This is a genomic window from Micromonospora sp. LZ37, from assembly GCF_059359015.1.
Genome location: NZ_JCADBL010000005.1, coordinates 57478 through 167554 on the forward strand (window position 1 = coordinate 57478; position 110077 = coordinate 167554).

The 110077-nt window shown below is 73.4% G+C and carries 108 protein-coding genes and 4 tRNA genes (2 of these 112 running past the window's edge); 61 read left to right on the plus strand and 51 right to left on the minus strand.

Going from position 1 to position 110077, the window contains the following annotated elements; translation table 11 throughout:
- The 4 genes from AC5L3Z_RS12750 to AC5L3Z_RS12765 form a co-directional block, all read left to right on the plus strand.
- On the plus strand, positions 1-847 hold the 3' portion of the coding sequence (locus AC5L3Z_RS12750) for a sensor histidine kinase (RefSeq protein WP_494841753.1). It extends 401 nt beyond the left edge of the window; only the last 847 of its 1248 coding nucleotides appear in the window; its start codon lies beyond the left edge, outside the window; it ends in the stop codon at positions 845-847.
- Entirely contained in the window at positions 823-1527 is a 705-nt protein-coding gene (locus AC5L3Z_RS12755) for a response regulator (RefSeq protein ID WP_494842177.1), read from the plus strand. The genes AC5L3Z_RS12750 and AC5L3Z_RS12755 overlap by 25 nt, the downstream gene beginning before the upstream one ends.
- A gap of 122 nt (positions 1528-1649) precedes the next feature.
- A complete protein-coding gene (locus AC5L3Z_RS12760) occupies positions 1650-3074 on the plus strand; it encodes an ATP-binding protein (RefSeq protein WP_494841754.1) in 1425 nt (474 codons plus the stop codon).
- 143 nt (positions 3075-3217) lie between these two features.
- Complete coding sequence (locus AC5L3Z_RS12765; RefSeq protein ID WP_494841755.1) at positions 3218-3616, plus strand: hypothetical protein; 399 nt, start codon at positions 3218-3220, stop codon at positions 3614-3616.
- 97 nt (positions 3617-3713) lie between these two features.
- Here AC5L3Z_RS12765 and AC5L3Z_RS12770 read toward each other — a convergent pair whose 3' ends face one another.
- Positions 3714-4499 (minus strand): D-Ala-D-Ala carboxypeptidase family metallohydrolase, encoded by a 786-nt coding sequence (locus AC5L3Z_RS12770; RefSeq protein ID WP_494841756.1) that lies wholly within the window; start codon positions 4497-4499, stop codon positions 3714-3716.
- Between the two features lie 319 nt (positions 4500-4818).
- On the opposite strand from AC5L3Z_RS12770, the gene AC5L3Z_RS12775 reads away from it, so the two are divergent.
- Positions 4819-5460 (plus strand): DUF6642 family protein, encoded by a 642-nt coding sequence (locus AC5L3Z_RS12775; protein ID WP_494841757.1) that lies wholly within the window; start codon positions 4819-4821, stop codon positions 5458-5460.
- A 34-nt stretch (positions 5461-5494) separates the two neighbouring features.
- Complete coding sequence (locus AC5L3Z_RS12780; RefSeq protein WP_494841758.1) at positions 5495-5959, plus strand: PPOX class F420-dependent oxidoreductase; 465 nt, start codon at positions 5495-5497, stop codon at positions 5957-5959.
- A gap of 15 nt (positions 5960-5974) precedes the next feature.
- Here AC5L3Z_RS12780 and AC5L3Z_RS12785 read toward each other — a convergent pair whose 3' ends face one another.
- Together AC5L3Z_RS12785 and AC5L3Z_RS12790 are read right to left on the minus strand one after the other, a co-directional pair.
- On the minus strand, positions 5975-6616 hold the full coding sequence (locus AC5L3Z_RS12785; RefSeq protein WP_494841759.1) for an NAD(P)-dependent oxidoreductase: 642 nt from the start codon (positions 6614-6616) through the stop codon (positions 5975-5977).
- Positions 6617-6742: 126 nt separating this feature from the next.
- The gene (locus AC5L3Z_RS12790; protein WP_494841760.1) at positions 6743-7975 is read right to left on the minus strand and encodes a serine hydrolase domain-containing protein; all 1233 of its coding nucleotides are present in this window, start codon (positions 7973-7975) and stop codon (positions 6743-6745) included.
- 79 nt (positions 7976-8054) lie between these two features.
- Here AC5L3Z_RS12790 and AC5L3Z_RS12795 point away from each other — a divergent pair, with 79 nt between their 5' ends.
- The 4 genes from AC5L3Z_RS12795 to AC5L3Z_RS12810 all read left to right on the plus strand — a co-directional run bounded on the left by AC5L3Z_RS12795 (position 8055) and on the right by AC5L3Z_RS12810 (position 10780).
- Positions 8055-8648, plus strand: a complete 594-nt coding sequence (locus tag AC5L3Z_RS12795) for a pentapeptide repeat-containing protein (RefSeq protein ID WP_494841761.1) — start codon at positions 8055-8057, stop codon at positions 8646-8648.
- A gap of 256 nt (positions 8649-8904) precedes the next feature.
- Positions 8905-9822 (plus strand): hypothetical protein, encoded by a 918-nt coding sequence (locus tag AC5L3Z_RS12800; protein WP_494841762.1) that lies wholly within the window; start codon positions 8905-8907, stop codon positions 9820-9822.
- 76 nt (positions 9823-9898) lie between these two features.
- Complete coding sequence (locus tag AC5L3Z_RS12805; RefSeq protein WP_494841763.1) at positions 9899-10336, plus strand: nitroreductase family deazaflavin-dependent oxidoreductase; 438 nt, start codon at positions 9899-9901, stop codon at positions 10334-10336.
- 96 nt (positions 10337-10432) lie between these two features.
- A complete protein-coding gene (locus AC5L3Z_RS12810) occupies positions 10433-10780 on the plus strand; it encodes a DUF1330 domain-containing protein (protein WP_494841764.1) in 348 nt (115 codons plus the stop codon).
- Positions 10781-10887: 107 nt separating this feature from the next.
- Here AC5L3Z_RS12810 and dacB read toward each other — a convergent pair whose 3' ends face one another.
- Positions 10888-12471 (minus strand): D-alanyl-D-alanine carboxypeptidase/D-alanyl-D-alanine endopeptidase, encoded by a 1584-nt coding sequence (gene dacB, locus AC5L3Z_RS12815; RefSeq protein ID WP_494841765.1) that lies wholly within the window; start codon positions 12469-12471, stop codon positions 10888-10890.
- Between the two features lie 369 nt (positions 12472-12840).
- Here dacB and AC5L3Z_RS12820 point away from each other — a divergent pair, with 369 nt between their 5' ends.
- Positions 12841-13122 carry an iron-sulfur cluster assembly accessory protein gene (locus tag AC5L3Z_RS12820; RefSeq protein ID WP_334519361.1) on the plus strand — a complete coding sequence of 94 codons (282 nt, stop codon included), beginning with the start codon at positions 12841-12843 and terminating at the stop codon, positions 13120-13122.
- Between the two features lies 1 nt (position 13123).
- Here the strand turns inward: AC5L3Z_RS12820 and AC5L3Z_RS12825 are convergent, their stop codons facing one another.
- Complete coding sequence (locus AC5L3Z_RS12825) at positions 13124-14218, minus strand: beta family protein (RefSeq protein WP_494841766.1); 1095 nt, start codon at positions 14216-14218, stop codon at positions 13124-13126.
- Positions 14219-14495: 277 nt separating this feature from the next.
- On the opposite strand from AC5L3Z_RS12825, the gene AC5L3Z_RS12830 reads away from it, so the two are divergent.
- The 3 genes from AC5L3Z_RS12830 to AC5L3Z_RS12840 all read left to right on the plus strand — a co-directional run bounded on the left by AC5L3Z_RS12830 (position 14496) and on the right by AC5L3Z_RS12840 (position 17390).
- Positions 14496-14903, plus strand: coding sequence for a hypothetical protein (locus AC5L3Z_RS12830; RefSeq protein ID WP_494841767.1), 408 nt, complete (start codon positions 14496-14498; stop codon positions 14901-14903).
- A 248-nt stretch (positions 14904-15151) separates the two neighbouring features.
- Entirely contained in the window at positions 15152-15544 is a 393-nt protein-coding gene (locus tag AC5L3Z_RS12835; RefSeq protein ID WP_334519353.1) for a cupin domain-containing protein, read from the plus strand.
- Between the two features lie 58 nt (positions 15545-15602).
- Positions 15603-17390: a glycoside hydrolase family 15 protein gene (locus tag AC5L3Z_RS12840; RefSeq protein WP_494841768.1), complete on the plus strand. Its 1788-nt coding sequence runs from the start codon at positions 15603-15605 to the stop codon at positions 17388-17390.
- A gap of 19 nt (positions 17391-17409) precedes the next feature.
- Here AC5L3Z_RS12840 and AC5L3Z_RS12845 read toward each other — a convergent pair whose 3' ends face one another.
- Positions 17410-18597 carry a threonine synthase gene (locus AC5L3Z_RS12845; protein WP_494841769.1) on the minus strand — a complete coding sequence of 396 codons (1188 nt, stop codon included), beginning with the start codon at positions 18595-18597 and terminating at the stop codon, positions 17410-17412.
- 14 nt (positions 18598-18611) lie between these two features.
- Positions 18612-19649 carry a DNA polymerase ligase N-terminal domain-containing protein gene (locus tag AC5L3Z_RS12850; RefSeq protein ID WP_494841770.1) on the minus strand — a complete coding sequence of 346 codons (1038 nt, stop codon included), beginning with the start codon at positions 19647-19649 and terminating at the stop codon, positions 18612-18614.
- Positions 19650-19735: 86 nt separating this feature from the next.
- Here AC5L3Z_RS12850 and AC5L3Z_RS12855 point away from each other — a divergent pair, with 86 nt between their 5' ends.
- The 3 genes from AC5L3Z_RS12855 (at position 19736) to AC5L3Z_RS12865 (ending at position 21767) form a co-directional block, all read left to right on the plus strand.
- Positions 19736-20524: an aldo/keto reductase gene (locus AC5L3Z_RS12855; protein ID WP_494841771.1), complete on the plus strand. Its 789-nt coding sequence runs from the start codon at positions 19736-19738 to the stop codon at positions 20522-20524.
- 125 nt (positions 20525-20649) lie between these two features.
- Positions 20650-20805 (plus strand): hypothetical protein, encoded by a 156-nt coding sequence (locus AC5L3Z_RS12860; RefSeq protein WP_494841772.1) that lies wholly within the window; start codon positions 20650-20652, stop codon positions 20803-20805.
- On the plus strand, positions 20805-21767 hold the full coding sequence (locus tag AC5L3Z_RS12865; protein ID WP_494841773.1) for a golvesin C-terminal-like domain-containing protein: 963 nt from the start codon (positions 20805-20807) through the stop codon (positions 21765-21767). Before AC5L3Z_RS12860 ends, AC5L3Z_RS12865 begins: the two co-directional genes overlap by 1 nt.
- 54 nt (positions 21768-21821) lie before the next feature.
- Here the strand turns inward: AC5L3Z_RS12865 and AC5L3Z_RS12870 are convergent, their stop codons facing one another.
- Positions 21822-22949: a glycoside hydrolase family 12 protein gene (locus tag AC5L3Z_RS12870; protein WP_494841774.1), complete on the minus strand. Its 1128-nt coding sequence runs from the start codon at positions 22947-22949 to the stop codon at positions 21822-21824.
- A gap of 407 nt (positions 22950-23356) precedes the next feature.
- On the opposite strand from AC5L3Z_RS12870, the gene AC5L3Z_RS12875 reads away from it, so the two are divergent.
- Both AC5L3Z_RS12875 and ctaD read left to right on the plus strand, forming a co-directional pair.
- The gene (locus AC5L3Z_RS12875; protein ID WP_494842179.1) at positions 23357-24463 is read left to right on the plus strand and encodes an FAD-dependent monooxygenase; all 1107 of its coding nucleotides are present in this window, start codon (positions 23357-23359) and stop codon (positions 24461-24463) included.
- 129 nt (positions 24464-24592) lie between these two features.
- The gene (gene ctaD, locus AC5L3Z_RS12880; RefSeq protein WP_494841775.1) at positions 24593-26350 is read left to right on the plus strand and encodes an aa3-type cytochrome oxidase subunit I; all 1758 of its coding nucleotides are present in this window, start codon (positions 24593-24595) and stop codon (positions 26348-26350) included.
- Positions 26351-26963: 613 nt separating this feature from the next.
- Here ctaD and AC5L3Z_RS12885 read toward each other — a convergent pair.
- The 4 genes from AC5L3Z_RS12885 to AC5L3Z_RS12900 all read right to left on the minus strand — a co-directional run bounded on the left by AC5L3Z_RS12885 (position 26964) and on the right by AC5L3Z_RS12900 (position 32863).
- Positions 26964-28214, minus strand: a complete 1251-nt coding sequence (locus AC5L3Z_RS12885) for an MFS transporter (RefSeq protein ID WP_494841776.1) — start codon at positions 28212-28214, stop codon at positions 26964-26966.
- Positions 28215-28292: 78 nt separating this feature from the next.
- A complete protein-coding gene (locus tag AC5L3Z_RS12890) occupies positions 28293-28859 on the minus strand; it encodes an isochorismatase family protein (RefSeq protein WP_494841777.1) in 567 nt (188 codons plus the stop codon).
- Positions 28860-28881: 22 nt separating this feature from the next.
- Positions 28882-30168 carry a nicotinate phosphoribosyltransferase gene (locus tag AC5L3Z_RS12895; protein WP_494841778.1) on the minus strand — a complete coding sequence of 429 codons (1287 nt, stop codon included), beginning with the start codon at positions 30166-30168 and terminating at the stop codon, positions 28882-28884.
- Positions 30169-30184: 16 nt separating this feature from the next.
- Positions 30185-32863 (minus strand): ATP-binding protein, encoded by a 2679-nt coding sequence (locus AC5L3Z_RS12900; RefSeq protein ID WP_494841779.1) that lies wholly within the window; start codon positions 32861-32863, stop codon positions 30185-30187.
- A 197-nt stretch (positions 32864-33060) separates the two neighbouring features.
- On the opposite strand from AC5L3Z_RS12900, the gene AC5L3Z_RS12905 reads away from it, so the two are divergent.
- The 11 genes from AC5L3Z_RS12905 to AC5L3Z_RS12955 all read left to right on the plus strand — a co-directional run bounded on the left by AC5L3Z_RS12905 (position 33061) and on the right by AC5L3Z_RS12955 (position 41500).
- Positions 33061-34623, plus strand: a complete 1563-nt coding sequence (locus AC5L3Z_RS12905) for a P-loop NTPase family protein (protein WP_494841780.1) — start codon at positions 33061-33063, stop codon at positions 34621-34623.
- Between the two features lie 115 nt (positions 34624-34738).
- Positions 34739-35029: an ATP-dependent Clp protease adapter ClpS gene (gene clpS, locus AC5L3Z_RS12910; RefSeq protein ID WP_089010866.1), complete on the plus strand. Its 291-nt coding sequence runs from the start codon at positions 34739-34741 to the stop codon at positions 35027-35029.
- Positions 35030-35090: 61 nt separating this feature from the next.
- Positions 35091-35585, plus strand: a complete 495-nt coding sequence (locus AC5L3Z_RS12915) for a DUF2017 domain-containing protein (protein WP_494842181.1) — start codon at positions 35091-35093, stop codon at positions 35583-35585.
- Positions 35586-35640: 55 nt separating this feature from the next.
- Entirely contained in the window at positions 35641-36129 is a 489-nt protein-coding gene (locus AC5L3Z_RS12920) for a M67 family metallopeptidase (RefSeq protein WP_494841781.1), read from the plus strand.
- Positions 36130-36193: 64 nt separating this feature from the next.
- On the plus strand, positions 36194-36547 hold the full coding sequence (locus AC5L3Z_RS12925; protein WP_494841782.1) for a MoaD family protein: 354 nt from the start codon (positions 36194-36196) through the stop codon (positions 36545-36547).
- Positions 36548-36559: 12 nt separating this feature from the next.
- A complete protein-coding gene (locus AC5L3Z_RS12930) occupies positions 36560-37525 on the plus strand; it encodes a PLP-dependent cysteine synthase family protein (protein ID WP_334613168.1) in 966 nt (321 codons plus the stop codon).
- A 195-nt stretch (positions 37526-37720) separates the two neighbouring features.
- Positions 37721-38467, plus strand: a complete 747-nt coding sequence (locus AC5L3Z_RS12935; RefSeq protein ID WP_494841783.1) for an MBL fold metallo-hydrolase — start codon at positions 37721-37723, stop codon at positions 38465-38467.
- A 42-nt stretch (positions 38468-38509) separates the two neighbouring features.
- Positions 38510-39361, plus strand: coding sequence for a hypothetical protein (locus AC5L3Z_RS12940; protein WP_494841784.1), 852 nt, complete (start codon positions 38510-38512; stop codon positions 39359-39361).
- Between the two features lie 90 nt (positions 39362-39451).
- Positions 39452-40180, plus strand: a complete 729-nt coding sequence (rph, locus tag AC5L3Z_RS12945; protein WP_334519281.1) for a ribonuclease PH — start codon at positions 39452-39454, stop codon at positions 40178-40180.
- Positions 40177-40797 carry an RdgB/HAM1 family non-canonical purine NTP pyrophosphatase gene (gene rdgB / locus AC5L3Z_RS12950; protein ID WP_494841785.1) on the plus strand — a complete coding sequence of 207 codons (621 nt, stop codon included), beginning with the start codon at positions 40177-40179 and terminating at the stop codon, positions 40795-40797. Before rph ends, rdgB begins: the two co-directional genes overlap by 4 nt.
- A gap of 31 nt (positions 40798-40828) precedes the next feature.
- Positions 40829-41500, plus strand: coding sequence for a pentapeptide repeat-containing protein (locus AC5L3Z_RS12955; RefSeq protein WP_494841786.1), 672 nt, complete (start codon positions 40829-40831; stop codon positions 41498-41500).
- A gap of 8 nt (positions 41501-41508) precedes the next feature.
- On the opposite strand, the gene AC5L3Z_RS12960 is transcribed toward AC5L3Z_RS12955, so the two are convergent.
- The 8 genes from AC5L3Z_RS12960 to AC5L3Z_RS12995 form a co-directional block, all read right to left on the minus strand.
- Positions 41509-42750, minus strand: a complete 1242-nt coding sequence (locus AC5L3Z_RS12960) for a DUF6891 domain-containing protein (protein WP_494841787.1) — start codon at positions 42748-42750, stop codon at positions 41509-41511.
- A 68-nt stretch (positions 42751-42818) separates the two neighbouring features.
- Positions 42819-44357: a histidine ammonia-lyase gene (gene hutH / locus AC5L3Z_RS12965; RefSeq protein WP_494841788.1), complete on the minus strand. Its 1539-nt coding sequence runs from the start codon at positions 44355-44357 to the stop codon at positions 42819-42821.
- The gene (gene hutI / locus AC5L3Z_RS12970) at positions 44345-45532 is read right to left on the minus strand and encodes an imidazolonepropionase (RefSeq protein ID WP_494842183.1); all 1188 of its coding nucleotides are present in this window, start codon (positions 45530-45532) and stop codon (positions 44345-44347) included. The genes hutH and hutI overlap by 13 nt, the downstream gene beginning before the upstream one ends.
- A gap of 14 nt (positions 45533-45546) precedes the next feature.
- Positions 45547-46899 (minus strand): formimidoylglutamate deiminase, encoded by a 1353-nt coding sequence (locus AC5L3Z_RS12975; protein ID WP_494842185.1) that lies wholly within the window; start codon positions 46897-46899, stop codon positions 45547-45549.
- On the minus strand, positions 46896-48095 hold the full coding sequence (locus tag AC5L3Z_RS12980; protein WP_494841789.1) for an allantoate amidohydrolase: 1200 nt from the start codon (positions 48093-48095) through the stop codon (positions 46896-46898). The genes AC5L3Z_RS12975 and AC5L3Z_RS12980 overlap by 4 nt, the downstream gene beginning before the upstream one ends.
- Positions 48092-49747 carry a urocanate hydratase gene (hutU, locus tag AC5L3Z_RS12985; protein WP_494841790.1) on the minus strand — a complete coding sequence of 552 codons (1656 nt, stop codon included), beginning with the start codon at positions 49745-49747 and terminating at the stop codon, positions 48092-48094. The genes AC5L3Z_RS12980 and hutU overlap by 4 nt, the downstream gene beginning before the upstream one ends.
- A 12-nt stretch (positions 49748-49759) precedes the next feature.
- Positions 49760-50608 carry a MurR/RpiR family transcriptional regulator gene (locus AC5L3Z_RS12990; RefSeq protein WP_494841792.1) on the minus strand — a complete coding sequence of 283 codons (849 nt, stop codon included), beginning with the start codon at positions 50606-50608 and terminating at the stop codon, positions 49760-49762.
- Positions 50609-50776: 168 nt separating this feature from the next.
- A complete protein-coding gene (locus AC5L3Z_RS12995) occupies positions 50777-51736 on the minus strand; it encodes an NAD(P)H-binding protein (protein WP_494841794.1) in 960 nt (319 codons plus the stop codon).
- A 135-nt stretch (positions 51737-51871) separates the two neighbouring features.
- Here AC5L3Z_RS12995 and AC5L3Z_RS13000 point away from each other — a divergent pair, with 135 nt between their 5' ends.
- Together AC5L3Z_RS13000 and AC5L3Z_RS13005 are read left to right on the plus strand one after the other, a co-directional pair.
- Positions 51872-52738: a class I SAM-dependent methyltransferase gene (locus AC5L3Z_RS13000; protein WP_494841796.1), complete on the plus strand. Its 867-nt coding sequence runs from the start codon at positions 51872-51874 to the stop codon at positions 52736-52738.
- 54 nt (positions 52739-52792) lie between these two features.
- Positions 52793-53761, plus strand: a complete 969-nt coding sequence (locus AC5L3Z_RS13005) for a DUF6183 family protein (protein WP_494841798.1) — start codon at positions 52793-52795, stop codon at positions 53759-53761.
- 49 nt (positions 53762-53810) lie between these two features.
- Here AC5L3Z_RS13005 and AC5L3Z_RS13010 read toward each other — a convergent pair whose 3' ends face one another.
- On the minus strand, positions 53811-54275 hold the full coding sequence (locus tag AC5L3Z_RS13010) for a MarR family winged helix-turn-helix transcriptional regulator (protein WP_494841800.1): 465 nt from the start codon (positions 54273-54275) through the stop codon (positions 53811-53813).
- A 75-nt stretch (positions 54276-54350) separates the two neighbouring features.
- On the opposite strand from AC5L3Z_RS13010, the gene wrbA reads away from it, so the two are divergent.
- The 3 genes from wrbA (at position 54351) to AC5L3Z_RS13025 (ending at position 58386) form a co-directional block, all read left to right on the plus strand.
- Entirely contained in the window at positions 54351-55031 is a 681-nt protein-coding gene (gene wrbA / locus AC5L3Z_RS13015) for an NAD(P)H:quinone oxidoreductase (RefSeq protein ID WP_494841802.1), read from the plus strand.
- A 23-nt stretch (positions 55032-55054) separates the two neighbouring features.
- The gene (locus tag AC5L3Z_RS13020) at positions 55055-56425 is read left to right on the plus strand and encodes an MFS transporter (RefSeq protein ID WP_494841804.1); all 1371 of its coding nucleotides are present in this window, start codon (positions 55055-55057) and stop codon (positions 56423-56425) included.
- 221 nt (positions 56426-56646) lie between these two features.
- Positions 56647-58386 carry a trypsin-like peptidase domain-containing protein gene (locus tag AC5L3Z_RS13025; RefSeq protein WP_494841806.1) on the plus strand — a complete coding sequence of 580 codons (1740 nt, stop codon included), beginning with the start codon at positions 56647-56649 and terminating at the stop codon, positions 58384-58386.
- A gap of 30 nt (positions 58387-58416) precedes the next feature.
- On the opposite strand, the gene AC5L3Z_RS13030 is transcribed toward AC5L3Z_RS13025, so the two are convergent.
- From AC5L3Z_RS13030 to AC5L3Z_RS13080, 11 genes are all read right to left on the minus strand, one after another.
- Positions 58417-59670 carry a DUF1501 domain-containing protein gene (locus AC5L3Z_RS13030; protein ID WP_494841808.1) on the minus strand — a complete coding sequence of 418 codons (1254 nt, stop codon included), beginning with the start codon at positions 59668-59670 and terminating at the stop codon, positions 58417-58419.
- Complete coding sequence (locus AC5L3Z_RS13035; RefSeq protein WP_494841810.1) at positions 59670-60941, minus strand: DUF1800 domain-containing protein; 1272 nt, start codon at positions 60939-60941, stop codon at positions 59670-59672. Before AC5L3Z_RS13035 ends, AC5L3Z_RS13030 begins: the two co-directional genes overlap by 1 nt.
- 184 nt (positions 60942-61125) lie before the next feature.
- On the minus strand, positions 61126-62559 hold the full coding sequence (locus AC5L3Z_RS13040; protein ID WP_494841812.1) for a tyrosine-protein kinase domain-containing protein: 1434 nt from the start codon (positions 62557-62559) through the stop codon (positions 61126-61128).
- A 109-nt stretch (positions 62560-62668) separates the two neighbouring features.
- A complete protein-coding gene (locus AC5L3Z_RS13045; protein ID WP_494841814.1) occupies positions 62669-64027 on the minus strand; it encodes an O-antigen ligase family protein in 1359 nt (452 codons plus the stop codon).
- Between the two features lie 8 nt (positions 64028-64035).
- Positions 64036-65181, minus strand: coding sequence for a glycosyltransferase family 4 protein (locus tag AC5L3Z_RS13050; RefSeq protein WP_494841816.1), 1146 nt, complete (start codon positions 65179-65181; stop codon positions 64036-64038).
- A 1-nt stretch (position 65182) separates the two neighbouring features.
- Positions 65183-66079: a glycosyltransferase family 2 protein gene (locus AC5L3Z_RS13055; RefSeq protein ID WP_494841817.1), complete on the minus strand. Its 897-nt coding sequence runs from the start codon at positions 66077-66079 to the stop codon at positions 65183-65185.
- Entirely contained in the window at positions 66072-67313 is a 1242-nt protein-coding gene (locus tag AC5L3Z_RS13060; RefSeq protein WP_494841819.1) for a polysaccharide biosynthesis protein, read from the minus strand. The genes AC5L3Z_RS13055 and AC5L3Z_RS13060 overlap by 8 nt, the downstream gene beginning before the upstream one ends.
- A complete protein-coding gene (locus AC5L3Z_RS13065; protein ID WP_494841821.1) occupies positions 67310-68209 on the minus strand; it encodes a glycosyltransferase family 2 protein in 900 nt (299 codons plus the stop codon). Before AC5L3Z_RS13065 ends, AC5L3Z_RS13060 begins: the two co-directional genes overlap by 4 nt.
- On the minus strand, positions 68196-69329 hold the full coding sequence (locus AC5L3Z_RS13070; protein WP_494841823.1) for a glycosyltransferase: 1134 nt from the start codon (positions 69327-69329) through the stop codon (positions 68196-68198). Before AC5L3Z_RS13070 ends, AC5L3Z_RS13065 begins: the two co-directional genes overlap by 14 nt.
- 62 nt (positions 69330-69391) lie before the next feature.
- Complete coding sequence (locus AC5L3Z_RS13075) at positions 69392-70861, minus strand: sugar transferase (protein WP_494841825.1); 1470 nt, start codon at positions 70859-70861, stop codon at positions 69392-69394.
- 109 nt (positions 70862-70970) lie between these two features.
- Positions 70971-72047 carry an LCP family protein gene (locus AC5L3Z_RS13080; protein WP_494841827.1) on the minus strand — a complete coding sequence of 359 codons (1077 nt, stop codon included), beginning with the start codon at positions 72045-72047 and terminating at the stop codon, positions 70971-70973.
- Between the two features lie 419 nt (positions 72048-72466).
- On the opposite strand from AC5L3Z_RS13080, the gene AC5L3Z_RS13085 reads away from it, so the two are divergent.
- The 4 genes from AC5L3Z_RS13085 to AC5L3Z_RS13100 all read left to right on the plus strand — a co-directional run bounded on the left by AC5L3Z_RS13085 (position 72467) and on the right by AC5L3Z_RS13100 (position 75853).
- Positions 72467-73816, plus strand: coding sequence for an RNA-guided endonuclease InsQ/TnpB family protein (locus AC5L3Z_RS13085; protein ID WP_494841829.1), 1350 nt, complete (start codon positions 72467-72469; stop codon positions 73814-73816).
- 9 nt (positions 73817-73825) lie between these two features.
- Positions 73826-74659 (plus strand): O-methyltransferase, encoded by an 834-nt coding sequence (locus AC5L3Z_RS13090; protein ID WP_494841830.1) that lies wholly within the window; start codon positions 73826-73828, stop codon positions 74657-74659.
- A complete protein-coding gene (locus AC5L3Z_RS13095; protein WP_494841831.1) occupies positions 74656-75471 on the plus strand; it encodes an MOSC domain-containing protein in 816 nt (271 codons plus the stop codon). The genes AC5L3Z_RS13090 and AC5L3Z_RS13095 overlap by 4 nt, the downstream gene beginning before the upstream one ends.
- Before the next feature lie 70 nt (positions 75472-75541).
- Positions 75542-75853 carry a hypothetical protein gene (locus AC5L3Z_RS13100; RefSeq protein ID WP_494841832.1) on the plus strand — a complete coding sequence of 104 codons (312 nt, stop codon included), beginning with the start codon at positions 75542-75544 and terminating at the stop codon, positions 75851-75853.
- 55 nt (positions 75854-75908) lie between these two features.
- On the opposite strand, the gene AC5L3Z_RS13105 is transcribed toward AC5L3Z_RS13100, so the two are convergent.
- From AC5L3Z_RS13105 to bcp, 3 genes are all read right to left on the minus strand, one after another.
- Positions 75909-76427, minus strand: a complete 519-nt coding sequence (locus AC5L3Z_RS13105) for a GNAT family N-acetyltransferase (RefSeq protein WP_494841833.1) — start codon at positions 76425-76427, stop codon at positions 75909-75911.
- Between the two features lie 66 nt (positions 76428-76493).
- Positions 76494-76579: transfer RNA gene (locus tag AC5L3Z_RS13110), tRNA-Leu, on the minus strand.
- 87 nt (positions 76580-76666) lie between these two features.
- A complete protein-coding gene (gene bcp / locus AC5L3Z_RS13115; RefSeq protein WP_494841835.1) occupies positions 76667-77143 on the minus strand; it encodes a thioredoxin-dependent thiol peroxidase in 477 nt (158 codons plus the stop codon).
- A gap of 123 nt (positions 77144-77266) precedes the next feature.
- Between bcp and AC5L3Z_RS13120 the strand changes: the two genes are divergently transcribed.
- Genes AC5L3Z_RS13120 through AC5L3Z_RS13135 form a run of 4 tightly spaced genes read left to right on the plus strand, consistent with a single transcriptional unit; the run spans position 77267 to position 79910 of the window.
- Positions 77267-77983 (plus strand): energy-coupling factor ABC transporter permease, encoded by a 717-nt coding sequence (locus AC5L3Z_RS13120; RefSeq protein WP_494841836.1) that lies wholly within the window; start codon positions 77267-77269, stop codon positions 77981-77983.
- The gene (locus AC5L3Z_RS13125; RefSeq protein WP_494841838.1) at positions 77980-78357 is read left to right on the plus strand and encodes a PDGLE domain-containing protein; all 378 of its coding nucleotides are present in this window, start codon (positions 77980-77982) and stop codon (positions 78355-78357) included. Before AC5L3Z_RS13120 ends, AC5L3Z_RS13125 begins: the two co-directional genes overlap by 4 nt.
- Before the next feature lie 15 nt (positions 78358-78372).
- Complete coding sequence (cbiQ, locus tag AC5L3Z_RS13130) at positions 78373-79143, plus strand: cobalt ECF transporter T component CbiQ (protein ID WP_494841840.1); 771 nt, start codon at positions 78373-78375, stop codon at positions 79141-79143.
- On the plus strand, positions 79140-79910 hold the full coding sequence (locus tag AC5L3Z_RS13135; protein WP_494841842.1) for an energy-coupling factor ABC transporter ATP-binding protein: 771 nt from the start codon (positions 79140-79142) through the stop codon (positions 79908-79910). The genes cbiQ and AC5L3Z_RS13135 overlap by 4 nt, the downstream gene beginning before the upstream one ends.
- A 26-nt stretch (positions 79911-79936) precedes the next feature.
- Here the strand turns inward: AC5L3Z_RS13135 and AC5L3Z_RS13140 are convergent, their stop codons facing one another.
- The 4 genes from AC5L3Z_RS13140 to AC5L3Z_RS13155 are packed head-to-tail and all read right to left on the minus strand — an operon-like array spanning position 79937 to position 82885.
- Positions 79937-81034 (minus strand): hypothetical protein, encoded by a 1098-nt coding sequence (locus AC5L3Z_RS13140; protein ID WP_494841844.1) that lies wholly within the window; start codon positions 81032-81034, stop codon positions 79937-79939.
- Positions 81031-81747 (minus strand): DsbA family protein, encoded by a 717-nt coding sequence (locus tag AC5L3Z_RS13145; protein WP_494841846.1) that lies wholly within the window; start codon positions 81745-81747, stop codon positions 81031-81033. Before AC5L3Z_RS13145 ends, AC5L3Z_RS13140 begins: the two co-directional genes overlap by 4 nt.
- A complete protein-coding gene (locus AC5L3Z_RS13150) occupies positions 81740-82261 on the minus strand; it encodes a MauE/DoxX family redox-associated membrane protein (RefSeq protein ID WP_494841848.1) in 522 nt (173 codons plus the stop codon). The genes AC5L3Z_RS13145 and AC5L3Z_RS13150 overlap by 8 nt, the downstream gene beginning before the upstream one ends.
- A gap of 33 nt (positions 82262-82294) precedes the next feature.
- Entirely contained in the window at positions 82295-82885 is a 591-nt protein-coding gene (locus tag AC5L3Z_RS13155) for a sigma-70 family RNA polymerase sigma factor (RefSeq protein ID WP_494841850.1), read from the minus strand.
- Between the two features lie 108 nt (positions 82886-82993).
- Between AC5L3Z_RS13155 and AC5L3Z_RS13160 the strand changes: the two genes are divergently transcribed.
- From AC5L3Z_RS13160 to AC5L3Z_RS13175, 4 genes are all read left to right on the plus strand, one after another.
- Positions 82994-83638 (plus strand): zf-HC2 domain-containing protein, encoded by a 645-nt coding sequence (locus AC5L3Z_RS13160; protein WP_494841852.1) that lies wholly within the window; start codon positions 82994-82996, stop codon positions 83636-83638.
- Between the two features lie 86 nt (positions 83639-83724).
- A complete protein-coding gene (locus AC5L3Z_RS13165; protein ID WP_494841854.1) occupies positions 83725-85389 on the plus strand; it encodes a copper resistance CopC/CopD family protein in 1665 nt (554 codons plus the stop codon).
- Positions 85390-85406: 17 nt separating this feature from the next.
- Positions 85407-86138 (plus strand): YcnI family copper-binding membrane protein, encoded by a 732-nt coding sequence (locus AC5L3Z_RS13170; RefSeq protein ID WP_494841856.1) that lies wholly within the window; start codon positions 85407-85409, stop codon positions 86136-86138.
- 172 nt (positions 86139-86310) lie between these two features.
- On the plus strand, positions 86311-87231 hold the full coding sequence (locus AC5L3Z_RS13175) for a hypothetical protein (protein WP_494841858.1): 921 nt from the start codon (positions 86311-86313) through the stop codon (positions 87229-87231).
- A gap of 147 nt (positions 87232-87378) precedes the next feature.
- Here AC5L3Z_RS13175 and AC5L3Z_RS13180 read toward each other — a convergent pair whose 3' ends face one another.
- On the minus strand, positions 87379-88623 hold the full coding sequence (locus AC5L3Z_RS13180; protein WP_494841860.1) for a glycosyltransferase family 87 protein: 1245 nt from the start codon (positions 88621-88623) through the stop codon (positions 87379-87381).
- A gap of 74 nt (positions 88624-88697) precedes the next feature.
- On the opposite strand from AC5L3Z_RS13180, the gene orn reads away from it, so the two are divergent.
- Both orn and AC5L3Z_RS13190 read left to right on the plus strand, forming a co-directional pair.
- On the plus strand, positions 88698-89288 hold the full coding sequence (orn, locus tag AC5L3Z_RS13185; protein ID WP_494841862.1) for an oligoribonuclease: 591 nt from the start codon (positions 88698-88700) through the stop codon (positions 89286-89288).
- 114 nt (positions 89289-89402) lie between these two features.
- Positions 89403-89478, plus strand: a tRNA-His gene (locus AC5L3Z_RS13190).
- 53 nt (positions 89479-89531) lie between these two features.
- Here the strand turns inward: AC5L3Z_RS13190 and AC5L3Z_RS13195 are convergent.
- Together AC5L3Z_RS13195 and AC5L3Z_RS13200 are read right to left on the minus strand one after the other, a co-directional pair.
- Positions 89532-90815 (minus strand): L,D-transpeptidase, encoded by a 1284-nt coding sequence (locus AC5L3Z_RS13195; protein ID WP_494841864.1) that lies wholly within the window; start codon positions 90813-90815, stop codon positions 89532-89534.
- Between the two features lie 226 nt (positions 90816-91041).
- Entirely contained in the window at positions 91042-92304 is a 1263-nt protein-coding gene (locus AC5L3Z_RS13200) for a L,D-transpeptidase (RefSeq protein WP_494841866.1), read from the minus strand.
- 185 nt (positions 92305-92489) lie between these two features.
- Between AC5L3Z_RS13200 and AC5L3Z_RS13205 the strand changes: the two genes are divergently transcribed.
- The 7 genes from AC5L3Z_RS13205 (at position 92490) to AC5L3Z_RS13235 (ending at position 98512) form a co-directional block, all read left to right on the plus strand.
- Positions 92490-92562: transfer RNA gene (locus AC5L3Z_RS13205), tRNA-Lys, on the plus strand.
- Positions 92563-92923: 361 nt separating this feature from the next.
- Positions 92924-93760, plus strand: coding sequence for an alpha/beta fold hydrolase (locus tag AC5L3Z_RS13210; RefSeq protein ID WP_494841868.1), 837 nt, complete (start codon positions 92924-92926; stop codon positions 93758-93760).
- Between the two features lie 273 nt (positions 93761-94033).
- A tRNA-Lys gene (locus AC5L3Z_RS13215) sits at positions 94034-94109 on the plus strand.
- Between the two features lie 313 nt (positions 94110-94422).
- Positions 94423-94830 carry an MmcQ/YjbR family DNA-binding protein gene (locus tag AC5L3Z_RS13220; RefSeq protein ID WP_494841870.1) on the plus strand — a complete coding sequence of 136 codons (408 nt, stop codon included), beginning with the start codon at positions 94423-94425 and terminating at the stop codon, positions 94828-94830.
- Positions 94831-95016: 186 nt separating this feature from the next.
- Positions 95017-95895, plus strand: a complete 879-nt coding sequence (locus AC5L3Z_RS13225) for a CDP-alcohol phosphatidyltransferase family protein (protein WP_494841872.1) — start codon at positions 95017-95019, stop codon at positions 95893-95895.
- A 43-nt stretch (positions 95896-95938) separates the two neighbouring features.
- Positions 95939-97672 (plus strand): alkaline phosphatase family protein, encoded by a 1734-nt coding sequence (locus AC5L3Z_RS13230; protein ID WP_494841874.1) that lies wholly within the window; start codon positions 95939-95941, stop codon positions 97670-97672.
- Between the two features lie 39 nt (positions 97673-97711).
- Positions 97712-98512 carry an FkbM family methyltransferase gene (locus AC5L3Z_RS13235; protein ID WP_494841876.1) on the plus strand — a complete coding sequence of 267 codons (801 nt, stop codon included), beginning with the start codon at positions 97712-97714 and terminating at the stop codon, positions 98510-98512.
- Here AC5L3Z_RS13235 and AC5L3Z_RS13240 read toward each other — a convergent pair.
- Complete coding sequence (locus AC5L3Z_RS13240) at positions 98483-99334, minus strand: DUF72 domain-containing protein (RefSeq protein ID WP_494841878.1); 852 nt, start codon at positions 99332-99334, stop codon at positions 98483-98485. The genes AC5L3Z_RS13235 and AC5L3Z_RS13240 overlap by 30 nt on opposite strands.
- 133 nt (positions 99335-99467) lie before the next feature.
- Between AC5L3Z_RS13240 and AC5L3Z_RS13245 the strand changes: the two genes are divergently transcribed.
- On the plus strand, positions 99468-100208 hold the full coding sequence (locus AC5L3Z_RS13245; protein WP_494841880.1) for a Clp protease N-terminal domain-containing protein: 741 nt from the start codon (positions 99468-99470) through the stop codon (positions 100206-100208).
- Positions 100209-100257: 49 nt separating this feature from the next.
- Here the strand turns inward: AC5L3Z_RS13245 and AC5L3Z_RS13250 are convergent, their stop codons facing one another.
- Both AC5L3Z_RS13250 and AC5L3Z_RS13255 read right to left on the minus strand, forming a co-directional pair.
- Positions 100258-100776: a hypothetical protein gene (locus AC5L3Z_RS13250; RefSeq protein WP_334519154.1), complete on the minus strand. Its 519-nt coding sequence runs from the start codon at positions 100774-100776 to the stop codon at positions 100258-100260.
- A 156-nt stretch (positions 100777-100932) separates the two neighbouring features.
- Positions 100933-101133 (minus strand): DNA repair protein, encoded by a 201-nt coding sequence (locus AC5L3Z_RS13255; protein ID WP_334613206.1) that lies wholly within the window; start codon positions 101131-101133, stop codon positions 100933-100935.
- A 205-nt stretch (positions 101134-101338) separates the two neighbouring features.
- On the opposite strand from AC5L3Z_RS13255, the gene AC5L3Z_RS13260 reads away from it, so the two are divergent.
- Positions 101339-102001: a GNAT family N-acetyltransferase gene (locus tag AC5L3Z_RS13260; protein ID WP_494841883.1), complete on the plus strand. Its 663-nt coding sequence runs from the start codon at positions 101339-101341 to the stop codon at positions 101999-102001.
- A 221-nt stretch (positions 102002-102222) separates the two neighbouring features.
- On the opposite strand, the gene AC5L3Z_RS13265 is transcribed toward AC5L3Z_RS13260, so the two are convergent.
- From AC5L3Z_RS13265 to AC5L3Z_RS13275, 3 genes are read right to left on the minus strand one after another with little or no spacing between them, the layout of a single operon-like run.
- Positions 102223-102936, minus strand: a complete 714-nt coding sequence (locus AC5L3Z_RS13265; protein WP_494841885.1) for a TetR family transcriptional regulator — start codon at positions 102934-102936, stop codon at positions 102223-102225.
- Positions 102863-103381, minus strand: coding sequence for a thiol-disulfide oxidoreductase DCC family protein (locus AC5L3Z_RS13270; protein ID WP_494841887.1), 519 nt, complete (start codon positions 103379-103381; stop codon positions 102863-102865). Before AC5L3Z_RS13270 ends, AC5L3Z_RS13265 begins: the two co-directional genes overlap by 74 nt.
- Positions 103378-103845, minus strand: a complete 468-nt coding sequence (locus AC5L3Z_RS13275) for a hypothetical protein (RefSeq protein WP_494841889.1) — start codon at positions 103843-103845, stop codon at positions 103378-103380. The genes AC5L3Z_RS13270 and AC5L3Z_RS13275 overlap by 4 nt, the downstream gene beginning before the upstream one ends.
- Before the next feature lie 161 nt (positions 103846-104006).
- Between AC5L3Z_RS13275 and AC5L3Z_RS13280 the strand changes: the two genes are divergently transcribed.
- Positions 104007-104207, plus strand: a complete 201-nt coding sequence (locus AC5L3Z_RS13280; protein WP_494841891.1) for an STAS domain-containing protein — start codon at positions 104007-104009, stop codon at positions 104205-104207.
- A 27-nt stretch (positions 104208-104234) separates the two neighbouring features.
- Here AC5L3Z_RS13280 and AC5L3Z_RS13285 read toward each other — a convergent pair whose 3' ends face one another.
- Positions 104235-105689 (minus strand): glycoside hydrolase family 3 protein, encoded by a 1455-nt coding sequence (locus AC5L3Z_RS13285; RefSeq protein WP_494841893.1) that lies wholly within the window; start codon positions 105687-105689, stop codon positions 104235-104237.
- Positions 105690-105841: 152 nt separating this feature from the next.
- Here AC5L3Z_RS13285 and AC5L3Z_RS13290 point away from each other — a divergent pair, with 152 nt between their 5' ends.
- Positions 105842-107017 carry an ROK family transcriptional regulator gene (locus AC5L3Z_RS13290; RefSeq protein WP_494841895.1) on the plus strand — a complete coding sequence of 392 codons (1176 nt, stop codon included), beginning with the start codon at positions 105842-105844 and terminating at the stop codon, positions 107015-107017.
- A gap of 98 nt (positions 107018-107115) precedes the next feature.
- Here the strand turns inward: AC5L3Z_RS13290 and AC5L3Z_RS13295 are convergent, their stop codons facing one another.
- Both AC5L3Z_RS13295 and AC5L3Z_RS13300 read right to left on the minus strand, forming a co-directional pair.
- Complete coding sequence (locus AC5L3Z_RS13295; RefSeq protein ID WP_494841897.1) at positions 107116-108120, minus strand: DUF2705 family protein; 1005 nt, start codon at positions 108118-108120, stop codon at positions 107116-107118.
- Positions 108117-109136, minus strand: a complete 1020-nt coding sequence (locus AC5L3Z_RS13300) for an ABC transporter ATP-binding protein (RefSeq protein ID WP_494841899.1) — start codon at positions 109134-109136, stop codon at positions 108117-108119. The genes AC5L3Z_RS13295 and AC5L3Z_RS13300 overlap by 4 nt, the downstream gene beginning before the upstream one ends.
- A 132-nt stretch (positions 109137-109268) precedes the next feature.
- Here AC5L3Z_RS13300 and AC5L3Z_RS13305 point away from each other — a divergent pair, with 132 nt between their 5' ends.
- A protein-coding gene (locus AC5L3Z_RS13305) for an ABC transporter ATP-binding protein (RefSeq protein WP_494841901.1) crosses the window boundary here: on the plus strand, positions 109269-110077 show its 5' portion. 25 nt of this gene lie beyond the right edge of the window; 809 of the gene's 834 nt are visible here — the first part of the coding sequence; its start codon is at positions 109269-109271; the stop codon falls past the right edge of the window.

Below are 110077 nucleotides of genomic sequence, written 5' to 3' on the forward strand. Positions count from 1 at the left end.
CCTGCTCGGCGTGCCGATCTACACGATGATCCGTCCCGATCCGGCGCTGCCGTTCCTGGCGTCCACGATCCTGACGGCCGTCATCATCGGCACGGTGCTGGCCTGGGCGTTGTTCGTCCGGGCCCGACGCCAGCTGGTGCTGTCGTTGCGGGACCGCGCCGACCGCGCCGAGGCCGAGCAGCAGCTCCGGGTCGCCCAGGCCCGGCAGCTCGAACGCACCCGCATCGCCCGGGAGATGCACGACGTGCTGGCGCACCGGATCTCCCTGCTCAGCCTGCACGCCGGAGCGCTGGAGTTCCGCCCGGACGCGCCCGCCGACGAGGTCGCCCGGGCGGCCGGGGTGATCCGGGCCAGCGCGCACGCCGCGCTCCAGGACCTGCGCGAGGTGATCGGCGTGCTCCGCGCGGAGACCGGCGACGGGGAGACGGCCACCCCGGAACGCCCGCAGCCGACCCTCGCCGACGTGCCGGCCATGGTGGCGGAGTCCCGGGCGGCCGGCATGCGGGTGGGCGTCGAGGATTTGGTCGTCGACCCTCAGGCGGTGCCCGCGGCGGTCGCGCGCAGCGCCTACCGGATCGTGCAGGAGGGGCTGACCAACGCCCGCAAGCACGCCCCGGGGGCGCTGGTCTCCGTCGGGCTCGCCGGTGGGCCGGGGGAGGGGCTCGCCGTGGAGATCCGCAACCCGTGGCCGGTCGGCGAGGGGCCCGGGTCGCCGATCCCCGGCGCCGGGACCGGTCTGGTGGGGGTCGCCGAGCGGGTCAGCCTCGCCGGTGGCCGGCTGGAGCACGGCCGGGACGCCCGGGGCGACTTCCGGCTGGCCGCCTGGCTGCCCTGGCCGGCGGCGTGAGCGCCGGGGAGCGGGCCCCGGTCCGGGTGCTGATCGTCGACGACGACGCGCTGGTCCGCGCCGGGCTGTCGATGATCCTCGGCGGGGTGCCGGACCTGCTGGTGGTCGGGGAGGCCGCCGACGGCGCCGAGGTGCCCGCCGCCGTCGCGGCGTACGCCCCGGACGTGGTGCTGATGGACATCCGGATGCCCCGGGTGGACGGCCTGGCCGCGACGGAGGCGCTGCGGGCGCTGCCGCACCCGCCCGAGGTGCTGGTGCTGACCACCTTCGACGCCGACGAGCAGGTGCTGCGGGCGTTGCGGGCCGGCGCGGGCGGCTTCCTGCTCAAGGACACCCCGCCGGCCGAGATCGTCCAGGCGGTGCGCCGGGTCGCCGCGGGGGAGGCCACCCTGTCGCCGACGGTGACCCGCACGCTGATCAGCCACGTCACGGCCGGGTCGGCGGCGCCCGCGCCGGACCCCCGGCAGGTCCGGGCGGTGCGGCTGCTGGACGGGTTGACCGTGCGGGAGCGGGAGGTCGCGGTCGCGCTCGGGCGGGGCCGCAGCAACGCCGAGATCTCCGCGGAGCTGTTCATGAGCGTCGCCACGGTGAAGGCGTACGTGTCGCGGCTGCTGGCGAAGCTGGAGCTGAACAACCGGGTCCAGGTGGCGCTGCTGGTCCACGACGCCGGCCTGGTCTGAGCCCGCCAAAAACCGCGGGGCCCGCGCGCCTGCGTGCTTCTCGTCAGTGGTGACACAACACAGCCACCCAGGATACTGTCATTCTTGGTTGTATCAGGGATGATAGTGTCGAGGTGGGGTGTATGGACGGCTTCGTGGGGCGGACTCGGGAGTTGGCCCTGCTCGACGCGATGCTGGGAAAGGTCGCCCGCGGGGGCCGGGCCGGCCGGCCGGGGCGCGCCCTGCTGATGCGTGGACGACGCCGGGTCGGCAAGTCGCGGCTAATGGAGGAGTTCGTCGAGCGGGCCGGGGTGCCACACCTGTTCTTCACCGCGTCCGCGCAGCCCACCGTCGCCGCCGACCTCGCGCTGTTCGTCGAGGCCGCCGCCAGTTCCACCCTGCCCGGGGCGGACCTCTTCGCCGGTCAACGGCCGGCGACCTGGGACGCCGCGCTCACCCTGCTCTCCGCCGCGGTGCCGGCGGACCGGCCGAGCGTGGTCGTCCTCGACGAACTGCCGTACCTGATCGCCACGGATTCCGGTTTCGAGGGCACGCTGCAGAAGGTCTTCGACCGGGAGCTGTCCCGGCTGCCGGTGCTGCTGGTCTGCGTCGGATCGGACCTCGCCATGATGGAGGCGTTGAACGACTACGGGCGGCCGTTCCACCAGCGCGCCACCGAGATGGTGGTTCCGCCGCTCAGCCCGGCGGACGTCCGCGACATGCTGGGCCTTCCGGCGGCCGACGCCTTCGACGCGTACCTGGTCTCCGGCGGTCTGCCGCTGATCCTGGACGAGTGGCCCGCCGGCGCCTCGCTGACCGGCTACCTCGCCGACGCGGTCACCGACCCGACCTCCGCCCTGCTGGTCAGCGCGGAGCGGGCGTTGGCGGCGGAGTTTCCGCCGCAGTCCCAGGCGGCGCTGGTGCTGCGCGCCATCGGCTCGGGGGAGCGGACGTTCTCCCTCATCGCCCGGGCCGCCGGGGACCTGCCGCAGGCGTCCCTCAACCGGGCGCTGCGCCTGCTGACGCAGAAGCGCGTCGTGGAGGTGGCGAGCCCGCTCTCGACCCGGCCGTCCCGAGAGACGCGGTACAGCGTCACCGACCCGTACCTCCGCTTCTGGCTGGCGTTCCTCGGACCGCATCTGCCGGAGATCGAGCGCGGGCGGGGGGACCTCACCCTGGCTCGGATCACCAGGTCATGGACGTCCTGGCGGGGACGGGCGGTGGAACCGGTGGTGCGGGAGTCGCTGCGCCGGCTGCCCGCGGGCCACCTGCCGGAGGACACCGCGGTGGTGGGCGGCTACTGGACCCGTACCAATGATCCGGAGATCGACCTGGTCGGCGCGGACCGGGAACCGGTGGCCCGGCGGATCACCTTCGTCGGCTCGGTGAAGTGGCTGGAGAGCCGTCCCTTCGACGCGCACGACCTGGGACGGCTGGTGGTGCACCGGTCCCGGCTGCCCGGCACCGACGAGCACGTCGAGCTGGTCGCCGTCTCGCGGAGCGGGACGGTGGTGGAGGGGGTGCGGGTGCTGTCCCCGGAGGACCTTCTCACCGCGTGGCGGGATTGAACTTTCGCCCGGTGCGGGCCGTACCACTGGCTGAGGATGCGCTGCGGCGATCAGCCGCGACGCTGCCGAACTGCGGGAGGCCTGCCGTGCGAGTTGGTGAGCAGTCGACGGATCCCATCGATCAGATTCTGGGCGAGGTGCCAATGCCGGCGCCGCTGACGCCCGAGGACGTCCGGCTCGCGGTCCGGGCGGTGGTGGTGCACGCGGCGGAGGAGTGGCCGAACGGGCCGCTGTGTCGCAACGACGGCGCCTCGTACCCCTGCCGGTTGCACCGCTGGGGGCGGCGGGTGCTGGAGACGCACGGGCTCAACGAGCGCCAGATCGAGGCACTGATCCGGCACGGCAACCCGTTCGTGCACGTGCCGTTCCCGTTCCCCTACACCTCGGGCGCCGCGCGCACCGACCGTTCCGCCGCCGTGTCGCCGCGCGGCCAGGCCGGTCGGGTCGTCGCCCCGGGAATGCGGCCCGCCATCCGGCCCGGCGGGCCCGGCCGGCCGGTGGCGCCCCCCGCCACCGCGCCGCGTTGGCCCCGGGCGAGCTGAGCGGAGGTACGACCGCCGGCTCGGCCGGGTGCCACGACGCCGGCCCGGCCCGAGGGATCGGATCCCCCGGGCCGGGCCGGCGTCGACGCGTCCCGGCTCAGTCGCCGGCGCCGACCCCGCAGTCGGGTGCGGACCAGCTGGTCCGGTTCGCCGTCCGGTCGTCGTTGTTCTCCCGCCGCGAGTCCACGTGGACGTGGCTGTCGTGGTCCGGGTAGCCGGGGCCGTAGATGCCGCTGAACCCGTGGTTGCGCGCGGCGCGGGCGACCTGGCACAGCGACCTGTCCCGGGAGGTCAGGTCCGCGGCGTTGCCGTAGAGGTGCTGGCTGTCGGACGCGCCGCCGACCCGGCGATTGCAGTCGCTGCTTCGGAAGCCGCTGGTGACGTAGAGCGGCCGGTCGCCGAGGCTGTGGCGCAGCGCCTCCAGCTTCCACATGGTGCGCAGCGCGTTCTCCCTCGTCCGGTCGGCCGACAGTGGGCCCCCGCTCCACCCGCTCCGGCCGCAGTTGTCGTCCATCTCGCGGTAGCTGAAGTGCGCCGGCGTGCAGTCGTTGTCCTGCAACTGGTAGATCTTGTCGAAGGTCTGCCGCCCGGCGACGCCGTCGCTGCGCAGCCCGTACGCCGACTGGAAGCGCCGGAGGGCGGCGGCGGTCTCCGGACCGAACCGTCCGTCGACGCGGACGACCCCGCCGGCGCCGGCCCAGCCAGCGACGCGGATCTGCAGTTGGCGGACGTCCTCGCCGGAGCGCCCCTGGTAGAGGGTGCGCTGCCACGTGTAGCAGCCGTCGGCCTGGGCCGCTGGCGCGGCGACCACCGTGGCGATCGCGGCCCCCGGCAACGCCAGGGCGAACGCGACGACCACCCGTTTGAAGGCGTTCATGCGCACAGAAGTCCTCCGATAGGAGAGCGATTAGGGTGAGATCAGGACATCGACCAGGGCGTCCTGCGGTCTCCACCCTGACAGTTTCCGGGCGGGTTCGTGGCGACTAATGAGAATTGTCCTCACAATCGCGTGTCCCTGGGCATTGCCTGTGAATTACGGTGTGTTGCGATACGGCCATTCGCGGCGAGAGGGCGCAGCGCGGAACGGGACGGACGACGGACGCGAAGTGACCCGAACCGCCTGATCCGCCCACCGAGGGTGACGTCGGTTCGTGACCCGGGCCCGGTAACGTCTGCCCCGGCGGGTGACGGGGAGGTGGACGTTGGCGCGCGGTGGCGTCTTCTGCGTCGAGGGGCAGTGGCATCGGGACCTCAACGAGCGCAGCTCCGTCCTGCCCACCCTCGAACTGCTGGAACGGGCGGGCCGGATCCGGTTCATCCACAAGGACGCCGCCGCCCGGGACGAGCTGTTCTACTTCGTCGACCGGTGGCTGCTCAAGCAGTACGCCGACTACCGGGTCGGATTCTTCGCCATGCACGGCGAACCGAACCGGCTCTGCCTCACCGACTGGGACTCGGTGGAGCTGGCGGACGTGGCCGAGCGGATGGCCGGCCGGTGCGAGGGGCGGCGGCTCTACTTCGGCAGCTGCTCGGTGCTGCGCGCCCCCGACGCCGCGCTGCGCGAGTTCCTCGACGTGACCGGGGCGGCGCTGATCTGCGGCTTCACCCGCGACGTGGACTGGGTCGAGTCGGCGGCCTTCGAGACGGTGCTGCTCGACGTGCTCGCCAACGGGCACCGGCACAACGCGGCCGAGCTGCGGATGGGCTCCGCGCACTGGGCGCCGCTCGCCGCGTACCTCGGGTTCCGGGTGATCTACGCCAACGGCCGGGCCTGGCGGCCGACGGCCCGCCACCGGGTCCCCGCCCAGGCCGCCCCCGGCCGGGTCGCGGGCCGTTCCCACTGAGGCCCACCGCCTGACGGCCTGGTAGAACCGGGGGATGGCACGGACCATCGCGCGCAACACCCGGGTCGACCGGGACGCCCTGATCGACTTCCTCCGCCCCCGGCACAAGGTCGTGCTGATGACGACCCGCTCCGACGGCCGCCCGCAGTCCTCCCCGGTCGCCTGCGGCGTCGACGCCGAGGGTCGGCTGGTGATCTCCACCTACCCGGAGCGGGCCAAGGTGGCCAACATCCGCCGGGACCCGCGGGTCTCCGCCTGCGTGCTCTCCGACGACTGGGACGGCCCGTGGGTGCAGGTCGACGGGGTGGCCGAGGTGCTCGACCTGCCGGAGGCGGTGGAGCCGCTGGTGGAGTACTTCCGCAGCATCTCCGGCGAGCACCCGGACTGGGACGAGTACCGGCGGGCCATGGTGGCCCAGGGCAAGTCGCTGATCCGGGTCACCATCGACTCCTGGGGCCCGATCGCCACCGGCGGTTTCCCGGCCCGGCTGGCCGACTGACCCGCCCCGCCGGGGTCAGTACGCGGCGGTGAAGCGCATGTTCTCGAAGCGCGGGTTCTCGATCTCGTCGACGATCGCCACCGCCAGGTCCTCGTAGCTGAGCACCGCCCGGCCCTCGTCGTCGGTGACCGGGTGCTCGGTGCCGGTGCGGTAGCGCCCGGTCCGCTCACCCGGGTGGAACTCCACCGGGGGCGGGGAGAGGTACGTCCAGGTCAGCCCGTCGGCCGAGGAGCGGTAGAGGGCCAGCGCGTCGGCCTGGCCGAGCGCGGCGTCCCGGTACCGCTCCGGGAAGTCCGGCTCGTCGAGGAACGGGGTGCCGCCCGGCGTGAGCAGGGTGGCCCCGCCCCCGACGTGGATGATCCGGGGCGGGTTCGGCACGTCCCGCAGCACGGTGATCAGGTTCTCCGCCGCGTTGCGCCAGAGCGCCCGCTCGCCGCCGCCGATCGTCACCACCATCACGTCCGCCTCCGGGGCCAGCTCGGCGACGCTCTGCGGGGAGGTCGCGTCCCCGGTCACCACCTTCACCCCGGCCGGCAGCCAGGTGACCGACTCCGGGCGGCGGACCGCCGCGGTGACCCGGTGCCCCCGCCCGACCGCCTCGCCGACGATCCGCGAGCCCGCGGTGCCCCCGGCGCCGTACACCACGACGTTGCTCATGCCGGCACTCCGCCGCGCTCCGTGCCGCCATGAGGCACCACCGCGCTGAGCCTGACGATTTGCTCGCTGCGCTCGCTCATGCCGTCCAGGCTATGGACCGGCCCCGCCGCCCGTCGGCGGAACGCCTCAGTCGATCAGCGCGGAGTAGACCAGCTGGCGCAGCTGCGAGCGCAGCGGGTAGGTGCTCGACGGCATCAGCTGGGTGAAGAGCAGCGCGGTGATCTCCTCCACCGGGTCCACCCAGAACGCGGTGCTGGCCAGGCCACCCCAGTAGTACTCGCCGACGCTGCTGGGCACCCGCGCCGGCACCGGGTCCTGCACCACCGCGAAGCCCAGGCCGAAGCCGATGCCGTCCAGCACCGTCTCGGCGAAGCCCTCCGGCTCGAACGAGGCCAGGTCGCCCCCGCCCGGCAGGTGGTTGCGGGTCATGTAGCGCACGGTGCGCGGCGCCAGCAGTCGTACGCCGGCCAGCTCGCCGCCGCGCAGCAGCATCTGGGTGAACCGGTGGTAGTCGGCGGCGGTGGAGACCAGCCCACCTCCGCCGGAGAGGCAGTCGGGGCGGGTCAGCGCGAAGGCGCCGATCCGGTCGGCGCGGACCGCCTGGCCGGTGGCCGGGTGCGGGGTGTAGAGCGCGGCGAGCCGCTTGGCGTCATGCTCCTCGACCCACCAGCGGGTGTCGGTCATGCCCAGCGGGGCGAGGATCCGCTCGGTGAAGAAGCTGTCGAGGCTCTGCCCGGAGACCACCTCGACCAGCCGGCCCAGCACGTCGGTGGAGACGCCGTAGTTCCAGCCGGTGCCGGGCTGGAACATCAGCGGCAGCCGGGCCATCCCGGCGCAGGCGCCGGCCAGGTCCAGTCCGGGCGGCACGCCCAGGTCGTAGCCGGCGGCCCGGTAGAGGGCGTCGACCACGGAGGTCTGCGCGAAGCCGTAGGTCAGGCCGGAGGTGTGGGTGAGCAGGTGCCAGACCCGGATCGGCTCGACCGCCGGCACCGTGTACGGCTTGAGCGCGGAACCCTTGTCGAAGACCCGGACGTCGGCGAACTCCGGCAGCCAGGGGCTGATCGGGTCGTTCAGCTCGAAGCGCCCCTCCTCCCACAGCATCATCGCCGCGACGGAGGTGATCGGCTTGGTCATCGAGTAGATCCGCCAGAGCGTGTCCCGCTCCACCGGCGCGCCGGCCTCGACGTCGCGCATGCCGTAGGTGGCGGAGTGCGCGATCTCGCCGCGGCGGGTGACCACCACCTGCCAGCCGGCGAGGTGCCCGTCGTCGACGTAGCGTCCGAAGTGTTCGTCGATGCGCGCGAGCCGCGCGGGGTCGAAGCCGATCAGGTCCGGGTCGGTGCTGCGTGCCACGCTCACCCCGCCGAACCTACTAGCCGGTACTCCACCGGCGGAAGGGCGGAGCGCCACCGTCGGTGGTCGCCAATAGTGTGGGGCGATGCCGGAGACCATCGAGGACACCACGTTCCGCCACGACGACTGGTACGCCGAGGAGCTGGTCGACCGGCACTTCGTCCGCTGCGCCTTCCAGCACGTCGACCTCACCGAGGCGGTGAGCCGGGGCGCGTCCTTCACGGAGTGCTCGTTCGGAAACGTGGCCTTCAACGCCTCCCGGCACGTCGACTCAGCCTTCACCCGGTGCGCGTTCCGGCGGTGCAATCTCTTCGAGGCCGAGTTCGTCGGCTGCAAGCTGGTGGGCAGCACGTTCGAGCAGTGCGACCTGCGTCCGCTGCGGGTGACCGGTGGGGACTGGTCCTTCGTCGCGCTGCCCGGCGCCGACCTGCGCGGGGTGAGCTTCAGCGGGGTGCGGATGCGGGAGGTGGAGCTGACCGGGGCCAACCTGACCGGCGCGACCGTGACCGAGGTGGATCTCTCCGGCGCGCAGTTGGCCGGGGTCCGGTTCACCGGAGCCGACCTGCGGGGCAGCGACCTGACCGCGCTGGACCCGACGACGGTCGAGCGGGCCGGGGCGATGATCGACGCGGTGCAGGCGGTGGTGCTGGCCCGGGCGCTCGGCTTCGAGGTCCGCTGACCGGGGCCGTTGCGGGGCCCGGTTCCGCCCTCCATCCTGGCCACGCCGATCTTTGCGAAGATGTTGCGGCGCTGCGGGTGATCATCGATCACCGGCAGGATGGTTTCCATTGCTACCACGAAGTAACAGTCTGGAAAAGCGCAGCGCCTCACATATGGCGCAGGACGCGCGGCGGATGAAAACGTGGGGCGGGCTCGCGTCGCGATACGTACCTGCCGGGCGGTCGGCGAACGTCGAGCGGGGGGAGCGGAGAAGAGTGACCCAGGACGAGCGGGGCCGGCCGGGCGGCCGGGCGGCCACCACCGGGGCACCCGGGTCCGAGCGGAGCCGCAGCGCCATGCGCCGGATCGCCCGCAGCCGGCGGCGCCGCCGCTCGGCGGTGGAGGCGCTGACCGCCGCTGCCTGTCTCGCCGCCCTGATCGCGTACCTCGGCACCGATCCCGGGCCCGAACCGCGCGAGGGTGCGGTGCTGCCGGCCGGCGCGCCCACGGCCGCCGGGCGACCCCCCGGTGCGGGCGAGCCCGCCGGGGCCGGCGTCGCCTCACCCGGGCTGCGGCCCCGGCAGCGACCGCCGTCGCCCACGCCGACGCCATCGACCCCCACGCCACCGTCTGCCAGCCCGCAGCCGGTCACGCCGGAGCTCACCGTCAGCCGGGCCGACGTGTCGCCCAAGGTGGACCTGAGCACGGTCGGCGCCCGCGACTGGGTGCACTGGGGGCTGACCGGTCCCGGCTCGCTGGTCCGCAAGCGAGGCGGCTCGGGGGAGATCCGGGACCAGGGCGGCCGGGGCGCGCGCGAGGGCTTCGACGCCAACCCCGAGTACGTCGGCTGGCGGGACGGCACGCCCACCACCGCGGTCGACTCCACCGCGACCGGGGTCACCACCTGCGGCGACGGCAACGGCTTCGCCCTCTCGGTGGCCGGCAGCGGTGAGCTGCGCACCGTCCACCTCTACGCCGGGCTGTGGATGTCCCGGAGCCGGCTGGACGTGCGCCTCTCCGGCGGCGGCCCGGCCCGGACGCTGCGGTTGGAGGATCCGCACACCAGCCACACCGTCCAGTTCGTCATCCGGTACCGGGCGCCGAAGGGCACCCGCCTGCTCATCGACTGGACCGTCGAGCAGACCTTCGGCGGCTGCGGCAACGTCGGCCTCCAGGCCGCCGCGCTGCGCTGACCGGATCGTCGGGTGACCGGCCCGGCACGGGGGTAGCGTGGGCGCGACGGCGGCCACGAGCGGCAGGAGGCAGGCGATGTCGACCAGTGAGCAGGTGTTGGACAGTCCCCAGGCCTGGGTGGCCGACCACATCCGACGGTACGTCGAGACCGACGGCGCCCAGGGGCACGAGTGGCGGCCGGGCGTCTTCACGCTGCTGCTGACGACCCGCGGGCGCAAGAGCGGCAAGCTGCGCCGCACCGCGCTGATCTACGGCCGCGACGGCGACGCCTACCTGGTGGTCGGCTCGCAGGGCGGCGCCCCACAGCATCCGGCCTGGTACCTGAACCTGCTCGCTGACCCCGAGGTCGAGGTGCAGGTGGGCGCGGAGACGTTTACCGCTCGGGCGCGCACCGCCGGGCCGGAGGAGAAGCCGCGGATGTGGCGGACGATGGTCGACATCTGGCCGGCGTACGACGAGTACCAGACGAAGACCGACCGGGAGCTCCCGGTGGTGGTGCTGGAGCGGGTCTGACCGGGTGGGTGAGCGATAGACGTCGGCCGGTCCGACCCGGCAGACTTCTCCCCAGCGGCCCGGACCGCCGGGTCGAGGCGACCACGGGGAGGACCGGTGCCCGCTTTCGCGCTGGCGCACCTGCGCACGCCACAGATCAACGACGACGTCCTGGAGTACATCGAGCGGATCCAGTCCACCCTGGATCCCTACCAGGGGCGGTTCCGGGTGCACGGGGCCGACGTGGAGGTCCTCGAGGGTGACTTCCCGGGCACCGTGGTGATCATCGAGTTCCCGGACGTGGAGCGGGCCCGCGCCTGGTACGCCTCCCCGGCGTACCGGGAGATCCTCCCGCTGCGCCTGCGGCACATCGAGGGCTCCGCGATCATCGTGCCGGGAGTCGGGCCGGACTACGACGCCGCCCGCACGGCGGCCCAGCGGCGCGCGGCGACCGCCGCCGGCTGACCGGGTCACCCGGCCGGCTGGTCGCCGTGCTCGGCCCCCCGACCAGCCGGCGGGCCGGCCCGGACCACCGCCGGTGACGGGGCCCCGCGCGCGGGGCCCCGGACCGGTCAGCAGACGATCGGCTTCACCCAGGAGCACTCCCGGCCCTCGGGCGTCCGCGGCGACTCCGGCGCCACCGGCGGCGCCACCCGCGCCGTGGTCACCGCCTTCGTCGTGTACGACGCCAGCGCGATGGCGATCTGGTCCTCCAGCCCCTTCACCGACGAGGCGAGATGGTTGTTCAGCACGACGGAGAAGGCCAGCACCCGGCCGTCGGCGTCGGTGACGTAGCCGGAGAGACCGGAGACCCCGGTCAGGCTGCCCGTCTTGGCGCGCACGTTGTTCGCCGCCGGGGTGCCCCGCATCCGGCTGCGCAGCGTGCCGCCGACGAAGCGGTCGCTGTTGCCGGCGACCGGCAGGGCCGCGTACCAGGTGTCGAACCAGGGCTCGGCGCGGACGGCGGCGAGCAGGCCGACGAACTGGGCCGGCGGGACGAGGTTGCGCCGGGAGAGTCCGGAGCCGTCCCGCTGTCGCAGGGTGCTGGTGTCCATGCCGGTGTCGGCGACGTACTCGCTGATCGCGGTGAGCCCCGCCGGCCAGGTGCCGGAGCCGGAGATGACCCGGCCGATCTCCTTGGTCAGCACCTCGGCGTGGCCGTTGTTGGAGAGCTTCAGGAAGGGCACCATCAGCTCGGCGAGGGTCATCGAGTCGTGCCGGGCGACGGCCGCCGCGCTCTCCGGCGTGGCCCGGCCGAGCACCGTGCGCCCCAGCACCCGGACCCCGTGCCGACGCAGCGCCGTACGGAAGATGTCGGCGGCGTAGCCGGTCGGCTCCCAGACCGTCATCCAGTCGCTGGTGGGGGTGTCGTCGACGACGATCCGGCCGGTGACCACCACCGTGTTGGTGCCGTGCTCCCGCTCGAACGAGATCGTCGTCTCGCCCTCGGCGACCGTCTCGGCGCGGTTGTCGATGCGGACGTACCCGTTGGGCGGGGTCATGGTGACCACCGGCGGCAGGCCGGCGGTGCGGGCCGGGGCGGCCCGCACGATGACGTTGCCGGCGTCGTAGTCGGTGTCCGGCGCGACGGTCAGCGCCGAGACCTGCGCGGCGTAGTAGTAGGACTCGTCGTCCCAGGTCCAGTCCGGCCCGAGCCGGGTGCGGTCGTACCGGGTGTCGTCGGCGACCAGGTTGCCGGTGACCACCCGTACGCCGTCGGCCGCCACCCGGGCGGCGAGCGCGTCGTAGTCGGCGGCGAGCATCGTCGGGTCGCCGCCCCCGCGCAGGTAGAGGTTGCCGGAGACCAGGCCGGCGCGGCGGGTGCCGTCGGTGCTCACGTCGGTGGTGAACCGGTGCCCCGGGCCGAGCAGTTCCAGCGCCGCGGTCGAGGTGAGCAGCTTGGTGTTGGAGGCGGGTACCAGCCGGCGGTCGCCGTTGCGGTCGTAGAGGGTCTCGCCGGTGCCGGTGTCCACCACGACCACCCCGGCCTGCGCGCCGGTGAGGCGGGCGTCGGCGAGGATCGCGTCGATCGTGGCGTGCAGTCGGGTGGCGGCCGGGGTCGGGGACTCGGCGGTGGCGGGAGGCGCGCCGGCAGCGGCCGCGGTGGCGCCGAGCACCACCAGCGCGAGCGTCCTGGTAAAGAGACGACGATGCATGTGCTGACGCTGCCACGGAGATTTCCGCCAGGCAACCCCTTGCGCCGAAGGTTTTTTACCTAGTCCGTGCGGGGCGCCTCCGGCCCGTCCCGGTGGCGCGGGCCGCGCCGGGCCGGCCTCCGCGCCCGGGCGTCGTCCATGCGCTCAGGGTAAGGAGGGTCAGGTCGCTGAGGAGCGAAAACGTGAAGCAGTCCCGGGCGGCCGACACATTCTGCTCTATTTGACGGGGGCCCGGAGAGCGGGCACCGTGGGTCGTGAGGGGCGCTGGGACGTGCCCCGGATCGCCGGGCGATGACCGATTCGCCGTCAGGTGCGCGCTCTTCCGACCGTCGCGCGACGTCCCGATCCCGAGAGAACGAGAGGTTCGCCATGCTGAAAATGACCGACAACGCCGTGCTCGTGATCCGCGATCTGGCCAACCAGCAGGACGTCGCCGAGGACGGCGGGCTGCGCATCGCCGCCGACGCGGAGGCCGGATCGCTCACCATCGAGCTGGTCCCCGAGCCGGTGCAGGGCGACCAGGTGGTCGACAACCAGGGCGCCCGGATCTTCCTCGACGCCGACGCCGCCGAGCTGCTCAACGACACCTCCGTCGACGCGACCGTCGACGACGAGGGCGTGGTGCAGTTCGGGTTCACCGAGAAGGAGTGACTCAGCCGGCCCGCCGGGTCTCGCCGCCCCGGAACGGCCGGCCGGAACGCCCGCGTTCGTCCTCGCCCCGCCACGGCCCGGGGCGCTGGTCCCGGGCCGGGCGGGTCAACGCCTCCAGCACGTGCGCCAGGTGGTGGGAGGTGCTCCACGCCGTCCAGTTCGACGGCGAACCGGCGCCGGCCCCGCGACGGGCCCGGCGCAACAGCTCGTGGTCGCCCCAGGAGAAGCCCGCCCCGGCCGTCGGCCAGTGCGGGGCGGCCACCAGCGTCCGGCACAGGTCGGCGACCCGCTCGTCGCCCCGCCCGCCCCGCCGCGACCAGCGGTAGACCCACCAGGCGCCGTCGGTGGTGTAGCGGACGGTGGGCAGCCGGTCGGCCGGCCCGTCGCCGGCGGACAGCGCGGGGGCGACGCCGTAGTCGCCGTACCCGACGCCGAGCTCGGCGAGGCGCTGCCAGAGCAGCCAGTCCCACCGGTCCAGGCGCACCGGCTCGTCGACGGGGAGCCGGGACAGCGTCGGGGGCATCCCGCCGGACGCCACGGTCACCGACCGCCAGGAGTGCCGGCGGCCCCAGTCCACCAGCCGCCGCACCCGTGGCCCGGCCACCCGCAGGTCGGCCGGGCAGCACACGTCCCCCGCGTCGATGAGCAGGTCGCACTGCTCCGGCACCAGCCGGGCGTGGCGCCAGATCCGTTCGACGGCGGCGGTGGTGGCATCCGGGCCCGCGCGGTCCTGCCCGGCCCGCAACCGCACCACCGCGCGCCGGGCGTACGCCTGCGCCGCGACCCCGTGCGCGACCAGCCGCCGGTCGCTCTCGGCGAGGCCGATCACCGGCACCACCGGTACGCCCCAGCGGACCAGTTCGGTCTCCGGCGCGTCCGGCAGGGCGGAGACGTCGACGGCCGGCACCATCCCGGCGGGCAGCCGGCCGAGGAGGTCGAGCAGGCAGGCGTCGACCGTGGCACATTCGAGGACCGGAGCGAGCAGCCCAGCGGCGGTGCTGTCGAGGTGGCCCAACGCCTCCAGCTCGCCCCGCCGGGCGACGAGGATGGGGCGGTAGACCGGTTCCGCCGTTCGGCCCCCGTGGGCGGGCACCATACTTCAATCTAGCGGGGCATCGGTCACCGCCACAGGGACGAACGGCCGAAACGCGAAACCCGTTGCGTACCCGGAGCCCCACCACTGGCCGCGCCGGTGCCGGGTCCAGGTGTTTGCCCAGGTCAGGCGCATGGTGTGTCGGCTAGTGGACAGCCTGCCGAGTGGTTGCCGGCCCGGTGGACGGCATAGTTTCGACAGCAGGTGACGGTCGACGACCGTCGATCGTCCGCACCGCCTCATCGCTGCCGGTCCCGCCGGCCAGCATCGGAGGAGCACCATGTCCAGCACCAGCTCGCGCCGGCGGCCGGGCACCCAGCCCGCCCCCGGCAGGGACGACCTCACCCTGGCCGACGCTCAGCTCTCCACCTGCCGGCCCGCCGGTCTGCCCAGCTCCGCCCGGGCGCTCTACGCCGTGGTCGACGCCGACGGGACCCTGGCCCGCGGGCTCGGGGCGACCTCTGCCACCTGGCTCGCCACCGGGATGTACCAGGTGATCTTCGACCAGGACGTCACCGTCGGCGGCTACGTCGGCACCATCGGCCTGGCCGGCAGCGCCGGGGTCGCGCCGAACGGCTGGCTCGCCGTGGTGGGGCGCACCGGCATCCCGAACGGGGTCTTCGTGAAGACGTACGCCGCCGACGGCAGCGCCGCCGACCGGCCCTTCCACCTGGCGGTGCTGGCCTGACCGCCGGCCGGTGCCCATACGGGCGCACGGCGCCGCACGACCCTCGGGTCGTCCGTCGCCGCGCTCCGGCCGTCTCCCACCACCGCAGCCATCGGGCAGTACGCCAGCGGGGACCTGGCTCGACCGGCGTCCTCGCCGGTCGTTGGGTCGATGCCCGTTCCGATGGGGGCCAAACCTGGCGCGCGTGGGGAATTCCACCATCTGCGAGTCTCGGCGTGAGCCGGGCCCGCGCCGGGTATGAGCGCGCCATGGAGCATTTCACGATCGCGACCGTCGCCCAGAAGAGCCCGGACTTCCGCCGGGTGCTGTGGACCGGCGAGAAGACCCAGCTGGTGATCATGACTATCCCGCCGGGCGGCGAGATCGGTGAGGAGGTCCACGAGGGGATCGACCAGATCCTGACCTTCGTCAGCGGCACCGGCGAGGCCCGGGTCGCGGGGGAGACGAAGGAGGTCGTCCAGGGCGACCTGGTGGTCGTACCGGCCGGGACGAAGCACAACTTCGTCAACACCGGGCCGAACCCGCTGGTCCTCTACACCGTCTACGGCCCGCCCGAGCACGCCGACCAGGTGGTGCACCGGACCAAGGAGGAGGCCGACGCCGCGGAGGCGGCCGGCGAGGACGAGCCGCCCACCTCCTGACGCTCCGGTCGCCGGCGAATCCCGGCCTGAATCCACCCGCTCCGGGTACCCGGAGCGGGTGGAACAGCCGGCGATCTCCGACTACGGGTTCCTCTCCGACTGCCGCTCCGGCGCGCTGGTCGGCAGGGACGGCTCGGTCGACTGGTGGTGCCCGGACCGCTTCGACTCGCCCTCGGTCTTCGGCCGGGTGGTCGACCCGGCCGCCGGGCACTGGCGCCTGGCGCCGCTGGCCCCGGCCCGGGTGGAGCGGGCGTACCGGCGGGACACCCTGGTGCTGCGCAGCGTGCACCACACGCCGGAGGGGAGCGTCGCCGTCACCGACGCGCTCGCCGCCGAGCTGGGCGCCCGCGGCCACCAGCTGGGCATGAACTCCCCGGCGGTGCTGCTGCGGGTGGTCGAGGGGCTCAGCGGCCGGGTCCGGATGCGGCTGGACTTCGCGCCCCGACCCGAGTACGGCCTGCTCACCCCGTACCTGCACGAGCAGTCCGGCGGCGCGGTGCTGGCCGCCGCCGGGCCGGTCGCGCTGACCCTGCGCGGCACCGGGCTGACCCTGCGGCCCGACGGCGGGAGCCGGGTCCGGCACGACTTCGAGGTGAGCGCCGGCCAGACCATCGGCTTCGACCTGGCGTACGGGGCGGTGCACGGGGCGCCGCCGGCGCGGCTGGACCCGGTGATCGCGCTCGACGAGACGACGCGGGCCTGGGAGGCGTACCGGGAGACCCACCACTACGACGGCCGGTACCCCGAGCAGGTCCGGCACAGCGCCACCGTGCTCACCGGCCTGACGTACGCCCGCAGCGGCGCGGTCGCCGCCGCGCTGACCACCTCGCTGCCGGAGCGGTGCGGCGGCGACCGCAACTACGACTACCGCTACTCCTGGCTGCGCGACTTCGCGATGACGATGCGCGCGTTCTGGGTGGCCGCCTGCCCGGCCGAGGCCGACCGGCTCTTCGCCTGGGCGGCCCGGTCGATCGGCCGGATCGGCGACGCCCCGGTCCCGGTGCTCTTCGGCTTGGAGGGGGAGCGGGACATCTCCGAGCACGAGCTGGACCACCTGGGCGGCTACGCGGGCAGCCGGCCGGTGCGGCTCGGCAACGACGCGTGGCGGCAGCGCCAGCTCGACGTGCCCGGCGAGGTGCTCTCGGCGGTCTGGCGGCTGCACGACTACCTGGGCGACACCTTCGAGGAGGAGCTGCGGGAGATGGTCGTCGGGCTGGCCGAGCAGGTCGCCGCGACCTGGCGGCTGCCGGACCAGGGAATGTGGGAGACCCGCGAGGCCGAGCGGCACTACCTGTCGTCCAAGGTGCTCTGCTGGTTGGCGATGGACCGGGCGGTGGAGCTGGCGCCCCGGCTGGGCGGCCGGGCCGACCCGCGCCGGTGGGCGGCGATCCGCGACGAGATCCGGGCGACCGTGCTGCGGGAGGGCTGGAACGAGCGGATCGGCGCGTACACCGGTGCGTTCGGGTCGGCCGAGCTGGACGCCTCGGCGCTCTTCCTGCCGTTGTTGGGCTTCCTGCCGGCCACCGACCCGCGGATGCGCGCCACCATCGAGGCGGTGGAGCGGGAGCTCTGCACCGACCACGGGTTGGTGCGGCGCTGGAGCACCGACCCGGCCGGCTTCCTGCTGTGCTCGTTCTGGCTGGTGGAGTGCCTGGTGCTGGCGGGAGAGCCGGAGCGGGCCGTTCGGCTCTTCGAGCAGGTGCTGGGGTACGCCAACGACGTCGGCCTCCTCGCCGAGCAGGTGGACCTGGTCACCGGCCGGCAGCTGGGCAACACCCCGCAGGCGCTCTCCCACATCGGGCTGATCAACGCGGCGTGGCGGCTCACCGAGCCGGGGCACGACTGAGCGCCGCGCCGCCGCCGGGTCAGAGCACGGGTACGCCGGAGACGTCCACGGTCTCCGGGTACTTCAGCCCCGCTCCGGTGTTCAACACCACCACCCGCTCGCCGGCCCGGATCCAACCGCCGGCGCGCAGGTGCCGGGCGGCGGTCAGGCAGGCCGCCCCCTCCGGGCAGAGCAGCAGTCCTTCCCGGGCGGCGAAGTCCCGCAGGTCGGTCAGGATCTCCGCGTCGTCCACGGCCAGCGCCGTCCCGCTGCTCTCCCGCAGCGCCGACAGGATCAGCTCGTCGCCGAGCGGGGCCGGCACGGTGATGCCGAAGGCGATGGTGTGCGCGTCCGCCCACGGCCGCGCCCGCTCCTCGCCGGCGGCGAACGCCCGCACGATCGGGGCGCAGCCGGTGGACTGCACCGCCACCAGCCGGGGCAGCTTGTCCCCGATCCAGCCCAACTCCCGCAGCTCGTGCATCGCCTTGTGGATGCCGATCAGCCCCACCCCGCCACCGGTCGGGTAGATGACCACATCGGGCACCAGCCAGCCGAGCTGCTCGGCGATCTCGTACCCCATGGTCTTCTTGCCCTCCAGCCGGTACGGCTCGCGCAGCGTGCCGGCGTCGAAGACCGCGCCGCCGGAGCCGGCGACCAGCTCCGCCACCCACTTGCCGGCGTCGCTGATCAACCCGTCCACCATGCGCAGGTCCGCCCCGGCGGCGAGGCACTCCCGGCGGCAGATGGTCGGCGCGTCCAGCGGCATGACGATGGTCGCGTCCAGGCCGGCCCGGGCCGCGTACGTCGCCCAGGCCGCGCCCGCGTTGCCGTTGGTCGGCATGGCGATCCGCTCGACGCCCAGCTCCCGGGCCCGGCTCACGCCGACCGCCGCGCCGCGCGCCTTGAACGACCCGGTCGGGGTCAGCCCCTCGTCCTTGACCAGCAGGTCCGGGATGCCGATCTCGTGGCCGTACGCCGGGGCGCGCAGCAGCGGCGTCCAGCCCTCGCCCAACGTGGTGACGTGCCGCTCGTCGGCCACCGGCAGCACCTCCCGGTAGCGCCACAGGTCGGCCGGGCGCAGGCCGAACCGCTCCGGGGTCACCGCCTTCGCCACCGCCGCCAGGTCGTAGCGGGCCAGCAGCGGCGACCCGCACCCGCAGAGGTTGGCCGGCTGGCCGGCGTCGTGTTCCCGTCCGCAGCGTGGGCACTGGAGGTGGGTCAGGTACACGATGCTCCTCGCCGTCAGGTCGCGTCGATGCTCAGCCAGCGCCGGCTGCGTCGACCCGGCTCGTAGACCGAGTCCAGCCGCTTCGCTACCACCCCGGGCAGCCCCTGCCCCCGGGCGGCTTCCAGCGCCTCGGCTCCGGTGCCGGGGAACCACGGCGGAGTCTGCCAGTGCGGACCGGTCGGCGCCAGACCGTCGAGCAGCTCCCGGCGCTGCGCGTACGGCACGTCGACGCTGCTCACGCCCTCCAGCCAGAGCAGGTCGACGAGGAGGAACTGGGAGTCCGGGGCGGCCCGGCCGCCGCGCGCCGGACGCACCCGCCCGGCCCGGTCGATCCGGACCAGCACCCCGTCGAGCACCGCCTCGACGGGCGCGAGGGTCTCGGCCAGCTCCCGCAGCCACGGGTACGCCCCGGTGATTTCCCCGCCGTCGGCGTCCAGCAGCCGCAGCCGGCCGCCGGAGACGTACGCCATCGCCCGGACCCCGTCCCAGCGCAGCTCGTATCCCCAGGCGGCCTGGTCCCGGGGCAGCTTCGCGGCGGGGGTGGGGCGCATCGGCGCGACCAGCTCCGGCATGGGGGTCCAGCCGGGCGGCGGCGGGTCGGTGCGGCGGACCATCCAGTCCTTGCCACCGGTGGCGAAGAGCACGTACCGGCCCCGGGTCCGCTCCCCGGCCAGCACCACGACCACCTCGTCGTCCTGCCACTTCTCGCACTGGTAGGTGCCCCGGTCGTGGATGGTCATCCGGCCGCCGCCGTACTCGCCGGCGGGGATCTCGCCGTGGAAGTCGAGGTACTCCATTGGATGGTCCTCGGTGTGCACGGCGAGGTGGTTGCGTCCGCTGTCCCGGGGCAGTCCACGCGGCACCGCCCAGGAGGCCAGCACCCCCTCGTGCTCCAGCCGCAGGTCCCAGTGCAGGCTCCGGGCGTGGTGCTGCTGGATGACGAACCGGGCCTGCCCGGCCTTCCTCGGCCGGCGCGGGGGCCGCGGCGGCACCGGCTCCGGGGTGCGGGCCGCATCCCGCTTGCGCCGGTACTCCTCCAACGGGTCCGCCACACCCGCATTCTCCGGCAATCCGCCCCGACCCGCCGGTTGCCCGGTTCTGGGGCATGTCGCCGGGGATCACGGGTAGAACCGGCGGTATGGAGAACGCTGACCACCCCGCCGCACTGCTTCCCGGGGACGTGCGGATGCCGCTGCTCGGCTTCGGCACCTGGCAGGCCAGCGGCCAGGCCGGGTACGACGCCGTGCTGGCCGCCCTCGACGCCGGCTACCGGCACATCGACACCGCCACGATGTACGGCAACGAGGAGGAGGTGGGCCGGGCGGTCGCGGAGAGCGGCCTGCGTCGGGAGGACGTCTTCATCACCACCAAGCTGCCGCCGGACCGGGTGGGGCGGGAGCGGGAGACGATCGAGGCGAGCCTGCGGGCCCTCGGCACCGACCACGTCGACCTCTGGCTGATCCACTGGCCGCCCTCCTCGCCGTCGGACAGCATCCCGATGTGGCGGGAGCTGCTCGCCGCCCGCGACGCGGGCCTCACCCGGGCGGTCGGGGTGAGCAACTACGGCACCGCGCTGATCGACGAGCTGATCCAGGCCACCGAGGAGAGCCCGGCGGTCAACCAGATCCGGTGGAGCCCCTCGCTGTACGACCGGCGGCGGCACGTCGAACACCGGGACCGGGGTGTCGTGCTGGAGGGGTACAGCCCCTTCAAGACCAGCGACCTGACCGACCCGGTGCTGGGCCGGGTCGCCGCCGCGCACGACGTCTCCCCGGCCCAGGTGGTGCTCCGCTGGCACATCGACCACGAGACCGTGGTGATCCCCAAGTCGGTCACCCCGGACCGGATCCGCGCCAACTTCGACATCTGGCACTTCTCGCTGACCATGGAGGAGATGCGCGACATCGACGCCCTCGGCAACACCTGACCGCAGGTTTCCTTCAGTCGCGATATCGGGATTGAAGGGTATCGACATAGACGCTCGTGACGATGTAACGTGCCGTCACCCATCGTCGTCGATCCCTGGTGGACCCGCCGCACCGAAGGAGCGCCATGGCCACGTCCCGCACCACCCGTCTGCGGCGCCGAGGCGTCCTCGGCATCCCGGCCCTGCTGGCCGCCGCGCTGACCACCGTCGCCGCCCGGCCCGCCCCCGCGGCCGCCGCGCCCCGCGTCGAGTGCCTCGCCGACCTGCTCAAGAGCTCCTGATGGCGACCATTCCCTGGCTGGTCGACGTGCTCCGGGCCGCGGGCGTGCAGGTCGTCGTCGAGGGTGACTGGCTCAACCGGATGCGCCCCGGCGACTTCAACCCCATCGGTGTGCTCTGGCACCACACGGCGGCCACCTCCAGCGCCACCAACCCGCACCCGGCGTTGAACATCTGCATCAACGGCCGGTCCGACCTGCCCGGCCCGCTCTGCCAGGCCCTCGTCGACTACCACGGCGTCTTCCACGTCATCTCCGCCGGCCGGTGCAACCACGCGGGCGTCAGCGGCGGCAGCGGACCGATCCCGACCGGCGACGGCAACACCCTGATGATCGGGTGGGAGATCGACTACAACGGGGTCAACCAGGAGATGACCACGGCGCAGTACAACGCGTCGATCGCCGCCACCGCCGCCGTGCTCACGCGACTGGGCCGGGACGCCAGCCACGCCCGGGGGCACCGGGAGACCAGCACCAGCGGCAAGATCGACCCGTCCTTCATCGACCTGAACGTGATGCGCGCCGACGTCGCCGCGAAGATGGCCGGCGGGACGACGTGGAGCGCGGTGGTGGACAACGCCACCGCCGGCCGCTTCACCGCCAGCGCCAACTGGGGCGTCTCCTCGTTCTCCGGGCAGCGTTACGGCGCCGACTACCGCTACGCGGACCCGGTGGCGGCCAGCGACGCCGCCTGGTACCGGTTCAACGTCCCGGCGACCGCGGACTACCGGGTGGAGGCGTGGTGGCCGGCGAACTCCGGCTACAACAGCGCGACCCCGTACATCGTCGCCACCACCACCGGGCACCGGACGGTCTACGTCGACCAGCGGGCCACCGGCGCGCAGTGGCGCACCCTGGGCACCTTCACGCTGCCGGCGGGGGACGCCAACCGGGTGGCGGTCAGCCGGTGGAGCTCCGCCGCCGGCCTGGTCATCGCCGACGCCGTCCGGCTCACCCGGATCTGACCGGACGGGAGCGGGGCGCGGCCTTGCGGGCCGCGCCCCGCTCGCCGTCGAGGTTCAGGCGCGCGAGCAGGCGACGCCGTTGAGCGAGAAGGTGGTCGGCGAGGAGTACGCGCCGCTCAGCGTCCCCTGGTAGCCGAAGCTGGTCGAGGCGCCCGGTGCGAGGGTGCCGTTGTAGCTGACGTTCCGCGCCGTCACCGCGGTCCCGCTCTGGGTCACCGTGGCGTTCCAGGCGTTGGTCACCCGCTGGCCGGCGGGAAGCTGGTAGGTCAGCGCCCAACCGTTGACCGTGCCGGAGCCGGTGTTGGTGACCACCACGTCGGCCGTGAAGCCGGTGTTCCAGACGCTGGCCGGCGAGTACCTCACCGAGCAGGCGGTGCCGGACGGCGGCGGGGTGGTCGGCGGGGTGGTCGGGGGCGGGGTGCCGCCGCCGTTGACGCTGGCGGAGAAGGAGGTCACCCCGAGACCGGCGCCGCCCTGCCACGGCTCGAAGCCGGCCTGGATGCTGGTCAGGTACCAGCTGTTGGTGATCGCGCCGCGGTTGCGTACGTCGGTGATGAAGTCGAGCACGCTGAAGTTCAGGCTCGCGATCGGCGACGGCGCGACGTACGAGATGACGTTGTTGGAGCCGTTGCTGCCCCGCCAGACCTCCCAGGTCCGGCCGGCCAGGGTGGTCGTTCCGACCGGGGAGCCGATGGGCTGGATCGGGCCCTGCCGGTTGAGCCAGATCATGATCTCCATCTGGTTGACCCCGTCCTTCTTCGGGGTCGGGTCGAGCCAGATGTCGTACGAGGCGTTGTAGACGGCCCCGCTGACGTACCGGTAGGAGATGCTGCTCTCGGCGCTGCTGATCTGGCTGACCTGGATCGGCAGGTTGGTGCCGGGGGAGCAGTTGGTGTAGTGGCAGCCGAGGAAGACCGACGGGTACGCGGTGGGGGCGCCGTTGGTCGGGTTGCTGCCGTTCTGGGTGGTGATCTCGAAGCCGGTGCTGGTGACGTTGATGCACTGCTGGGCGGTGGTGCCCCAGCGGTTGTTCTGCACCACGTACCGGTTCTGGATCACCGTGGAGCCGAACTGCTCGCAGATCTGCGTGTCGGCGGAGGCGGTGCCGCCGAGCGCGACGGCGACCAGCGACCCGGCGGCCAGCAGGCCGGCCGCGACGATGGCCCGGAGTGGACGTCTCATCATGCTCCTTCGACTTCGGCGTGGGGGGCGCCGGACGTGCCGGAGATGGCGGCGGGAGCGCTCCCATTCATTCGACACATTTACATGTCCGCAACACGAGCGCAATCGGTGCGGTTCGATGGAGCAGCCACCACCCCGTCGTGGCCGGCCTCCGGCGACGTCCACGCGGCGAGTCGGCGGGCCTCTCGCGCCGAGGCGAAGCCCCAGCTCAGCCGGGAGGCGCGCGGGGTCGACGGCTCGGCCGAGGGGTGGTCGACCGGCTGGAGACGTGAATGCCGTACGCGATGGTCGGCCCGGGTCCGAGGAGCGTTCGCCCCGGGCCGATCAGCCCTACCACGCGTCGATCGCGGCGAGTAGTGTCTTGCCTCCAACGCGTGCCGAACCCCCCTCCGGAGGCGTACACCACCATGGGTGGCTCCCCCCTGCGCATCCTCGTCGTCGGCGCGGGCATCGCCGGCCTGGCCGTGGCCCGGGCGCTGCGGTTGGTGGGCCTCCGGCCGGACGTCACCGAGAAGCTGCCCCCGAACGAGCTGGTCGACACCGGCCTCTACCTGCCCGGCAACGCCGACCGGGCGATGCGCCGGCTCGACCTGGACGGCCCGCTCCGCCGGTTCGGCCAGGTGATCCACCGCCAGCGCTTCCTCGACGCGGCCGGCGAGCCGCTCTGTGAGGTGGATCTCGACGCGCTCTGGGGCGGGGTGGGCCAGTGCCGCGCGCTGCCCCACCGCGACCTCTACCAGGTGCTGCTCAGCGGCGCCGGTGGAGCCGTCCGGCACGGTGCCGAGGTGAGCGCGGTGGAGCTGCTGCCCAACACGGTCGGCGTCACCTTCACCGACGGCACCGGCGGGGAGTACGACCTGCTCATCGGGGCCGACGGTCCCCGCTCGGCGGTCCGCGCGCTGGCCGCGCTCGGCGGTCCCGCCCGCCCCGCCGGTCAGGTCGTCTACCGGGGCGTGGTCCGCGACGGCCCGGACCTCGCCGACTGGACGGCCCTGCTCGGCCGGCGCGCCGGCTTCCTCGTGGTGCCGATCGGCGCCGGGCGGCTCTACTGCTACGCCGACGAGGCGGGCACCGTCGCCCCCGCCGACCCGCGCGCCCGTCTGGTCGAGCTCTTCGGCGACTACGGCGGCCCGGTGCCGGCGGTGCTGGACGCGCTGCACGACGTGCAGGTGGGGCTCACCGACGAGGTGGAGCTGGGACGCTGGTACCGCGGCCGGGTGCTGCTGGTCGGCGACGCCGCGCACGCCACCGCGCCCACCCTGTCCCAGGGCGCCGCGATGGCGCTGGAGGACGCGGTGGTGCTCGCCGAGTCGCTCCGGGCGGCCGGCAGCGTCGAAGCGGCGCTGGTGGCGTACGAGAGTCGCCGTCGCCCGCGTACCCGATGGGTGCGGGACCGGACCCGGGACCGCGACCGGACCCGGGACGTGCCGCCGGCGCTGCGCGACCCGCTGCTGCGCGGGCGCGGCGACCGGATCTTCCGGGAGCACTACCGGCTGCTGGTCGACCCGCTGTAGAGCGGCCCTCCATCCTGCCCCACCACCCCGAGCGGCGCACCCACCTGCCGGGGACTATCCTCCTTGCGGATGACGGCTCGCAGATAGAAGCGCGTGCCGAGCGGGACAACCGAGAACCGGAGGCCATTCGTGACCACCGTCGCACCCAAGCCGGTCGTGACCCGGCCATGGCCGGTCCGAGAGCCGGTCAAGGGGTCGGCCATCGCGCGGCTGCTGCGCACCACGGACGCGAAGCAGATCGGGATCATGTACATGGTCACCGCGTTCGTGTTCTTCATGGTCGGTGGCCTGATGGCCCTGATCATGCGTGCCGAGCTGGCGCGGCCGGGCCTGCAGTTCCTGTCGCCCGAGCAGTACAACCAGCTGTTCACCATGCACGGCACGATCATGCTGCTCTTCTTCGCGACGCCGATCGTGTTCGCCTTCGCGAACTACGTGGTGCCGCTGCAGATCGGTGCCCCGGACGTCTCCTTCCCGCGGCTGAACGCCTTCGCCTACTGGCTGTACCTGTTCGGCGGCACGATGGCGACGGCCGGCTTCATCAGCCCGGGTGGCGCGGCCGACTTCGGCTGGACCGCCTACACCCCGCTGAGCACGGTCGAGCACTCCCCGGGCGTCGGCGCCAACATGTGGGTGGTGGGTCTGGCCATCTCCGGTCTGGGCACCATCCTCGGCGCGGTCAACCTGATCACCACGATCCTGACCCTGCGCGCGCCCGGCATGACCATGTTCCGGATGCCGATCTTCACGTGGAACATGCTGGTCACCAGCCTGCTGGCGATCCTGGTCTTCCCGCTGCTGGCCGCCGCGCTCTTCGCGCTCGCCGCGGACCGGCTGATGGGCGCCCACGTGTACGACCCCGCCACCGGCGGCCCGATGCTCTGGCAGCACCTGTTCTGGTTCTTCGGGCACCCCGAGGTCTACATCATCGCGCTGCCGTTCTTCGGCATCATCACCGAGATCATCCCGGTCTTCTCCCGGAAGCCGATCTTCGGTTACAAGGGCCTGGTGGCCGCGACCATCGCCATCGCCGCCCTGTCGATGAGCGTCTGGGCGCACCACATGTTCTCCACCGGCCAGGTGCTGCTGCCGTTCTTCAGCTTCCTGAGCTACCTGATCGCCGTGCCCACCGGTATGAAGTTCTTCAACTGGATCGGCACCATGTGGCGGGGCCAGATCACCTTCGAGACGCCCATGCTCTGGGCGGTGGGCTTCCTGGTGACCTTCCTCTTCGGTGGTCTGACCGGGGTGCTGCTGGCCAGCCCGCCGCTCGACTTCCACCTGCACGACAACTACTTCGTGGTGGCGCACTTCCACTACGTGCTCTTCGGCACGATCGTGTTCGCCGTCTTCGCCGGCATCTACTTCTGGTTCCCGAAGATGTTCGGCCGGATGCTGGACGAGCGGCTGGGCAAGATCCACTTCTGGCTCACCATGATCGGCTTCCACACCACGTTCCTGGTGCAGCACTGGCTCGGCGCCGAGGGCTTCCCGCGGCGCTACGCCGACTACCTGCCCAGCGACGGCTTCACCACGCTGAACACGATCTCCACGATCGGCGCGTTCATCACCGGTATCTCGACCCTGCCGTTCATCTACAACTGCTGGAAGTCGTACAAGACCGGCCCGGTGGTCGAGGTCGACGACCCGTGGGGCCACGGCAACTCGCTGGAGTGGGCGACCACCTCGCCGCCTCCGCTGCGCAACTTCGACCGGATGCCGCGGATCCGCTCCGAGCGGCCGGCCTTCGACCACAAGTTCCCCGAGCTGGCGGCCGGCCAGAGCGTCGCCGGCCCGCCGGAGGGTGGCGCCAAGCCGCTCACCAGCGAGTCCACCGGTGGCGCCAGCTACCAGGAGGACACCGCGGGGAATCTCGACCAGCGCTGACGCTGACGTCCGACCGACGGGCGCCGCACCCCACCGGGGTACGGCGCCCGTCGCCGTTCCGTGCCCACCGGCGTGCGGTGCCCACCGCCGTTGCGGACGGCCGCGTGTCAGCGCCTGTCGGTGCGGAGCAACCTCTCGGGAACCTGACATCGAGATGAGCCTGATGCCGGAGAGGTATCAATATGCCTCTGAGGTATCACGCTCACAGGACATACTCCCGTGACTGCCGCCGCCCTCTCGCGGAGGGGAGTGACGATGTCAGGAAGGCGCTGCCGGGCGCTCGCTTTAGAGCTGATGGCGTCAACGGATCACGGGTGGGACCGACGCCACCGGCCACCGGCCCCGACCGGATATTCGTCTACGACATCAGCTCTAAAGCCTCTGCGACACCCCTGTGGCTCCCGCTCGCTCGCCGGGCCGAGTCCCCGGAACCGGTCGCTCCCCCCCGGCCCGCCGCCTCCGCGACACGCACCGGACAGACCGGCACTTGCTGAGGGGCACCCCAAGGCCGGGTAGCGACTTTCCCGAAGTCTCGGCCTCCGGAGGGCAGCGTCTGCCGGGCGTGAGATCAGGTGGCAGGGGGCGGCGGCGCTGGCGGGCCGTCCGGACCGGCTCAGGTGGTGACAGGGGCCAGGTCTGTGGTGGCGGGCTCGGCCGGGGTGGTGGGGGGCGTGGCCGACGCGGCGTCGGCGGCGCGTTCGCGGCGGTGACGCAGTTCGACCGGGAGCACCGCGAGCGCGACCAGCAGCCCGATCGCGCCGGTGACCGCGAACCCCCAGAGCGGGACCGAGGCGTCGATCACCGCGCCGGCCAGCGGGGCGCCCACCGCGATGCCGACCGTGATGGCCGACCCGTGCAGGCCCATCGCCTCGCCGCGCGCGCCGGCCGGGGCGAGGCGGCTGACCGCGTCGGAGGTGGCCGCGAGGGTGGGAGCGCAGAGCGCGCCGGCCGGGACCAGGGCCAGGCAGAGCAGCCACCAGTGCTCGCCGCCCAGCCCGACCGGGATCGTGCAGAGCGCGAGCGCGGCCATCAGCGCCAGCGGGGAGAAGGAGCGGCTGACCGCGCCGTAGGCGAAGCCGCCGACCAGCGAGGCGACCGCCCACATGGCGAGTACGACGCCGGTCCAGCCGACCTCACCGCTCTCCCGCAGCACCGCGATCACGGCGACGTCGGTGCCGCCCAGGACGAGGGTCGCGGCGGTGCTGACGGCCAGCACCGCGAGCAGGCGCGGGGTGAGCCACTCCCGGCGGGGCACCCGGCGCTGCGGCGCCGCCGCCTCCTCGGCCCCCCGGACCGGCGGGTTGAGCAGCCACAGCCCCACACCGGCCGCGACGATCCCGGCGCCGACCAGGTAGAGCGTGGTGCGGGCGGAGATCGCGGTGACGGCCACCGTGGCGAGGGCCGGGCCGACCATGAACGACAGCTCGACCGTCATCGAGTCCAGCGCGTACGCCGGCCGGCGGCGTTCCGCCGGGACGAGCGCGGCGATCGACTGGCGGATCACCGAGAAGATCGGCAGGGCGAGGCTGCCGGCCAGGAACGCCGCCGGCAGCAGCAGCGGGTAGGACAGGGCCGGCGCGGTCGACCAGAAGATCGCCTCGGCGACGCCGGTCAGCACCAGCACCGGGCGCAGTCCGCGCCGGTCCACCAGTCGGCCGAGCAGCGGGCCGCCGATCGCGGCGCCCACCGTGATCGCCGCACCCACCAGCCCGGCGGCGCCGTAGCCGCGGCCGAGATCCTGCACGACGTAGAAGGTGAGCGTCACCCCGGTCGCGGTCAGCGGGATGCGGGCCAGCACGGACACCAGCAGCAACGGCCGGAGCCCAGGCAGGGCGAGCGCCTGCCGGTAAGGCGTCAAGTTCACGATGGTCCGTACCTCCGGCGGCCATCTTCGACCCGGGGTACGACATCGGCAAGCGAATAACGGCTCAAGCGTCCCTGATCACAGCTTCCCCCGCATGGTCACCCCGGCTCCCGCCATGGCCCGCAACGCCACGTCCAGGGTGCTCGGCGCCACGGCGGCGGTGTGGTCGAGCAGCACGGTGGTGGCGAAACCCTCCCGGGCGGCGTCCAGCGCGGTGGCCCGTACGCAGTGGTCCGTGGCGATGCCGACCAGCTCCACCCGGTCCACGTCGTGCCGGCGCAGCCAGTCGGCGAGGCACTCGCCGTCGTCGGCGTGCCCCTCGAAGCCGGAGTACGCGGCCGCGTGTTCGCCCTTGTGGAAGATCGCCTCCACCCGTCTGGTGTCCAGGTCGGGGTGGAACTCGGAGCCGGCGGTGCCGACGACGCAGTGCGCCGGCCAGGATTCGACGTAGTCCGGCGGATCGCCGAAGTGCGCTCCCGGGTCGATGTGGTAGTCCTTGGTCGCCACCACGTGGTCCCAGCGGTCCGGCTCGGCGGCGAGCAGCCGGGAGATGTTGGCGGCGACGGCGGCGCCACCGGCGACGGCGAGGGATCCGCCCTCGCAGAAGTCGTTCTGCACATCCACGATGATCAAGGCGTTGCCCATCGGCGTGGCTCCTCTCAGACGATCATGCGGCGGGGACGACGGTCACCGGGATGGCCGGATCCCCGTCGGAGAGCTTCAGACCCTCCCACGGGATCGAGATCAGGCACTGCCGCAGGTGTTCCCGGGACTCGTCGAGGGAGGGCAGCGCCACCGGCTCGCCGTCGACCATGAAGGAGCGCTGGAGCAGCCGGTCGTTCGGCCGCCGGTCCGGCACGCCCTGGGGCACCACGATCTCCTCGGTGGCGGTGCCGGTCGGCTTGTGCCGGCGGACGGCGACCTTGCGGCCGCCGATGGTGGCCTTCTGCTCCGAGCGCTTGACCACCGCCCGGCCGCTGACCTCGACCAGCTTGTAGACCAGCCCGGCGGTGGGAGCGCCGGAGCCGGTCACCACGGCCGTCCCGGCGCCGTACATGTCGACGGGCTCGGCGGCGAGCGCGGCGATGGCGTACTCGTCGAGGTCGCCCGAGACGATGATCTTGGTTTCGGTGGCGCCGAGGGAGTCGAGCAGCTCCCGGGACTGCTGGGCGATCACCGCCAGGTCGCCGGAGTCGATCCGGACGGCCCGCAGCTCCGGGCCGGCCACCTCGATCGCGTTGCGGATGCCCTGGCTGATGTCGTACGTGTCGACCAGCAGCGTGGTCTCCTTGCCCAGCGTGGCGACCTGCGAGGCGAACGCGGCCTTCTCGTCGTCGTGCAGCAGGGTGAACGCGTGCGCGGCGGTGCCGGCGGTCGGGATGCCGTAGCGCTGCCCGGCGGCGAGGTTCGAGGTGAACCGGAACCCGGCCAGGTAGGCGGCGCGGGCCGCGGCGACCGCCGCCTCCTCGTGCGCCCGCCGGGAGCCCATCTCGATCAACGTACGGCCGCGGGCGGCGGTGACCATGCGGGCGGCGGCGGCCGCCACCGCCGAGTCGTGGTTGAGCACCGACAGCACCAGGGTCTCCAGCACCACGCACTCGGCGAAGCCGCCGCTGACGGTGAGGATCGGCGAGCCGGGGAAGAACAGCTCCCCCTCGGCGTACCCGTCGACGTCGCCGGTGAAGCGGTAGTCGGCCAGCCACTCGGCGGCCCGGTCGTCGACCACGCCGGTGCGGCGCAGGAAGTCCACCTCGTCCGGGGCGAACCGGAAGTCGCGGATCAGCTCCACCAGCCGTCCGGTGCCGGCGACCACCCCGTAGCGGCGACCGGCCGGCAGCCGCCGGCTGAACACCTCGAAGGCGCAGTGCCGGTCGGCGGTGCCGTCCCGCAGGGCGGCGCTGACCATCGTCAGCTCGTAGTGGTCGGTCAGCAACGCGGGGCGAAGGGTGCTCACCGGTCCAGCCTAGAGTTCACGCCGGCTCCCCGCCGTCGTGGCCCGGGATCGCCCGCAGCGCCGCCCGCAGCTCCGCCCGCCCGGTGATGCCGAGCTTGCTGTAGACCCGCTGGAGGTGGTTGTCGACGGTGCGCGCGGACAGGAAGAGCCGCTCGGCGATGGCCCGGCTGGTCACCCCCTCGGCGGCCAGTCCGGCGATCTGGAGTTCCCGGTCGCTCAGCGCCGGTCGTAGCGCCGCCAGCGCCGGGGTGCGGATCTGGTCGCAGCTGCCCAGCAGCGCGCCGAGCCGTTCGTGCGCGGCGGCGGCCGGGACGGAACGCCCCCGGCGCAGCTCGGTCAGGGCCGTCGCGGCCGCCTCCGCCGCCCAGACCGGCAGGTCCAGCGCGGCGAACTCGTCGGCCACCGCCAGCAGGCCGGGCCCGTCCCCGGCGACGGTGGCGCGGGCGTGCCGGGCGAGCAGCGGTGGCAGCACCCCGTCGACCCGCTCGCTGAGCTCGGTCAGCCGCTGCGCCACCGTGCGCCGGCTGCCGTCGGTGCAGGTCGGGCCGACCGGTGCGGTCGCCTGGCCGAGGCGTACGAGGTCGTGCAGGATCAGCACCTCGTGCCCGGCGAAGCCGTCGACGCGCAGCCGGTCGGCCAGCTCGGCCAGGTGCTTCGCCGCGCCGGGCAGGTCGCCGCAGGCCGCCAGCACCGCGCCGCGGGCCTGCTCCAGCCAGGGGTAGAGCACCGCCATGCCGGGGGCGTGGGTGCTGTCCGCCTCGGCCATCGCCTCCGCCGCGTGGCCCGCCTCGCCGCGCAGCGCCGCCGCCTGGGCCCGCTCGGCCTGGGCCAGGCCGGCGTAGACCCGGCTGGTGGCCAGCACCGCGCAGGCGCCGAGGCTGAGCCGCAGCGCCTCACCGCTGCGGCCGCGCAGCCGCGCCGCGTACGACTGGAGGATCGCCAGGTAGCCGGTGCCGAGCCGGAAGTCACCCGCGCCGGCCTGGTCGGCGAACTCGTCGGCCACGATCGCGTCGATGCCGGCCAGGTCCCCGGCGAGCGCCAGCCGGGTGCCCCGGGCCAGCTCCATGGCGAGTTGCAGGTAGGGCATGTCGGCCCGCCAGTGCGGCGCCTCCGCCTCGACCCGGGCGATCGCCGACGCGCTGCGGGTGAACCGTCCCCGGGCCGCGTCGAGATGGGCGACGGTGCAGCGGGCCAGCTCGCGAGCGGCCACGCAGGCCGCCGGGCGGTCCAGCACCGACCGGCCGAGCCGCAGCGCGGTCGCGGTGTCCAACCCGTGCAGCCGCATGATCGCCTCGAACGACCGGACCCGGGCCCGGTCGCCCGGGTCGGCCAGCTCGTCGCCGCCGCGGGCGATCTCGTCCACCGTGGACTGCCGGCTGAGCCCCCAGTAGCTGACCATGCCGCGCACGGTCAGCCAGCGGGCCCGCCGCCGGTCGCAGTCGATCTCGTCGGCCACCGCGTCGAGCACCCGCAGCGCCTCCTCCGGCCGGTCGGCGAACATCAGGATGGTGGCCAGCAGCTCCGCGGCGTCGAAGCCGCCGTCGGCGTGCAGCGCCGCCCGGGCCAGCCGGGTCGCCAGGGGTACGTCGTACCGGGTGAACGCCTGCACGGCCGCGCCGAGCAGCAGCGTGGCGTCCTGTGCGGTGCCGGAGTCGAGTCGCCAGACGGCCAACCGCAGCAGGTCGTCCCGGCGGCGGGCGCCGACCCCCTCGAGCAGCTCGGCGAGGCGGGCCTGGAGGCGTCGGGTCCGGCTGACCGGGCAGCGGCGCCGCAGCACCTCGCCGTAGAGCGGGTGCGCCAGCCGGACGTCGAGTCGCCGGTCGTCGTGGACCAGGGTGATCAGCCCCCGCTCCTCGGCCGTCTCCACGTCCGCCGGGTCGGCGGCCTGCTGGACCAGGTGCAGGCCGAGCGGTTCGCCGAACGCCACCAGCTCCACCACGGCCCGGACGCCGGCGTCGAGCCCGCCCACCCGGGTGTCGATCAGGTCGGTGAGGCTGGGGGCCAGCTCCAGCCGGCCGGTCCAGCGCCAGACCCCGTACGTGCTGACCAGCTCGCCGCTGCCGGCCGCGGCGAGCACCAGCTCCCGCAGGAGCAGCGGGTTTCCGGCGGAGAGCCGGAACAGCCGCTCGGCGGAGCCGGCGTCGACCGGGCCGTCCAGGATGGCGGCGAGCAGTCCGGTGGTCTCGGCCTGCCCCATCGGGGCCAGCTCGACGTGCTCGACGAGGTCGTTGGTCCACAGGGCCCGGATGGGCAGCGGGATCTGTTCGCCGTTGCGCAGGGTGCCCAGCACGGTGGTGTTCTCCGCCTGGGCGAGCAGGTGGACCAGCGCGGCCGAGGACGAGTCGAGCAGGTGCGCGTCGTCGATGGCCAGCACCATCCGCCGGCCGGCGGCCTGCTCGCGGAGCACCTCCACCGCCCAGCGCAGGACGCCGGCGGGGGTGAGGCCCTGGGGCTGTTCGGCGGGGAGCACCTGGGCCAGCCCGCCGAAGGGCAGGCCGGCGGTGGTGGCGCTGGCGGCGACGGACCAGATGGCGTACCGCTCGGTGGGCAGGGCGGCCACCCCCTCGCGGAGCAGGCGGCTCTTGCCGACCCCGGCGCTGCCGCTGAGGAAGAGCCCGCGCCCCTCGGGCCCGTTGACTGCCGACAGCAGACGGTTGAGCTCTTCCGTTCGGCCGACGAAGCCCCACCGACTCATCGCAGCAGCATATCGACGGAATTCCGTCCGCAGGGGCAGCGTCACGCTCTGAAGTTGAGTAATGTCGCAGTTACCGGTGAGTACTTGAAATGTTCCGTCCCGAGGGGGAACCGACCGTACCCTTCCGACATCTGATGACCAGCACCGGACAAACCACGCGGCCGGCCTCGTGCCGCCCGCCCTACCGGGAGGTGCCGATGAAGCCCGGTCCACTCCCTGGGGTCGACGTGCCCGACGATGCCGCCGGCCCGGCCGCGCTGCCCCGCTGCGGGCCGCTGCCCACCCGCCTCGGGGTGACCGAGCCCGCCCCGGACGAGCCGCTCGCGGTGGTCGCCGCCGGGCCCGCCGGCGCGGCCCGGCGCGAGGTGCTCGCCGCGCTGCTCAACACCTCTTCGGGCATGCTCGCCGTGCCGACCGGCAGCTGCCTGCTGGTCCGGCACGCCCAAGTGGCGACCCGGGCCGCGTACGTGCCCGGCTACCGCCAACCGCACTCCTACGGCGCCGACCAGGCGGCGGCCGGACCTGCGCTGGCCCGCCCGCCGCGCCGGGTCGAGCTGAGCCTGCCCGAACCCCTGCTGCGCCACTTCGCGGTGCTCGACACGCCGGACACCGACGGCCTCGGCGTCGCCGGCGGCCGGGTGCTGCTGGACGCGGTCGGCCGCGGTGGCGCCCTGCTCTTCGTGATCGGCGCCGACCAGGCGTTCACCGCCGCCGAGCTGCACCTGCTGGCCGAGGTGGCCCGGGCGGCGGTCGAGGTCTTCTTCGTGGTCACCCCCGGCGCGAGCGGCTGGGCGGCGACCCCGGACGGCGCGGCGACGACGGAGGACACGGAGGCGTCCGTCGCGCCGCCCCGGGAGGGGTCGCCGTCCGCCGCCGCCGTGGACCCGGTGGCGGTCACCGTCGAGGCGCACCGGGCGGCACTGCTCGCCGCCGTGCCGGACCTGGCCGGCGCCCGCTGGTTCCCGGTCCACCGCGCGGAGCACCCCGGCCTGCGCCGGGCGCTGGTCGGCTGGGCGGCCGACGAGGGGTTGCGCCGGGCCAGCCTGCAACCGCCCGTGCTGCCCGGCGCCCACGGCCGGGTGACCGTGGCGACCGACCTCGACCCGGGGGACTGGTCGGAGCGGCTGGAGCGGCAGACCCGCTCCTGCGCCCGCACCATCCGCCAGCACCTCGCCCTGGAGCTGGCCAACACCCACCTGCGGGTGGTCCAGGAGATCGTCTTCGGGGTCGGCTGCGCCGGCCTGCCGCAGCTGCTCGACCGGGAGATGGAGGCGCTCTCCCTGCTCGCCACCGCGCAGTTCGACCAGGCGGTCCGGGCGGTCATCGACGACGCCGCGGCGTGGATCTTCGGCGCACCGCTGGCCGAGGGCGTCCGCCGCCGCCTCGCCGCGGCGGTCCGGTGGGGCCTGAGCGACCACCCGGCCGGGAGCGACCTCGAACGGGTGCTCCTGGTCACCAGCACCGCCGGGGTGGGCGAGCTGATCGGCCCCGGCGCGATCGACGCCCTCGCCGGCCATCCCGGTGCGGAGCGCTCCGAGGTGCTGCCGCCGGTCGCCGTCGCCCTCTCCGGTGGGTGCTGGCAGCACTGGCGCAGCCCGGGCAACGACGACCCGAACGCCGCCCGCTCCTGGGCGCAGCGGGCCCTGCGGGAGGTCGAGCTGGAGCTGGCCCGGGAGGTGTCCCGGCGGTTCGAGGTGATCCGTCTCTCGCTCGGCACGGTGCTCTCCGATGCGCTCGACCACGGCATCCTGCTTGCCTGACGGCGGCATGGTCTCGTCGTCGCGCCGTCCGGTCTGCTGGGCCCGGGAGGGTGATCCCGGCCGCCCCGGCGTTCCGGTTCATCGGTTCGCCGGATCCGGTGGCACGATGGGGGGCATGGCGGCTCCACAGGTTGCACCGGTCGAGACGCCGGACACCGACGAGGTGCCGGTCTCGGACCGGCCGTGGGTGACGATCGTCTGGGACGACCCGGTCAACCTCATGACGTACGTGACCTGGGTTTTCCAGAAGCTCTTCGGATACAGCCGGGAGAAGGCCGAGCAGTTGATGCTGGACGTGCACCACAAGGGTCGGGCCGTCGTGTCGAGCGGCGCCCGGGAGCGGATGGAGCACGACGCGTCGCAGCTGCACGCGTACGGGCTGTGGGCGACGGTGGACCGCTCGTGAGCGCGAGGAGTGAGCCGGGGTTGCGAGCCCCGCAGTCGCGAACGGGGTTGGCGCCGTGAGCATGTTCCGCCGGCAGGCCGGGCGTTACGTCGCCACCTTCGCCGCCGACGAGGTGCGGGTGCTGCGCAAGGTCGCCTCCGAGGTGGTCGGCCTGCTGACCGACGGCTTCGACCACACCGATCCGGTGGTCGGTCGGCTCTTCCCCGACGCGTACCCGGAGGATCCGGCCGGCGCGGCCGAGTTCCGCCGGTACACCGAGGGCGACCTCAAGACCGCCAAGATCGACCAGGCCGGCGCCATCCTCGCCGCGCTCCCGGACTCCGACGGTGGCGAGGTACGCCTCGACGCGGAGGCGGCCGAGGCGTGGCTGCGGGCGCTCAACGACGCCCGGCTGGCGATGGGCGTCCGACTGGAGATCAAGGACGGCACGGACATCGGCGAGGAGCTCGACGACGCGGTCGCCGAGGACCCGAGCTCGTCCCGGGTGTTCCAACTGTCGGTCTACGCGTACCTGGGTTATCTCCAGGAGTCCCTGCTCAACGCCCTGATCGACTGATTGGTGACCCCCGCCACTTCGCTTCGGGGTGCCGGCAGGCGTTAGGCTGGGCGGCGTGCTGAGCATCGACCGGTCGATCGTCGACGCGATCGTGGCCCACGCGCGCCGGGACCACCCCGACGAGGCGTGCGGCGTGGTCGCCGGGCCCGCCGGCAGCGACACCCCCACCCGGCACATCCCGATGGACAACGCCGCCCGCTCGATGACGTTCTACGAGTTCGACTCGATGGAGCAGCTGCGGGTCTGGCGGGAGATGGACGACCGCGACGAGGAACCGGTCGTCATCTACCACTCGCACACCGCCACGGAGGCGTACCCGTCCCGCACGGACATCTCCTTCGCCGGTGAGCCCGGGGCCCACTACCTGCTGGTCTCCACCCGTGAGCCCGACACCGAGGAGATCCGCTCCTTCCGGATCGTCGACGGCGTGGTGACCGAGGAGCCGGTGCGGATCGTGGACGCGGCCGTGGACCCGCACGCCGTCCAGTCCTACATGTTCGGGCAGAGCCCGGCGACGGTCGACTACGAGTGTTCCGGTCGCTGACCCTTCAGCGCCGCACACTTCATCTCCCGTCACCGAGGCACACCCGATCAAGGAGTACGACACCATGGCCATCGAAGTTCGCATCCCCACCATCCTGCGCAGTCACACCGGCGGCGCGAAGGTCGTCGAGGGCGCCGGGGACACCCTGGGCGACCTGCTCACCGACCTGGACTCCCGGCACACCGGCCTGAAGGCCAGGCTGGTCACCGAGGCCGGCGCGCTGCACCGCTTCGTCAACGTCTACGTCAACGACGAGGACGTCCGCTTCCTCGGCGCGCTCGACGCCAAGCTCAACGACGGCGACAGCGTGACCATCCTGCCGGCCGTGGCCGGCGGCGCGTTCGGCTTCGCGGCGGCAGCCGCGATCAGCCAGCACCGCGCCGCCGCGGCCGCCATCGCGTCGCACGCCGCCCGCTGACCGGCGGTCGTCATGGCGCGGTACGACAGCCTGCTCGACGCCTGCGGTGGCACGCCCCTGGTCGGGCTGCCCCGACTCTCGCCGACGGTGCCCGACGGGGCGCCGCCGGTGCGGCTCTGGGCGAAGCTGGAGGACCGGAACCCCACCGGCAGCATCAAGGACCGGGCGGCCCTGTTCATGGTCCGCGCCGCCGAGGAGGCCGGCCGGCTCCGTCCCGGTGACACCATCCTGGAGCCGACCAGCGGCAACACCGGCATCTCGCTCGCCATGGTGGCCAAGCTGCGGGGCTACCGGCTGGTCTGCGTGATGCCGGAGAACGTTTCCACCGAGCGGGTGCAGCTGCTCCGGATGTACGGCGCGGAGATCATTTTCTCGCCGGCGGCCGGCGGTTCCAACCAGGCCGTCGCCACCGCGAAGCAGATCTCGGCCGAGCACCCCGACTGGGTGATGCTCTACCAGTACGGCAACGAGGCGAACGCCCGGGCGCACTACGAGACGACCGGGCCGGAGCTGTTGCACGACCTGCCCACGATCACCCACTTCGTGGCGGGCCTGGGCACCACCGGCACCCTGATGGGCACCGGCCGGTACCTGCGGGAGAAGGTCGACGGGATCCAGGTCGTCGCGGCCGAGCCCCGCTACGGCGAGCTGGTCTACGGCCTGCGCAACATCGACGAGGGGTACGTCCCGGAGCTCTACGACGCCACCGTGCTGTCCCGGCGGTTCTCCGTCGGCACCCGGGACGCGGTGCTGCGTACCCGGCAGCTGGTGGAGGTGGAGGGCATCTTCGCCGGCTTCTCCACCGGGGCGATCCTGCACGCCGCGCTGGCGGTGGCGCACGAGGCGGTCCGCGACGGTCGCCGTGCCGACGTGGCGTTCGTGGTCTGCGACGGCGGCTGGAAGTACCTCTCCACCGGCGCCTACGGCGGCACCCTCGCCGACGCCGAGGACGCCCTCGAGGGTCAGCTCTGGGCCTGACGCCCGGCCCGGGCCGGCCGGCGGAGCACGCCGGCCGGCCCGGTGGGTGTCACGTTGGTGACAACTTCCATCAGATGATTCTTGCCCCCCCGTCGCTGAGCGTAGGCTGCGCAGCGTGGCGTACACGTCGGTAGAGATCATCGGCGATGCCGACACCGGCGTGTCGACTACGGTGAGTCACTGCGGGGCGACTGGATGAAGTTGACGGTTCTCGGCTGCGCCGGCAGCTTCCCCGGCCCCGAGTCTCCCTGCTCCGCCTACCTCATCGAGGCGGACGGCTTCCGGCTCCTGGTCGACTTCGGTCCCGGGTCGCTCTCCACCCTCCAGCGGTACGCCGGACTGCACGCCCCGGACGCGATCCTCCTGACCCACCTGCACTGCGACCACATGCTCGACGCCGTCTCGTACGTGGTGGTCCGTCGGTACGCCCCGGACGGCCCGTACCCGCCCCTGCCGGTGTACGCCCCGTCCGGCGCGCCGGACCGGCTCGCCACGGCGTACGGGCAGGAGGACAGCACGGTCGACGACGTCTACCAGTTCTACGGCCTGCAACCCGGCACCTTCCCGATCGGCCCGTTCACCGTCACCGTCGACCGGATGAACCACCCCGTCGAGACGTACGGGGTCCGGCTGGAGCACGGCGGGCGGTCGCTCTGCTACTCCTCCGACACGGCGCCCTGCGACGCGCTGCTGCGGCTGGCCCAGGACGCCGACGTCTTCCTCTGCGAGGCCAGCTACATGGACGACACGGAGAACCCGCCCGACCTGCACCTGACCGGCCGGGAGGCCGGGGAGGCGGCCACCAAGGCGGGGGTCGGCCGGTTGCTGCTGACCCACCTCGTGGCCGCCTGGGGCAGCGAGGCGCACACCGTCGAGGCCGCCGCGGGCGCGTACGCCGGGCCGTTGGAAGTGGTCCGGGCCGGGGCCGCGTACGAGATCTGAGCGGGCACCCACGGCCGGTGCCGCCGCCCTAGGATCTCCCGGGTGACCGACCCCTCCCACGACGTCCCCGATCCCCGGTACCCGCCCGGCTCTCCCGCGGTTCCGCCCGCGCCGGGCTGGCCCTCGCCGCCGATGTCGGCGCCCCCGGCCGGGTCGGCCCCCGCAGCGCCTCTCCCGCCGCCCGGCTTCCCGCCCGCGCCCGGTTTCCCCGCGCCCCCGCCCGGCTTCCCGCCCGCTCCTGGCGCCCCCGCGTCCGCGCCGCCGGCCAACCTCGCCTCCGCGCCGCCGCCCGGCTTCCCGCCCGCTCCCGGGATTCCCGCCCCGCCGCCCAGCTTCCGACCCGGGCCGCCCGGTTTCCGGCCCGGGCCGCCTCACCCGGGGTACCCGGCCGGCCCGTACCCGGCGCCGCCGCGCCGCTCCGGCGGCGCGCGCTGGCTGGTGCTCTCCCTCGTCCTGGTGGTCTTCCTCTGCTGCGGCGGGCTCGGCTACGCCGGTTGGCTGCGCCCCTGGCTGCAACTCCAGGAACGCAAGGAGATCTACGCCGACCTGGGCGTGCCGTCGGGGTTCAACGGCTCCGAGCCGAGGGAGGTCGAGGCGACCAAGAGCGTGACCGGGCGGGTGGCGATCCTCTGCGAGAAGGGGATCTGCCCGGTCAACCTGGCGGAGAGCATCCACCACTGGATGGCTGACAGCGGCCAGCGGACCGCCACGATCCAGGACGTGGCCGACTGCCTCGGCAGCGGTGGCTCGTCCGGCCCCAACTGCGTGTGGGCCTGGCGGGTCGGCGACCACGTGGTGAAGGTGTCCACCTTCAGCCTGCTGCCCCGTCCCGGCCCGCGCGCCTACGACGGCACCTTCGCCCTCGACGTCGAGGTCCGGCCGGCAGACGACTGACCGGCGCGGAACCCGGGGTCACCCCACGTCGCGCGCCGGCGTGCCGACACCCCGGGGCGGTTGGCTCGGGGCACCGCATAGGGTGCAGGCATGGCGCGACCTGACGGGCGGCTGCCCGACCAACTCCGACCGGTGACCCTGACCCGCGGCTGGAGCACCCACCCCGAGGGCTCGGTGCTCGTCGAGTTCGGCGGCACCCGGGTGCTCTGCACCGCCAGCGTGACCGAGGGGGTGCCCCGCTGGCGCAAGGGCTCCGGGCTCGGCTGGGTGACCGCCGAGTACGCGATGCTGCCCCGGGCCACCAACACCCGCTCCGACCGGGAGAGTGTGAAGGGCCGGGTCGGTGGGCGTACCCACGAGATCTCCCGGCTGATCGGCCGGAGCCTGCGGGCCAGCGTCGACCTGAAGGCGCTCGGCGAGAACTCGATCGTGCTCGACTGCGACGTCCTCCAGGCCGACGGCGGCACCCGCACGGCGGCGATCACCGGCGCGTACGTCGCGCTGTACGACGCGGTGAACTGGCTGGCGGCCCGCAAGTCGCTGGCCGGCAAGCCGGAGAAGGTGATGCACCGGTCGGTGGCGGCGGTCAGCGTCGGGATCATCGACGGCGAGCCGCGGCTGGACCTCTGCTACACCGAGGACGTGGCCGCCGAGGTCGACATGAACGTGATCTGCACCGGCTCCGGCGACTTCGTCGAGGTGCAGGGAACGGGGGAGGACGGCGTCTTCTCCCGCCAGCAGCTCGACGCCCTGCTCGACCTGGGCGTGCTGGGCTGTCTGGAGCTGGCCGACGCACAGCGGAAGGCACTCACCTCATGAACAAGATCCTGCTCGCCACCCGTAACCGCAAGAAGCTCATCGAGTTGCAGCGGATCCTCGACGGCGCGCTGGGCGCGCACCGGATCGCCCTGGTCGGGCTCGACGACGTCGAGGAATATCCGGAGCTGCCCGAGACCGGCCTCACCTTCGGCGAGAACGCGCTGATCAAGGCCCGGGAGGGGTGCCGCCGCACCGGCCTGCCCACCATCGGCGACGACTCCGGCATCGCGGTCGACGCCCTCAACGGCATGCCCGGCGTGTTCAGCGCCCGCTGGGCCGGCCGGCACGGCGACGACCGGGCCAACCTCCAGCTGCTGCTGGACCAGATCGCCGACCTGCCCGACGAGCACCGCACCGCCTCGTTCGTCTGCACCGTCGCGCTGGTGCTGCCCGGCGGCATGGAGCACCTGGTCGACGGCCGCCAGGCCGGCCGGCTGCTGCGCGCGCCGCGCGGCGAGGGCGGCTTCGGGTACGACCCGATCTTCCTCGGTGACGGTCAGGACCGGACCAACGCCGAGCTGACCCCGGCGGAGAAGGACGCGATCAGCCACCGGGGCAAGGCGCTGCGCGAACTGGCGAAGCTGGTCGCCAAGGTGCTGCCGCCGAGCGCCGGCTGACGACGTTGTCGGCGGGCTCGCGGTGGGTGGAGTGAGCCGCGCCGACGTGCTCCGTTGGCCGGACAGTCCCGAGGCCGCCGCGGCGCTCGAGAAGTGGCTCGCCGCCGTCGGGTCCGATGCCGCCCCACCGGGGTCGTACCTGTCGGGTGACTTTCTCGACTTTCGCGGCGCGGACCTCGGTCACCTCGACCTGGCGGGCGCCTACCTGGCCGGTTCGTGCCTGGTCGGGGTGCGATTCGAGGGCGCCGATCTGGGCGGCGCGTACCTGCACAACGCCGCGCTCCAGGACGCCGACTTCACCCGCTCGGACCTGGCCAGGGCCAACCTGGTCGGCTGCACCGCCACGAACGCCCGCTTCCGCCGGGCGAGGCTGTTCGCGGCGGAGCTCGACGACGCCGTCCTCGCGGGAGCCGACCTCCGCCACGCCATCCTCAACTCGGCCCGGCTCTACCGGACCGATCTGCGGGGCGCCGACCTCGAAGGCGCGAGCCTGCGCTGGTGCACCGTGGGGGGCGGGAGCATGCCCGCGATCCTGAGCGGCGCGAGGATGGTCGGCTGCCGGCTCGACGGCGCGAGGGGGACGGTCGTCGGCCCGGTCCTGGTGGATGAGCAGGGCAGCCGGTCACTCGACGGCGCCGACCTCGAGCGGTGGTTCTCGGAGCGGGGCGCGGCGGAGCTCCGCGTGGCATCCCGGACGCCCTGAACCGCACCTCACCACTGCTTGGTCACCAGGTCGCCCAGTTCGCCGACGGCGACCCGGTCCTCGGTGGCCAGGACGGTGAGTACCCGCTCCACCTCGGCGAGGGTGGCGAACCGGCCCCGCGAGGTGGCGGTGCTGGTGTCCAGCTCCTCCACCCACAGCCCCTTCGGCTCCCAGGTGGTCTGCACGCACCCGCCGGACCGGCCCACGCAGGTCAGGAAGTCGTGGCTGAGCGGGCGCATCCGCCGTACCAGGACCAGCAGCTCCGCCAGGTCCATCGGCACGTCCTGGTCGAGACCGTCGACGTGCTGAGCGGTCACCTCCACGAACCCCACCGGCGCGGGCGCCGGCGCGGTGCCCGGCGGCAGGCCGCGCAGCCGCCGGACCAGTTCCGTGCCGTCGTACCGGCCCACGGTCAGCTCGGGTCCGCCCGGGTCGGCGTACGCGCCGACCAGCGCGTCGCCCTCCCGCCGGACCTCCACCGACCGGCCCGACCAGGTCAGCCGAACCCGGACGGCGGCCGGCAGCCAGGGCAGGTGCAGCGCGGTGAGCCGGCCGGCGGGCATCGGCCCGTCCCCCGGGGCGTGCGGCCCGGTCCAGCCGCCGAGCAGCTCCACGTCGACCTCGACGTCGTCGTCCGGTGTGGGTGGTACGGCGGCGAGCCGACCCACCCGGCGTCGGCGCCACACCATCGGCACCTGGATCCGGCTGCCGGGGTCGCCGTTCCAGTGGACGGTCAGCCCCTCGGCGCGCAGCGCCGCCGCCACCTCCTCGCCGATCTCCGCCGAGGGCGAGCCCCCGAACAGCCCGTAGGCGACGGAGACGGGCGACCCGGCCACGCCGCGCTCGGCGTCCTGCCGGTGGTAGAAGGCGTAGCCGCGCGGTTCGGTCGGGCGGGGCACGTCCGCCCCGATCTCGTCCAGGCCGCAGGTCTGGCAGCAGGTGAAGTTCTCCCGCGCGACCAGGCCGGCGGCGGTGAGCGCCCGGAACGCCGCGGTGAGCCGGTCGCTGTCGGTCACCTCCGGCCAGTGCGCCTGCGCCGCGAGGTGCCGGGTCAGCTCCTCGGTCACCACCGGCCACACCAGCTCCGCGACCCGCGCCGGCTCGTCGGTGCGGTTCAGGTACTCCACCGTCTCGGTGACGATCGCGGCGGCCGGCAGCTCGGCCAGCGCCACCTGCCGCCCGACGAAGTCCCGGATCTGCTCGTCGAGCTTCTGCTCCTCGGTGTCCACGGCGGCGAACGCTAACAGCACCGGCCGACAGTGGACGCGCCCTCCCGAACCGTCCGGTCGGCCCGGGGTCGGGAGGGCGAATCCGTTGCTCAGCCGAGCGGGCCGACCTCGCGTTCGATGGCCGCGCGCAGGTCCGGTCCGGCCAGCACGGCGCGGGCCGCCTCCATCACCGGGGCGAGGAAGACGTCCGGCCCGGGCTCGCCGGCGGCCCCGCCGAGCGCCGCGACCGCCGCGCGCCCGGCCGGGGACGGCTGAAGCGGCGCCCGCAGCTGGAGCCCGCGTACGCCCGCCAGCAGCTCCACCGCGAGCAGGCTGGTCAGGTTGTCCAGCACGGTGCGCAGCTTCTTGGCCGCCGCCCAGCCCATCGAGACGTGGTCCTCCTGCATGCCGCTGGTGGGCAGCGAGTCCACCGACGCGGGGGCGGCGAGCCGACGGTTCTCGGCGACGATGCCCGCCGCGGTGTACTGGGCGATCATCAGGCCGGAGTTGACCCCGGCGTCGGGGGAGAGGAACGCCGGCAGCTCCCGGTTGCGGGCCACGTCGAGCAGCCGGTCGACCCGGCGTTCGGCGATCGCGCCCACCTCGGCGGCGGCGATGGCCAGGTAGTCGGCGGCGAAGCCGAGCGGCGCGCCGTGGAAGTTACCGGTCGACTCGACCCGCCCGTCCGGCAGCACCACCGGGTTGTCCACCACGGACCGCAGCTCCCGCCCGGCGACCGTCTCGACGAAGTCGAGGGTGTCCCGGGCCGCGCCGGCCACCTGCGGCGCGCAGCGCATCGAGTACGCGTCCTGCACCGCGTGGGCCAGGTCGTCGCGGTGCGAGTCCATCACCCGGGAGTCCTGGAGCAGCCGGTGGATGTTCGCCGCCGAGGTGGCCTGGCCGGGGTGCGGCCGGATGGCGTGCAGCTCGGGCAGGAACGGCCGCTCGGAGCCGAGCATCGCCTCGATGGCGAGGGCGGCCGTCACGTCGGCCATGGTGAAGAGGTGCCGCGCGTCGTGGATCGCGAGCAGCAGCATGCCGAGCATGCCGTCGGTGCCGTTGATCAGGGCCAGCCCCTCCTTGGCGGCCAGCTCGACCGGGGCCAGCCCGGCCTCGCGCAGCGCGTCGGCGGCGTCGGTCCGCTCGCCGGCCGGGCCGAGCACCCAGCCCTCGCCGAGCAGCGCCAGTGCGCAGTGCGCCAGCGGGGCCAGGTCGCCGGAGGCGCCGAGCGAGCCGTGCTCCGGCACCCACGGGGTGATGTCGTGGTTGAGCAGGTCCACCAGCGCCTCGGCGACCAGCGGGCGGACCCCGGAGTGGCCCAGCGCGAGCGAGCGGACCCGCAGCAGCATCATCGCCCGGACCACCTCGCGGGGCATGGGCGCGCCCACCCCGGCGGCGTGCGAGCGGATCAGCGCGTGCTGGAGCTCGGCCCGGCGCTCCGGGGCGACGAAGGTGTTCGCCAGCGCCCCGAAGCCGGTGGAGACGCCGTACACGGGCCGACCGGCGGCCTCGATGCCGTCCACGATGGACCGGCTGGTGGTCATCGCGTCCACGGTGGCCGGGGCGAGGACGACCTTGGCGGTGCCGCGGGCGACCGCGAGCACGTCGGCGGGGGTGATCCCGGTGGGCTGGATGGTCACGATCGACATTGCGGCGCTCCGTTGTGCAGGACCTGGCGGATCAGTGGCACACCGGGCCGGTAGGCCAGGTGCAGGTGGGACGGGGCGTCCAGGACGACCAGGTCGGCCCGGGCGCCGGGGGCGAGCACGCCGACGTCGTCGCGGCGCAGCGCCCGTGCCCCGCCGGCGGTGGCAGCCCAGACCGCCTCCGCCGGGGTCATCCGCATCTCCCGTACGGCGAGCGCGATGCAGAACGGCATGGACGACGTGTACGACGACCCGGGGTTGCAGTCGGTGGCCAGCGCGACGGTGACCCCGGCGTCGAGCAGCCGACGGGCGTCCGGATACGGCGACCGGGTGGAGAACTCCGCTCCGGGCAGCAGGGTGGCGACCGTCGCCGAGCTGGCGAGCGCGTCGACGTCGGCGTCGGACAGGTGGGTGCAGTGGTCCACGCTGGCCGCGCCGAGTTCCACCCCGAGCTGCACGCCCGGCCCGGGGCCGAGCTGGTTGGCGTGCAGTCGCACGTCCAGCCCGGCCGCCTGCCCGCAGGTGAGGATGGCCCGGGCGTGGTCGGCGTCGAAGGCGCCGCGCTCGCAGAACACGTCGATCCAGCGGGCGTACGGTGCGGCGGCGGCCAGCATCGGCCCGCAGACCAGTCCCACGTAGTCGTCGGGGCGGTCGGCGTACTCGGCGGGCACGACGTGCGCGCCGAGGAAGGTGGTCTCCCCGGTGACCTCGGCGGCGATCCGCAGCGAGCGGGCCTCGTCGGCGACGGTGAGGCCGTACCCGCTCTTGATCTCGATGGTGGTGGTGCCCTGCCGCAGCGCCTCGGCGTGCAGCCGGCGCACGGTGGCCCGCAGCTCGTCGTCGGAGGCGGCCCGGGTGGCGCCGACCGTGGTGCGGATGCCGCCCCCGGTGTACGGCTCGCCGGCCATCCGGGCGGCGAACTCGGCGGCCCGGTCCCCGGCGAAGACCAGGTGCGCGTGGCTGTCCACGAAGCCGGGCAGCACGGCCGCCCCCTCGGCGTCGATCCGCCGGTCGGCGGCCGGCGCGTCCCGGCCCGGCCCGATCCAGGCCACCAGGCCGTCCTCGACCAGCAGCGCGACGTCGCGCCGGATGCCCAGCGGTCCGCCCTCGCCGTAGCCGGTGTTGGTGACCAGCTCGCCGATGTTCTCCACCAGCAGGCTGCCGGCGCGGTGCGGCATCGGGTCGCCCGGGGTCATGCCGTCACCTGCGCGATGGAGGTGTGCAGCTCGGCCGGCACGTCGACGGTCAGGTGCCGACCCTCGGCGACGACCGCCCGGCCGTCGACCACCACGTGGCTCACGTCGGCGGCGGTGGCGGCGAAGAACGCCCCGACCGGCGGCACCCCGGCGGTGCGGGCGCTGTCCAGCCGTACGGTGACCAGGTCGGCGCGGTCGCCGACGGCGAGCCGCCCGGCGTCGGCCCAACCCAGCGCGGCGTGCCCGGCGACGGTGGCGGCGGTGAGCAGCTCGACCGGGCTGAAGTGCCCCCGCCTGCGGGTGCGCAGCCGCTCGTCCAGCTCCACCGCCCGGGCCTCCTCGAAGAGGTCGACCACGGCGTGGCTGTCGCTGCCCAGGCTGAGCGGGCTGCCCGCCTCGGCCATCCGCCGGGCCGGGCCGATGCCGTCGGCGAGGTCCCGTTCGGTGGTCGGGCAGAGGCAGACGCCGGTCCGGCTCTCCCCGAGCAGCGCCAGGTCGGCGCTGGTGGGGTGGGTGGCGTGCACGGCGGTGGTGTGCCGGCCGAGCGCCCCGTGGTCGGCCAGCAGCCGGGTCGGGGTGCAGCCGTGCACCGCCCGGCAGGCGTCGTTCTCGGCGGGCTGCTCGGAGAGGTGCACGTGCAGCGGCACGCCCGCGCGTTCGGCCAGGTTGGCGACGGTGGCGAGCTGCTCGGCCGGCACCGCGCGGACCGAGTGGATCGCCGCACCGACCCGCGCGTGGTCGTTCTCCGGCCGGAAGGCGCCGACCCGCTCCGCCCAGCGCAGCGCGTCCCCGTCACCGAAGCGTCGCTGCGGCCCCGCCAGCGGCTCGCCGTCCACGGTGGCGGTCAGGTAGGCGGCGTCGAGCAGGGTGAGCCGGATGCCGGCGTGCGCCGCCGCCTCGACCAGCGCGGCGGACATCGCGTTCGGGTCGTCGTACGGGCGGCCGTCGGGGCCGTGGTGCAGGTAGTGGAACTCGCCGACGCAGGTGATCCCGGCCAGCGCCATCTCGGCGTAGGCGGCCCGGGCCAGGGCCAGGTACGAGTCCGGGTCGAGCCGGGCGGCGACCCCGTACATGCCGTCGCGCCAGCTCCAGAAGTCGCCCCGGCCGCCGTGCGTCCGGCCGCGCAGCGCCCGGTGGAAGGCGTGCGAGTGGGCGTTGGCCAGGCCGGGCAGGGTGAGCCCCGGCAGTCGTACGGCGTCGGTCAGCACCTCCACGCCGGCGGCCGGCCGGCCCCCGGCGGTCAGCGGGGCGATCGTGGTGATCCGGCCGCCGTCGGTCTCGATCAGCACGTCGGGGGTGGGTTCGGCGTGCTCGGGCAGCCAGGCGTACTCGGCCAGCCAACGGTTCACCGGCATGTCAGCTCCTCCAGCACGCGGGCCAGGGCGGTCACTCCGGCGGCGCAGTCGTCGTCGGAGGCGGACTCGGCGGGGGAGTGCGACACCCCGGTCGGGTTGCGCACGAAGAGCATCGCGGTGGGCAGGTGCGCGGCGAGCACCCCGGCGTCGTGCCCCGCCCCGGTGGGCAGCACCGGCGCCGCCAACAGCGCGGCCAGCCGGTCGGCCAGCCCGCCGTCGAAGGCGACCAGCGGGGTCGCCGACTCCTCGGTGAGGGTCAGCTCGGTGCCGTCGCGGCGGGCCCGCTCGGCCGCCTTGGCGTGCACCGCCTCGACCAGCTCGTGCAGCGTCTCCGGCTCGGCCGCCCGGGCGTCCAGCCAGCCGGTCACCCGGGACGGGATCGCGTTGGTGGCGTTCGGCTCCACCGACACCCGGCCGACGGTGGCGTGCGCCCCCCGCAGCCGGGCCTCCTTGTTCGCCGCCAGCACCGTGAAGGCGTACGTCAGCATCGGATCGCGACGGTCGGCCATCCGGGTCGTACCCGCGTGGTTGCCCTCGCCGTGGACGTCGAAGCGCCACCGGCCGTGCGGCCAGATCGCGCTGGCGACCGCGACCGGCGCGTCCTGCTCGACCAGCGCGCGGCCCTGCTCCACGTGCAGCTCCACGAAGGCCGCGAACCGGCCCAGCAGCGCCGGGTCGGCGCCCGCCGGCCGGTCGCCCAGCGCCTCGGCGAAGCTCACTCCGGCCGCGTCGCGCAGCCCGGCCGCGCGGTCGACCGCGATCTCCCCGGCGAGCAGCCGCGAGCCCAGGCAGGGGACGCCGAAGCGGGCCCCCTCCTCCTCCACGAACGCGGCCACCGCCACCGGCCGGGCCGGCGCGACGCCCGCGCCGCGCAGCTCGTCGACGGCGAGGAACGCGCTGACGATGCCGAGCGGCCCGTCGTACGCCCCGCCGTGCGGCACCGAGTCGAAGTGGCTGCCGGTGAGCACCGCGTCCCCGGCCCGCGGGTCACCCCACCAGGCGAAGAGGTTGCCGTTGCCGTCCTCGGTGACCGGCATGCCGCGCTCGTCGGCCTGCGCCCGGAACCAGGCCCGCAGGCGCAGCTCCGGCTCGGTCAGGGCGTAGCGCAGGTAGCCGCCGCTGCCGGCGTCCCGCCCCACCGGCGCGATCTCGTCCCACAGCTTCCGGAACCGGCTCGCGAGATCACTCATGCGGGGCCCTCGGCCATGGGCACCCGGACGCCGGTGCGCTCGGCGACCTCGCGGGCGCCGTCGTAGCCGGCGTCGACGTGCCGGATGACGCCCATCGCCGGGTCGTTGGTGAGCACCCGCTCGATCTTCTGCCCGGCCAGCGCGGTGCCGTCGGCGACACAGACCTGCCCGGCGTGCAGCGACCGGCCGATGCCCACCCCGCCGCCGTGGTGGATGGAGACCCAGGACGCCCCGCTGGCGGTGTTGACCAGGGCGTTGAGCAGCGGCCAGTCGGCGATCGCGTCGGAGCCGTCGGCCATCGCCTCGGTCTCCCGGTACGGGCTGGCGACGCTACCGCAGTCCAGGTGGTCCCGGCCGATCACCAACGGCGCGGAGAGCTCGCCGGAGGCGACCATCTCGTTGAACCGCACCCCGGCCTTGTCCCGCTCGCCGTAGCCGAGCCAGCAGATCCGCGCCGGGAGGCCCTGGAAGGCGACCCGCTCGCCGGCCATCCGCATCCACCGGGCCAGGGACTCGTTCTCCGGGAACAGCTCCAGGATGGCCCGGTCGGTGGCGGCGATGTCCTTCGGGTCGCCGGAGAGCGCCGCCCAGCGGAACGGGCCCTTGCCCTCGCAGAACAGCGGCCGGATGTACGCCGGCACGAAGCCGGGGAAGTCGAAGGCCCGCTCGTACCCGGCGAGCTGGGCCTCGCCGCGGATGGAGTTGCCGTAGTCGAAGACCTCCGCCCCGGCGTCGAGGAAACCGACCATCGCGGCCACGTGCCGGGCCATCGACGCCCGGGACCGGTCGGTGAACTCGGCCGGCTTCGCCGCCGCGTAGTCGGCGGCGTCGTCCAGCTCCACCCCGACGGGCAGGTACGACAGCGGGTCGTGCGCGCTGGTCTGGTCGGTGACGATGTCGATCTCGACGCCGCGCACCAGCAGCTCGGGGAAGACGACGGCGGCGTTGCCGACCACGCCGACGCTGAGCGCCCGCCGGTCCCGCTTGGCGGCGAGCACCCGCTCGATCGCGTCGTCGAGGGAGTCGGCCACCTCGTCCAGGTAGCGGTCGTGCACCCGGCGGTCCAGCCGGGTCCGGTCCACGTCCACGATCAGGCAGGCGCCGCCGTTCATGGTGACCGCGAGGGGCTGCGCCCCGCCCATCCCGCCGCAGCCGGCGGTCAGCGTCAGGGTCCCGGCCAGGGTGCCGCCGAAGCGCTTCGCGGCGACCGCCGCGAACGTCTCGTACGTGCCCTGGAGGATGCCCTGGGTGCCGATGTAGATCCACGACCCGGCGGTCATCTGCCCGTACATGGTCAGGCCGAGCTGCTCCAGGCGGCGGAACTCCGGCCAGGTCGCCCAGTCGCCGACCAGGTTGGAGTTGGCCAGCAGCACCCGGGGCGCCCACTCGTGGGTGCGCATGACGCCGACGGGACGGCCGGACTGCACCAGCATCGTCTCGTCCTCGCGCAGCTCGGTCAGCGTCCGGACCAGCGCGTGGTACGACGGCCAGTCCCGGGCCGCCTTGCCGGTGCCGCCGTAGACGACCAGGTCGTCGGGGCGCTCGGCCACCTCCGGGTCGAGGTTGTTCATCAGCATCCGCAGGGCGGCCTCCTGCGGCCACCCCTTCGCGGTGCGTGCGGTGCCGCGGGCGGCGCGGACGGGCTGGTGCATCTCGTTCTCCTCTCAGCCGAGGAACAACTGGCGACGGGCGGCGGACGACTCGAACGCCTCCAGGCGGGCCTGCGTGTCGCCCGGGGAGGCGTCGCAGATCGCCTGGAGCACGACCATGGCCAGGGTCATCGGGGCGGTGTGCAGGTCGAAGACAAGGTCGGTGCCGACGGCGGCGGGGAGTACCACCTCGGCGTAGTCGGTGGCCGGGCTCACCGGGGAGTCGGTGATCGCCACGACGGTCAGCCCGGCGTCGCGGGCCTCGCGCAGCGCCTCGAAGGTCTCCCGGGGGTAGCGGGGGAGCACGAAGGCGAGCAGGGCGCTCGCCCCGGCGGCGGCGGCCTGTTCGAGCCGATCGGTGAGCAGGCTGCCGCCGTCGTCGAGCACCCGGACGTCCGGGTGCACCTTCGCGGCGAAGTAGGCGAAGTAGGCGGCCAGCGGCGCGGCGGCGCGCAGCCCCAGCACCGGCAGGGGGCGGCTCGCCGCCAGCAGGTGACCGGCGGCGGCGATCCGGTCCCGGTCGGCGAGCTGCCCGGCGAGCCGGTCCAGGTTGGCCATCTCGGCCCGGACCGCCCGTTGCAGTTCGTTGCCCTCGCCGGCGGCGCCGTCCGCGCCGGCGGTCACCTCGCGCAGGCGGCGGCGCAGCGCCGGGTAGCCGTCGTGCCCGAGCGCGATGGCGAACCGGGTCACCGAGGGCTGGCTGACCCCGGCGAGCTCGGCCACCTCGGCGGCGGACAGGTACGCCGCCGCGGCGGCGTGCTGCACCAGGCAGTGCGCGATGCGGCGTTGAGTGGGGGTGAGCCGGACGCCGTGGAACAGGTCGAGCACCCGGTCAGGGGGCGCGGCGACAGTTCCGTCATTCATGCCGTGACTCTATGCATGAAAACTTTCACAAGGCAACCCGTTGCCGGAGGAACGTAGTCGGCGGGGCTGCTCACCCAGCGGCGACCGGCGCCGACGCGCGCATCGCCGGCGGCAGGTGGGTGTGCGGTTGCGCGGACGCGGCCGGGTCGAGCGCACCTCGGCGGGGAATCAGCGGAACAGGTCGGCGTTCTCGACCGCCCAGTCGTCGTAGGTGCGCGGTGGACGGCCGATGATCTCCTGCACGGAGGGTCGTTGATCCAGGGTCCACCGGGTGAGTTCGGCGAGGCGGGCGCCGTACTCCTCCAGGGCGTACAGCGTCACGTCGACAGCGCCGTCGGGCCAGCCGCGGCGTCGCCAGATCGCCCGGCTCTCGGCGGCCGTGAGGTCGACGGTACCGATGTCGCGACCGATGGCGTTGGCGATGCTCGATACCCGGGAGCGGGTGCTCACCGGCAGGCCGACTGCCTCGAGGACGGTTCCGGAGTAACGGTCGCTCAGCAGCGCCGCCGCCGCGACGGCAGCGAGATCGTCCTCATGGATGAACGGATAATGACCGTTCTCCAGAATGGCCTCGCGCACCACTCCCTCGGCGCGGATGGTGTCCGGCCAGTCCGATCCCGTTGCGGGATACGTACCGTCGATGACGGCTCCCATCACGGCCGAGGGCCGGATGTGGGTCCAAGCGATTCCGGAAGCTTCCACGGCTTTCTCGATCGCCAGCCAGAACCAGGTCTCCGGCGGATTCGCCTGCTCGTACTCCGGCCCGTGAGACGAGAGGAGGACGATCCTTCCGACGCCCGCGTCGCGGGCGGAAGCCAACGCCTCCTGGACCGTCGAAGGGTGAGCGCCGGCGAGGAACACGCCGTCGACGTCGTTGAAGACCTCGGCGCACTCCAGTGGCCGGACGATGGAGCCTTCGACGACCTCGACGCCGCCCGGCCAGTTGGCGGACTCCTCCGGCTCGGCAAGCACACGAACCCGCCCGCCGGCGGCGAGCAACTGCCGCGCCAGGCACCGTCCGACGACCCCCGTGGGGCTGCAACCTTCGTCCTTGCGAGGTTTGACAACGGTCAGTAGCGAGACGCCCCTGGCGTCCGGCGCCTTCGCGAGCAACCGAGATTCGTCCATGGCAAGACCCTCCAAGCTGGTGGCGGGAATCTTGCGCGTGATCGGACAGCGGTGGCGGGGCTCAGCCTCGCGCCACGACCGCCCGGATCAACGTTGCGGATCCGATTCACGGACCCTATCAACACGCCCCTCGCCATGCGTGGTGTGTTCGGCCGAACCCAGGCACAGCGTCTGCGATCCCCTTGCCCGGCACGAATGCCGCTCCGTACGGTTGGCGCCGTGACGGCGGACCTGTTCGATGCGACAGCGATGTACGACGAGGACTACCTGCACTTCTTCGCCGCGTCGGGGGCCGACGCGCCGACACACGGCCCCGTCGTGGGTACGGCGTACCCTGGTCGGTCGGCCGCCGCCGATCTCGTCTGGCGGCTGCTGGACCTGGAACCTGGCATGACGGTGCTCGATCTGGCCTGTGGCCACGGTGTGCTGGCGAACGCCCTGGCCGCGCGGGGTTGCCGGGTCACCGGCCTGGACTCGTCGGCGGTGTTCCTGGAGCGCGCTCGCGCCGACGCCGCTGCCATGGCCGTCGACGTCGAATACGTCTCCGGCGACATGCGGGACCTGCCGTGGTCAGGCCGGTTCGACCGGGTGGTCAACTGGACGACCGCGTTCGGATACTTCGAGGATCCCACCAACCGCGCCGTACTGGCCGAGATCGCCCGAGTCCTACGGCCCGGTGGGCGGTTGGCCATGGACCTGGACAACCTGACGAAGTTCCTCAGGTCGTACACCCCGTCGAGGATCACCGCGACCCGCGACAACGGCGACATGCTCGTCGACCGCCACCACCTCGATCCGCTGACCGGGCGCTTCGAAGTGGAACGCACCGTGATCCGTGACGGCCGCGCCCGCCGGCTCGCTTTCGTCAAACGGTTGTTCGCCTTTCCTGAACTGCGCGACTGGTGCACCGCGGCGGGATTCACCGAGGTGACCGGATACGGCGAGGATGGCCGGCCGCTCGGTATCGATCACCATCGGATGGTCGTGGTCGCGGATCTGTAGCCCCCAGACGCCCCTGACGTGCCGTCACCCTTTGCCAGGGAGCACGATGACGAGGTGACCTCACCTGCTGTCGCCTACCGCAACCTTGACCTGTTGGCAGACGCCGGACGCTGGCACGACCTGCTGGACTTCGCTGCCGCAGCCGATGCGGCGCCGTTGGACGAGCGGCGGGAGGTGGCGCACGTCGTGGCACTGGAGGCCCCGGTGGGGATCGCCGCCGCCGCTGCCGAACTCTTTCCCGACGACGACAGGGGGTACACGGGGCCGCTGTGGGAGGTGGTGGCGCAAAACCGTACGTGGCGGGAACTGTCCCCGCATCTGACCAACCCGCGCGTGCGGCATCTGGTGGCCCAGACTCGCGTGCTGCACGGGGAGGACCTCCGTGCCACCGACGCTGACTCACACCTGCTCGGTGCCCCGCTGAGCCTTCAGCCGTGGGAAGCAGCCAACTGGTACAGCACGTTGGACATCTCGGAGTACGACCGGACCGGCACGTCGGGCTGCACCATCTGGGCCTATCCGAGCCACCTGGTCGACCCGATGCCGCTGCCCACGACCACCGTACGTCCGGCACAGCATGACGCGGTGCCGCTCCTGGACGGGCTGTCATCGGCCGCGCGGGGCTACGCGTTCCACGGCACCGCCTGGGAGGCGGCCTCGATGGTCGCCACCGACCGGGCCAGGATGCCCAGGGGACAGCAGTGGCAGGGCCGGCGGGGGCGCGAGGGATCACAGGTTCTTCTCGCCGACGCGTACTGCGGCCTGGTGCACCTGGCCGCCGGTGAACTGGCTTACGGGCGTCGAACCGGACAGGCGCTGGGACGGACAGCGCTCTGGGAAGCGCTCGCCCCTATGGCGGGGTCGACGCCTCCCGCAGATCCGCAAACCGTCACCGCGTTCGTCGAACGCCTGCGCTGCGTCGCCTGGCAGGAGCCCGACGACGAGATCTGGTACCTGCACCTCGCGATGGAAGACCCTGAGCAGGGTATCGCCTGGGTCGTCACCGGCAACGACTTCGATTGATCGTCCGTCAACGCCGCAGCGGCGTCGCCCACCCTGCCGGATCGGACAGCTAGGCCGTGCCGGCGGCCGGGTGGGTGGCCGGGCGCCGGGTGTCCACGTTGCTCGTCATGGTGTGGAGGATGCCGGGTAGTGCCGCCGCCGTTTCGGCGGGCAGGCCGGCCACGGTTTCCTCTGCCAGAGCGCGCCACAGCTGCTTGACCTGGTCGGCCAGAGCCTTGCCGCTGTCGGTGAGTTCGACGACGCTGGCGCGCTTGTCCGAGGGGGCGGGTCCGCGGCGGATGTGACCGGCGGCTTCGAGCTTGCGGGTCATGACCGTGACGCTGGGCGGCTCGCAGCCGAGGGCCTCGCTGAGCTGGGCCTGGATTCTCGGGCCGGTCCGGGCGAGTTCGAGCAGGAGTGCCTCCTGGCCGGGGTGCAGGCCGAGCGGGGCCAGCAGCGCCGCGGCCCTGGCCCGGTGGCGCAGGCTCAGCAGGCGGATGGCCTGGTTGAGGGCGTCGGCGTACGCGAAGTCCACGGGCTCTCCTTGACAGGTTAGTTATCCGCATAACATTATGCGGATAACTAATTCTAGCAACACGAGGAGCCGAGCATGACCGTGAAGGTCGCCGTCATCTACTACAGCGCGACAGGAACCGTGCACGCGCTCGCGCAGGCCGTCGCCGAGGGTGCCGCCTCGGCCGGGGCCGTCGTGCGGCTGCGGCGGGTCGCCGAGCTGGCACCCGACAGCGCGATCGACGAGAACCCGCGGTGGCGGCGGCACGCCGACGCCGCTGCCTCGATCGTCCAAGCCTCGGTCGAGGATCTGGCATGGGCCGACGCGTTCGCGTTCGGCACGCCGACCCGGTTCGGCGCGCCGGCCGCGCAGCTCAAGCAGTTCATCGACCAGGCGGGCGGGCTGTGGCGGGAAGGGAAACTGGCCGACAAGCCGGTGACGGCCTTCACCTCGGCCTTCAACCGACACGGCGGCAGCGAGGCCACGATCCTGTCGCTGGGCAACGTCTTCTACCACTGGGGCGCGCTGATCGTCCCGCCCGGGTTCACCGATCCGGCCGTGTACGCCGCCGGCGGCAACCCCTACGGCACGTCGGCCGTGACCGGCCCGACCGGAGAGGGCCCCGACGCCGCAGCGCTGGATGCGGCCCGCTACCAGGGACGGCGGCTGGCCCGGACCACGATCCGGCTACTGGGGAGCGACCGCCTCACCGACGGCGCCACGGGCGACGGCGACGCCCCCGGGGCCGTCGCCGAGACGACGTTGCAGACCGCGTGAGCGGCGGGTCGGCGGAGGAGGTCATGACAAGCACCAGCACCGCAACTCAGCGGGCCAGGTCGCACGCGGGCTCGGCCTGGATGATCCTGTCGCTGGCGTGTGCCTGCCAGTTCATGGTGATCCTGGACGCGTCCATCGTCAACGTCGCCCTGCCCTCGGTCCGCCGGGACCTCGGCTTCACCCCCACCGGCCTGGCCTGGGTGGTCAACGGCTACCTGCTCACCTTCGCCGGCTTCATGCTGCTGGGTGGTCGCGCCGCCGACCTGTTCGGCCACCGACGGTTGCTGGTCGCCGGGCTGTCGTTGTTCTCCGCCGCAAGCCTGGTCGCCGGCCTGGCGACCGCTCCTGAGGTCCTGGTGGGGGCCCGGGTCGTGCAGGGCGTGGGAGCCGCGGTGCTGGCCCCGGCGACGCTGGCCGTGATCAACACCAGCTTCACCGAGGCGCACGCGCGCGCCCGGGCGTTCGGTGCCTGGTCCGCCGCGGGCGGTGTGGGCGGGATGGCCGGTGCGCTCGCGGGCGGCGCCCTCACCACTGGCCTGTCGTGGCGGTGGGTCTTCCTCATCAACGTGCCGATCGGCGCGGTGCTGATCCTGGTGGCCATGATGTCGCTGGCCGGCACGCGAACCGGCCGGCAGGAACCGCTCGACCTCGTCGGCGCGATCACGGGGACGGCCGGTCTGGCCGCGCTGGTCTACGGGGTGATGCACAGCGCCGATCACGGTTGGATGTCCGTGCGAGTCGTCGGGCCAGCCCTGGCGGGTCTGCTCCTGCTCGCCGTCTTCACCGTGGTGGAGGCGCGTTTCGCCGCCCAGCCGATGGTGCCCCTGCGCCTGTTCAGGATCCGGGGAGTCGCCGTCGGCAACGGGATGCTGCTGCTGTTCGGCGGGATCGCCATCGCGATGTGGTACTTCACCTCGCTCTTCCTGCAGAACGCACTCGGCTTCAGCGCGCTTCAGGCAGGGCTCGGGCAGACACCCGCGGCGGTGATGTTCATGCTGGTCGCGCGCTGGGCCTCCGCCCTGCTGCCGCGAACCGGTGTGCGCCGGCTGGTGCTGGCCGGCAGCGTCTGTTTCCTGGCCGGTTTCGGCTGGCTCTCCCTGGCCGACGCCGACAGCGGCTACGTCACCGGCGTGCTCGGGCCCACGCTGATCATCGCGGTCGGCATCGGACTGACCTTCCCCACCCTCATGGCCGCGGCGACCGCCGACGTCCCCGACGGCGACGCGGGAACCGTCGGCGGCCTGGCCAACACCGCCAGCCAGGTGGGCGGGTCGGTGGGCCTGGCGGTGCTCGCGACGGCCGCCGGTTACGACCTGGTCTTCCTCACGGCGGCCGGGCTCGGCCTGGCCATCGCGGTGGTCAGCCTGCTGCTGCCGCGGCACCGGGGCGGCTGACCACCGGTGACGCCACACACTGCTCGCCGCACCCCTGCTCGGCTTACGACCGGGGTGCGGCGAGCGACCTCATCGGCGCATGCGGATCGCGGAGACAATTGGACGCGCTGACATCGGCCGACGCAGGATCAGTTTCGTCGGCAGGTCACACCCGGTCGGTGGACGGAGGCACGAGCGTCCTCTCTGTAGTATCCGCTCGGCGGGCGAGCAGAGGAGTGGGCATGCAGCCGGACGGTCCGTACAGGTTCACCGAGGTGATGGGCGTCTGCCAGGTCGGCAGGGCCTGGTGGGCCGTCGACGGGCAGGACCGGCTGGTGACCGTCGCGGTGCTCGAACCCGTGGTGGCCGAGGACCCGGCCTGGCGGCGGGCCTTCTCCGGGATGGCCGACGCGCTGGCCGCGCCGGGCGGCGCCGGCGGGCCGTACCTGGCCGCCGACTTCACCGCGCCCGCGCCCTGGGTGGCGTACCCCGCCGACGGGCCCGGCGCCGACCGGCTGTTCCTCGCCCTGGGCCACGAGATCCACAGTGACCAGCCGGCCGAGGAGAGCACCGTGGCGATGCTCCAGGTGCCCACGACCCCGCAGTCGCAGCCGGCGCCGTGGGCGGTGCAGGGCGACCCGACGCAGGTCTCCGCCCCGCCGCAGCCGGTCTCCACGCCCCCGGTCTCGTCGCCCCCGCACCCGGTCTCCACGCCGCCGGTGTCGGCCCCACCCCACCCGGTCTCCACACCCCCGCACCAGGTGTCGGGCCCGCCGGTGTCGCCGGCCTACCCGCAGCCGGTGAGCGTCCCGCCGGACGACCCGCTGACCTCCACCGCCCGCCGGATCCAGCCCTCCGCGCCGCCCCGGCGCCGCACCGGGCTCTGGCTCGGGATCGTCGCGCTGGTGCTGGTGGTGCTTGCCGCCGCCGGTGGCGTGGCCGTCTGGGTCGGCTCCGACGACGGCGAGGGCGCCCCGCCGCCGTACACCCTGGAAGAGCGGGCCGTCGCGGTGGCCTCGCCGTCCCTGGTCTACGTGGAGGTCGTCTTCACCGGGTACCTCCGGGACAAGCAGACCGGGACGCCGCTGCGGGCGGCGCCGATCACCTTCAACCGTCGCTGCAGCGGTTTCGTGGTGAGTCCCGCCGGCCACGTGCTCACCAACGGCTTCTGCGTGCGGCCCACCGGCGACACCCCGCGGCAGAACGCCCTCTACGCGCTGGGCCGGATCCTGATCAAGGAGAAGAAGCTCGAGCCCGGCAAACTCGACGAGTACGTCGCGCGGCAGCTCAGGACCACCGTCCTCACCGGCATCGACTCGGCGAAGGAACCGGCCGTCCGGGTCTTCGGACAGCTCAACGTGGCCAGGGGCAACCTCACCGACGGCCCGGCGATCCCCGGTGAGATCGTCCGGACGTGGGATCCGCTGGCGGGCAACGTCGCGCTGGTCAAGCTCGCTCAGGAGGGGCTGCCCGTGGCCGAGCTGAACACGTCGGCCGAGCTGTCGGAAGGGACGGCACTGCTCTCGGTCGGGTACGCCACGGCCGAGAAGGACCCCCTCACCGCCGCCTACACCGTCGCGTCGAAGCGGGTGACCGTGACCGGATCGGGCAGCCTGGGGCCGGTCGCCGTGACCCGGGTCAACGACGACGTGGGGATCCACTCCCGCGGTGGACCGGTGATCGACACCAACGGCCGGGTCGTCGGCATCCTGGACAACGACGAGGCGCTGCCCGACAAGGCCAACCGTCTGGTCGTTCCGGCGTCCACGCTGGACGCGATGCTCGGCGAAGCCGGGGTCACCGACGGTCTCGGCGATACCGACAAGCTCTACCGCAGCGGGCTCGACGACTACTTCGCCGGCCGGTACGCCGAGGCCATCAGCCGGCTCGACACCGTCGCGGCCCGGTCACCCGCCAATCTCGTCGCGCGGACCTACCGGCAGAACGCGGCCGACCGCCAGAAGATCGAGGGGAGCGACTGAACCGCCCGACCCCGGGTCGGTTTGTCGCCGCTACCGGCCGTCGCGCAGGAGCGGGAGCGACCGCGGCTGGTAGCCGTTGAGGTACCGGGCCGGGTCGGCCTTGAGTACGGAGTCGAGCAGCGTGCCGAAGACGTCGCGGAAGTCCACCGTCGCCCGGAGGTCCCCGTCGTCCAGGTCGACCAGGCTCGGCTGTTCGCCGTACAGGCCACCGGCGACCCCGGAACCGAGCACGAGGAGCGGACCGGCCGTGCCGTGGTCGGTGCCGTCCGACGAGTTCGCCCGGACCCGGCGGCCGAACTCGCTGTACACCGCCACGGTCACCCGCTGGCCCGCCGGCGTCCTCGCCATCCGGTCCAGGAACGCGGAGAGCGCCTCGTCGAGCTGCTTCAGCAACCACTCCTGTCCGACCCGCTCATTGGCGTGCGTGTCGAATCCGCCCAGGCTCACCGAGTAGACCCGGGTGGGCACACCCGCCTCGACGCACCGGCCGACCAGGGCGAGCTGCGCGGCCAGGGCGCTACCGCCACCGGTCGCGGTCGACGGCAGGGGTGGCGGCTCGCCCGTCGCGGACGGGGCGCCCCGCTCCGCCTGGTGGACGAGCCGGTTGACCTGGAGGAACTCCTGGTGCGCCTGGGCCGCGCGCGCCTGGAGCGCCGACTCGCCGTCCTGGGGCCGCCCCAGCGCGGCGACCATCTCGGCGTCGATGCCGCCCGGGAGTTCCAGCCCGCCGACCGCCACACACGCGCCCACCCGCGTCTCGCCCACCAGCAGCGGTGGGAGTACCGGCTCGAAGCTGACCGCCGCCTCGGCGGAGGCGTCGGTCCCGTCGAGCCAGCGGCCCACCCAACCGGTGGGCAGGGGCAGCTTCGGCGACCCCGTCTGCCAGATGTCCATGGACCGGAAGTGGCTCCGGTCGGGCCGGGGATAGCCGACCCCGAGCACCACGGCCAGCTGCCGGTCGTCCCAGAGTCGTTTCAGCCCGGTCAGCACCGGATTCAGCCCGAGCGCGTCGTCGAGACGCAGCACCCGCTCGGGGGGGTACGCCAGCTCGGGGCGGGCGGAATGGTACGCCGCGTCCGCGTACGGGACGACGGTGTTGAGGCCGTCGTTGCCCCCGTACAGGGTGACCAGGACCAGCTTGTCGAGGCCGTCGTCGGCTCCCGACCCGGGGTCGCCGGCGGTGGAGAGCAGCTCGGCCAGGCCCATGCCTGCGGCGGCGAGCGCGGCGGCGCCGCCGGCGCCGGCCGAGGCGAGCAGGAACCTGCGTCGGGTCAACGAGTCCATCAGATCACCAGGTACTCCGGGCTCGCCAGCCCGAGGGTCAGCAGCTGCCGCGGATGCCTCGCCTGCTTGAGGGCCAGGTAGGTCCGGGGCGTCCACGTCTCGACCGCGAGGAGGGTCGCCAGCTCCTCGGCGGTCAGGCGGTCGATCTCGGCGAGACCGGCGAGCAGATCGGCCAGGCCCAGGCGGACCTGCGCCGCGGCCGAATTCAGCCACGCCGCCCCGCTCGGCCAGCCGCCCACGCTCGGTGGGGCGAACGGGACCTGACCCAGGCCGCCCAACCCGGCCAGGATCCGGTTCAACGTGTCCTCCGGGAGGCGGGCGGGCCGGATGGCCAACTGCCGCATCGCGCCGACGAGCCACTCCACCGGCTGCTTCACCAGCCGGTGGCGACCGGAGCGGAACTCCTCGTCCTCGAAGAGGGCCCGCAGCATGCGCATGCCGACGGGGAACGCCGCCCTCATCCGCTGCTCCGTCGAACCGGCCATCGGCTCGGTGGAGGAGCCGTACCGGAACCACAGGCGCGACGCGATGAAACGGGCGCAGGCCGGCTGCCGGGCCAGGAGGTCGACCAGCGTGTGGGCGTCGAAGTCGGCGGTGCTGCCGAGGATCGTCTTCGGTCCGGCGTCGTGGACGCCGGGGAAGAAGATGGCCGTCTCCGGGACACCCAGATCGGTCCTCCAGCCGGTCAGCGCGCGGCCGGCCTCCTTCACGTCCCGCTCGGTGTAGTTGCCGATGCCCAGCAGGAACAGCTCCATCAGCTCGCGGGCGAGGTTCTCGTTGGGTGCGTCCCTGGTGTTGAGTTGACCGTCGAGCCAGTAGACCAGTGCGGGATCGGAGACCAGCTTCCTCGCCATCACCCCGATCGTCGGCGAGCTGCGGATCTTCCGGTGCTGCGCGAGCATGAACTGGGGGCTGCCGACCTTCCGGATCGACGTGGCCCAGTGCCCGTGCCAGAAGAAGATCAGTTTTTCGTGGGCCTGGTGGTCGGCGGCCGTCAGCCGGTCCAGCCACCACCGCATGAGCGCGCTGGTGTGCACCCGCCGGGTCGCCTCCGCCGCGGCCCGCTGCTCGGCCGTCGGGTTCGGCAGGTCGTCGAAGGGGTCGCGGCCGAGCTCCGGCATCGGTGCGGTGGCGGCGCCCCGGTCCGGCCCGGCCGGTGCCAGCAACCTCGACACGGTCGCCGCGTAACCGGCCTTCTTCGCTGCCGCCAGCTCGGACGCCGTCGGACCGAAGCCCGCCCGCCGCAACAGCATCGCGACGTCATCGCTCATCGTTGTCAACCTACGTGGAGGTCGCGGGATCTCGAGGACCGGTCTCTGCCGTCCACTGTGCGCTGCCGGACCAGGCGCGCCCATTCTAGCCGGTCCTCCTGCTCACGGTGGCCCCCCGAAACCGGTCGGACCGTCCTCCGCGGGTGCCCGGACGCCCCCGACGGCGCCGAAACCCGGACGCCCACTACCCGGCCGGCCGGACCACGATCAGGCCGAGCAGGTTCGCGCGGGACCTGCGCAGCACGCCCGCCGTGGCGGCGAGCTGGTCGACCTGGGTGGAGCCGACCCGCGCCAGCACCGCGGTGGCGTCCGTGGCGGTAACCAGGGTCTCCGCTTCGGCGTCCAACAGCAGCGGCGGACCGCTGACGACGACCAGGACCTGGTCCCGCCGACACGACTCCAGCAGGTTGGCCAGCCGGTCGGGCCGAAGCAGCAGCTCGGGCGGTTCCGGTGCGACCCGGCCGGTGGGCAGGACGAAGAGCGGAAGATCCGGGTGCCAGTGGACCGCCACGTCGCCGACCGACGCCCCGCCCCGCAGGACGTCGGCCAGGCCGGTGTCGTTGGGGACGGCGAACAGTTCGTGGACCTCGGGGTTCCTCAGGTTCGCGTCCACCAGCACCACGGTCTCGCCGGCCCGGGCGCACGCGATGGCCAGGTCGGCGGCGGTGCCGGCCCCACCGTCACCGGCGGCGCCACCGAGCAGCGTGATGCTGGTCGACGGTTCGCCGATCGCCTGTAGCCGGAGCGTCGTCCGCAGCCGCCGGAAGGCCTCCGCCCGGTCGGAGTTCTCGTTCCACGCCATGACGGGCGCCGCCTTCGGGTCGGCGTCGACCACACCGACCAGGGCCAGCCCCGCGACCTCGGCGGCGTGGTCCGCGTCCCGGACGGCGCGCTCCCGGGCGTACGCCGTGAGCGCCGACGCCGCCGCCACGAGCAGACCACCGGCGAGGCCGAGGCCGACGTTGGTCAGCGGCCGCGGCGAGTCCGGGGCCGGTGGCGTGATCGCCCGCCGTACGACGGACACCTTGACCGGCGGCGCGTCGACGCCGGTCGGCCGCTCCAGCCGGCCGATGTAGCCGGGGAATTCGTCCGCGATCGCGTTGGCGATGTCCCGGGCCCGATCGGGATCCGCATCGCCGACCTCGACGGTCAGGACCGCCGTGCTGGCCTTCCCCGTCACCTCGACCTGTGCCGTCAGCTCCTCCGGGGAGTACGGCAGGTCCAGCCGGTCGATCACCGTCGCGGCGACCTCGGGACTGTTGCCGATCTCGGCGTACGACCGGACGCGTTGCAGGATGTAGTTGCCGCCGGTGTCGAGCTGGCGGATGTCCTTCGTCGGGAAGTTCGGCGAGAAGAACAGCTGCACGTCCGCCTTGTAGACCGGGGTCTGGAGCACGGAGGCCAGGCCGCCGCCCAGGCCGCCGAGGAGGACGAGGGTGAGCACCGCCCAGCGGTACCGGCGCAGTGCCCGCAGCTGGTGACGGGGCGTCAGCCGGGTCCACTGACCGACCGCCGAGCGCGATCTGTCGACGACGCCACGCAGACCCGTCCGGTGCGGCGGGGTGTCCGTCGGCGGGATGACCGCGTCGGCGGGCCGGAGTCCGTCCGAAAGCCTCACTGTTGATCCTCACTCGCTTCGGCCGGCCGCCCACCGGAGGCCGCGCCCGACTCGTACATTCGTGCGCCCGGTCGCACCGACGATCCCGGGCTTCCCGCGACGGTGCTGCTCATCGCGCCCCGGCGAGCAGCCCCTCGGCCGACGCCGGCGGCTCCCGTTCTGCCGTCCCCGCCGCGCCCGGATCCCCGCCGACCGCCAGGCCGGCCGCCAGGATCAGCACGGCGACGGCGCACGGCCACAGGTAGAAGTCGAAGAAGGAGATCTGCACCGCGATCCCCACGACCAGCATGCGAGCCGCCGTCGACCTCGACCGGAGCAGCAGGGCCACCAGTATTGCGAGGAAGGGCAGGAGGGTGAGCAGCCCGAAGTCGTACCAGAGGGTGAGGTAGCTGTTGTCGAAGGTCTGCGCCAGGTGGTCGCCGATCCCGACCTCCTGGAAGAACCGGACGTGCGCCTCCGGTCCCAGGCCGAACAGCACCGTGTCGTAGCCCTCCCGCAGGCCGGACCACGCCGCGTCGAACCGGCTGTACCGGGCGGTGGCCGAACTCGACCCGGTCATGTTGGACAGCCGCGACTCGACCATGTCGAGCGCGTTCCGGACCGGGGCGGGGCGGACCACCAGCAGGCCCGCGCCGACCAGGGCACCGGCCGCCACGACAGCCACACCACGGCGGGTCACCTTCCGATCCTGGGCGAGGTACCAGACGACGACCGCGCCGGCGAGACCGAACCAGGCGCTACGGGAGCCGGAGAGCAGCAGGCCGACCGCGCCGGCGGCGAACGGCACCTGCCACAGCCGCCCGCGCAGGGCGAGCGCGACGCACATCGACGTCATGCACCAGGTGCCGTAGACGATCGGGTGGCCGACCGTGCCCACCGACCTGCCCTCGCCCGCGGACGAGGTGAACGCGTTGCTGATCGCCAGGTCGTCGAGGACCAACCAGGTCCCGGTCACGCGCTGGTGGACGGCGAGGAGCGCCACCGGCACCCCCGCCCACGCGAACGCCCTCGCCAGGCGCCTGAGCGCCGGGGGGTCCTGCCGTGCCTCCTCGACCACGTGCCAGGCGATGACGGCGTAGCAGACGAACGGCGCGAGCGCGAAGACCAGGTCCTTCGGTCCCCGCCAGTGCGCCAGGGCGGCGAGCAGGCCCGCCGCCGGCAGGGCGAAGGCGGCCATCCCGACGGAGGCCAGCGGGACGTCCGGGTGGAACCGCTGGAGGCGCCCGTACAGCGCGATGGCCGTCGCCGCCAGCAGGACGACCCAGACGGGTTTGGTGGGGTAGCCCGGATCGGCGGTGACCGGCACGAGGAGCAGCACCGCGAAGAGCGCGTGGTTCAACCGGGACGGGGTCCCGAGCCCCCAGAGCAGCAGCGCGGCCAACCCCAGCACGCCCAGCAGGACGGGCCGCCAGCCGGCCAGGAGACCCACCGTCACCGCCAGCACGGCGGGCGGGCCGAACGTTCTCACGGATCCGGTCACGACAGCTTCGCCCGCAGTTGTTCGAGGTGGGCGACGAACGTCGGCGCCGACGAGGGGGCCGCGTTCAACTCGTGCGCCCGGCGTACCGCCGCGGACGTGAGCCGGTCGACGGCGTCGTCGTCCCCGGCCAGGGAGAGCAGGGTCCGTGCCAACGCCTCGGCGTCGGGTTCCACCAGCACACCGCCCCCTTCGGCGAGGATCTCGGTGGTGGCCCCCGCCCGGAACCCGATCACCGGCGTCGCCGACATGAGCGATTCCAGCGTCACCCGTCCGTACGCTTCGTTGCGGGACAGCATCAGGGTCGCATCCGCCTCGGCGTAGCGGGCGTACGGATCGTCCGTCCACTCGGTGACCTCGACGAGGTGGCCGACGCCGTGCTCCTCGGCGAGCGCCCGGAGTGCGCGCTGCGCGGCCGGGTCCCCGACCCCGGCCAGCTTCAGCGCCAGGGGTCGTCCCGCCCGGGCGCAGCGCCCCAGCGCCTCGATGGCGTCCGCCTGCCCCTTCTCGGGGGTGTAGCGCCCGAGCAGGACGAGCCTCTCCAGTCTTGCCCGGCCACGACGATCCTCGGCCACCCGGTCCCGAGCGAGGGGCGCGACCGACGGGGGGATCACCCGCAGCCGCTCCCGGGCGGCGGGGGCCGCGGCCAGCAGTTGACCGGCGACGTACTGGGAGATCGCGACGATGCCGTCCGCCAGCCCGGCGATCGTCCGGGCGATCGTCGCCCTCGGTACGGCGGAGCGCAGGCTCGGGTTGGTGAGCAGGCTCTCCCTGATCGTCCAGACGTGGGGGATCCCGGCCATCCGGGCGGCGATCGCGCCGGCCGGGACGACGGCCGAGTTGGTGACGACCAGGTCCGGTCGCACCCGCCGCAGGTAGCGCAGGTACCGGGGAACGGAGACCGCCGCCTGTCCCGACCGGACCAGGCCGACCACCGGCGTGTGCCGCCGGCCCATCCACAGCCGGGTCGGCAGGACCACCACGTCGGCGCCCACCCGCACGAGTTCGGCGCGCAGCGGGCCGTCGGCCGGCATCGAGACGGTGGCCCGGTGGCCCCGGACCTCGACCGCCTCCCGCACCAGCGCGATCAGTGAACGCTCCGCGCCCATCAGGTCCGCCGAATGGCTCACGAACAGGATGTGCACCCTAGAACCTCTCGGTGGGGCCGTGCACGCCCCGCAGGCCGTCCCAGTACCCGGCCAGGACGGCCAGCGAGGCGCGTCTGCCCTCCCGGCCGCCGACGGCGATCCGCCACAGCGACCGGGCCAGGTTCCGGTAGTGGATCGGCTCACCGAGCAGCAGCCTGCGCAGCGGACGCGGATAGTGCTTGCGCACGTAGAGGAGCTCGTTGCGGTGGTGGTAGTACCGGGCTCGAGGGCTGGATCCGCTGAGGCTGCCGCCCCGCTTGTGCCAGACCTCGGAACCGCAGACGAACCCGATGCGGCCGCCCGCCGCGCCGATCCGCCGGACCAGGTCGAACTCCTCCTTGTAGTGGAAGAACCGTTCGTCGAACAGGCCGACCCGGACCACCCAGGACAGGCGCATCAGCAGCGCGGCGCCGGTGACCATGTCCACCTCGTGGGCGCCCTCGGCGCAGCCGGCGCAGCGGAACGGGCGGACCTTGCCCTTCGGCAGCATGGCGGCGACGACGTAGGGCTCGGCGCTCGGATCGTCCGGCTCGGCGGAGGTCGTCTGCAACGACGTCGACACCACGAACCGGTCCGCCTGGCGGAGCAGGGTGGCGAGCGCATCCGGCCGGGGCACGCAGTCCGCGTTCAACAGCCAGACCCAGTCGGCGCCCCGGGCCTGAGCCTCCCGGATGCCCGCGTTCATGCCACCCGCGTAGCCCAGGTTGCGGTCGAGCCGCAGCAGGGTGGCGGACCCGGCCGCCCCCGCCAGCTTCTCGACCGAGTCGTCGCTCGAACCGTTGTCGACGATGACGACCTCGGGGGTGGTGCTGCCGTCGAGGACCGCCCGGAGGCAGCGCAGGGTGTCGTCCGCGCAGTTCCAGTTGAGGATGACGGCGACGACTGTTTCAGGCACTGGTGCCAACCTCACTCTTCAGGGACCCGGTCGGGGTGTCCGGCGCGAGCCGCGCCGCGGAGCGCTTCCCGAGGACGACGGCGGTGGCCGTGCTGTGCAGCGCGAACAGCACGACGGAGACGAGGGCGACGCCCACGGCCCCGAACTCGGCGGCGGTGAGCGAGTATCCGCCGATCGCCACCACGGCGGTGACCGCGGCGATCACCGCGGTCGCGCGTTCGCCGCCGAGGTTGACCAGCCGGGCGCTCAGGATCTTGCCGAAGGTCACCGCGATGCTGCGCGCCACCAGCACGAGGCCGAGCAGGAGGGCGGCCTCGTACCCGCTGGTGAGCACGCCGATCGCCGCCAGCCCGACCAGGACCAGCACCCCCATGCCGGCGGCGAGGTACAACGCCCGGCGCAGCACCGCGCGCAGCCGGTCGGTCGAGCCGTCCGCATGGTCGCCGAGGGTCCGCTGCGCGGCGACGACCGCGCCGGCCTGGGTGAACTCGATCGCCGCCACCGCCAGCGAGTACACGGCGAGCACGTCCGGTCCCTGGTGACGGGCCAGTGCCAGCTGGTCGAAGCGGTAGGTGAAGACCTGGGCCACCGCCCCCGCGTGGGTCAGCCCCAGCCGGGCGACCCGTTCCCGCGGCGGTGACGCCCGTCGGGCCAGGGGTGCCAGCGACGGCCCGTGCGTCGTCCACAGCGCCAACGCCATCAGCGCCTGGCACCCCAGCCAGGCGAGCAACCACAGCTCCGCCTCCTGCACGGAGGCGAGGATCAGCAGCACGTACAGCACCGGCGCGATGGCGGCGAAGGCCGCGCGATACCGGTAGACACTCAGGAACTCACCGAGGGTGAGCCCGGCCGCGGCGGGGACGTTGCTCGCCGCGATGCACGCCGCGCCGACGGCGGCGATGCTCGGGTCGGCCTCCTCCGCGTAGCGCGCGAAGGTCCAGGCCAGCACCGCCGTCAGGGGCACGGTGGCGAGGTAGAGGACCAGGCTGCGCCGCCCGGCCCGCTCGTCCAGCCACTGCCGGCCCTGCGCCAGCAGGAACGTCTCCAACGACAACCCGCCGACCGCCACGCCGGTGGCGGCGCTGGTCGTGGTCGCCACCAGCAGGCCGCGTTCGGCCGGCGGAAGGGCGACGCTGAGCAGGATGGCGACGCCGGACATCGCCAACGCCGCCACGTACATCAGGGTGGCGCTGCCCGTCACCCGCCGGACCGAACCGCGCACCGACCGGGTCATGCGAGCAGCCCCGCGACCGTGCCCCGGACGACCGCGGTCGCCGCCTTCGGGCCGGCCACCACCAGCGCCCGGCCCGCGTGGAGGAGCCGGGCCAGCGCCGCCAGGGGAAGCCGCCGGCGGTGGTGCTTCCGGAAGAAGATCATGCAACTGCGGCTGGCGTGGAAGTACGTGGTGAGCGACTTGGCCCGCATGTCCCGGCTCGCGCCGGTGGCGCCGCCGCCGGCGTGGTCGACCTGGAGATCGGCGACCACGGTGACCGGGATGCCGAGGCGGGCGGCCCGGACCGCGACGTCCGCCTCCTCGTAGAAGAGGAAGAAGTCCTCGGTGAAGCCGTTCAGCTTCTCGAACGCCGCGCGGGTGAGCAGGACGGAATGGCCGGCGACGTAGGTCAGGGTGCGCGACGGTCCGGCCGGCGGCTGCCCGCTGCGGCCGGTCCACAGGTCGAGCGTGCCCAGATCGGGACGGGTGCCGCCGTCGGCGTCGACGCTCGTCGTCGCGCCGATCGCGCAGTCGCCGGAGCGGCGCACCTCCAGTGCCGACGCGAGGGCCCCGCCGGTGATCCTGGTGTCCGGGTTGAGGACCCAGACGACGTCGGCGCCCGCTTCGAGGAGCCAGCGCGCGGCCCGGTTGTTGCCCGCGGCGTAGCCGACGTTGCCGTGCCCGTGGATCACGTGGACCAGCAGGCCGTGCCGGCGCGCGAACTCGGCCACCGGTTCGAGTTCCCGCCGCTGGTCGCTGTTGTCGACGATCGCGACGGCGACCCGTGGCCGGGCGCCGGTGTGGTGGGCGACGAGCGAGCGGACGAGCCCCGCGCAGTCGTCGGCGGACCGGTAGTTGACGATGGCGATCCCGAGCATGCCCACCGCGGCGTCCCCGCCGCCGTTACCCGACGACATCCGCCACCCACTCCGAGAACGCCGCGGCGAAGGCCGATTCGGAGAACCTCGCGGCGTTGGCGCCGATCCGGTCCTGGTGCAGGTCGCCGACCCGCGCGGCCAGCGCCGCGAAGTCACGCGGGTCGGTGGCGTCGGCGAGGAAGCCCGTCTCGCCGTCGACCACCGTCTCCAGCAGCCCGCCGCGACTGATGCCGATGACCGGCGTGCCGCACGCCTGCGCCTCGACCGGGATGATGCCGAAGTCCTCGTGGACCGGGAAGAGCAGGGCCCGGGCGCCCCAGTAGAGCTGGCGGAGCCGTTCCCTGCTCGGCCTGACCTCGATGGTGACGGGCACGTCGGCGCGCTCCGCGAGACGTCGCAGGTTGACCTCCTCCGGCCCGGAGCCGGCGATGACCGCCGGCAGCCCGGCGGCCTCGGCGATCGCGATGATCAGGTCGAACTTCTTGTAGGGGATCCACCGGCCCACGCCGAGCAGGTGGTCCCTCGGCTGGACCCGGTCGGCGGCCGGCGCGGAGGAGAAGAAGGCGACGTCCACCGGCGGGTTGATCACGACCGCGTCGCGTCGCCAGTAGTGGCGGATCCGCCCCCGCACCTCGCGCGAATTGGCCGCGTAGCTGTGGACGTGCCGGCTGAACCGGACGTCGACGGCCTGGAGGGCGCGTCGTGGCAGGGCGAGCAGGGGGCTGGAGCCCCGGCCGTCGAAGGCGGGGCTCCAGAGGTAGCGGGCCGGCGTGTGGACGTAGCTCAGATACCGGGTCGTCCCGGACGGGCCCAGTTTGACCGTGTGCGCGAAGGCGTGGCTGGACGAGATGACCACGTCGAACCGCTGGCGGGTGAGGGTCCGCCAGGTCATCGGCATCAGGGGAAGCGCCATCGCCTTGCTGTGCCGGACCGGGGTCCGGGCGAGCCACGACTCCCGCAGGCCCGGCTCCTCGACGTCACGGTCCTTCCACAGCACGAACCGCTCCGCGTGCGGGACCAGACCGGCGATGTTCCGGAAGACCTGCTCCGAGCCGCCGGTGGCGCCGAACCATTCGTGGACGAGCGCCACGGACGAGCCGGACAGCGCGCCGAGCCCGTGCTGACCGGCCTGCGGGGTGGGCCCGGTGGTCGTGCTCACCACCTTGAACTCCTTGTCGTGTGAACCTGGTGTGGCGTTGGCGCGATTCCGGTCGGGTCCGGTCAACGACCGCCACCCCGGAAGACCTCCGCCACCGTACGCAGCACGATCCTGGTGTCCAGCCAGAGCGACCAGTTCTCGACGTAGTAGTTGTCGAACCGGGACCGGTCGGAGATGGGCGTGTCCCCGCGCAGGCCGCTGACCTGCGCCAGCCCGGTCAGCCCGACCGGCACCCGGTGGCGCGTCGGGTAGTCCGGGTACGCGGCCGAGAACTTCTCCACGAAGTACGGCCGCTCCGGTCGCGGCCCCACCACGCTCATCTCCCCGCGCAGGATGTTCCACAGCTGCGGCAGTTCGTCCAGCGACGTACGGCGCATGAACCGTCCGATCGGCCCGATCCGCCGGTCGTGCGCGATCGACCAGGTGGTCTGCGACTCGTGCTCGTCGGCCGGGCGCATCGACCGGAACTTGATGACCTGGAACGGCTTGCCGTACCGGCCGATCCGCTCCTGACGGAAGAAGATCCCACGACCGCCGTCCAGGAACGTCGCCACCGCGCAGAGCAGCAGCAGTGGGCTCAGCACGAGCAGCGCGAGCGAGGCCAGCACCACGTCCGAGGCCCGTTTGATCGCCCATCGTGGACCGGAGAGCGTGAGGTCGCCGATCCGCACGATGGGGAAGGCGCCGACGTGGTCGGGATATCCGGCCTGGGACCCGGACCCCCAGAGGCGGGGGACGGCCCAGAGGGCACAGCGGGCGCTCGCCGGACGGAGGAGGTACTCCATCACGGTCGCATCCGGGCAGTCCGGGTCGGCGATGACCAGGACCTCGCACTCCACCAGCCGGACCAGCTGCTCCAGCTCGTCGAGGGTGCCGATCAGCGGCAGCCCGTTGTTCCGCCGCGACGGCGCGTCCACGCAGCCGACGAAGCGCAGGCCGTACTGGGGGTAGCGGCGGAGCAGCCGGGCCAGCTCCGCGCCGATCGGGCCGCCGCCGACGATGATGGCGTTGTGCTCCATCCAGCGGCGCTTGCGCGCCACGATGGTGAGCGTCCTCGTGCCGGCGCGGCCGACGATCACCAGCCCCGCGGAGAGCGCCACACCGTGCATGAACCCGCTGACGTACGGCACCGAGTCGTGGCGGTAGGCCGCGATGATGGCCACTGCCGCGCCGCAGGCCAGCAGGCGTCCGCAGAGGGCGGGCAGCTCGTCGAGGATGCTGAGGTGACGCCGGGCCCGGTAGAGCCCGCCGGTGGTGAAGACGGCCACCGCGAGGGCGGCGTTGGCCAGCGTCCCGCGCCAGTAGTCCTGGCTCAGCAGCAGCAGCGGAGCGAGCAGCGCGCCGACGTCGACCGGGAGGGTCAGCATCCAGGCCCGCAACCCGCGGGTCCGCTTCGAGGCGCGGGAACTCGCGTACGGCAGCACCGCGGTGGTGTCGAGACCGGCGTGCGCCCGCGTCGGCGTGCGGGGCGCTGCCTCCTGGGGCCGCGTCGTGACCGCGGCCGGATCTCTGGTCGCCGGGTGGCCGGACATTGTGGAATCTCCCCCGTGACGTCCCGGGCCCGTTTGGGCAGACGCCGAGCGATCGAAGGATATTAGCGTCCCGGTCAGATCGCCATAGCCGGCACGGCAGAGGAAAGTCCTACTTTCCGGCCGATGCGATCCGATCGACCGAATCGCTGCGGACCGCGTCGAACAACTCCCTGGCCCGGGCGTTGTCCGGGAACACCACGCTCTCGCTGCCCACCCGGCCGGTGCCCTTCACCGGGCAGGTGTAGAAGCCGAGGTTGCCGCCGCGCAGGTGACGCAGCTCCGTCGCCAGGTCCACCAGCGACATCGACCTGTCGACCGCGACCGCGTCGGCCGTGGCCTTGACGAACGAGTTCAGCCTGGTGGGGCTGCCCAGCGTGCCGCCCGAGGCCGCCTTGTCGAGGATCGCCTTGATGACCTGCTGCTGGTGCCGGATCCGGGCGAAGTCGCCGTCGGCGAAGGCGTAGCGCTCGCGGGCGTAGTCCAGCGCGGCGGCCCCGTCCATGGTCTGCCGGCCCTTGGTGAACTCGCGCCGGCCGTCCGGGTTGAGCGAGTGGGTGGAGGTGAAGCTCCGCTCCACCTCGACCTCGATGCCGCCCAGCGCGTCGACGATCTCCTTGAAGCCGGCGAAGTCGACCATCGCCACGTGGTCGACGCGGACCCCGGTGAACTTCTCCACCGTCTGCACCATCAGCGGCACGCCGCCCCACGCGTAGGCCGCGTTGATCTTGGCGTCACGGCCGCCCCGGCCCTCCTCGGAGCGCGGGACGTGCGTCCAGGTGTCGCGCGGGATCGAGATGAGCTGGGCGCTCGACCGGTCCTTCGGCAGGTGGGCGAGGATGATGGTGTCGCTGCGGGAACCCCCGGCGTTCCCCGGGTCGCGGGAGTCGCTGCCCAGGATCATGATGTTCATCGCGCCCTTGGCGACCACCTGCGGACGGGACTCCTCGGGCACCCCGGTGAACGCGTCGACCCGGTCGATCGAGGAGTTGACCGAGCGGTAGTACAGGCCGCCCGCGAGGACACCCCCGCCGGCCAGCAGCGCCAGCACCAGCAGCACGATCAGGGCGATCCGTCGGCCGCGGCGGCGGCGCGGAGCCGGAGCTGGCGACCCGTCCACGGCCCCACCGTCCCCTTCGGACGCTGGCGAGCGCGGTTCGGGGTCGACGAGCGGCTGGCGATCGGACATGGCCGCGATGCTACCCATAGGCGGGCCAGTGCTCTGCCCCTCTGAGCGGAGATGGAGGGCCCGCGCGGAAGGGGTCGGCTAGGTCCGGGCGTGGTGTAACCCGGGGCGGTTCTGCTGCTCGATGTACTGGCGCAGACGCTCAGGGTTGCAAGCCCTTGAGCCTGTTGACCAGCTTCGACAGGGCAACCTTCGATGGGAAGTTGAGCAGCAGTGCTCGTGCTCGCCTGCGCTGTTGAACTCCACCAGTTCGCACTCGAAGTCGGCTCACACCGCCGGCATGATCTCCGCCAGGCGGGTCAGGTGCCGGTCGCTGATCACTTGTGCCGGAGCTTCGTCACGGAGACCAGGTGGGCGCCTGCAGTGCCTGCCGGTCCGGATGTCCTCAGTCCAAGCCATAGACCGATGGTAATTTGTCTGATGTGCAGCTCCGGTACAACTACCGCGTCTACCCGACGCCCTCCCAGCAGGAAGCGTTGGCCCGGGCATTCGGGTGCGCGCGGGTGGTATTCAACGACGGGCTGCGCGCACGCCACAATGCCCGGCAGGCCGGACTGCCGTACCTCTCAGATGGCGATCTGTCGAAGCGGGTGATCACCGAGGCGAAGAAGACGCCCGAGCGGGCATGGCTGAGCGAGGTATCGGCAGTTGTTCTCCAGCAGGCCCTCGCGGACCTGAACACCGCATACCGGAACTTCTTCGCCTCGATCTCGGGCAAGCGCAAGGGCCGGCGGGTGGCACCGCCGCGGTTCCGGTCCCGCAAGGACAACCGGCAGGCCATCCGGTTCACGAAGAACTCCCGGTTCAAGGTGCTGGACAACGGACGGTTGCGGCTGCCGAAGGTCGGCGACCTGAACGTGCGTTGGTCGCGCAGTCTTCCGGCGGATCCGTCGTCGGTGACGGTGATCAAGGACGCGGCGGGCCGGTACTTCGCCTCGTTCGTCGTGCAGGCGGCCGACGAGCCCTTGCCGCCGGTCGAGTCCGAGGTGGGTATCGACCTGGGGCTGACCCACTTCGCGGTCCTTTCCAACGGCAGGAAGATCGCGGCACCGAAGTTTCTGCGCCGGGCGGCCCGCAAACTGCGCCGGTTGCAGCAGGACCTGTCCCGCAAGCAGCGGGGCAGCAACAACCGCAAGAAGGCAGTCGTGAAGGTCGCCAGGGCGCATGCCCGGGTGGCCGACAGCCGGCGGGACTGGCAGCACAAGCTCTCGACACGGATCATCCGCGACAACCAAGCGGTGTACGTCGAGGACCTGTGCGTGGTCGGTCTGGGCCGGACCTGGCTGGCGAAGTCGGTGTACGACGCTGGCTGGTCGCGGTTCGTGGGGATGTTGGAGTACAAGGCCGCACGGTACGGGCGTACCTTCGCCAGGGTCGATCGGTTCGCGCCCACGTCCCGGACGTGCTCGGCGTGTGGCCGGCTCGACGGACCCAAGCCACTGGATGTCCGGTCGTGGACCTGCCCCTGCGGCGTGGTGCACGACCGGGACGTCAACGCGGCGATCAACGTGCTCGCCCAGGGACGCTGGGAGAGCCTAAACGCCTGTGGAGCGCAGGTAAGACCGGCACCCGTGCCGGCACCGCGCCGAGAAGCAGGAATCCACCCGGACACTGCGCCCTCCAAGCGCAGCGTGCAGGGAACCTCCGTCCTTGAGGGCGGAGAGAACGTCAACGATTCACGTTTCGCGGGGCCCCGCGTCCGGTCGGTCAACCCTGGCCGTCGGGGCGGTGGATCGAAACTTTCCTCACCACTGATCGGCTTCTCCTGGTAGAACGCTCGTGTGGACGCAACGACGCTTCGCCGGGCCATCGCCCGTACCCGCCTCGCACCGGTGGCCGCCTTCCCCAAGCGGCTGGCCCGGGTCGCCCGGTACGACGCCAAGGTGCTGCGCACCTCTGCCCGATGGCTGGTCACCTCCCGGGAACACCACAACTACACCTACGACCTGACCGCGCTCAGCCGCCAGCACCTCGCCTGGTTCGTCAGCGTCGTCTGCGACGTGCCGGTCAAACAGGTCCGCGCGTACGTCGAGGAGATCGAGTCCGACGACACGCTGCGCGGCCACATCGAGCGGGCCACCGCCGGCGCCGCGCGCCGCGGCCTCGCCGACCGGAAGGTCCGGTACGCCCGCCGGGTCGGCTGGTACGCCATCGTCCGGGCCACCCGCCCGGCGCACGTCGTCGAGACGGGCGTCGACAAGGGGCTGGGCAGCTGCGTGCTGGCCGCCGCGCTGCTGCGCAACGCCGCCGAGGGGCACCCCGGCCGGGTCACCTCCCTGGACATCAACCCCGAGGCCGGCTACCTGGCCCGCACCGCGCCCTGGTCGGACGTGGTCGACCTGGTGATCGGGGACTCCATCGCCTCGATCGCCGCCCTGGACCGGCCGGTCGACCTGTTCCTGCACGACAGTGACCACAGCCGCGCCCACGAGAAGCGCGAGTTCGAGGCGGTGGAGCCGAAGCTCGCCCCGGGCGCGCTCCTGCTGACCGACAACGTCACGCACACCGACGTGCTGGCCAAGCACGCCGAGCGCACCGGGCGGCGCTTCCTCGCCTACCGGGAGACCCCACGCGAGCACTGGTACCCCGGGGACGGGATCGGGGCCGCCTGGTGAGGCTCGCCTCCGTGCACACGTACCCGGTCAAGGGGTGTCACCGCCTCGACCACGACGGCGCCCGGGTCGAGCCGTGGGGCCTGGCCGGCGACCGGCGCTGGATGGTCGTCGACGCCGACGGCGTCGGCGTCACCCAGCGGGAGACCACGGAGCTGGTCCGGCTGCGCGCCGTGCCGCGCGACGGTGGCCTGGTGCTGACCGCCGCCGGCCGTCCCGACCTCGACGTCGCCGAGCCGGTCGGCGACGCCACCGTCGCGGTACGGGTCTTCGGCAACCGGCTGCCGGTCGACGCGGTCCCCGCCGGTCCGGCGGCCGACGACTGGCTCACCGCCCTGCTCGGCCGGCCGGTCCGCCTGGTCCACCTGCGTCACCCGGCCCGGCACCTCGCCCCGGGCGACCGCGCCCACGACACCGGCGGCCAGGTCAGCTTCGCCGACGAGTACCCGCTGCTGCTGGCCGCCACCGCCTCCCTCGACGCGCTCAACGACTGGCTCGCCGAGGCCGGCGAGGAGCCCGTCCCGATCACCCGGTTCCGCCCCAACCTGGTGGTCGAGGGCGCGCCCGCCTGGGCCGAGGACGGTTGGGCCGGGCGGCGGCTGCGGGTCGGCGCGGCGGTGTTCCGCGCCGCCGGGCCGTGTGACCGGTGCGTCGTGACCACCACCGACCAGGAGACCGGGGTACGTGGCCGCGAGCCGCTGCGCACCCTGGCCCGGCACCGCAACATCGGGCAGAAGCTCCTCTTCGGACTGCATCTGGTGCCGGAGACGCCCGGCGTGGTGGCCGTCGGCGATCCGGTCACGGTGGACGGCTGAACGGGGCTTGCCGACCCGGCTCGCCGACATCGATGATGGTGTCAACGGTCACTCCGACGGAGGAGTCGAGATGCAGGTCGTCCACCAACCCCGCGTGGCCTGGGACATGGCCCGGTTGATCGTCGCTGCGGCCGACGACGATGCGCTCCTCGGCTGGCTCGGCACCGAGCTGGGCGGGCTGCTCGGCCCGGACTGCGCGCGAGCCCTGCACGACACCCGGGACCGGCTCCGCGCCCCCGGGGGCGTCGACCGGGCCCCGATCGAGGCGGGCCGGTGGCGGGTCCGGTTGGAGGACCTGCTGCGTACCCGCCCGGAGACGGCCGAGCCGCTGCGCTCGCTGGCCGTGGTCGGGTCCGGGCTGCTGGCCGGCCGGCGCGGCTGACCGGCTCCACTGCCGGCGGTGCCGCCCCGGGTGGCGGTCCGCCGCGAAGGGTGGGTCAGTCGAGGTCGCGCCACATGAGGATCTCGTCCCGGTCGTCGCCGTCGGCCAGCCGCAGGGCGCCCGGCAGGCGTCCCACCTCGCGGTAGCCGAGCCGGGTGTAGAACGCCTCCACGCCCAGCCCGCCCCGGACCGTGACGTGTAGCGCCTGCCAGCCCAGTTCGGGGGCGCGCCGCTCGGCCTCGCGCATCAGGGCGACGCCGTGGCCCCGGCCCTGGGTGTCCGGGTGGACCATCACCCGCTTCAGGGTGCCCCAGTGCGACTTCAGGTGGAACCGGTTGTCCGCGAGGATCAGTACGCCGATCGGGCGCTCGCCGTCGTACCCGACCAGCAGCCGGTCCGGTCCGTCGGTGATGTCGGCGAAGGTCTGGTCGGCGACGGCGCGGACCTTGTCGGCGGTGACCGGGGCGACGAAGCCGACCGCGCCGCCGGCGTTGGTGACGTCCACCCAGAGGGAGATGATCCGCTCGCGCAGGTCGGCGGTGAGGTCGGGGTCGAGGACGAAGCGCAGACTCACGCCGGTCATCCTGGCGAACCGGCGCGGCGTGAGCCCGCGATCGTGACGCGCCCGACAGCGCTGCCCTGGTGCGGGAGAGGGGATTCGAACCCCCACGTCCTTTCGGACAATAGGACCTAAACCTACCGCGTCTGCCGTTCCGCCACTCCCGCCGGTCCGCTGAGTCTAGAGCGTCCGGCGGTGGCGGTGTGGAGTCCCGCCCCGGCGGCGGCCGACCGAGGCGGCCCGGCGCGACGCCTTCAGTCGAGGCCGAGGTCGCGGCGCAGCTTCGCGACGTGGCCGGTGGCCTTGACGTTGTAGAGCGCCCGCTCGATCTTGCCGTCCGCGTCGATGACGAACGTGGAGCGGATCACTCCCGTCACGGTCTTGCCGTACAGCTGCTTCTCGCCGTAGGCGCCGTACGCGGTGAGGACCGACCTGTCGGTGTCGGCGACGAGCGGGAAGGTGATGGCGTCGCGGTCGCGGAACTTGGCGAGCTTCTCCGGCTTGTCGGGGGAGATGCCGACCACCGCGTAGCCGGCGGCCTGGAGCGAGGCGAGGGAGTCGCGGAAGTCGCAGGCCTGCTTGGTGCAGCCGGGCGTCATCGCCGCCGGGTAGGCGTACAGGATGACCCGGCGGCCGCGCAGGTCGGCCAGGGAGAGCGTCTCGCCGGTGTCGGTGGGCAGGCTGAACTCGGGGGCGGGGTCACCGGGGGTGAGGCGGTCGGGCGCGGTCATGGCAGAGACCCTACCGCCGGGCCGACCGGCGCCGGGCCGCCCGCGCCGGGCGACGCGGTGATCAACACCATGCTTGTTGCCATGCCTTGGCAACAACCGGGCTCGGGAAATAGGCTGCGCGGTGTGGACACCCTGGCGATGCACATCTCGAACGGGATCATCAACGGTCCCGTGGCGGGGATCTTCGCGGCCGTCGCGCTCGCCGCGCTGACCTTCTGCGTGCTGCGCGGCCGGCGCGACCTGGACGACCGGCTGGCGCCGATGGCCGGCCTGGTCGCCGCCTTCATCTTCGCCGTGCAGATGCTCAACTTCCCGATCTTCACCGCCGGGGTCAGCGGCCACCTGCTCGGCGGCGCGCTCGCCGCCCTGCTGGTCGGCCCGTGGGTGGGCGCGCTCTGCGTGGCGGTGGTGCTGATCGTCCAGGCGCTGGTCTTCGGCGACGGCGGCGTGGCGATGCTCGGCCTGAACGTCACCAACATGGCCCTGCTCGGCACCGCGGCGGCGTACCTGCTGATCGCGCTGCTGCTGCGGGTGCTGCCGCGCACCCCGGGCGGGCTGGGCGTCACCGCCTTCGTCTCCGCGCTGGTGAGCGTGGCGGTCGCCGCCCAGGGCTTCGTCCTCCAGTACTGGCTGGGCGGCACCACCGACCTCGGTGGCAACATCACCGGCCTGGCCGGCACGATGGCCGTCGCGCACCTGCTGATCGGCGTCGGCGAGGGCCTGATCACCGCCACCACCGTGGTCACCGTCGCCAAGGTGCGTCCCGACCTGGTGTACGCGCTGCGCGCCCTGAAGCCGGCCACGCCGGCGCCCGTCCCGGCTGTCGGAGGTGTCCGGTGAGGAAGCGTTCCTGGGGTTTCGTCGCGGTCGGTCTGCTGGTCGCGCTCCTGCTGGCCGGGGTGGTGAGCAACTACGCCTCGGCGCACCCGGACGGGCTGGACTCCTCGCTGCTCAAGGGCTGCACGGTCGACGCCGAGGACAACATCACCGGCGGCTCCTGCCCCGCCCAGCAGGCGAAGGACCACGAACTGGCCGACAGCCCGCTGGCCGACTACGGGGTCCGTGGGGTCGACAACGGTTTCCTCTCCACCGGGCTCTCCGGTGTGGTCGGGGTGCTGCTCACCTTCGCCATCGGCGGCGGCGCCTTCTGGCTGCTGCGCCGCCGCGCGCCGGCCGGCGCCGAGGACCGGCGGCCCGCCGGCCACGTCGGCTGAGCCGGGGGTACGGCGATGGGCGCGGGGCACGCGCACGTCCTCTACCGGGATGCCGGTTCCCCGGTGCACCGACTGCCGCCCGAGGTGAAGATCGCGGCGATGGTGCTCTTCACGCTCGCCGTGGTGGCCACCCCGCGCGAGGCGTTCTGGGCCTTCGGCGGGTACGCGCTGCTCGTCGCCGGGGTCGCCGCGCTGGCCCGGGTCGGTGCCCGCTGGCTGCTTCTCCGCTCGATGATCGAGCTGCCGTTCGTGCTCTTCGCGGTGGCGTTGCCCTTCCTCGGCGCGGGGGAGCGCACGGAGCTGGCCGGGCTGAGCCTCTCCGTCGACGGTCTGTACGGGGCGTGGAACATCGTCGCCAAGGGCACGCTCGGCGTACTCGTGTCGCTGTTGCTGGCCGCGACCACGACGACCCGGGACCTGATCCTCGGCCTGGACCGGCTGCGCTGCCCGCAGATCCTCACCCAGATCGCCACCTTCATGCTGCGCTACCTGGACGTCCTGGTCGGTGAGGCCCGCCGGATGCGGGTGGCCCGGGTCTCCCGCGGCGACGACCCGCGTTTCCTCTGGCAGCTGCGCGGCTTCGCGGCGGGGGTGGGCGCGCTCTTCCTGCGCGCCTTCGAGCGCGGGGAGCGGGTCTACCTGGCGATGCTGTCGCGCGGATACTCCGGGCGGATGCCGGCGGTCTGGCAGGGCGCGGGTGCGGCCACCGCCGGGCAGTGGCTGGCCGCGGCCACCGTGCCGCTGGCCGCGGTCACCATCGCAGCGACCGCCGTCGTCCTGACATGATCGGATACGTGCAGACCGCTCCCTCGCTGGACGTCCGTGGCGTCCGGTACGCCTATCCGGACGGCCACGTCGCCCTCGACGGGGTGGACCTGACCGTGCCGCGCGGTGAGCGGGTGGCCCTGCTCGGTCCCAACGGCGCCGGCAAGACCACGCTGGTGCTGCACCTCAACGGCATCCTCACCCCGACGGCGGGGACGGTCAGCGTCGGCGGGTTGACGGTGAGCCGGGACCGGGCCGAGCTGGCCGAGGTCCGGCGCCGGGTCGGCATCGTCTTCCAGGACCCCGACGACCAGCTCTTCCTGCCCACCGTCGCCGAGGACGTGGCGTTCGGCCCGGCCAACCTGGGGCTGCGCGGCGCGGAGCTGGCCGAGCGGGTGGACGAGGCCCTCGCGGCGGTGGGGATGGGCGAGCACCGGGACCGGGCGCCGCACCACCTCTCCTTCGGGCAGCGCCGCCGGGTGGCGGTCGCCACGGTGCTCGCCATGCGCCCGGAGATCCTGGTGCTCGACGAGCCCTCGTCGAACCTCGACCCGGCCGCCCGGCGGGAGCTGGCGGAGATCCTGCGCGGCCTGCCGGTGACGCTGCTGATGGTCACCCACGACCTGCCGTACGCGGCCGAGCTCTGCGACCGGGCGGTCATCCTGGACGCCGGCCGCATCGTCGCCGACGCCCCCACCCTCGACGTCCTGACGGATCCGGACCTGCTCTCCCGCCACCGCCTCGAACTCCCCTACGGCTTCAGCCCCCGCTCCCTCCCCCGCCTGTGACCCCCGGCGGGGCGTGGGCTGAGCGGTCAGGTGTGGGTCGGGGTGGGGTGCGGGATGGGGGCGGGGGTCGTGCGGCTGGCGGCGTGCAGGCGTAGGACGCCCGCGCCGACCGCCCCGGCGCCGGCGGCGAGGACCAGGGTGACCAGCAGCCGCGCCCCGGTGGCCGGCCACGGCACGGGCACCACCGCGCGGGCGAGGACGGCGGTGTTGGCCGCGCCGACGAAGAGCGCCAGGCAGGCCCCGGCCAGCGCCAGCGCGAAGTCCGCCGCCGGCCGGCGAGCCAGCGCGTAGCCGCCCGCGGCGAGCGCGCCGAGCCCGGTGAGCAGCGCCCACATCTGCCCGCTCAGCAGCCCGGCGAGCACCCCGCCGAGCCCCTCGGCGCCCGCGTCCAGCTCCCGCCCGACGACCAGCGCCACGGCGGCCACGCCGCCGAGCGCCAGCACCGCCCCGACCGCGCCCAGCGCCCGTACCCCGGCCGTCGAGCCGGCCGGCAGCAGGCCCGCCGCCCCGACGACCAGGAAGCCCAGCGCGGCGGCGACCCACCACGGGTACGGGTCCGGCGGCGGCACCCAGTCGAGGGTGCCCCGGACCTCCAGCGGCTCGGCGCCGTCGCGGAGCGGGACCACCCAGTCGCGGACCCGGTGCTCCCGGGTCGGGTCGGCGCCGACCTGGGCCGGCGGCCCCGCCTGCCGCCACTGGGCGCGCTGGTCGTGCCAGCGCACCCGGTTGTCGTCGGTGACCCGGCGCCACCGCGGCGCGGCGGCCGGGTCGGCCTCGGGCGGCAGGGTGGTCTGCCCGGCGAGGGTCCGGTTCAGGTACGTCGCCGGGGAGCGGGTGTTCTCGAAGACCCCGTCCGGCCCGACCCGCAGGTACGGCTCACCGGAGTAGCCGATCACCTCGACGGTCCGCCCGGTGTGGTTGACCAGTTCCAGCCGGGCGCCCGTCTCCACGGCCCGCACGGTCAGCCCCGGCCGGGCCGGGGTGAGCCCGGTCACCGCGGTGCGGTAGTCGGTGCCGTCGGGGGCGTCCGCGCCGTGCGCGGCGGCCGGCGCGGCGAGGGTGAGGACGGTGAGGAGCGCGGCGGTGAGGACCAGCCCGGCCCGCCGCAGGGGAAGGAGGATCACCTGCCGGCCGCCTCCACCGCCGCCTTGATCCCCTCGGGGGAGGGGTCCTGGACGTCCTGGCCGTCGACCTTGACGGTGGGCGTGCCGCGGACGCGGGCCCGGCTCGCGTCCTCCGTCACCCGTTCGGTCCACGGCTCGAACGTCCCGTCCCGGACGCAGGAGCCGAAGTCGTCCCGGTTCAGGCCGACACCCGCGCCGATGTCGATCAGCTCGTCGTCGCTCAGCCCGGCCCCGCCCTCGGGGGGCTGCCGTTCGAAGAGCCGGTCGGTGAACTCCTTGAACCTGCCGCCCTCGGCGGCGCAGCCGGCGGCGGCCGACGAGCGGGTGCTGTAGTCGGTGGTGGAGTAGCGGTTGAGGTAGGCCACCGGGTGGAAGATCACCCGGGCCTTGCCCTCGCTGACCAGTTGGTCGATCGTCGCGCCGCTGACCTGCTGGAACTGCTTGCAGGCGGGGCAGAGGTAGTCCTCGTACAGGTCGATGGTGACCGGGCCGGAGCCGAGCACGATGCCGGTACCGGCGTCGTTGGCACCCTTCGGCGCGGTGAACTCGTCGGCGCGCTGGCCGGACCAGACGCTCCAGCCGATCAGGCCGGCGATCACCAGCACCGCGACCGCGGCCACCGACCCCCAGAGCGTCCGCTTGCGCCGCTTCTCCCGGGCCAGCTGCTGGCGGACCACCCGGGCCGCGTCCCGCTGCCCCTTGCGACTACTCATCGTCGTCCTCCACGGGTTCTCCCGCCAGCCAGCCGTCCACCGAGAACGCGGTGCGGGGCCAGCTCAGCAGGAATCCGGCCAGCACCAGGAATCCCAGGTCCCGGAGGATCTCCGGGAGGTAGCTCGGGGCCTGCCCGGCGGCGAGCTGTCCGCCACTGCCGAAGCAGCCGCAGTCGATCGCCAGGCCGCGGCTCCAGGCCGACGCGATGCCCGCGACGAAGACCACCAGCAGCGCCGCGGAGACCCCGGCGGCGAGCCGGGTGGCCAGCCCCAGCAGCAGGATCACCCCGAGCGCCAGCTCCACGAAGGGCAGCGCCGCGCCGATCACCGTGGCCACGTCGTACGGCATGACCTCGTAGGCGACGACCGCGCGTCCGGATGCGGCCAGGTCGCCGACCTTGGTGGCGCCGGCGACCAGCCAGACCGTGGCCAGGCCGAGCCGGGCGGCGGTGCCGAGCCAGGGGCGGAGGGCGGGCCGGCGGTCGACCGGGGTGCGCGCTGCGGTCACGGTCATTGGTCGTTCCGTCCGGCCCGGAAGTTCCACCGGTCAGCCGGCCAGCGCGGCGTCGACGGCGTCGACGAGATCGTTGCGGGCCCGGGCCACCCGGGAGCGGATGGTGCCCACCGGCACCCCCTCCACGGCGGCGGCCTCGGCGTACGACAGGCCGAGCAGTTGGGTGAGCACGAACGCCCCGCGACGGTCGGCGGGCAGGCGCCGGACCAGGTCGGCGGCCCCGAGCTGTCCGGCCGGGTCCGGGTACGAGCGGTCGGTGTGGGCGTTCGCGGCGAGCCGCTCGTCCAGCCGGCGGCGGCGGACCACGGTGCGCAGGTGGTCGGCGCAGGCCCGGCGGGCGATGCCGAGCAGCCAGGTGCGCGCGCTGGAGCGGCCCTCGAAGCCGGGCAGGGCCCGGAAGGCCCGCAGGTAGGTCTCCTGGGTGAGGTCGTCGGCGCTGTCCGGGTCGACCAGCGCGGCGGCGAAGCGCCACACCTCGGCCTGGGTGGCCCGGACGAAGGCGGCCTGGGCGACCGGGTCGCCGTCCCGGGCGGCCAGCGCCCAGCGGGTCGCCGACTCCCGCGCAGCCCCGTCCGGCGTGCCGGTGCGGCCGGCGGCGGTGGTGTCGCGCGGGACGGGGATCACGTCAGAGAAGGCTACGCGCCGTGCCGGGGGTGGGCAGGGTCCTTCGACCCTTTCTATGGCCTCGCCCACGTCGGGAACTTTTCCCCGCCCGTACCCGACTACCCCCTCATGAACTGCGACGACGTACGCGTGGCGCTGTCGGCGCGGCTGGACGGGGAGGACCCGCAGGTGCCGGCGCCGGCGCTGGACGCCCACACGGAGGGTTGCCCCGGCTGCCGTTCCTGGCTGTCCCGGGCCGAGCAGGTGACCCGACTCACCCGGGTCCGGGCGGTCGAGGTGCCCGACCTCACCGCCTCGGTGCTGGCCGCGGTGGCCGCCGACCCGGTGCTCGCCGGTCGTTCGCCGGCGGCCGTCCGGGCGGCCCGCCGCCAACTGCTGCGGATCGCCGTCGCGGTGGCCGCGGTCGCGCAGCTCGCCGTGGCGTTGCCGCTGCTGCTCGCCGGCCTGGGTGTGGCGGCCGACCCGCACACCAGCCGGGAGATGGCCTCCTTCGACGTCGCCCTCGCGGTCGGGTTCGCGCTGGCCGCCTGGCGCCCGGAGCGCGCCCGGGCGTTCCTGCCGGTCGCGCTGGTGCTGGCGGTCTGCCTGGCCGGCACCAGCGTGGTGGACATCGCCAACTCGACCACCGCCCTGGTGCACGAGGTCGGCCACCTGGCCGCCGTGGTGCAGGCGGGGCTGCTGTGGGCCCTGGGCCGGGTCAGCGGGGACACCGACCGGCGGTGGTCCACCGCGGTCGCGGCGGGGCGCGGGTGAGGCCGCCCCGGGCCGGCGTCCGCGGAGGTGGCGGGTCGGGAATCCGCGCGGGGGCGGTTCGCCGAACGGGCGTCGCGTCGGCGAGCATGGCCGGCATGAACGTCGTCGATCGTCGCCGGATCGGGCGGCTGGCCGCCGCGGCCGGCCTGCTGGTCACCCTGGTCGCCCTGCTGCTCGCCCCGGCGACCCCGGCCAGCGCCCACGCCGTGCTGGTCAGCAGCAGCCCGCAGGCCTCCGCCGTGGTGCCGAGCGGGCCGGCCGAGGTGGTGCTGACCTTCAGCGAGTCGGTCCGCAAGGTGCCCGACAAGATCCGGGTGATCGCGCCGGACGGCTCCCGGGCCGACCGGGGCGAACCGACCTTCGAGGGCGGGGTGGTGAGCCTCGCGGTGGACCCGGCCGGACCGCGCGGCACCTACCTGGTCAGCTACCGGGTGATCTCGGCCGACAGTCACCCGGTCTCCGGCGCGTTCACGTACTCCGTCGGCGCGCCGTCGACGCCGCCGACCGACTCCGGCTCGGACAGCCGCGCCGACCCGGTGGTGGACACCGCGATGAAGGTGGCCCGGTACCTGGGCTACGTGGGGCTGCTGCTGGTGGTCGGGCCGGCGCTGGTGCTCGCCGCCCTCTGGCCGCGGCGGCTCTCCCGGCGCGGTCCGGCGCGGCTGGCCTGGGCCGGTGTGGGCCTGCTGGCCGTCGCCACCCTCGCCGAGCTGTGGTTGCAGGTGCCGTACACCGCGGGTGGCGGGGTGTTCGACGTCACCGGGGAGGGCTTCGGCGAGGTGTTCGGCAGCTCGTACGGCACCGCGCACCTGGTCCGGCTGGGTCTGCTGGCGGCGGTCGCGTTCCTGCTCCGCCCGCTGACCGCCGGGCCGGTCGGCCGCACCGACGCGCTCATCCTGGCCCTCCTCGGCGGGGCGGCGCTGTTCACCTGGCCGCTGGCCGGCCACCCGGCCGCCTCGCCCGCCCCGGCGGTGTCGGTGGTGGTCGACGCGGTGCACCTGGGCGGCATGGCGGTCTGGCTGGGCGGGCTGGTGATGCTCGCGGTCTTCCTGCTGCGCCGCGCCGACGAGCGGGAGCTGGGCGCGATCCTGCCGGTCTGGTCGCGCTGGGCGGCGCTGGCCGTGGCGGCGCTGCTGCTCGCCGGCACCGTGCAGGGGCTGGTCGAGGTGGGCAGCGTGTCCGCGCTGGTGCAGACCACCTACGGCCGGCTGCTGCTCGCCAAGATCGGTCTCTTCGCGCTGGTGATCGCGGTGGCCGCGTACTCCCGGGCGCTGGTGCGGCGGCGGACCGCCGCCCAGCGGCCGGTGCCGGTGCGCCGGGCCATCTGGGCCGAGCTGGCGGTCACCGCCATCGTGCTGGGCGTCACGTCGGTCCTGGTGCAGACCCCGCCGGCCCGCACCGCCGCCGCCACCGCGGCCGACACGACCGGCGGCTACTACTCGTCGACGCTGACCAGCCCGATCTACTCCCTGCAGGTCGAGCTGGACCCGGCCGAGCGGGGCAACAACACGCTGCACATGTACGCGTACACGCCGGAGAACCGGCCGCAGCCGGTGGCCGAGTGGAAGGCCACCGCGGCGCTGCCGTCGGCGGGGATCGAACCGATCGAGATCCCGCTGCTGGCGCTGACCGACAACCACGCGACCGGGGAGATCAACCTCCCGGCGGCGGGGGAGTGGCAGCTGCGCTTCACCGTCCGCATCTCCGACATCGACCAGGCCACGGTGACCGCCACCGTGCCGATCCGATAAGAAGGGCTCTCCCGCACATGATCCGTCTCCGGCGCTCCGCAACCGTCGCCGCCCTCGCGCTCACCGCCGTCAGCACGGCCGTGCTCGGCTTCGCCGGGCCCGCCTCGGCGCACGTCACGGTCGATCCGAAGGACGCGACGCAGGGCGGCTACGGTCGCATCGCCTTCCGGGTGCCGAACGAGAGCGACACCGCGTCGACCACCAAGGTCGAGGTGGTGCTGCCGGAGAACGCCCCGCTCGGCTCGGTGTCCGTCATGCCGGTGCCCGGGTGGACGGTGGCGGTGGAGAAGCGCAAGGTCGACCCGCCGATCGAGGTGCACGGCAGCCAGCTCACCGAGGCGGTGTCGAAGCTGACCTGGACGGCCACCGGCGACGCGGGGGTCAAGCCGGGCCAGTTCCAGGAGTTCCCGGTCTCGATGGGACCGCTGCCGAAGGTCGACACGATGGTCTTCAAGACGTTGCAGACGTACTCCGACGGCAACGTCCAGCGCTGGATCGAGGAGCCCACCGCCGGTGGCGAGGAGCCGGAGAGCCCGGCCCCGGTGCTGACCCTGACCGCCGGGCCGGCCTCCGCCACCCCGGCGGCGTCGCCGGGCGCCCAGGTCGAGGCCGACGACGACGAGGACGACGACTCCGACGGCGCCGCCACCGGGCTGGCGATCGCCGGTCTGGTGGCCGGGCTGGCCGGTCTGCTCCTCGGCGGACTGGCCTTCGCCCGGACCCGCCGGGAGCCGGCCGCGAAGTCCTGACCGGTACGCCGGCGGGCCCCGCCCGCCCGGCCCGCGCCGCCCCGCCGGCCCGGCGGACCCACCTCCGGCGGGCCGGCGGCCGTCTCACCCCGGTCGCGCCGATATCCGCAGATCATGGCGGTCCCGTCGGTAAGGTCTGCCGGGTACCCGGTCACCGAAGGAGACGGAACGGATGCGGTTCGTGCGGGCGCTCGCCGGAATGCTGCTCTTGGTCGTCGGGATTCCGGCGTTGCTGGCCGGGGGCGGCCTCTGGATGGTCGCCCGGCACGCGGACGCCGACGGCACCTTCGGCGCCCGCGTCGAGCCGGTCCGCACCGCCGGCCGGGCGGTCGTGGTGCCCGACGTCGACGCGCTGTTGCGCGCGGACGCGCCCTTCGCGCGGGTGAGCCCGGCGCGGCTGCGCCTGACCGCCGGTACCCCGGACGGTCCGGCCTTCGTCGGCCTGGCCCCGGCCGACGAGGTGCGCCGCTGGCTCGCGTCGGTCCCGCACACCACGGTCGACCGGGTCGCGTTGACCCGGGGCCCGCTGCCGGTCCGCCTGGCCGACGCCGGGCCCACCGCCGCCCCCGGGCCCGCCGGCCCCGTCCCGGTCGACCAGCCCTTCTGGGTACGGGAGGGGATCGGCGCGCTGGAGTGGAGCCCCGACGAGCTGGCCGGGCGGGGGTTGAGCCTGGTGGTGATGCGTCCGGACGGCCGGGGCGAGCTGGCCGTGGACCTGCGTGCCGGGCTGCGCGTCGACGGCTTCCGCGCGGCTGGCTGGGGCCTGCTGGCCGGTGGGCTGCTGCTGGTCGCCCTGGCGGGGCTGGTGCTGCTGCGTCCGGTGCGCCCGCGGGAGGTGGTCTTCGTGGTGGAGCCGGACCAGGTGCCGGTGCTCGCCGGTCGGCTCGGGGTCAGCTCGCTGAGCGGCCTGGGCGTCGACCCGCGGGAGCGCCGTTTGCCGCCGCCGCAGCGGCAACTGGTGTCGGTGGGCGCGGAATCGTCCCGGGCCGCGATCGACGCGGCGCCGTCGACCCGGCCGGCCACCCTCGCCGACCTGCCGCCCTGGCCGCCGCGGAATCCGTCGGAGACACCCCGCCCCGAGTCGGGGGGCTGAACGCGGCGGACGGCCCTCCACGCTGCCGACGTGGAGGGCCGTCCTCACCGGGGGATCGGTGCTGCTACCAGAGGAGACACCCGAGGTAGTTGAGACCAGATTAGCGCGGTACGTCGCGGACGGGAACATCTGTCCATTTGGCGCAACTTATCCGCGCAGCGGTGCCCGTCGCACCGGCAGCGTCACCACCAGCAGCAGCGCGAGCAGCACGTACTCGTTGCGGAACAGGAACTCGGCCGGGGAGTCGGTACGCACCGGCGCCACGCCCCAGTCCTGGAAGGACAGCACGCCGTAGCTGACCGCGGCCGTGGTGACGGCGGCGAGCGCGAACAGCCACCAGCGCCGTCGGCGCTCCTCGGCGGTGCCCCGGCCGGCCTCCAGGGCCGCGTCCACCAGCACCACCGCGGCGGGGATGAACCAGTAGATGTGGTGGGTCCAGGTGATCGGGCTGACCAGGCTGCCGACCAGGCCGGTGAGGGCCAGGCCGGTGAGCGCGTCGCCGGACCGCGCGGCGCGGGCGGCCCGCCAGAGGCCGTACCCGGCGACCAGCGCGACCAGCGCCAGCCAGAGCAGCCGGCTCGGCTCCTCCGGCACGGTGAGCCGGTTGAGCAGCCCGAACAGCGACTGGTTGCCGGTGTAGTCGGGCCGGCCGACCCGGTCGGTGGCCCACAGCTCATGGGTCCAGAACCGCCAGGAGGCATGCGGGGCGACCGCCGCCGCGAGCAGCGTCGCGGCGGCCGCGGTCACGCTCGCCACCACCGCCGCCCGCCACTGCCGGGTCACCAGCAGGTAGACGATGAAGATGCCGGGAAAGAGCTTGAGCGCCGTCGCCAGGCCCACGCCCACGCCGGCCCAGCGCTTCCCCCCGGGTACGGCGAAGAGCAGGTCAGCCAGGATCAGCACCACCAGCAGCATGTTGATCTGGCCGAAGGTGATGGTCTCCCGGGTGCTCTCCACGGCGAAGACCAGCAGCACCGCCACGGTGAGCGTGAAGACCCGCGGCAGCCCGTGGCGGGCGATCACCGGCTCGACCAGCCAGCGGGTGGTCACCACCAGGGCGAGCACCGTCAGCAGGGTGAAGATCGCCACGGTGGCGCCGAGCTTCAGCAGCCCGAACGGCCAGAGCAGCAACGCGCTGAAGGGCGGGTAGGTGAAGTAGAGCTCGCCCTGCACCCGGTCGGGCTGCACGTAGTCGTAGAGCGGATGGCCGGCCCGCCACCAGTCCATCGCACTCATGTAGATCTTGAGGTCGAGGAAGTTGTGGTTCAGGCCGGGCAGGTAGAGCGCCGGCAGCACGGCGGCCAGCGCCAGCACCGTCACGACCCGGCGGACCAGACGGCCCCGCTGGTCGTCGGTGGCGACGGCAGGTGGCGCGACGGATTCGGCTGGCACGCAGGAAACCCTAGCGGTCCGCTCCGCCGTCGGTGCCGAGGCGCGAGCACCGGGGCTGCGCGTAGTCTGTCCCGGTGGCTGACCTTCTCGTCTGGATCGACTGTGAGATGACCGGCTTGGATCTCGGGCGGGACGCGCTGATAGAGGTCGCCGCGCTCGTCACCGACCCCGACCTCAACGTGCTCGGCGAGGGGGTCGACGTGGTCATCCACGCCGACGAGGCGGCCCTGGCGGCGATGCCGGAGATCGTCCGCACGATGCACGGCAAGTCCGGGCTGACCGAGGAGGTCCGGCGCTCCACGGTCACCCTGGCCGAGGCCGAGGACCTGGTGCTGGAGTACGTGACCAGCCACGTCAAGGACCCCCGGACGGCGCCGCTGTGCGGCAACTCGATCGCCACCGACCGGGGCTTCCTCGCCCGGGACATGCCGCGGCTCGACGCGCACCTGCACTACCGCATGATCGACGTCTCCTCGATCAAGGAACTCTGCCGCCGCTGGTACCCCCGGGTGTACTTCGGCCAGCCGCAGAAGGGGCTGGCCCACCGGGCGCTGGCCGACATCCGGGAGAGCATCCGGGAGTTGGAGTACTACCGCCGCACGCTGTTCGTACCCCTGCCGGGGCCGGACGTGGAGGCGGCGAAGGCGATCGCCGCGCAGCTCTAGCCCGGCGGCGGCCACCCGCCCGGTGGGGCGGTGCGGAACCCGCTGGACGGGCCCGGCGGGGATGTGGCTATTATTAGTCCGCACCCGGGCCGGGTAACCGGCGCGGAAGGCATGGTGGCTGTAGCTCAGTTGGCAGAGCACCGGGTTGTGGTCCCGGTTGTCGTGGGTTCAATTCCCATCAGTCACCCCAGACACACGGAAGCCCCCTCCTCGCGGAGGGGGCTTCCGTCGTTACCGCCTCGGTCAGGGGGTGGGCTCGACGCTGGGGGAGGTGTCGCCGGGAGTCGCCTCCGCGCTCGGCTCGGCCGGCGGCTCGTACGGCAGGGCGCTGCCCTTCACGTACTCCTCCCAGCTCATGTTCCAGTCGGTCCAGCCGTTGCCGTTCTGGAGCTTGCGCTCGGTGCCCTTGACGGTGACCGGGTCGCCCAGCCGGGTGTTCTCGAAGAGCCACTTTCCGTGGGCCATCGAGACGTTCACGCAGCCGTGCGAGACGTTCACGCTGCCCTGCTGCCCCTCGGACCAGGGCGCGGCGTGGATGAACTCGCCGCCCCAGGTGAGCCGCTGGGCGTAGTCGATCTTCGTCCGGTACCCCTCCTCGGGGCCCAGCTCCTCCATGGTGTCGAAGACCGTCTTGCGCAGCTTCTCGATCACCACCATGGTCCCGCTGGACGAGGGGGTGCTCTTCTTGCCCAGGCTGACCGGGATCGTCTTGACCGGCCGACCGTCCTTCGTCACGGTCATCCGCTTGGTCTTGTTGTCGACCGTCATCACCAGCGACGGACCGATCTTCACGTCCACGGTCAGGTCGGAACGGCCGTACCAGCCGTCCCCCAGCGGCAGCCCGCCGGCCTGGACCTTGTACGACACCGTGCTGCCGGCCTGCCAGAACTCCTTCGGCCGGTAGCGGACCTCGGTGGGGCTGACCCAGTGCCAGATCCCCTCCTGAGCGGGGGTGGAGGTGACCGTCATCCGGCGCTGGAGGTCGGCGCGGTGGTCCTTCGGGATGGCCCGGCCGAACTTCACGATCAGCGGCATGCCCACGCCCACCACCTGGCCGTCGCCGAGGAAGCTGGTGACCCGCACCTGCTTGCCCGGCTTCGCCATCACGGTGAAGGCGCTGGTCGCCGTGGCCGCCTTGCCGTCGTCGCCGGTCGCCGTCAGGGTCGCGGTGTACTTCTCGCCGTACTTCAGGGCCCCGGCGGGCAGCCAGCTCACGCCGTCCGCGGCGAGCGCGCCCTCGACGGGCTCGCCCGTGGAGTCCTTGAGCTCGACGGTGGTCTTCTCGGCGTCCTTGGTGGTGAAGGTGATGCCGGTGGACGCCGGGACGTCGGTGGCGTCCGCGGCGGGCTCGGTGATGCTGGCCACGGCCTTCGGGCCCTTCTCGCCGCCGCCCGGCTGGCCCGACGGCTTCTCCCCGTCGGAGCCGGTGCAGGCGGCGGTCAGGGCCAGCGTCGCGGCGAGCAGGCCCGCCGCGAGTGCCCGACGCCGACCGATGCGCCGGCCCGACCGGTCCTGGACAACTCGCATGATTCCCTCACAGTCGTGGTCCCCGATGGCCCATCGTCTCTCACTGACGCACGAACACGCCGGCAGGTTGCGACAGGTGAGCCGCGACACGCGCCCGGTGCGGCGGGACAGCCGCTAAAATGCGGCTTTTGCGAGGTGGTCTCGGATCCGGTGCCGCGCCTCGGCCTGAGGTGGTCGAGATCCGGGCGGCCTCCGGGCCGGCGTGGACCGCCGGCCCGGAGGGGCGTCAGATCAGTGGACCGGAGCCGCCCTCGGGCACCGGCAGGGCGCTGCCCTTGACGAACTCGGACCAGCTGAGGCTCCACGCCGTCCAGCCGTTGCCCGGCGTGATCTTCCGTTCGGTGCCCTTGATGGTGATCGGATCACCGACCCGGGTCTGCTCGAAGAGCCACCGGCCGGCCGCCATCGAGACGTTGACGCAGCCGTGCGAGACGTTGCGCCGGCCCTGCTGCCCCTCCGACCAGGGGGCCGCGTGGATGTACTCGCCGCCCCAGGTGATCCGCTGGGCGAAGTCGATGTCCACGCGGTACCGGTTCTCCGGATCCGGCGAGTCCATCGTGTCGAAGACCGTCTTCTCCTTCTTCTCCATCACGACCAGGGTGCCGCTCGAGGAGGGAGTGCTCTTCTTGCCCAGGCTGACCGGGAGGGTGCGGATCAGGCGGCCGTCCTGGAGCACCTCCATCTTCTTGGTGGCGTTGTCGACCTTCATCTCGAAGGACCGGCCGATCTTCGCGGTCGCGGAGCGGTCGACGTTGCCGTAGCGGCCGTTGCTCAGCGGGATGCCGGCCAGCGCGATCCGGACGTCGAGCGTGGTGCCCGGCTTCCAGTACTGCGGGGCCCGGTAGTAGGCCTGGGTGCCGTTGTAGACCCAGTGCCAGGCGCCCGGCTGCGGCGGGTCGGTCTGGACGAACATCCGCTTCTGCACCGCGGCCCGGTCCTTCTTCGGGATGCCGGGGTGGAACTCGACGACGACCGGCATGGCCACGCCGTACGACTTGTCGTCGAAGAGGTAGAGCCCAGAGCTGATCACCGACTTGGGCTTCGCCATCGTGGTGAACGTGCTGGTGCCCGCGCGGGTCTCCCCGCCGGAGCCGGTGCCGGTCACCGTGGCGGTGTAGCGGGTGCCGTACTTCAGGGGGGCCGACGGCACCCACGAGGAGCCGTCCCGCCGCATCCGGCCCTCGACCCGGTCGCCGCCGTCGGCCGTGAGGGTGACCGAGGACACCGTCCCGCCGTTGGGGAGTTTCGCGCTGATTTCGGTGCTGACCGGCCTGCCCTTCGCGCCGTCGGCCGGGCTGACCGTCAGCCCGGCGGTCGCCGCCTGCGACGGCTCGCCCGACGGGGATGCCGGCGGCGCGCTGGTGCCCGCGGTCGCCCCACCGCCGACGAACTCGGCCTTCTTCCTGCCCTCGCCGCACCCGCTCAGTGCCAGCGACCCCACCAGAGCCAGGACGCCCACCATCGCCCCGGCCCGCGCGAACCTGCCCATTCCCACCTCTGCTCTCGCGTGCCTGGCGGACATCGTGCCGTATGGCCGCGGCCGCATCGGTCCCGTCGGGCTGCTGGCGTAGGTTTTTGGGGCTTTCGTCCCTTAAGCGGGGCCGAAGAGGGGAGGGGGTATCGGATTGGAACCCCCCTCGGCGACCGTGCTAATGTTCTCTCCGTTGCCGACGAGCGCCGCTAGCTCAACTGGCAGAGCAGCGGACTCTTAATCCGCGGGTTCGGGGTTCGAGTCCCTGGCGGCGCACAGGTGATCAAGGCTCCGGCCTGGTGGTTCTCCACCGGCCGGAGCTTTTTTCGTGGCCATGGCGCTGGTAAGCGGCGCGGGCCTAGCCGGCGGCGCCGGTCGAGGTGCGGGTCGGTGGCCTTGACGACCGGGCCCTGCGCCGGCCCCCCGTGCTTCGCAGATCGGCGGCACGTGGAAGTGATCGAGGGCCGCTACGCCGCGCCGGACGGGGACGTACGCCGTCACGGCCCGTAGCGAGGCTGGCGAGCGTAACGTGAATCAGGGGCAGACGCCCCGCCGGGCCACAGCACCGTGCGAGCGACAGCCGCACGCGGAGCAGAAGGCTGAGGCGGCCCGTCGCGCGAAATTCAGGAGTGGTCGCATGCGTAAAAGCAGGCAGCAGAACCGCGCCTTCCGACAACTGTTCTGGGCGGCGCTGGCCGTACTGGCACTGACCTCCACCGTGGGGATCGAAACCGCATCGGCGAATGCCGCTCAGCCAGCAGGACCGCAGGACAAACCCACGGTCGTGCTGGTGCACGGAGCCTTCGCCGACTCGTCCAGCTGGAGTCCGGTCATCGACCAACTGAAGGACGACGGCTACCCGGTGGTCGCGGTCGCGAACCCCCTGCGGGGTGGGAAGAGCGACGCGGACTACACCGCCAGCGTGCTCAAGACGATCCCGGGTCCGATCGTGCTGGTCGGACACTCCTACGGCGGCCAGGTCATCACCGCCGCCGCCACCGGCAACCAGAACGTCAAAGCGCTGGTCTACGTAGCCGGATTCGCGCCGGAGAAGGGCGACAGCGCGGCGACCCTGTCCGGCAAGTTCCCGGGCAGCACGCTTCTGGAGGCCCTGGCGCCACCCGCTCCGCTGCCCGGCGGAGGTAAGGACCTCTACATCAGGCAGGACAAGTTCCGGGAGCAGTTCGCCGCTGACGTCTCCGAGGAAGAGGCCAAGATCGCGGCGGCGACCCAGCGCCCGGTCACCGAGGCGGCGATCAACGACAAGCTCCAGGCGGAGCCGGCGTGGAAGTCGAAGCCGTCGTGGTTCATCTACGGCACCCTGGACAAGAACATTCCCGCCCAGACCCACGCCTTCATGGCACAACGCGCCGGCGCCAAGGAGACCGTCTCCGTCGACGGCGCGTCGCATGTCGTGATGATCTCCCACCCTCAGCAGGTGGCCAAGATGATCCGCGAGGCCGCCCAGTCGTAACGGGGGAACCGGCCGCGACCGGCGGGCCGCGCGTTCGATTGTCGGATCAGTTTGCGACGGCAGGGCGGCGAAACGCCCTGCCGTCGCCTCTTCCGGACAGCTGATCAGCAACTGGTTCCTGGTGGGAGCTGGCAGGTCGCGGTGCGCAAGAGCATGGTCACGTGGCAGCTCGGTGCCGGGGTCGCCATGCCGGAAGCGCTGCCCCCGCGCAGGTGGTGACCCCGTTGCAGGCCCGGGTGGCGGGCTCGGTATGGTGCTCTCCGTTGTCAGCGAGCGCCGCTAGCTCAATTGGCAGAGCAGCGGACTCTTAATCCGCGGGTTCGGGGTTCAAGTCCCTGGCGGCGCACCAGCAACAAGGGCTCCGGTCTGGTGGTTCTCCACCTGGCCGGAGCCCTTTTCGTCGGTGGCGATGGCTGCGCGCCCGTCGCGTGCTCGGGAGCGGAGCGATCGTGCCGGGTGGGTCAGGGTCGGCTGCCAGGGTGGCAACGTACTGGAGAAGACGGTCGCCGTGGCGTGGGTGCCGATCTTCTTCTCGCCGCTGCGAACGATGGTGGCGCTGCCGGCCGGCCCGGCGGAGCCGGCACCGGTCGCCGCCGCACCACGGTGAATCGGTAGCGGTTAGCCTGTGCGTATGCGGGTGGCGGTGTCCTGGAGCAGGCGTCATGGCTGACGCCGACGATGTCCGTCGCCTGGCGCTGGCGCTGCCCCACGTGGTCGAGGTCGACAGCGACGGCTTCGACTTCCGGGTCGCCGACAAGGGATTCGTCTGGTCCTACCCCGAGCGCAGGCCCGGCGCGTCGCGCCTCATCCGGACCGACATCGCGGTGCTGTACGTCGGCGACGAAGCGGAGAAGCAGGCGTTGCTCCTCGGCGAACCCGAGGTCTTCTTCACCACGCCCGCGTACGACGGGGTGCCCCTGGTCATGTTGCGGCTGGCGCAGGTCGACGTCGGTCGCCTGAAGGAACTCGTCACCGACGCCTGGTGCATGCGCGCCCCGGACTCGCTCGTCGGTGACCTCGACGACGGCACCGGTCCGGTGAGCCCGGAGCTGAGCAGCGCCGACCAGTAGGTCGAGGAGACCATCACCGACGACCTCTGAAGGCGGGTGTCGGCTCTCCGGATCGGGGTGACTTCCCGGCCCGCCCGAGTGTTGCCGGAGCCATCCGTCTCCGGTTCACCTGCGTCCGGGACGAACCGTTCGGCCGTATTTTCCGTGTTGACTGTCAGGGTCGCCAATCAGAGTCACGGAGGCACGATGCCCACGGTTCGAACTGGTCCGGTCGTCGGACTGCTCGCGCAGGCCGTCCTGTTGGCGGTGCTCGCCGCGACGGTCGGCCTCGGCCCGGCGGGGTGGTTGGCGGGGCTGGGGTACGGGGTCGTCCTGTGCGCCCTGCTCGGCCGGGGCCTGTCCCGCTCGGGTGCGCGCGGTCTCAGCCCCGCCGACCGGGTGACCCTCGGCCGGGCGATCCTCGTCGGCGGCGTGACGGCGCTGGTGATGGAGTCGTTCGACCGGGCGGCGCCGGTCGCGCTGATGGTCGCCCTCACCGCCGTGGCGCTGGCGCTCGACGGCGTCGACGGGTACACGGCGCGGCGTACCGGAACCAGCAGCGAGCTGGGTGCCCGTTTCGACATGGAGGTCGACTCCTTCCTCGTGCTGGTGCTCTGCGTCCACGTGGCCCCGTCGGCGGGCGGCTGGGTGCTCGCCATCGGCGGAATGCGGTACGCCTTCGTCGCCGCGAGCTGGGTGCTGCCGTGGATGCGGGGATCGTTGCCACCGCGCTACTGGCGTAAGGTCGTCGCGGCGATCCAGGGTGTGCTGCTGACGGTGGCGATGGCGGATGTGCTGGGCGGGCCGCTGACCGTCGTCGTGCTGGTGGTGGCGCTGGCGCTGCTCGTCGAGTCGTTCGGTCGTGACGTCAGGTGGCTGTGGACGACCCGCCGAGCCCGCCTCGCCCCGACCGGCCCGGTCATCCCGGCCATGCTGGGCATCCCGCTCCACCCCGGCACGACTTCCCGCCCCCGCACGCACCCGGCCAGGCTGGCCGGCCACGGCGCCGATTCCGCGCGGGGCGGACCTGCCGCGGGAACAAGGGCGTGGCAGGAACGCCCGGAGGTCACCGCGTCCCGGCGCTGAGCCGCCGCCCGCACCACCCAGGATCACCCGGAAGGAATTCAGGTTGTCGCTCTTGACGCGGGTACGTCGGCTACCGACCCAGGGACGGCGGGCGGTCCGGGACGACCTGCCGATGGGCGGGGGCCCGGCCGGTGCCCCCGACGACGACAGCGGCGCCGCGGGCCGGACGAAGCGCTCCGGCTGGGCCCGGCTGACGACCGTCCTGGCCGCGCTGCTCGTGCTGCTCGTGCTCACCGCGCCGTACGATTTCGCCCGGCTCACGCCGGCGGCGTTCGTGCGGATCCCGCTGGAGGCGCTGCTGCTGGTCGCCCTGCTCCTCGCCCTGCCACCGCGCGGGCGGCGGCCGGTCGCGACGCTCGCCGGGGTGGCCCTCGGCCTGCTGGGCGTGCTGAAGCTGCTCGACCTGGGGTTCTCCGCGTCGCTCGGCCGGGCGTTCGACCTGGTGCTCGACTGGGCGCTGCTCGACGAGGCGTTCGGTTTCGTCTCCGAGTCTTACGGCCGACCCGGCGCGATCGGTGCCGCGGTCGCCCTGGCGCTGGTCGCGGTGGCCGTGCCCGTCCTGGTCACGCTCTCGGTGCTGCGGCTGGGTCGCCTGGTGGTGCGGCACCACACCGGCACCACCCGGGTCGTGGCGGCGCTGGTGGTGGTCTGGGTGGTCTGCGCCGCGTTCGGGGTGCGGGTGGTCCCGGGCGTACCGGTCGCCGACACCTCGGCGACGACCCTGGCCAACGGCCACGGGTTCCAGGTGCGCCTGCGCCTCGCCGACCGGAAGAAGTTCGCCGCCGCGATCGGCGTCGACCCGTTCCGCGACACCCCGGGCGACCAGCTGTTGACCGCGCTGCGCGGCAAGGACGTGGTCATCGCCTTCGTGGAGAGCTACGGCCGGGACGCGGTCGAGGACCCCGAGTTCGCGCCGCAGGTCGGTGCGGTCCTCGACGACGGGACCAACCGGTTGCGCACCGCTGGCTTCACCGCGCGCAGCGGCTTCCTCACCTCGCCGACCTTCGGCGGTGGCAGCTGGCTGGCCCACGCCACGCTGCTCTCCGGCCTCTGGATCGACAACGACCAGCGCCACCGCAGCCTGCTGGCCAGCGACCGGATGACGCTGGGCGGCGCCTTCCGGCGGGCGGACTGGCAGACCGTGGGCGTGATGCCCGCCGTCACCAGGGCGTGGCCGGAGGGGGCCTTCTACGGCTACGACCGGTTCTACGACGCCGGCGCGCTCGGGTACCGGGGCCCGAAGTTCAGCTTCGGCACGCCGCCCGACCAGTACACCCTGTCCAGCTGGCAGCGCTGGGAGCGGGCGCGGCGGGACGGCGGCGCGGTGATGTCGGAGATCGCGCTGGTGTCGAGCCACTCGCCCTGGACGCCCGTTCCACGGTTGGTCGACTGGGCCGACGTCGGTGACGGCTCGGTCTTCCACGGCGACGCCTCCGCCGCCCGCTCGAAGGGTGAGAAGCGCCGCAACACCAGCCGGATCCGGGCGGACTACCGGAAGTCCATCGAGTACACGCTGAGCACGCTGATCTCCTACGTGGAGAACTACGGCGACGACGACCTGGTCCTCGTCTTCCTCGGCGACCACCAGCCCGCCCCGGTCATCACCGGCGACAACGCCAGCCGCGACGTGCCCGTCACGATCGTCACCCGGGACCGGGCGGTGCTGGACCGGATCTCCGGGTGGGGCTGGCAGGACGGGCTGAAGCCCGGCCCGCAGGCCCCGGTCTGGCGGATGGACGCCTTCCGGGACCGGTTCCTGACCGCCTTCGGACCGTGAGCCCGACCCACCGACCACCCTCCTCACGAACTGGATCACATGGACACTGTCGGCACCCGGATCGCGGCGCTCAGGAACGATCCGGCCCTGTCCCTCCTGCGCCGGTCGCTGGACGTCTACTACGGCGACCCCGAGCGCGACGCGCGGATGGACGCCTTCTACTCCCGTTTCGTCTCCAGCGGCGATCTCGTCTTCGACATCGGCTCCCACGTCGGTGACCACATCGGCAGCTTCCGCCGCCTCGGGGCGCGGGTCGTCGCCGTGGAGCCGCAGCCGCTCTGTCTGCGCGCCCTGCGCGCGATCTACGCCGGTGACGACCGGGTGACGCTGGTCGAGGCGGCCTGCGGCGCGGTCGCCGGAAGCGTGCGGTTCCACGTCAACTCCACCAACCCCACCGTGTCGACCGCCTCCCCGCACTTCGTGCGGGCGGCGCAGGGCGCGGGCGGGTGGGAGGGCCAGGTGTGGGACTCGGAGATCGAGGTCCCGGTCGTCACCTTCGACGCGCTGGTGGAGCGGTACGGTGTGCCGGCCTTCGCCAAGATCGACGTGGAGGGGTTCGAGGACGCGGTGCTGGCCGGCCTGAGCCGCCCGCTGCCCGCCTTGTCGTTCGAGTTCACCACGATCGCGCGCCCGGTCGCCCAGCGCTGTCTCGACCGCCTGACCGCGCTGGGCTTCGACGGCTTCGACGTCGCGTTGGGCGACGACAAGACGATGACGTTCCAGCGCTGGATGTCCGCGGACGACGTGGCGGCCCACCTGCGTACGCTGCCGCACGAGGCCAACTCCGGCGACGTGTACTGCGTGTCGGCTTCAGAACAGGGTCAGGGGTTCGGCCGGTAGCGGTTCGGGCAGCGGCTGAAGCTGGGGCACGCGCGTGCGTACCTCGTCGTGGAACCGGCGGGCGAGCACGGGCGCGTCGGCGTTGTCCGGGGTGTGCACGAACACCGTCGGCGAGCGCCCCTCACGCAGCCACCCGACGACCACGTCGACCCAGTGCCGCCAGCCCTCGACCGTCCGCGCGGTGTCGTCGCGGCCGAGGTAGCGGACGATGGGCCGGTCGGTCAGCGCGGTCGACCGGAGCGGCATTCGTGGCTTCCTGGTCCAGGCTTCCCGTTCCGCGTCGCTGGTCGGCGGGTTGGCGAAGAACGCCGTGGTGTCGAAGGGGACCCATTCGGCGCTCACGGTGGCGAGGGCTGCTTCGAGCAGCCGTGCCGAGGGGCCGTCGTCGAAGAAGGCGGGGTGGCGGACCTCGACGGCGTACCGGTGGGACCGGGGGAGCCGGCCGAGGAAGCGGGCGAGCGAACCGACGTCGCCCGGACCGAACGACCCCGGCAGCTGGATCCAGAGGGCGTGCACCCGGGGGCCGAGGGGCTCGATCGCGGTCAGGAACGTGCCGAGCGCCTCGCCGGTGTCGGCGAGACGGTGCTCGTGCGTGATCAGCTTGGGCAGCTTGAGGACGAACCGGAAGTCGGGGTCGGTCTGCTCCGCCCAGGAGGCCACCGTGTCGCGGGCCGGGGTGGCGTAGAAGGTGGTGTTTCCCTCCACCGCGTTGCACCAGCCGGCGTAGTGCCGCAGGCGCTCGTGGGCCGCGAGTGGATGGGCCAGCAGGCGGCCCTGCCAGGACTTGTGGGTCCACATGGCACACCCGACGTGCAGGCGCATGGCCCCGATCCTCCCCCCGGGCGAGCCCCGATCCATCCTCGGTCGTCGACCGTACCGGACGCGCGTCCCGCACCCCGCCGCGCCGCGTCAACCGATGGTTGACGGAGGCGTTTCGTCAACCTATGGTTGACGCATGACGGAACCCACGCAGATGAGCAACCCGGTACGCCTCGACGACCTGATCCAGGGCATCAAGAAGGCCCGCCCCGACGTCCTGGACCAACTCGCCGACGCGGTCGTCGTCGGCGAGCACCTCGGCGACGTCGCCGACCACCTGATCGGTCACTTCGTCGACCAGGCCCGGCGCTCCGGCGCCTCCTGGACCGAGATCGGCCGCAGCATGGGGGTGAGCAAGCAGGCCGCGCAGAAGCGCTTCGTCCCCCGGTCCACCGACGCGCCGCTGGACCCGCAGCAGGGCTTCGCCCGGTTCACCCTGCCGGCCCGCAACGTGGTGATGGCCTCTCAGGAGGAGGCGCGCGCGGGCGGGCACAGCGAGATCCGCCCGGAGCACATCCTGCTGGGCCTGCTCGCCGAACCGGAGGCGATCGCCGCGCGGGTGATCGTGGCGGCGGGCGTGTCGCCGGAGCGGGTGCGGGAGGCCGCCACGGATGCGCTGCCGCCGTCGTCCGGCGCCGAGGTGCCGGCCCTGATCCCGTACGACGCGTCGGCGAAGAAGGTGCTGGAGCTGACCTTCCGGGAGGCGTTGCGCCTGGGCCACAACTACATCGGCACCGAGCACATCCTGCTGGCCCTGCTGGAGCACGAGGACGGCGGTGGGGTGCTCACCGGACTCGGTGTCGACAAGGACGCCGCCGAGGCGGCGATCGCCGCGGCCATCCAGGCCGCCGTCCGGGCGCGGGGGGAGAAGGGCTGAGGCCGTCGGCGCGACGGTGCCGCGCCGACGGCCTCGGAAGTGCCGGCCGTCAGGGCGCGGCGGGGAAGCCGTACCGGGCGGCGTGCTCCGGGTCGGTCGGGTCGACCTGGCGTACGCCCGCGTCGGCGAGGCGCTTGTTGACCTCGTCGAGCTGCTCGCGCACCAGCCGGGCCTCCTCCTCGGTGACCCGGCCCCGGTGCGGCTTGCCGGCGTGCTCGATCGTGCCGTAGTCGATCTTCTCGGCGCTCTTGCGCGCCTTCGGCGGGCGCACCCGCTCCGCCGTCCTCAGCAACTGCGCCATCGGCACGTCGGTGGCCATCTCGTCGAACTCGCTCGCGGTCAGCACCACCCGGCGCGGCTCGCCGCCGCCGTGCCGGTCGTGGATCTCGACCACCGCCACGTCCAGCGCCGCGTCGTCGATGTTCTCCACCTCGACCGCGGTGGCGTCCAGCTGCACGGGCCCGGCCACCAGGTCCGGGTGCTCCAGTACGACGACCTTGACCACCTCGTCGTCGGCTCCCAGAATCGTGCCGCTGAAGTCGGAGACGTGGATCGTCTTCTTGCCCATGCGCGGAGCTTCCCCTGTCGTCGGCCTGTTTCAGGACCAGAAGAAGTTACCCGACAGGTGTGCGAACGCACCGGCTGGACGCCCCGGGTGTGTCGCCGCTTTCTCCGGCGCTGGTCGACGGGGGTGCCGGCCCTGCGCGCCGGTCGGCGCCCGGCGTCAGCGGGCCTTGAGGCCGCGCCGGGAGGTGCTGCCGGCTGGCAGGCTGTTGAGGTCGCTCCAGGAGAGCGCGGCGTTCGTGTCGCGTCCGGTCCGTGCCTCCCGGTACGGCGGCTGGGCGGGGAACCGCTCGGCGGCTGCGGCCGCCTGCCAGGCCCGCTCGGTGTCCTGCTGGTACCGGTCATTCGGCTGATTCGGCATGACCATACCGTCCCAAAGAAAGTTGTACATGTATGGAAATAGATATGACGCACGGTCGATGTCCCGGGTTCCGCTGACATCGGCGCTCCTCGGTACGTCTACCCTCCCGCGCCGGGTTCGAACCGAACCGGGCGCCGCGCCGACCGCTACGGCGTACCGTGATCACGTCGGGGTGACGGTACCCGTGCGGTGAGGGAGGTGACCGGTGCTCGACCGCCGGCTCCACCTGCATCTGGCCACCTGGCTCGGCCAGTGGCCGGCCGGCCCGGGCCTGCACGTGGTCGCTTCGCGGCGACGTGGGCGACCGGCGTGGGACGGGCGGCTGCGGCCGGCGATCGCCGTGGGGGCCGGCGGCAGCACCGTGCTCTCGGTGCCGCCGGAGCGGGTCGAGGCCATCCGGGCGTTGGCCCGGGGGCCGGAGGCGGCGCTGCTCGCGGCGCTGCCCGCCGCGGTCGGCCAGCCGGACTGGGTCGTGCACGACGACACCTTCCGCTGGTGCCTGGCCCCGGCGCCGCTGCCCGAGGTGGGGGAGTGGACCGACCCGAGCGACCCCGCGCTGCCTTCCTGGCTGCACCTGTTCGACCGGTCCGTGCTGGTGGTCCGGGACGCCGACGGTGGCTACCTGGCCGGCGTGGGGATCAAGCGGCACGACAGCCACGGGCACGAGCTGGCCGTCGGGACGGCGCCCCGGGCCCGGGGACGGGGCCTGGCCCGGGCGCTGGTCGCCCGGGCGGCCCGCCGCGTGCTCGACGAGGGCGCGGTCCCGACGTACCGGCACGATCCGGCGAACGTGGCGTCCGCCCGGGTCGCGGAGGCGGCCGGCTTCCCGGACCGCGGCTGGCGCTCGTACGGGGTGTATCCGCCCTGACCGCCGCCGCTGTGCGGCAGGGCGCGGACCGTGGATCCCGGGCCGGATCCACGGTCCGCAGCCTTCCCCCAGGTCCCTCCGTGGCCGGCGCTGCGCCGGCGAACCTCGATACCGGTGACGCTACGTACGTATTGACGGACGGGCAATAGGCATTCGTCCGGTTGAGAGTGTCCGGAAGTGGACCTGAGCTGGGACGGAACGGCTACGGCGGTTGACGGCGCTCAGTGACGCAGCGTATGGATCAGGCTGAGCGCCTGCCGGGTCGCCGGTCGCAGCACCCGCAACCGCGACAGCCCCACCAGCCGGTCGACCAGCGGCACCGCGCCGTCGATCAGCTGCCGCGTCCGGGCCTGCTCCGGTGACCGGTCGTGCACCCAGTAGAGGACCACCCCCAGGTAGGCCAGCCAGAGCAGTTCGGGCAGCTCCGACCGCAGCTCCGGATCGACCTTGGCGGTGGAGCCCTCCAGGACCTCCCGGAACAGCGCGACGGAGGCCTGCCGGGGCGCCGACGACTCGGCCGAGAACGGGCTCAGCGGTGAGGTCGGCTCCGCCGCCGTCTTGAAGAAGGTCCCCGCGAACGCGTGGTACGGGGTGAGCACGTCGATCCCGGCGTGCAGCACCCCGGCCAGCCGGGTGGCGAAGTCGCGTTCCCGGGCGAGCACCCGCGCGGCGGCGGCCCGGTGCTCAACCTGGGTGTCCGCGTAGAACTCCTGGATCAGGTGGTCCTTGGAGCTGAAGTAGTAGTAGGCGTTGCCCACCGCCACTCCCGCCTCCTGAGCGATGGCGCGCATGGTGGTCCGTGCGTACCCCCGCTCGCGGAAGAGCCGCATCGCGGTGTCCAGGATCAGCTGGCGGGTCTGCTCACCACGCGGGGTCGCCGGCTCGCCCGTCGCCGGCCCACCCGCAGCGGTCGTCGGCGCAGTCTGCTCGGTCATCGTCGTCACCGTATCCCGGGTCGAGCCGTGGTTCCCGTACCAGCTCGCGGACCGAGGAGGCGGCCGACACCATCCGGCGGGCCAATGGGAGCAGGTGCGGTCGGGCCAGTCGCTCGGCGGTCGCCCGGTAGTCGGCCAGCGCCCAGAGGCAGGCGAGCCATGCGCCGTCCCCGACGTACACCTCGCCGGTGCCGGCCACCACGGTCAGGTCCCGCAGCGTCGCGGCGTGGTCGAGGCCGGGGAAGCGCCGCCGGGCCTCGACCGACCTGGCCGGGACGAACTCCAGGGGTACGAGCTGGGCGCGGGTCGCCAGCCAGTGCCGCGCGGCGCGGCAGAGCGGACAGTGCGCGTCGTAGAGGACGGTGAACCCGGGGATCCCACCAGCCCCGTGCCCGGTGGGATCCCCGGCACCCGCCCCGGCAGCGCCGGTCGGCGGGTTGCTCATCGCGGTGGTGTCAACGGGGTCGGCCCGGTCGGTCCCGCGCCGGGGCCGGCCGGTTGCGGGGCGGGGCCGACCGGCATCGGCAGCCGGCCGGCCGGAGCGAGCGGCGGGTGGGTGGCGTACTGGCGTAGCCGGCCGCGGCGGTACCGGTTGAGGGCGAAGACGTTGAAGAAGTGCAGGGCGCCGAGGACCAGCAGCACCAGACCGATCTTCAGGGACAGCTCCTCCATCGCCTCGCTGGTGGTGGAGACCGTGCCGTCGTGCTTCATGGCCACCGTGACGTAGCCCAGGTTGAGCAGGTAGAAGCCCACCACGAGGAGGCTGTTCACCGCGTTGGCGAGCCGCTCGTCGGCGAAGACGTCCTCCAGGAACACCAGTCCGTTGCGGGAGAGCGCCCGGGCGACCCAGATGGTCAGCCCGATGCTGACCACCAGGTAGGCGACGTACATCCAGACCTTCACGTCCATCTCGGCACCTTTCTTGAACGCGTTCAAATCGAAGTCGACCTCAGCGTAGGGGAGAAATTGAACGTGTTCAAGACAGGGTCCAGCGTGGACCGGCTCGACCGGGCGCTCGACGCCGTCCTCGCCCGGACGGACGTGGTGGAGATCGTGGTCGACTCGCCGGCGTGCCCTCTCTCGACTCGACCGGCGTGGCCGCGCTGCTGCCCGGCGCGGCCGAGGCCGTGGGCCGGGGTGTCACCCTGCGCGTCGCCGACCCGCAGCCGGTGGTGGCGCGGGTGCTGCACGTCACCGCCCTCGGCGCCTGCTCGGGCTCCCGAGAACGACGCGGACGGGACCGCCGCCGGCGGGGCGGACCGCTGCGCTGACGCGCCGCAGCCGGCCCGCCCACCGACTCAGCGGATCAGGCCGAGCGCCTCCGCCGCCGCGCGGCCGTTGGCGTGGCTCGCGCCGTAGGTCGTCACCCAGGCCCGCACCCCGACCGGCCGCCACCGCCCCGGCCACCCCATCTCCACCACGGTTACCGGGTACGCGGCGGCCAGCGCGTCGACCAGCGCCGCGCCGCCGGGCAGCCGGTGCAGGTGCCGCCCGACCACCACGATCGGCCGGCCCTCGGCGAGCCGGCCCAGCGCCGCCGGATCGGTCTCGGTGGCGACGATGCGTACCTCCTCCAGGCCGTCGAGGTGCGGACCGAGACCCCACGGCACCCGGCCCTCGGCGATGGTGGAGGCGGCGTGCAGCTGCACCACCAGTGGCCGCTCCAGGCCGACCACGTCGCCCTCGATGCGGACCGCCAGGCGGGCGGCGTCGTACCCGAGGGCGTCGGAGAGGGTGGCCGACGGCGAGGCGGCGGGTCGGGCCCAGGCGGCCAGCGCGGCGGTGCGGGCGGCCGCCTCCTCGACCCGGGCGCGGTCGAGCCGGCCGTCGGTGATCGCGCCGACGATCTCGGCGACCACGTGCTCGACCAGGCCGGCGTCGACCTTCGCGCCGATGCAGAGCAGGTCCGCGCCGGCGGCCAGGGCCCGCACGGCGGCCGGGCCGACCCCGCCCGCGGCGAGCGCCGCGCCCTTCATCTCCAGCGCGTCGGTGATCACCGTGCCGGTGAAGCCGTACTCCCGACGGAGCAGGTCGACCAGGACGGCCCGGCTGAAGGTGGCCGGACCGTCCCCGGTGAGCGCGGGGACCCGGATGTGCGCGGTCATGATCGCTCGGGTGCCCGCGGCGATCACCGCGGCGAAGGGCGGCAGGTCGCGCTCCCGGAGCAGCTCCGGCGAGACGTCCACGGTCGGCAGCTCGTGGTGCGAGTCGGCGACGGTGGCGCCGTGGCCGGGGAAGTGTTTCGCGCAGGCGGCGACGCCGGCCGCCTGGAGGCCCTCGACGGCGGCGGCGGAGTGCGCGGCCACCCGGACGGGGTCCGCGCCGAACGAACGGGTCCCGATCACCGGGTTCTCGTCGGCGGTGTTGACGTCCACGGTCGGGGCCAGGTTGACGTTGACGCCCAGGGCGGCCAGCTCGGCGCCGATGGCCGCGTACACCCGGCGGGTGAGCGACGGGTCGTCGACCGCGCCGAGCGCGGCGTTGCCCGGGTACGGGCTGCCGGTGGCGTGCGCCAGCCGGGTGACGTCACCACCCTCCTCGTCGATGGCGACCAGCACGTCCGACCGGCCGGCCCGCAGCGCGGCGGTGCTCGCCGCCACCTGGGCGGGGTCGTGCACGTTGGTGCCGAACAGGGTGTGCCCGGCCAGCCCCTCGGCGACCAGGTCGACGGCCCAGCCCGGCGGCACCGGCCCCGGGTACGCGGCGAGCAGCGTGCCCAGCGCCAGCCGGCGTAGTCCTGAATCCAGCCCCACGATGATTCCCCCTTCGGTGCCGGACGGCACGAGTGTCGCACCACGGCGGCCGGGTCGTCCGAGTTCCGCCGGGCAGGGTGGCCGATACGCTACGGGCACCCGTCTGCCGGTCGATTGCGGTTGGCGAAGTTGATGAAGACTAAGGACGTGGCATGAGTGCGACCCGGTTGCCCGGCACCCCCCGCCTGTTGCGGGCGCTCAACGACCGCGCGGCCCTGGAGCTGCTGCTGGAGCGCGGCCCGCTGACCCGGGCCCGGCTCGGTGAGCTGACCGGCCTGTCCAAGGTCACCGCCTCGCAGCTGGTCGAGCGGCTGGAGGAGCGCGGGCTGGTCACCCGGGTCGGTGAGCAGGCCGGCGGGCGGGGCCCGAACGCCCAGCTCTACGCGGTCCGGCCGAGCAGCGCGCACGTGGTCGGCGTCGACGTCGGCGCCGAACGGGTGGTGGCCGCCTGCGCCGACATCACCGGTGCGGTCATCGGTCGGGTCGAGCAGTCGACCCGGGACACCGACGACCCGGTCGGCGTGGTGCACAACGCGGTGGTGCAGGCCGCCAGCAGCGCCGGCGCGCGGCTGGACAGCGTACGGCGGGTGGTGCTGGGCACCCCGGGCCTGGTGGACCCGGGCACCGGCGACATCACCTTCGCCTTCAACCTGCCCCGCTGGCACCGGGGCCTGCTCGCCGCCCTCCGCGAGGACCTGCACACACCGGTCGTCTTCGAGAACGACGTCAACCTGGCCGCGGTCGCCGAGGCGCAGTCCGGCGCGGCGCAGGGGATGACGGACTTCGTGCTGGTGTGGGTGGGCGCCGGCGTCGGCCTGGCGATCATGCTGGGCGGCCGGCTGCACCACGGCAGCAGCGGCGCGGCCGGCGAGATCGGCTACCTGCCGGTGCCCGGCGTGCCGATCCCCCGGGACGTCTCGCGCCGGGCCAAGCCGGCGTTCCAGCAGCTCGCCGGGGCGGACGCGGTCCGCGCGGTGGCCCGCGAGCACGGCTTCGACACCGACGGCGCGGCCGACGCGGTGCGCGCCGCGATCACCGCCGGCACGACCGGCGGGCCGATGCTGGACGAGCTGGCCCGGCGGCTGGCCCTCGGGGTGGCCAGTACCTGCGTGGTGCTCGACCCGCCGCTGGTGGTGCTCGCCGGCGAGGTCGGGCAGGCCGGTGGCGCGGCGCTGGCCGAGCGGGTGCAGCACGAGGTGGCCGCGATCACGCTGGTCCGGCCGCGGGTGGTGCCGACCGGGCTGACCGAGGAGCCGATCCTGCGGGGCGCGCTGCGCACCGCGCTGGACGCCGTGCGGGACGAGGTCTTCGGGTCGACCGTCGGCTGACGCCCACTGCCGCTCGTCGCCCCTCATGTGAAGAAATTCTTCACCACTGTCCCGGGTGCGGCAAGTTCCTGCCGCACCCGGGGAGCTGGTCGGGCGGGTCAGATCAGATCGCGCCGGCGGAACACGGTGAACGCCGCCGCGGTCACCAACCCGGTCAGCCCGAGCAGCACCGCCAGCGCCGGCCCGGAGGTGATCGTGTACAAGCCGCCGCAGTTCCCGTTGCCGCCGCAGTCCTGCTCGCCCCAGAACTGCGCCTGCCCGGTCAACCAGGCCGTCACGTACGAGGAGAGCATCAGCTGGTCCGGCCGGGCCACGTCGAGGATCTGCAGCACCAGCAGCGCCCCCAGCTCCCACACCACCAGATACGCGGCGACCGCGCCGAGTGCCGCCGAGGTGTGCCGGCCCAGCGTGGCGATCGCGAAGCCCAGCGCGGTCGCCAGCAGCACCAGCACGATGCCGCGGCCGTAGAGGTCGCCGAGGTCCGACCAGAATTGCCCGTCCAACGTGCCGGGCAGTCCGGCGGTCTGCCCGATCATCCAGAACGTGCCGAGGTAGACCACGGTCGCCAGCGCCGACACCAGCGCCACCGCCCCGAGCAGCGTGCCCAGCTTCGCGCCGAGCACGGTGAGCCGGCGCGGACGCCACAGCAGCAGGTTGACCACGCCGCCGGAGTTCAGGTCCGCGCCGATGTAGGAGGCGCCCACCAGGAAGCCGAAGAGCAGCAGGAAGGCGATGAGGAAGTAGAGCAGCGGTCGGGCCTCCTGGCCGAAGACGAAGACGCTGCTGAGGTGATCGGTCAGCACCGGCAGCTGCTCCCGCAGCGCCGGGTCGACCTCGCTGCAGTCGGCCGGGACGTAACTGTCCTCCTCGATCGGCAGTTCGCCGGCCTTGATCTTCAGGCAGCGGAGGTGCTCCGCCTCCAGGCTGCTGATCTGCTGGGCGACCGCGGCCTCGGCGGCGGCCAACTCGCTCCGCGACGGCTTGTGCGACCCGACCAGCGTGGTCGCCGTGGTGATCACGAAGGCCAGCGCCAGCAGCGCCACCATCAGCTGGACGAAGCGGCGAGCGACCAGCCGCTCCACCTCGGCACGGACCAGGTTCACGCGTCCACCCCCCGGCCCACGGCCGCGTCGAGTTCGATCATCGGTTCGTCGGATCCCGCCCCGGACCCGGCGGGCCCCTCCGCCTGCCGGGGCGGCATCGAGTGCGGCGCGGCGCCGGTCAGCTCCAGGAAGACGCTCTCCAGGTCGGGCCGGATCGGCGTCAGCTCGCGTACCCAGAGCCCCTGCTCGCCCAGCGTGCGGCTGATCAGCTCCGGGTCGTCCGCGTCCCGCACCACCAACAGCCCGTCCTGCTCGTCGACCGGCAGTCCGCTGGCCCGCAGCAGCTCCGCCGCCCGGGCCGGCTCGGCCACCCGTACCTGCCACTCGTGCTGGTCGAAGCCGGCCAGCACCTCGTCCACCCGGCCGGCCGCGACCCGGCGACCGCCGGCGATGATCGTCACGTGGTCGCAGATCAGCTGGATCTCGGCGAGGATGTGGCTGGAGACCAGCACGGTCACCCCCGCCTCCGCCAGCGACCGCATCAGGTCCCGCATCTCGCGGATGCCCGCCGGGTCCAGGCCGTTCGCCGGCTCGTCGAGGATCAGCAGCTCCGGATCCTTGAGCAGGGCCGAGGCCACGGCCAGGCGCTGCTTCATGCCCAGCGAGTAGCCCTTGACCCGGTCGTGGCCGCGGTCGCCGAGCCCCACCTGGTCCAGCACCTCGTCGACCCGGCCGGTCGGCACCCCGCCGGCCACCGCGAGCAGCCGCAGCGTGCGGTGCCCGGTGAAGTTGCCGAAGAAGTGCGGGCTCTCCACGATCGCGCCGATCCGACCGGCCACCCGGGCCAGCTGCTCCGGCGCCGGGGCGCCGAGCACGCTCATCCGGCCGCTGTCGGCGCGGACCAGGCCGAGCAGGGCCCGCAGCGTGGTCGTCTTGCCCGAGCCGTTCGGCCCCAGGAAGCCGTGCACCTGCCCGGCCTCGACCACCATGTCGAAGCCGTCCACCGCCACCCGGCGGCCCTGCCGGAGGCTCCGGAACGTCTTGCGCAGGCCGTCGATCTCGATGACCGCGCTCATCCTCGGCCCTCCTGACTGCGATGGAGCATGGGCCGTCCTCTCCCGGTGGTGACCAACGACACGGCGCCCCACCCTAAGGGGGCGGTGCCGCCCGTGGGGGGCACCTGACCGGCTGCGTGGTTGGATGGAGCGGTGACTGGTGACCTGATCTCCGGCGGCGCCGCCGCCCCCTCGCCCGTGGACGCGGATCTGGTGGTCAGCCTCGACGGAGTGGGCGTGCGGCGGTCGGGCACCGCGCTGCTGCACGACGTGGACTGGCGGGTCGAGCTGGACGAGCGCTGGGTGGTCCTCGGGCCCAACGGCGCCGGCAAGACGACCCTGCTCAACCTCGCCGCCGGGCGGCTGCACCCGAGCACGGGCGTCGCGCACGTGCTCGGCGAGCGGATCGGCCGCACCGACGTCAACGAGCTGCGGATGCGGATCGGTCTCTCCACCGCCGCCCTGGCCGAGCGGGTACCCGCCGAGGAGAAGGTCAGCGACGTGGTGGTGACCGCCGCCTGGGCGGTGGTGGGACGCTGGCGGGAGAGCTACGACCGCAGCGACGAGGGCCGCGCCCACGCCCTGCTCGGGCAGCTCGGCATCGGGCACCTCGCCGACCGCGCGTACGGCACCCTCTCCGAGGGCGAGCGCAAGCGGGTGCAGATCGCCCGGGCCCTGATGACCGACCCGGAGCTGCTGCTGCTCGACGAGCCGGCCGCCGGCCTCGACCTGGGCGGACGCGAGGACCTGGTGGCCCGGCTGGCCGAGCTGGCGTACGACCCGGACGCCCCGGCGCTGGTCCTGGTCACCCACCACGTCGAGGAGATCCCGCCCGGCTTCACCCACGCGCTGCTGCTGCGTGAGGGGGGCGTGGTGGCGCAGGGCCTGCTCGCCGACACCCTCACCGGCGACAACCTCACCAAGACCTTCGGGCTGCCGCTGGTGGTCGAGCGGCGCGGCGA

Coding starts and splice junctions, on each gene's coding strand:
- AC5L3Z_RS12760 (WP_494841754.1), top strand. CDS start 1,650: ATGGACGGCTTCGTGGGGCGGACTCGGGAGTTGGCCCTGCTCGACGCG.
- AC5L3Z_RS12765 (WP_494841755.1), top strand. CDS start 3,218: ATGCCGGCGCCGCTGACGCCCGAGGACGTCCGGCTCGCGGTCCGGGCG.
- AC5L3Z_RS12780 (WP_494841758.1), top strand. CDS start 5,495: ATGGCACGGACCATCGCGCGCAACACCCGGGTCGACCGGGACGCCCTG.
- AC5L3Z_RS12785 (WP_494841759.1), bottom strand. CDS start 6,616: ATGAGCAACGTCGTGGTGTACGGCGCCGGGGGCACCGCGGGCTCGCGG.
- AC5L3Z_RS12795 (WP_494841761.1), top strand. CDS start 8,055: ATGCCGGAGACCATCGAGGACACCACGTTCCGCCACGACGACTGGTAC.
- AC5L3Z_RS12805 (WP_494841763.1), top strand. CDS start 9,899: ATGTCGACCAGTGAGCAGGTGTTGGACAGTCCCCAGGCCTGGGTGGCC.
- dacB (WP_494841765.1), bottom strand. CDS start 12,471: ATGCATCGTCGTCTCTTTACCAGGACGCTCGCGCTGGTGGTGCTCGGC.
- AC5L3Z_RS12820 (WP_334519361.1), top strand. CDS start 12,841: ATGCTGAAAATGACCGACAACGCCGTGCTCGTGATCCGCGATCTGGCC.
- AC5L3Z_RS12825 (WP_494841766.1), bottom strand. CDS start 14,218: ATGGTGCCCGCCCACGGGGGCCGAACGGCGGAACCGGTCTACCGCCCC.
- AC5L3Z_RS12830 (WP_494841767.1), top strand. CDS start 14,496: ATGTCCAGCACCAGCTCGCGCCGGCGGCCGGGCACCCAGCCCGCCCCC.
- AC5L3Z_RS12835 (WP_334519353.1), top strand. CDS start 15,152: ATGGAGCATTTCACGATCGCGACCGTCGCCCAGAAGAGCCCGGACTTC.
- AC5L3Z_RS12855 (WP_494841771.1), top strand. CDS start 19,736: ATGGAGAACGCTGACCACCCCGCCGCACTGCTTCCCGGGGACGTGCGG.
- AC5L3Z_RS12860 (WP_494841772.1), top strand. CDS start 20,650: ATGGCCACGTCCCGCACCACCCGTCTGCGGCGCCGAGGCGTCCTCGGC.
- AC5L3Z_RS12865 (WP_494841773.1), top strand. CDS start 20,805: ATGGCGACCATTCCCTGGCTGGTCGACGTGCTCCGGGCCGCGGGCGTG.
- AC5L3Z_RS12870 (WP_494841774.1), bottom strand. CDS start 22,949: ATGAGACGTCCACTCCGGGCCATCGTCGCGGCCGGCCTGCTGGCCGCC.
- AC5L3Z_RS12875 (WP_494842179.1), top strand. CDS start 23,357: ATGGGTGGCTCCCCCCTGCGCATCCTCGTCGTCGGCGCGGGCATCGCC.
- AC5L3Z_RS12890 (WP_494841777.1), bottom strand. CDS start 28,859: ATGGGCAACGCCTTGATCATCGTGGATGTGCAGAACGACTTCTGCGAG.
- AC5L3Z_RS12900 (WP_494841779.1), bottom strand. CDS start 32,863: ATGAGTCGGTGGGGCTTCGTCGGCCGAACGGAAGAGCTCAACCGTCTG.
- AC5L3Z_RS12905 (WP_494841780.1), top strand. CDS start 33,061: ATGAAGCCCGGTCCACTCCCTGGGGTCGACGTGCCCGACGATGCCGCC.
- clpS (WP_089010866.1), top strand. CDS start 34,739: ATGGCGGCTCCACAGGTTGCACCGGTCGAGACGCCGGACACCGACGAG.
- AC5L3Z_RS12915 (WP_494842181.1), top strand. CDS start 35,091: ATGTTCCGCCGGCAGGCCGGGCGTTACGTCGCCACCTTCGCCGCCGAC.
- AC5L3Z_RS12925 (WP_494841782.1), top strand. CDS start 36,194: ATGGCCATCGAAGTTCGCATCCCCACCATCCTGCGCAGTCACACCGGC.
- AC5L3Z_RS12930 (WP_334613168.1), top strand. CDS start 36,560: ATGGCGCGGTACGACAGCCTGCTCGACGCCTGCGGTGGCACGCCCCTG.
- AC5L3Z_RS12935 (WP_494841783.1), top strand. CDS start 37,721: ATGAAGTTGACGGTTCTCGGCTGCGCCGGCAGCTTCCCCGGCCCCGAG.
- rph (WP_334519281.1), top strand. CDS start 39,452: ATGGCGCGACCTGACGGGCGGCTGCCCGACCAACTCCGACCGGTGACC.
- rdgB (WP_494841785.1), top strand. CDS start 40,177: ATGAACAAGATCCTGCTCGCCACCCGTAACCGCAAGAAGCTCATCGAG.
- hutH (WP_494841788.1), bottom strand. CDS start 44,357: ATGTCGATCGTGACCATCCAGCCCACCGGGATCACCCCCGCCGACGTG.
- hutI (WP_494842183.1), bottom strand. CDS start 45,532: ATGCCGCACCGCGCCGGCAGCCTGCTGGTGGAGAACATCGGCGAGCTG.
- AC5L3Z_RS12980 (WP_494841789.1), bottom strand. CDS start 48,095: ATGAGTGATCTCGCGAGCCGGTTCCGGAAGCTGTGGGACGAGATCGCG.
- hutU (WP_494841790.1), bottom strand. CDS start 49,747: ATGCACCAGCCCGTCCGCGCCGCCCGCGGCACCGCACGCACCGCGAAG.
- AC5L3Z_RS12990 (WP_494841792.1), bottom strand. CDS start 50,608: ATGAATGACGGAACTGTCGCCGCGCCCCCTGACCGGGTGCTCGACCTG.
- AC5L3Z_RS12995 (WP_494841794.1), bottom strand. CDS start 51,736: ATGGACGAATCTCGGTTGCTCGCGAAGGCGCCGGACGCCAGGGGCGTC.
- AC5L3Z_RS13000 (WP_494841796.1), top strand. CDS start 51,872: ATGCGTGGTGTGTTCGGCCGAACCCAGGCACAGCGTCTGCGATCCCCT.
- wrbA (WP_494841802.1), top strand. CDS start 54,351: ATGACCGTGAAGGTCGCCGTCATCTACTACAGCGCGACAGGAACCGTG.
- AC5L3Z_RS13020 (WP_494841804.1), top strand. CDS start 55,055: ATGACAAGCACCAGCACCGCAACTCAGCGGGCCAGGTCGCACGCGGGC.
- AC5L3Z_RS13025 (WP_494841806.1), top strand. CDS start 56,647: ATGCAGCCGGACGGTCCGTACAGGTTCACCGAGGTGATGGGCGTCTGC.
- AC5L3Z_RS13030 (WP_494841808.1), bottom strand. CDS start 59,670: ATGGACTCGTTGACCCGACGCAGGTTCCTGCTCGCCTCGGCCGGCGCC.
- AC5L3Z_RS13035 (WP_494841810.1), bottom strand. CDS start 60,941: ATGAGCGATGACGTCGCGATGCTGTTGCGGCGGGCGGGCTTCGGTCCG.
- AC5L3Z_RS13060 (WP_494841819.1), bottom strand. CDS start 67,313: ATGACCCGGTCGGTGCGCGGTTCGGTCCGGCGGGTGACGGGCAGCGCC.
- AC5L3Z_RS13065 (WP_494841821.1), bottom strand. CDS start 68,209: ATGTCGTCGGGTAACGGCGGCGGGGACGCCGCGGTGGGCATGCTCGGG.
- AC5L3Z_RS13075 (WP_494841825.1), bottom strand. CDS start 70,861: ATGTCCGGCCACCCGGCGACCAGAGATCCGGCCGCGGTCACGACGCGG.
- AC5L3Z_RS13080 (WP_494841827.1), bottom strand. CDS start 72,047: ATGTCCGATCGCCAGCCGCTCGTCGACCCCGAACCGCGCTCGCCAGCG.
- AC5L3Z_RS13100 (WP_494841832.1), top strand. CDS start 75,542: ATGCAGGTCGTCCACCAACCCCGCGTGGCCTGGGACATGGCCCGGTTG.
- bcp (WP_494841835.1), bottom strand. CDS start 77,143: ATGACCGCGCCCGACCGCCTCACCCCCGGTGACCCCGCCCCCGAGTTC.
- cbiQ (WP_494841840.1), top strand. CDS start 78,373: ATGGGCGCGGGGCACGCGCACGTCCTCTACCGGGATGCCGGTTCCCCG.
- AC5L3Z_RS13135 (WP_494841842.1), top strand. CDS start 79,140: ATGATCGGATACGTGCAGACCGCTCCCTCGCTGGACGTCCGTGGCGTC.
- AC5L3Z_RS13145 (WP_494841846.1), bottom strand. CDS start 81,747: ATGAGTAGTCGCAAGGGGCAGCGGGACGCGGCCCGGGTGGTCCGCCAG.
- AC5L3Z_RS13150 (WP_494841848.1), bottom strand. CDS start 82,261: ATGACCGTGACCGCAGCGCGCACCCCGGTCGACCGCCGGCCCGCCCTC.
- AC5L3Z_RS13160 (WP_494841852.1), top strand. CDS start 82,994: ATGAACTGCGACGACGTACGCGTGGCGCTGTCGGCGCGGCTGGACGGG.
- AC5L3Z_RS13165 (WP_494841854.1), top strand. CDS start 83,725: ATGGCCGGCATGAACGTCGTCGATCGTCGCCGGATCGGGCGGCTGGCC.
- AC5L3Z_RS13170 (WP_494841856.1), top strand. CDS start 85,407: ATGATCCGTCTCCGGCGCTCCGCAACCGTCGCCGCCCTCGCGCTCACC.
- AC5L3Z_RS13175 (WP_494841858.1), top strand. CDS start 86,311: ATGCGGTTCGTGCGGGCGCTCGCCGGAATGCTGCTCTTGGTCGTCGGG.
- AC5L3Z_RS13195 (WP_494841864.1), bottom strand. CDS start 90,815: ATGCGAGTTGTCCAGGACCGGTCGGGCCGGCGCATCGGTCGGCGTCGG.
- AC5L3Z_RS13200 (WP_494841866.1), bottom strand. CDS start 92,304: ATGGGCAGGTTCGCGCGGGCCGGGGCGATGGTGGGCGTCCTGGCTCTG.
- AC5L3Z_RS13210 (WP_494841868.1), top strand. CDS start 92,924: ATGCGTAAAAGCAGGCAGCAGAACCGCGCCTTCCGACAACTGTTCTGG.
- AC5L3Z_RS13220 (WP_494841870.1), top strand. CDS start 94,423: ATGGCTGACGCCGACGATGTCCGTCGCCTGGCGCTGGCGCTGCCCCAC.
- AC5L3Z_RS13225 (WP_494841872.1), top strand. CDS start 95,017: ATGCCCACGGTTCGAACTGGTCCGGTCGTCGGACTGCTCGCGCAGGCC.
- AC5L3Z_RS13235 (WP_494841876.1), top strand. CDS start 97,712: ATGGACACTGTCGGCACCCGGATCGCGGCGCTCAGGAACGATCCGGCC.
- AC5L3Z_RS13240 (WP_494841878.1), bottom strand. CDS start 99,334: ATGCGCCTGCACGTCGGGTGTGCCATGTGGACCCACAAGTCCTGGCAG.
- AC5L3Z_RS13245 (WP_494841880.1), top strand. CDS start 99,468: ATGACGGAACCCACGCAGATGAGCAACCCGGTACGCCTCGACGACCTG.
- AC5L3Z_RS13250 (WP_334519154.1), bottom strand. CDS start 100,776: ATGGGCAAGAAGACGATCCACGTCTCCGACTTCAGCGGCACGATTCTG.
- AC5L3Z_RS13255 (WP_334613206.1), bottom strand. CDS start 101,133: ATGCCGAATCAGCCGAATGACCGGTACCAGCAGGACACCGAGCGGGCC.
- AC5L3Z_RS13265 (WP_494841885.1), bottom strand. CDS start 102,936: ATGACCGAGCAGACTGCGCCGACGACCGCTGCGGGTGGGCCGGCGACG.
- AC5L3Z_RS13270 (WP_494841887.1), bottom strand. CDS start 103,381: ATGAGCAACCCGCCGACCGGCGCTGCCGGGGCGGGTGCCGGGGATCCC.
- AC5L3Z_RS13275 (WP_494841889.1), bottom strand. CDS start 103,845: ATGGACGTGAAGGTCTGGATGTACGTCGCCTACCTGGTGGTCAGCATC.
- AC5L3Z_RS13290 (WP_494841895.1), top strand. CDS start 105,842: ATGAGTGCGACCCGGTTGCCCGGCACCCCCCGCCTGTTGCGGGCGCTC.
- AC5L3Z_RS13300 (WP_494841899.1), bottom strand. CDS start 109,136: ATGAGCGCGGTCATCGAGATCGACGGCCTGCGCAAGACGTTCCGGAGC.